This window comes from Mesorhizobium sp. M0058 (genome assembly GCF_040323095.1).
Lineage (GTDB): Bacteria > Pseudomonadota > Alphaproteobacteria > Rhizobiales > Rhizobiaceae > Mesorhizobium.
This window is the reverse complement of the sequence record NZ_JAMYUQ010000011.1, coordinates 1-114,452: the sequence shown is the minus strand read 5'-3', so window position 1 is coordinate 114,452 and position 114,452 is coordinate 1. Positions and strand designations below refer to the sequence as shown.

99 protein-coding genes, 1 tRNA gene and 2 pseudogenes (1 of these 102 running past the window's edge) are annotated in these 114,452 nt (G+C 64.0%); 57 read left to right on the top strand and 45 right to left on the bottom strand.

Annotated features, from left to right (window positions below):
* The 4 genes from NKJ75_RS20110 to speB form a co-directional block, all read right to left on the bottom strand.
* On the bottom strand, window positions 1–533 hold the 5' portion of the coding sequence (locus tag NKJ75_RS20110; protein WP_023671276.1) for an amino acid ABC transporter permease. The gene continues 115 nt to the left of window position 1, outside the view; the window shows 533 of its 648 coding nt (coding positions 1–533); its start codon is at window positions 531–533; its stop codon lies beyond the left edge, outside the window.
* The gene (locus NKJ75_RS20105; RefSeq protein WP_023671277.1) at window positions 530–1,186 is read right to left on the bottom strand and encodes an amino acid ABC transporter permease; all 657 of its coding nucleotides are present in this window, start codon (window positions 1,184–1,186) and stop codon (window positions 530–532) included. The genes NKJ75_RS20110 and NKJ75_RS20105 overlap by 4 nt, the downstream gene beginning before the upstream one ends.
* 6 nt (window positions 1,187–1,192) lie before the next feature.
* Window positions 1,193–1,987, bottom strand: coding sequence for a transporter substrate-binding domain-containing protein (locus NKJ75_RS20100; protein ID WP_352500086.1), 795 nt, complete (start codon window positions 1,985–1,987; stop codon window positions 1,193–1,195).
* Window positions 1,988–2,070: 83 nt separating this feature from the next.
* Window positions 2,071–3,132 carry an agmatinase gene (gene speB / locus NKJ75_RS20095; RefSeq protein ID WP_023671279.1) on the bottom strand — a complete coding sequence of 354 codons (1,062 nt, stop codon included), beginning with the start codon at window positions 3,130–3,132 and terminating at the stop codon, window positions 2,071–2,073.
* Window positions 3,133–3,344: 212 nt separating this feature from the next.
* Here speB and gcvA point away from each other — a divergent pair, with 212 nt between their 5' ends.
* From gcvA to NKJ75_RS20055, 8 genes are all read left to right on the top strand, one after another.
* Complete coding sequence (gene gcvA / locus NKJ75_RS20090; protein ID WP_023671280.1) at window positions 3,345–4,313, top strand: transcriptional regulator GcvA; 969 nt, start codon at window positions 3,345–3,347, stop codon at window positions 4,311–4,313.
* 169 nt (window positions 4,314–4,482) lie between these two features.
* Entirely contained in the window at window positions 4,483–5,787 is a 1,305-nt protein-coding gene (gene pncB, locus NKJ75_RS20085) for a nicotinate phosphoribosyltransferase (protein ID WP_023671281.1), read from the top strand.
* A gap of 191 nt (window positions 5,788–5,978) precedes the next feature.
* Complete coding sequence (locus NKJ75_RS20080) at window positions 5,979–7,421, top strand: hypothetical protein (RefSeq protein WP_352500085.1); 1,443 nt, start codon at window positions 5,979–5,981, stop codon at window positions 7,419–7,421.
* 152 nt (window positions 7,422–7,573) lie between these two features.
* Window positions 7,574–8,878, top strand: coding sequence for an ABC transporter substrate-binding protein (locus NKJ75_RS20075; RefSeq protein ID WP_352500084.1), 1,305 nt, complete (start codon window positions 7,574–7,576; stop codon window positions 8,876–8,878).
* Window positions 8,879–9,037: 159 nt separating this feature from the next.
* Window positions 9,038–9,919 carry a branched-chain amino acid ABC transporter permease gene (locus NKJ75_RS20070; protein WP_023671284.1) on the top strand — a complete coding sequence of 294 codons (882 nt, stop codon included), beginning with the start codon at window positions 9,038–9,040 and terminating at the stop codon, window positions 9,917–9,919.
* Entirely contained in the window at window positions 9,916–10,878 is a 963-nt protein-coding gene (locus NKJ75_RS20065; protein ID WP_023689192.1) for a branched-chain amino acid ABC transporter permease, read from the top strand. Before NKJ75_RS20070 ends, NKJ75_RS20065 begins: the two co-directional genes overlap by 4 nt.
* A complete protein-coding gene (locus tag NKJ75_RS20060) occupies window positions 10,875–11,600 on the top strand; it encodes an ABC transporter ATP-binding protein (protein ID WP_023693111.1) in 726 nt (241 codons plus the stop codon). The genes NKJ75_RS20065 and NKJ75_RS20060 overlap by 4 nt, the downstream gene beginning before the upstream one ends.
* Window positions 11,597–12,349 (top strand): ABC transporter ATP-binding protein, encoded by a 753-nt coding sequence (locus NKJ75_RS20055; protein WP_023729757.1) that lies wholly within the window; start codon window positions 11,597–11,599, stop codon window positions 12,347–12,349. Before NKJ75_RS20060 ends, NKJ75_RS20055 begins: the two co-directional genes overlap by 4 nt.
* Here NKJ75_RS20055 and NKJ75_RS20050 read toward each other — a convergent pair whose 3' ends face one another.
* Both NKJ75_RS20050 and pncA read right to left on the bottom strand, forming a co-directional pair.
* Entirely contained in the window at window positions 12,350–13,717 is a 1,368-nt protein-coding gene (locus NKJ75_RS20050; RefSeq protein ID WP_352500083.1) for a sodium:proton antiporter, read from the bottom strand.
* 85 nt (window positions 13,718–13,802) lie between these two features.
* Window positions 13,803–14,417, bottom strand: coding sequence for a bifunctional nicotinamidase/pyrazinamidase (gene pncA / locus NKJ75_RS20045; protein ID WP_023714546.1), 615 nt, complete (start codon window positions 14,415–14,417; stop codon window positions 13,803–13,805).
* Between the two features lie 385 nt (window positions 14,418–14,802).
* On the opposite strand from pncA, the gene NKJ75_RS20040 reads away from it, so the two are divergent.
* From NKJ75_RS20040 to NKJ75_RS20015, 6 genes are read left to right on the top strand one after another with little or no spacing between them, the layout of a single operon-like run.
* Complete coding sequence (locus NKJ75_RS20040) at window positions 14,803–15,666, top strand: FAD binding domain-containing protein (protein ID WP_352500082.1); 864 nt, start codon at window positions 14,803–14,805, stop codon at window positions 15,664–15,666.
* An 11-nt stretch (window positions 15,667–15,677) separates the two neighbouring features.
* Entirely contained in the window at window positions 15,678–18,641 is a 2,964-nt protein-coding gene (locus NKJ75_RS20035) for a molybdopterin-dependent oxidoreductase (RefSeq protein ID WP_502903903.1), read from the top strand.
* Window positions 18,638–20,179 carry a hypothetical protein gene (locus NKJ75_RS20030; RefSeq protein ID WP_023739686.1) on the top strand — a complete coding sequence of 514 codons (1,542 nt, stop codon included), beginning with the start codon at window positions 18,638–18,640 and terminating at the stop codon, window positions 20,177–20,179. The genes NKJ75_RS20035 and NKJ75_RS20030 overlap by 4 nt, the downstream gene beginning before the upstream one ends.
* Window positions 20,179–21,063, top strand: coding sequence for a UPF0280 family protein (locus NKJ75_RS20025; protein WP_023683556.1), 885 nt, complete (start codon window positions 20,179–20,181; stop codon window positions 21,061–21,063). Before NKJ75_RS20030 ends, NKJ75_RS20025 begins: the two co-directional genes overlap by 1 nt.
* Window positions 21,056–21,640: an amino acid synthesis family protein gene (locus NKJ75_RS20020; protein WP_023683555.1), complete on the top strand. Its 585-nt coding sequence runs from the start codon at window positions 21,056–21,058 to the stop codon at window positions 21,638–21,640. Before NKJ75_RS20025 ends, NKJ75_RS20020 begins: the two co-directional genes overlap by 8 nt.
* Window positions 21,637–22,098 carry a MarR family winged helix-turn-helix transcriptional regulator gene (locus tag NKJ75_RS20015; protein WP_023671294.1) on the top strand — a complete coding sequence of 154 codons (462 nt, stop codon included), beginning with the start codon at window positions 21,637–21,639 and terminating at the stop codon, window positions 22,096–22,098. Before NKJ75_RS20020 ends, NKJ75_RS20015 begins: the two co-directional genes overlap by 4 nt.
* Here the strand turns inward: NKJ75_RS20015 and NKJ75_RS20010 are convergent.
* Together NKJ75_RS20010 and NKJ75_RS20005 are read right to left on the bottom strand one after the other, a co-directional pair.
* Complete coding sequence (locus tag NKJ75_RS20010; protein ID WP_023834784.1) at window positions 22,095–23,210, bottom strand: aminomethyl transferase family protein; 1,116 nt, start codon at window positions 23,208–23,210, stop codon at window positions 22,095–22,097. The two genes, NKJ75_RS20015 and NKJ75_RS20010, sit on opposite strands and share 4 nt — an antisense overlap.
* A gap of 70 nt (window positions 23,211–23,280) precedes the next feature.
* Window positions 23,281–24,051, bottom strand: coding sequence for an ABC transporter substrate-binding protein (locus NKJ75_RS20005; protein ID WP_023683553.1), 771 nt, complete (start codon window positions 24,049–24,051; stop codon window positions 23,281–23,283).
* A gap of 254 nt (window positions 24,052–24,305) precedes the next feature.
* Here NKJ75_RS20005 and NKJ75_RS20000 point away from each other — a divergent pair, with 254 nt between their 5' ends.
* On the top strand, window positions 24,306–25,196 hold the full coding sequence (locus tag NKJ75_RS20000) for an SGNH/GDSL hydrolase family protein (RefSeq protein ID WP_023671297.1): 891 nt from the start codon (window positions 24,306–24,308) through the stop codon (window positions 25,194–25,196).
* Window positions 25,197–25,218: 22 nt separating this feature from the next.
* Here NKJ75_RS20000 and NKJ75_RS19995 read toward each other — a convergent pair whose 3' ends face one another.
* Entirely contained in the window at window positions 25,219–26,901 is a 1,683-nt protein-coding gene (locus NKJ75_RS19995) for a hydantoinase B/oxoprolinase family protein (RefSeq protein ID WP_023834785.1), read from the bottom strand.
* A 1-nt stretch (window position 26,902) separates the two neighbouring features.
* Window positions 26,903–28,987, bottom strand: a complete 2,085-nt coding sequence (locus tag NKJ75_RS19990; protein ID WP_352500080.1) for a hydantoinase/oxoprolinase family protein — start codon at window positions 28,985–28,987, stop codon at window positions 26,903–26,905.
* Between the two features lie 220 nt (window positions 28,988–29,207).
* Between NKJ75_RS19990 and NKJ75_RS19985 the strand changes: the two genes are divergently transcribed.
* From NKJ75_RS19985 to NKJ75_RS19965, 5 genes are all read left to right on the top strand, one after another.
* Complete coding sequence (locus NKJ75_RS19985) at window positions 29,208–30,035, top strand: ferredoxin--NADP reductase (protein ID WP_023683551.1); 828 nt, start codon at window positions 29,208–29,210, stop codon at window positions 30,033–30,035.
* A gap of 219 nt (window positions 30,036–30,254) precedes the next feature.
* Window positions 30,255–31,304, top strand: coding sequence for a deoxyribose-phosphate aldolase (deoC, locus tag NKJ75_RS19980; protein WP_023703681.1), 1,050 nt, complete (start codon window positions 30,255–30,257; stop codon window positions 31,302–31,304).
* A gap of 142 nt (window positions 31,305–31,446) precedes the next feature.
* On the top strand, window positions 31,447–33,819 hold the full coding sequence (locus NKJ75_RS19975) for an aldehyde dehydrogenase family protein (protein ID WP_352500079.1): 2,373 nt from the start codon (window positions 31,447–31,449) through the stop codon (window positions 33,817–33,819).
* A 293-nt stretch (window positions 33,820–34,112) separates the two neighbouring features.
* A complete protein-coding gene (locus tag NKJ75_RS19970; protein WP_023693125.1) occupies window positions 34,113–34,844 on the top strand; it encodes an SDR family oxidoreductase in 732 nt (243 codons plus the stop codon).
* A 146-nt stretch (window positions 34,845–34,990) separates the two neighbouring features.
* Complete coding sequence (locus tag NKJ75_RS19965; protein ID WP_023729743.1) at window positions 34,991–35,836, top strand: fumarylacetoacetate hydrolase family protein; 846 nt, start codon at window positions 34,991–34,993, stop codon at window positions 35,834–35,836.
* 81 nt (window positions 35,837–35,917) lie between these two features.
* On the opposite strand, the gene NKJ75_RS19960 is transcribed toward NKJ75_RS19965, so the two are convergent.
* A complete protein-coding gene (locus NKJ75_RS19960) occupies window positions 35,918–36,937 on the bottom strand; it encodes an LLM class flavin-dependent oxidoreductase (protein WP_352500078.1) in 1,020 nt (339 codons plus the stop codon).
* 82 nt (window positions 36,938–37,019) lie between these two features.
* Entirely contained in the window at window positions 37,020–37,217 is a 198-nt protein-coding gene (locus tag NKJ75_RS19955) for a hypothetical protein (RefSeq protein WP_155923605.1), read from the bottom strand.
* A 56-nt stretch (window positions 37,218–37,273) separates the two neighbouring features.
* Between NKJ75_RS19955 and msuE the strand changes: the two genes are divergently transcribed.
* From msuE to NKJ75_RS19930, 5 genes are read left to right on the top strand one after another with little or no spacing between them, the layout of a single operon-like run.
* Window positions 37,274–37,831, top strand: coding sequence for an FMN reductase (gene msuE, locus NKJ75_RS19950; RefSeq protein WP_023683545.1), 558 nt, complete (start codon window positions 37,274–37,276; stop codon window positions 37,829–37,831).
* 55 nt (window positions 37,832–37,886) lie between these two features.
* Complete coding sequence (locus NKJ75_RS19945) at window positions 37,887–39,263, top strand: LLM class flavin-dependent oxidoreductase (protein ID WP_023834787.1); 1,377 nt, start codon at window positions 37,887–37,889, stop codon at window positions 39,261–39,263.
* A 24-nt stretch (window positions 39,264–39,287) separates the two neighbouring features.
* Window positions 39,288–40,136 (top strand): ABC transporter permease, encoded by an 849-nt coding sequence (locus NKJ75_RS19940; protein WP_023711343.1) that lies wholly within the window; start codon window positions 39,288–39,290, stop codon window positions 40,134–40,136.
* Between the two features lie 42 nt (window positions 40,137–40,178).
* Entirely contained in the window at window positions 40,179–41,177 is a 999-nt protein-coding gene (locus NKJ75_RS19935; RefSeq protein WP_023732650.1) for an ABC transporter substrate-binding protein, read from the top strand.
* 24 nt (window positions 41,178–41,201) lie between these two features.
* Entirely contained in the window at window positions 41,202–41,966 is a 765-nt protein-coding gene (locus NKJ75_RS19930; protein WP_023683542.1) for an ABC transporter ATP-binding protein, read from the top strand.
* A gap of 48 nt (window positions 41,967–42,014) precedes the next feature.
* Here NKJ75_RS19930 and NKJ75_RS19925 read toward each other — a convergent pair whose 3' ends face one another.
* The 3 genes from NKJ75_RS19925 to NKJ75_RS19915 form a co-directional block, all read right to left on the bottom strand.
* On the bottom strand, window positions 42,015–42,404 hold the full coding sequence (locus NKJ75_RS19925) for a hypothetical protein (RefSeq protein WP_023683541.1): 390 nt from the start codon (window positions 42,402–42,404) through the stop codon (window positions 42,015–42,017).
* A gap of 102 nt (window positions 42,405–42,506) precedes the next feature.
* Window positions 42,507–42,582: transfer RNA gene (locus NKJ75_RS19920), tRNA-Ala, on the bottom strand.
* A 173-nt stretch (window positions 42,583–42,755) separates the two neighbouring features.
* Window positions 42,756–43,148, bottom strand: a complete 393-nt coding sequence (locus NKJ75_RS19915; RefSeq protein ID WP_023683538.1) for a TIGR02300 family protein — start codon at window positions 43,146–43,148, stop codon at window positions 42,756–42,758.
* Between the two features lie 206 nt (window positions 43,149–43,354).
* Between NKJ75_RS19915 and aroA the strand changes: the two genes are divergently transcribed.
* The 4 genes from aroA (at window position 43,355) to NKJ75_RS19895 (ending at window position 48,568) form a co-directional block, all read left to right on the top strand.
* Window positions 43,355–44,713, top strand: a complete 1,359-nt coding sequence (gene aroA / locus NKJ75_RS19910; RefSeq protein WP_023671314.1) for a 3-phosphoshikimate 1-carboxyvinyltransferase — start codon at window positions 43,355–43,357, stop codon at window positions 44,711–44,713.
* A gap of 240 nt (window positions 44,714–44,953) precedes the next feature.
* Window positions 44,954–45,598, top strand: a complete 645-nt coding sequence (gene cmk, locus NKJ75_RS19905) for a (d)CMP kinase (protein ID WP_023671315.1) — start codon at window positions 44,954–44,956, stop codon at window positions 45,596–45,598.
* A gap of 204 nt (window positions 45,599–45,802) precedes the next feature.
* On the top strand, window positions 45,803–47,500 hold the full coding sequence (gene rpsA / locus NKJ75_RS19900; protein ID WP_023671316.1) for a 30S ribosomal protein S1: 1,698 nt from the start codon (window positions 45,803–45,805) through the stop codon (window positions 47,498–47,500).
* Window positions 47,501–47,746: 246 nt separating this feature from the next.
* Window positions 47,747–48,568 carry an MOSC domain-containing protein gene (locus tag NKJ75_RS19895; protein WP_023742298.1) on the top strand — a complete coding sequence of 274 codons (822 nt, stop codon included), beginning with the start codon at window positions 47,747–47,749 and terminating at the stop codon, window positions 48,566–48,568.
* 136 nt (window positions 48,569–48,704) lie between these two features.
* Here NKJ75_RS19895 and NKJ75_RS19890 read toward each other — a convergent pair whose 3' ends face one another.
* The 4 genes from NKJ75_RS19890 to NKJ75_RS19875 all read right to left on the bottom strand — a co-directional run bounded on the left by NKJ75_RS19890 (window position 48,705) and on the right by NKJ75_RS19875 (window position 52,688).
* On the bottom strand, window positions 48,705–49,412 hold the full coding sequence (locus NKJ75_RS19890) for an SDR family NAD(P)-dependent oxidoreductase (protein WP_023742299.1): 708 nt from the start codon (window positions 49,410–49,412) through the stop codon (window positions 48,705–48,707).
* Window positions 49,413–49,600: 188 nt separating this feature from the next.
* Window positions 49,601–51,181 (bottom strand): 5-guanidino-2-oxopentanoate decarboxylase, encoded by a 1,581-nt coding sequence (locus tag NKJ75_RS19885; RefSeq protein ID WP_352500077.1) that lies wholly within the window; start codon window positions 51,179–51,181, stop codon window positions 49,601–49,603.
* Complete coding sequence (locus tag NKJ75_RS19880) at window positions 51,178–51,846, bottom strand: TetR family transcriptional regulator C-terminal domain-containing protein (protein WP_023834789.1); 669 nt, start codon at window positions 51,844–51,846, stop codon at window positions 51,178–51,180. Before NKJ75_RS19880 ends, NKJ75_RS19885 begins: the two co-directional genes overlap by 4 nt.
* Complete coding sequence (locus tag NKJ75_RS19875) at window positions 51,816–52,688, bottom strand: dimethylarginine dimethylaminohydrolase family protein (RefSeq protein WP_023725952.1); 873 nt, start codon at window positions 52,686–52,688, stop codon at window positions 51,816–51,818. The genes NKJ75_RS19880 and NKJ75_RS19875 overlap by 31 nt, the downstream gene beginning before the upstream one ends.
* On the opposite strand from NKJ75_RS19875, the gene NKJ75_RS19870 reads away from it, so the two are divergent.
* From NKJ75_RS19870 to NKJ75_RS19835, 8 genes and pseudogenes are all read left to right on the top strand, one after another.
* Window positions 52,615–52,770: a hypothetical protein gene (locus NKJ75_RS19870; protein ID WP_196815015.1), complete on the top strand. Its 156-nt coding sequence runs from the start codon at window positions 52,615–52,617 to the stop codon at window positions 52,768–52,770. The two genes, NKJ75_RS19875 and NKJ75_RS19870, sit on opposite strands and share 74 nt — an antisense overlap.
* Before the next feature lie 144 nt (window positions 52,771–52,914).
* Window positions 52,915–53,730 (top strand): ABC transporter ATP-binding protein, encoded by an 816-nt coding sequence (locus NKJ75_RS19865; protein WP_023671322.1) that lies wholly within the window; start codon window positions 52,915–52,917, stop codon window positions 53,728–53,730.
* A 54-nt stretch (window positions 53,731–53,784) separates the two neighbouring features.
* Window positions 53,785–54,585 (top strand): transporter substrate-binding domain-containing protein, encoded by an 801-nt coding sequence (locus NKJ75_RS19860; RefSeq protein WP_023671323.1) that lies wholly within the window; start codon window positions 53,785–53,787, stop codon window positions 54,583–54,585.
* A gap of 208 nt (window positions 54,586–54,793) precedes the next feature.
* Window positions 54,794–55,459, top strand: coding sequence for an ABC transporter permease (locus NKJ75_RS19855; protein ID WP_032893169.1), 666 nt, complete (start codon window positions 54,794–54,796; stop codon window positions 55,457–55,459).
* A complete protein-coding gene (locus NKJ75_RS19850) occupies window positions 55,459–56,268 on the top strand; it encodes an ABC transporter permease (RefSeq protein ID WP_023745830.1) in 810 nt (269 codons plus the stop codon). The genes NKJ75_RS19855 and NKJ75_RS19850 overlap by 1 nt, the downstream gene beginning before the upstream one ends.
* Before the next feature lie 112 nt (window positions 56,269–56,380).
* Window positions 56,381–57,382 carry an Ldh family oxidoreductase gene (locus tag NKJ75_RS19845; RefSeq protein WP_023745829.1) on the top strand — a complete coding sequence of 334 codons (1,002 nt, stop codon included), beginning with the start codon at window positions 56,381–56,383 and terminating at the stop codon, window positions 57,380–57,382.
* A gap of 288 nt (window positions 57,383–57,670) precedes the next feature.
* A pseudogene (locus NKJ75_RS19840) lies at window positions 57,671–58,120 on the top strand (DoxX family protein).
* A gap of 104 nt (window positions 58,121–58,224) precedes the next feature.
* A complete protein-coding gene (locus NKJ75_RS19835; RefSeq protein WP_023729735.1) occupies window positions 58,225–59,205 on the top strand; it encodes a complex I NDUFA9 subunit family protein in 981 nt (326 codons plus the stop codon).
* 15 nt (window positions 59,206–59,220) lie between these two features.
* On the opposite strand, the gene NKJ75_RS19830 is transcribed toward NKJ75_RS19835, so the two are convergent.
* Window positions 59,221–60,591: a cytochrome P450 gene (locus tag NKJ75_RS19830; RefSeq protein WP_023729734.1), complete on the bottom strand. Its 1,371-nt coding sequence runs from the start codon at window positions 60,589–60,591 to the stop codon at window positions 59,221–59,223.
* A 217-nt stretch (window positions 60,592–60,808) separates the two neighbouring features.
* Between NKJ75_RS19830 and NKJ75_RS19825 the strand changes: the two genes are divergently transcribed.
* From NKJ75_RS19825 to gyrB, 3 genes are all read left to right on the top strand, one after another.
* Window positions 60,809–61,378: an NADPH-dependent FMN reductase gene (locus NKJ75_RS19825; RefSeq protein ID WP_023745825.1), complete on the top strand. Its 570-nt coding sequence runs from the start codon at window positions 60,809–60,811 to the stop codon at window positions 61,376–61,378.
* Window positions 61,379–61,454: 76 nt separating this feature from the next.
* Window positions 61,455–64,085, top strand: a complete 2,631-nt coding sequence (locus NKJ75_RS19820) for a caspase family protein (RefSeq protein ID WP_352500076.1) — start codon at window positions 61,455–61,457, stop codon at window positions 64,083–64,085.
* 145 nt (window positions 64,086–64,230) lie between these two features.
* On the top strand, window positions 64,231–66,702 hold the full coding sequence (gyrB, locus tag NKJ75_RS19815; protein ID WP_352500075.1) for a DNA topoisomerase (ATP-hydrolyzing) subunit B: 2,472 nt from the start codon (window positions 64,231–64,233) through the stop codon (window positions 66,700–66,702).
* 231 nt (window positions 66,703–66,933) lie between these two features.
* Here the strand turns inward: gyrB and NKJ75_RS19810 are convergent, their stop codons facing one another.
* On the bottom strand, window positions 66,934–68,379 hold the full coding sequence (locus tag NKJ75_RS19810; RefSeq protein WP_352500074.1) for a hypothetical protein: 1,446 nt from the start codon (window positions 68,377–68,379) through the stop codon (window positions 66,934–66,936).
* Between the two features lie 331 nt (window positions 68,380–68,710).
* Here NKJ75_RS19810 and NKJ75_RS19805 point away from each other — a divergent pair, with 331 nt between their 5' ends.
* Window positions 68,711–69,628 carry a hypothetical protein gene (locus NKJ75_RS19805; protein ID WP_352500073.1) on the top strand — a complete coding sequence of 306 codons (918 nt, stop codon included), beginning with the start codon at window positions 68,711–68,713 and terminating at the stop codon, window positions 69,626–69,628.
* Between the two features lie 92 nt (window positions 69,629–69,720).
* Here NKJ75_RS19805 and NKJ75_RS19800 read toward each other — a convergent pair whose 3' ends face one another.
* From NKJ75_RS19800 to NKJ75_RS19755, 10 genes are all read right to left on the bottom strand, one after another.
* Window positions 69,721–71,118 carry an NAD(P)(+) transhydrogenase (Re/Si-specific) subunit beta gene (locus NKJ75_RS19800; RefSeq protein ID WP_023671337.1) on the bottom strand — a complete coding sequence of 466 codons (1,398 nt, stop codon included), beginning with the start codon at window positions 71,116–71,118 and terminating at the stop codon, window positions 69,721–69,723.
* A 6-nt stretch (window positions 71,119–71,124) separates the two neighbouring features.
* Window positions 71,125–71,550: a proton-translocating transhydrogenase family protein gene (locus tag NKJ75_RS19795; protein ID WP_032885960.1), complete on the bottom strand. Its 426-nt coding sequence runs from the start codon at window positions 71,548–71,550 to the stop codon at window positions 71,125–71,127.
* Window positions 71,550–72,827, bottom strand: a complete 1,278-nt coding sequence (locus NKJ75_RS19790) for a Re/Si-specific NAD(P)(+) transhydrogenase subunit alpha (protein WP_352500072.1) — start codon at window positions 72,825–72,827, stop codon at window positions 71,550–71,552. Before NKJ75_RS19790 ends, NKJ75_RS19795 begins: the two co-directional genes overlap by 1 nt.
* Window positions 72,828–72,929: 102 nt before the next feature.
* Entirely contained in the window at window positions 72,930–73,154 is a 225-nt protein-coding gene (locus tag NKJ75_RS19785) for an aa3-type cytochrome c oxidase subunit IV (protein WP_023671340.1), read from the bottom strand.
* 164 nt (window positions 73,155–73,318) lie between these two features.
* A complete protein-coding gene (locus NKJ75_RS19780) occupies window positions 73,319–73,468 on the bottom strand; it encodes a DUF3096 domain-containing protein (protein ID WP_023671341.1) in 150 nt (49 codons plus the stop codon).
* A 104-nt stretch (window positions 73,469–73,572) separates the two neighbouring features.
* A complete protein-coding gene (locus NKJ75_RS19775; protein ID WP_023671342.1) occupies window positions 73,573–74,340 on the bottom strand; it encodes an N-acyl amino acid synthase FeeM domain-containing protein in 768 nt (255 codons plus the stop codon).
* A gap of 167 nt (window positions 74,341–74,507) precedes the next feature.
* The gene (locus NKJ75_RS19770) at window positions 74,508–76,850 is read right to left on the bottom strand and encodes a putative bifunctional diguanylate cyclase/phosphodiesterase (RefSeq protein ID WP_502900280.1); all 2,343 of its coding nucleotides are present in this window, start codon (window positions 76,848–76,850) and stop codon (window positions 74,508–74,510) included.
* Between the two features lie 112 nt (window positions 76,851–76,962).
* A complete protein-coding gene (locus NKJ75_RS19765) occupies window positions 76,963–80,433 on the bottom strand; it encodes an indolepyruvate ferredoxin oxidoreductase family protein (protein WP_352500071.1) in 3,471 nt (1,156 codons plus the stop codon).
* Window positions 80,434–80,655: 222 nt separating this feature from the next.
* Window positions 80,656–81,186 (bottom strand): hypothetical protein, encoded by a 531-nt coding sequence (locus NKJ75_RS19760; protein ID WP_023694704.1) that lies wholly within the window; start codon window positions 81,184–81,186, stop codon window positions 80,656–80,658.
* Window positions 81,179–81,787 (bottom strand): CGNR zinc finger domain-containing protein, encoded by a 609-nt coding sequence (locus NKJ75_RS19755; RefSeq protein ID WP_023694705.1) that lies wholly within the window; start codon window positions 81,785–81,787, stop codon window positions 81,179–81,181. Before NKJ75_RS19755 ends, NKJ75_RS19760 begins: the two co-directional genes overlap by 8 nt.
* A 147-nt stretch (window positions 81,788–81,934) precedes the next feature.
* On the opposite strand from NKJ75_RS19755, the gene NKJ75_RS19750 reads away from it, so the two are divergent.
* The 4 genes from NKJ75_RS19750 to NKJ75_RS19735 all read left to right on the top strand — a co-directional run bounded on the left by NKJ75_RS19750 (window position 81,935) and on the right by NKJ75_RS19735 (window position 86,480).
* Window positions 81,935–82,840 (top strand): branched-chain amino acid ABC transporter permease, encoded by a 906-nt coding sequence (locus NKJ75_RS19750; RefSeq protein WP_023695936.1) that lies wholly within the window; start codon window positions 81,935–81,937, stop codon window positions 82,838–82,840.
* A gap of 197 nt (window positions 82,841–83,037) precedes the next feature.
* Complete coding sequence (locus tag NKJ75_RS19745; RefSeq protein WP_023671348.1) at window positions 83,038–83,643, top strand: TRAP transporter small permease subunit; 606 nt, start codon at window positions 83,038–83,040, stop codon at window positions 83,641–83,643.
* Window positions 83,640–85,418: a TRAP transporter large permease gene (locus tag NKJ75_RS19740; RefSeq protein WP_023815966.1), complete on the top strand. Its 1,779-nt coding sequence runs from the start codon at window positions 83,640–83,642 to the stop codon at window positions 85,416–85,418. The genes NKJ75_RS19745 and NKJ75_RS19740 overlap by 4 nt, the downstream gene beginning before the upstream one ends.
* A 33-nt stretch (window positions 85,419–85,451) precedes the next feature.
* Window positions 85,452–86,480: a zinc-dependent alcohol dehydrogenase family protein gene (locus NKJ75_RS19735; RefSeq protein ID WP_023834801.1), complete on the top strand. Its 1,029-nt coding sequence runs from the start codon at window positions 85,452–85,454 to the stop codon at window positions 86,478–86,480.
* Between the two features lie 251 nt (window positions 86,481–86,731).
* On the opposite strand, the gene NKJ75_RS19730 is transcribed toward NKJ75_RS19735, so the two are convergent.
* The gene (locus NKJ75_RS19730; RefSeq protein ID WP_023725935.1) at window positions 86,732–87,841 is read right to left on the bottom strand and encodes a TRAP transporter substrate-binding protein; all 1,110 of its coding nucleotides are present in this window, start codon (window positions 87,839–87,841) and stop codon (window positions 86,732–86,734) included.
* Window positions 87,842–88,136: 295 nt separating this feature from the next.
* Between NKJ75_RS19730 and NKJ75_RS19725 the strand changes: the two genes are divergently transcribed.
* Window positions 88,137–88,910, top strand: a complete 774-nt coding sequence (locus NKJ75_RS19725; protein ID WP_023834802.1) for a gamma-glutamyl-gamma-aminobutyrate hydrolase family protein — start codon at window positions 88,137–88,139, stop codon at window positions 88,908–88,910.
* 10 nt (window positions 88,911–88,920) lie between these two features.
* On the opposite strand, the gene NKJ75_RS19720 is transcribed toward NKJ75_RS19725, so the two are convergent.
* The 5 genes from NKJ75_RS19720 to NKJ75_RS19700 form a co-directional block, all read right to left on the bottom strand.
* Entirely contained in the window at window positions 88,921–89,331 is a 411-nt protein-coding gene (locus tag NKJ75_RS19720; protein ID WP_023671353.1) for a hypothetical protein, read from the bottom strand.
* An 82-nt stretch (window positions 89,332–89,413) separates the two neighbouring features.
* The gene (locus NKJ75_RS19715; RefSeq protein WP_352500070.1) at window positions 89,414–90,397 is read right to left on the bottom strand and encodes a 2-hydroxyacid dehydrogenase; all 984 of its coding nucleotides are present in this window, start codon (window positions 90,395–90,397) and stop codon (window positions 89,414–89,416) included.
* On the bottom strand, window positions 90,394–91,416 hold the full coding sequence (locus tag NKJ75_RS19710) for a LacI family DNA-binding transcriptional regulator (RefSeq protein WP_023671355.1): 1,023 nt from the start codon (window positions 91,414–91,416) through the stop codon (window positions 90,394–90,396). Before NKJ75_RS19710 ends, NKJ75_RS19715 begins: the two co-directional genes overlap by 4 nt.
* A gap of 65 nt (window positions 91,417–91,481) precedes the next feature.
* Window positions 91,482–92,366 (bottom strand): DMT family transporter, encoded by an 885-nt coding sequence (locus NKJ75_RS19705; protein WP_032889662.1) that lies wholly within the window; start codon window positions 92,364–92,366, stop codon window positions 91,482–91,484.
* A 182-nt stretch (window positions 92,367–92,548) separates the two neighbouring features.
* Window positions 92,549–93,490, bottom strand: a complete 942-nt coding sequence (locus tag NKJ75_RS19700; protein ID WP_023755786.1) for a LysR family transcriptional regulator — start codon at window positions 93,488–93,490, stop codon at window positions 92,549–92,551.
* A gap of 128 nt (window positions 93,491–93,618) precedes the next feature.
* Between NKJ75_RS19700 and NKJ75_RS19695 the strand changes: the two genes are divergently transcribed.
* Window positions 93,619–94,407 carry an alpha/beta fold hydrolase gene (locus NKJ75_RS19695; protein WP_023683512.1) on the top strand — a complete coding sequence of 263 codons (789 nt, stop codon included), beginning with the start codon at window positions 93,619–93,621 and terminating at the stop codon, window positions 94,405–94,407.
* Here NKJ75_RS19695 and NKJ75_RS19690 read toward each other — a convergent pair.
* Complete coding sequence (locus NKJ75_RS19690) at window positions 94,404–94,811, bottom strand: DUF2000 family protein (RefSeq protein WP_023683511.1); 408 nt, start codon at window positions 94,809–94,811, stop codon at window positions 94,404–94,406. The two genes, NKJ75_RS19695 and NKJ75_RS19690, sit on opposite strands and share 4 nt — an antisense overlap.
* Before the next feature lie 46 nt (window positions 94,812–94,857).
* On the opposite strand from NKJ75_RS19690, the pseudogene NKJ75_RS19685 reads away from it, so the two are divergent.
* Window positions 94,858–95,720: pseudogene (locus NKJ75_RS19685) on the top strand (AraC family transcriptional regulator).
* A 10-nt stretch (window positions 95,721–95,730) separates the two neighbouring features.
* Here NKJ75_RS19685 and NKJ75_RS19680 read toward each other — a convergent pair.
* A complete protein-coding gene (locus NKJ75_RS19680; RefSeq protein WP_023671361.1) occupies window positions 95,731–96,201 on the bottom strand; it encodes a MarR family winged helix-turn-helix transcriptional regulator in 471 nt (156 codons plus the stop codon).
* Window positions 96,202–96,622: 421 nt separating this feature from the next.
* Between NKJ75_RS19680 and NKJ75_RS19675 the strand changes: the two genes are divergently transcribed.
* Complete coding sequence (locus tag NKJ75_RS19675) at window positions 96,623–97,675, top strand: CobW family GTP-binding protein (RefSeq protein WP_023689243.1); 1,053 nt, start codon at window positions 96,623–96,625, stop codon at window positions 97,673–97,675.
* Window positions 97,676–97,923: 248 nt separating this feature from the next.
* Window positions 97,924–98,898 (top strand): WD40 repeat domain-containing protein, encoded by a 975-nt coding sequence (locus tag NKJ75_RS19670; protein WP_023683508.1) that lies wholly within the window; start codon window positions 97,924–97,926, stop codon window positions 98,896–98,898.
* A 1-nt stretch (window position 98,899) separates the two neighbouring features.
* Here the strand turns inward: NKJ75_RS19670 and NKJ75_RS19665 are convergent, their stop codons facing one another.
* Window positions 98,900–99,352, bottom strand: coding sequence for a hypothetical protein (locus NKJ75_RS19665; RefSeq protein ID WP_023683507.1), 453 nt, complete (start codon window positions 99,350–99,352; stop codon window positions 98,900–98,902).
* Window positions 99,353–99,507: 155 nt separating this feature from the next.
* Here NKJ75_RS19665 and NKJ75_RS19660 point away from each other — a divergent pair, with 155 nt between their 5' ends.
* From NKJ75_RS19660 to NKJ75_RS19645, 4 genes are all read left to right on the top strand, one after another.
* Window positions 99,508–100,890 (top strand): aspartate aminotransferase family protein, encoded by a 1,383-nt coding sequence (locus NKJ75_RS19660; RefSeq protein ID WP_023683506.1) that lies wholly within the window; start codon window positions 99,508–99,510, stop codon window positions 100,888–100,890.
* A gap of 35 nt (window positions 100,891–100,925) precedes the next feature.
* Entirely contained in the window at window positions 100,926–102,311 is a 1,386-nt protein-coding gene (locus NKJ75_RS19655) for a glutamine synthetase family protein (protein WP_023683505.1), read from the top strand.
* Window positions 102,312–102,542: 231 nt separating this feature from the next.
* A complete protein-coding gene (locus tag NKJ75_RS19650) occupies window positions 102,543–103,778 on the top strand; it encodes a putative DNA modification/repair radical SAM protein (RefSeq protein WP_023745811.1) in 1,236 nt (411 codons plus the stop codon).
* Between the two features lie 2 nt (window positions 103,779–103,780).
* On the top strand, window positions 103,781–105,250 hold the full coding sequence (locus NKJ75_RS19645) for a UdgX family uracil-DNA binding protein (RefSeq protein ID WP_352500069.1): 1,470 nt from the start codon (window positions 103,781–103,783) through the stop codon (window positions 105,248–105,250).
* A gap of 95 nt (window positions 105,251–105,345) precedes the next feature.
* Here NKJ75_RS19645 and NKJ75_RS19640 read toward each other — a convergent pair whose 3' ends face one another.
* The 4 genes from NKJ75_RS19640 to NKJ75_RS19625 form a co-directional block, all read right to left on the bottom strand.
* Window positions 105,346–106,626 carry a glycerate kinase type-2 family protein gene (locus tag NKJ75_RS19640; protein WP_023689251.1) on the bottom strand — a complete coding sequence of 427 codons (1,281 nt, stop codon included), beginning with the start codon at window positions 106,624–106,626 and terminating at the stop codon, window positions 105,346–105,348.
* Window positions 106,627–106,793: 167 nt separating this feature from the next.
* Window positions 106,794–107,300: a heme-degrading domain-containing protein gene (locus NKJ75_RS19635; protein WP_023689252.1), complete on the bottom strand. Its 507-nt coding sequence runs from the start codon at window positions 107,298–107,300 to the stop codon at window positions 106,794–106,796.
* A 310-nt stretch (window positions 107,301–107,610) separates the two neighbouring features.
* Window positions 107,611–108,927 carry a guanine deaminase gene (gene guaD, locus NKJ75_RS19630; RefSeq protein ID WP_023834807.1) on the bottom strand — a complete coding sequence of 439 codons (1,317 nt, stop codon included), beginning with the start codon at window positions 108,925–108,927 and terminating at the stop codon, window positions 107,611–107,613.
* Window positions 108,928–108,929: 2 nt separating this feature from the next.
* Window positions 108,930–110,147 (bottom strand): urate hydroxylase PuuD, encoded by a 1,218-nt coding sequence (locus tag NKJ75_RS19625; RefSeq protein ID WP_023819674.1) that lies wholly within the window; start codon window positions 110,145–110,147, stop codon window positions 108,930–108,932.
* A 135-nt stretch (window positions 110,148–110,282) separates the two neighbouring features.
* Here NKJ75_RS19625 and NKJ75_RS19620 point away from each other — a divergent pair, with 135 nt between their 5' ends.
* From NKJ75_RS19620 to NKJ75_RS19610, 3 genes are all read left to right on the top strand, one after another.
* Window positions 110,283–111,203 carry a LysR family transcriptional regulator gene (locus tag NKJ75_RS19620; RefSeq protein WP_023671373.1) on the top strand — a complete coding sequence of 307 codons (921 nt, stop codon included), beginning with the start codon at window positions 110,283–110,285 and terminating at the stop codon, window positions 111,201–111,203.
* A gap of 107 nt (window positions 111,204–111,310) precedes the next feature.
* Complete coding sequence (locus tag NKJ75_RS19615) at window positions 111,311–112,252, top strand: LLM class flavin-dependent oxidoreductase (RefSeq protein WP_023834808.1); 942 nt, start codon at window positions 111,311–111,313, stop codon at window positions 112,250–112,252.
* The gene (locus NKJ75_RS19610; protein WP_352500068.1) at window positions 112,249–113,499 is read left to right on the top strand and encodes an LLM class flavin-dependent oxidoreductase; all 1,251 of its coding nucleotides are present in this window, start codon (window positions 112,249–112,251) and stop codon (window positions 113,497–113,499) included. The genes NKJ75_RS19615 and NKJ75_RS19610 overlap by 4 nt, the downstream gene beginning before the upstream one ends.
* A 12-nt stretch (window positions 113,500–113,511) precedes the next feature.
* On the opposite strand, the gene xdhC is transcribed toward NKJ75_RS19610, so the two are convergent.
* Window positions 113,512–114,144 carry a xanthine dehydrogenase accessory protein XdhC gene (gene xdhC / locus NKJ75_RS19605; protein ID WP_502903896.1) on the bottom strand — a complete coding sequence of 211 codons (633 nt, stop codon included), beginning with the start codon at window positions 114,142–114,144 and terminating at the stop codon, window positions 113,512–113,514.
* Window positions 114,145–114,452 lie beyond the last annotated feature (308 nt).

The following is a 114,452-nucleotide window of genomic DNA, read 5'->3' as shown; positions in this document are numbered from 1 at the left end:
TTGTTGATGGCGTTGGAGGTTCTGACCAGCTCCTCGAAGCCGATGATCGAGGTCAGCGCCGTCGATTTGATCAACTGCACCAGGAAGCCGACGATCGGCGCCCTTGTGATCGAGAACGCCTGCGGCAGGATGATCAGCCTGAGCTCCTGCAGACGGTGCAGCCCAAGGCTGGCGCCAGCGTCCCACTGCCCGCGCGGCAGCGCATCGACGCCGCTGCGCCAGATCTCGGCCAGATAGGCGCTGGCGAAGAAGGTCAGGCCGAGCACCGCTGCCGTCCATGGCTCGATGCGCAGGCCGAGCATCGGCAGGCCGAAGAACATCAGGAACAGCTGCATCAACAGCGGCGTTCCCTGGAACAGGGCGATGTAGCCGGAAGCGATGCGCCGGCTCCATTTATTTTCGGCGATGCGGAAGAACAGCACGATCAGCCCTACCACCGCCCCGCCGACAAAGGCCGCCAGCGACAACAGCACCGTCCAGCGGGCGGCGAGCAGCAGATTGCGAACGATGTCCCAGAAGGTGAATTCGATCATGTGACACCTGCCCCCAATACGCGGCGCCCGCCTGTGACCAGCAGCCGGCGCAAGGCCATGGACAGGACGAGGTAGACCAGGGTCACGACGAAATAGGTTTCGAAGGAGCGGAAGGTGCGGGCTTGCAGCATGTCGGCCTCATAGGTCAGCTCACGCACGGCGATCTGCGACACCACGGCCGATTCCAGCATCATGATGACGATCTGGCTGGTCAGCGCCGGGTAGATCACCTTGAGCGCCTGCGGCAGCACGATCTTGATGAACACCTGGCGCGGTCTCAAGCCCAGTGCAAGCGCTGCTTCCGTTTGTCCGCCGGGCACGGCATCGAGACCGGCGCCGACGATTTCAATGGTGTAGGCTGCCATGTTGAGCGTCATTGCCAGCATGGCGGCCAGGATCGGATCGAGCCTTATGCCGAGGCTGGGCAGGCCGAAGAAGATGAAGAACAGCTGCACCAGGAACGGCGTGTTGCGCATCACCTCGACATAGACCGCGATGGCGCGCTTCACGAATACCGGGCCGTTGCGCCGGCCGGCAGCGCCCAGGATGCTGAGCAGCGTGCCCACGAGCGTGGTCACGACGATCAACAGGATCGTCGTGGCCGCGCCGCGCGCGATGTCGCCCACAGCGCCTGGGAGCCAGGCAAAGGCCACGAGAACTCAATCCTTGAGGTTGTCGGGATTGAGCGGCGTCTTCAGCCAGGCCTTCGAGCTCTCATCGAGCTTGCCGTCGGCCAGCATCTTGGCAACCGCATCATTGACCGCCGTCTTCAGCCGGTCCTCTTTCTTGTTGAGGCCGATATGCGAAGGCGAGGTCAGAAGCTGGAACTTCTGCTCCGGCTTCAGCGCGTCCTGCTTGGCCAGCACCTGGGCGCCGACATCATTGCCGACCACCATCAGCTGGGTCTGGCCCGAGATGAAGGCCTGGATGACGGAATTGTAGTTGTCGAAGCGCTTGATGTCGGCCGATGCCGGCGCCGCTTCGGTCAACGACGTATCCTCGAGCGTGCCGCGATTGACGGCGATCGACTTGTCGGCGAGATCTTCCTTGCCTTTGATCGAAAGCGCTGCCGGACCGATGACGGCGATGTAGTAGGGCGCATAGGCGGCGGCGAAATCGATCACCTCCTCGCGCTCCTTGGAATAGCCGACGCTCATCAGGATATCGACGCGCTTGTCGGTGAGATACGGGATGCGGTTCTGGCCGGTGACGCTGACCAGATTGAGCTTCACCTTGAGTGAATCGGCGATCGCCTGCGCGACGTCGACGTCGTAACCCTTGATGCTCATATCGGCGCTGGCCGAGGAGAAGGGCGGAAAGTCGGAGAAGATGCCGACATTGATGGCGCCGGCCTTGGTGATGTCGTCGACGGCGTCGGCATTGGCCTGGGAGGCGAAGCCGAGGCCGGCGAGCATCAGCGCGGCGGCGATGGTTGATTTCATTTGGATTGTCATTGGTATTCCCCTTCTGGAAGCTTGTTTGTTTTGGAAACGGCCGCCGGCTCCAGCGCGGCGGCCGCCTTTGCATGTGAAATCCGTCAGGCCCCCTTGCCGGTGATCGCCGGGCTGAACACCATCAGGCTCAGGATCTCGAACAGGACCTGGGCGCCGACATGGGCGGTGTTGGTGGTCGCGTCATATTGCGGCGCCACCTCGACGACGTCGCCGCCGATGATGTTGAGGCCTTTCAAGCCGCGCAGCAGTTCGAGCACCTCGCGCGTCGTCAGGCCGCCTATTTCCGGCGTGCCGGTACCCGGCGCGAAGGCCGGATCGACACTGTCGACGTCGAAGGAAATGTAGGTCGGGCCGTCGCCGACGATTCTGCGCGCCTTCTCGATGATGGCCGGGATGCCGAGACCCGTCACCTCTTCGGCATGCACGACCGTCATGCCGGATTCATAGGTGAACTCCCACAGATACTCCGCCGAGCCGCGGATGCCGATCTGGATAGTGCGGGTCGGGTCGAGCACGCCGTCCAGCACCGCGTTGCGGAACGGTCCGCCATGATGGAACTTGGTCATGTCGAACAGCCCGCTTGTGTCGCAATGGGCGTCGATATGGATCATGCCGACCGGCGCCTTTTTGCCGACCGCCTTCAGGATCGGATGGCTGATCGAGTGGTCGCCGCCGACCGAAAGCGGCAGCACGCCGGCATCGACGATCTGGTTGGTGCGGCGCTCGATGTCTTCGTGGCTGACCTCCAGCCGGTAGCGGCTGCGGAACGGCGTATCGCCGATGTCGGCGACGCGCAGCTCATGCGTCGGCGCGCATTCCAGCACATGATTGTAAGGGCCGATGCGCTCGATGGCGCGCAGCGCCCTTGGCCCGAAGCGCGAGCCGGGCCGGTTGGTGACGCCGAGATCCATCGGCACGCCGATGATCGCCACCTGCAAATCGCCGAAATCCGGATTGTCGGCAGCGATTTCACGGTAGGGCGCGGCGAGGAAGGTGGGGATGCCGGCATAGGGCGCCAGCCTTGTGCCGCTCTTGGAGAAGATCTTGTCCGCGACCTTGCGGAACTTCGGGTCGAACATCTCGCCGCCATGGCTCTCGCCATACTTGCGGCGCAAGGCTTCCAGCTTGCCTCTGTCATAACCCATGTCGGTCTCCTCCTGCGGGCTGATGCATGCGGCCGTGGCGACATCTGCGAACTGACCATCATCCGGCCGGGTCGCTGTCCCGCTGGCTGCCTGTAGATTTCACGTCATTGATGCTGTTGACCTGCCAAAGTGTCCGGCAGCCGCATTGAAAAATCAATTGATATTGTTACGGTGCTGATTGTGAGAAAATCTCACAGAGTATCCGGTTGCTCATGGCCAAGCGTCTGCCCCCCTTGAATCCCTTGCGCGCCTTCGAGGCGACGGCGCGGCATGCCTCGCTGACCAAGGCGGCGAGTGAGCTCAACGTCACCCACGGCGCAATCAGCCACCAGATCAAGGCGCTCGAGCAATCACTCGGCGTAAAACTGTTCGAACGCACCGGACAGCGGGTAAAGCTCACCCCGCACGGCGCCGAATTGCTGCCGGCGGTCTCGACCGCCTTCGACGGCATCGCCGCCGCCACCCAGCGCATGACCAGGCCAGCGAGCGCCGGTACGCTGTCGGTCTCCTGCGTGCCGGCGCTGCTGCTTCTGTGGATGACGCCGCGGCTCGGCAGCTTCATGGCGCAATATCCTGATATCAGGTTGACGCTGATCCCGTCCAACGACCCCAAGGACATCCGCGCCCCACAGGTCGATGTCTGCGTGCTCTATGGCGACGGCAGCTGGACCGATTGCTGGATGCGCAAATGGTCGGGCCTCGAACTGTTCCCGGTGGTCAGCCCGACGCTGATCAACAACCGGCCGCTCCGCATCTGCCGGGATCTTGCTGGCCATGTCATCCTGCATGGCGATGATGGCCGCGAATGGCACACCTGGCTGGCCGCCGCCGATGGGCTCGACCTCGAACGTGGCCGCCGCCACCATCTCGGCGACGCCCGTACGGCGATCGAAGCCGCGGTGCACGGACATGGCGTGGCGCTCGGCGATTCCGTCACCGCCAGCATGCTGCTCGCCAGGGGCCTGCTGGTGGCGCCGTTCAGCCTGTCGGTGCCGGCGGTCGACGATTTCTACGTCGTTTGCCGCAACGAGATGCGTTCGGCGCCGATCGTGCAATTGTTCGTCGACTGGCTGTTTGCCGAAAAGGAACAAGCCGACAGCCGCGCCGACGCGCCGGTGGCCGGCCGCATCGGCAGCCGCCGGAAGCGTCCGGCGCTGCGGGTGGTGGGCGCCAAGAGTTGAGGCTGGACCGGAGCGACTGCTTTTTGTCGGGCCAGCCCGGAAAGCGGGAAGCGCTTTCAAAAATTCAATGCTACTAAGCTCTTGCCAGGCAATTTCAGGAAACGAGTGCGGCGGTTTTCCGTCCGGAATTGCGTAAGACAGACGTGAGCAGCGAAGGCGACGGCAGGACATGGCAAGAACCGATATAGCGCGGCGCGTTTACAACCACACCTGGAAGCTGGACCCGATCGTCCGCAGCCTGCTCGACACCGATTTCTACAAGCTTCTGATGCTGCAGATGATCTGGGGCATGTACCCCAAGGTCGACGCCACCTTTTCGCTGATCAACCGCACTACCTCGGTGCGGCTTGCCGACGACATCGACGAAGGCGAATTGCGCGACCAGCTCGACCATGCTCGCACGCTGCGCTTCTCCAAAAAGGAGATGATCTGGCTTGGCGGTAACAATTTCTATGGCCGCAAGCAGATCTTCGAGCCGGAATTCCTCGGCTGGCTGGAAGGTTTTCGGCTGCCCGACTACGAGCTGTCCAAGCGCGACGGTCAGTACGAGCTCTCCTTCAGCGGTCCCTGGATGTACACCACCCTGTGGGAAATCCCGGCGCTGGCGATCATCAATGAGCTTCGTTCCCGCGCCGCCATGCGCGCCTTCGGTCCCTTCGCGCTTGACGTGCTCTATGCACGCGCCAAGGGGAAGATGTGGGCCAAGACCGAACGCTTGAAGGCGCTGCCCGGCATCCGCATCTCCGATTTCGGCACCCGCCGCCGCCATTCCTTCCTGTGGCAGCGCTGGTGCGTCGAGGCGCTCAAGGAAGGCATCGGCGAAGCCTTCACCGGCACCTCGAACGTGCTGCTGGCGATGGACAACGACCTCGAAGCGCTCGGCACCAACGCGCATGAATTGCCGATGGTTTTTGCCGCCCTTGCCAAGTCGGAAAAGGAATTGAAGGAATCGCCCTACAAGGTGCTGCAGGACTGGCAGCGCTATTACGGCGGCAACCTGCTGATCGTGCTGCCCGACGCTTTCGGCACCGCATCCTTCCTGCGCGACGCCCCGGACTGGGTCGCCGACTGGACCGGCTTCCGCCCCGACAGCGCGCCGCCGATCGAAGGCGGCGAAAAAATCATCGACTGGTGGCGCGAGAAGGGCAAGGACCCCAGGCAGAAGCTGCTGATCTTCTCCGACGGTCTCGAGGTCGAAACCATCGAGGAGACCTACAGGCACTTCAAGGGCAAGGTGCGCATGTCCTTCGGCTGGGGCACCAACCTCACCAACGATTTCGAAGGCTGCGCGCCGACCGAAACCAACAGCCTGGATGCGATATCGCTGGTCTGCAAGGTAACGGAGGCCAATGGCCGGCCGGCGGTGAAGCTGTCGGACAATCCGGCGAAAGCGACGGGCGACAAGAAGGAGATCGAGCGCTATCTCCGGATTTTTGGGGCGAAGGACCGCGTGGAGCAGCTGGTCAAGGTTTGAGGGTCGGCGGGTGCCTTGCTGGACGAAATGGAAATCGCGATAGCGTGAGTTCCCGCCCACCCCCCTCTGTCCTGCCGGACATCTCCCCCGCAAGGGGGGAGATTACCCCGTCATCTCCGCCTTCGCTAATCTCCGACGTTGCAAAGGAAGCGCCGGCAGGGCAACTGCCAATCTCCCCCCTTGAGGGGGAGATGTCCGGCAGGACAGAGGGGGGCGTCGTAGAGCGCGGCTGTCACCGGCCAACCCTTATCACCACCACCCTCACACTCCTCCCCACCCCTGCCTTCGCCCACGCCTCCGACCGCGGCCACGTCCTCCTGCTTCCCACCGGCTACTACATCGCCGGCGGCGCGCTTGCCGTCGCGGTCAGCTTCCTCGTCCTCGCCCTGCTGCCACCCGCAACCCTCGACCGCTTCTGGCGCCGCCGCTTACAACTTTTCACCTTCAGCGACACCGCCCGCACAATCATCAGCCTCATCTCCTTTGCCGGCTTCGCAACCCTCGTCGCCGCCGGCCTGTTCGGCAGCCGCGACCCGCTCTCCAATCCGCTGTCGCTAACCATCTGGACGCTGCTCTGGGTCGGCCTTGCCATCGCGCAAGGCCTGTTCGGCGATCTCTGGTCGTGGCTGAATCCATGGTATGGCCCGCGGCGGATCGAAAGCCGCCTGTTCAAGCTTCGTGGCGGTGAGGGACAGAAATCGCGTTTGCCTTCATGGCTCGGCCGCTGGCCGGCCGTTATCCTGTTCTTCGCCTTCGCCTGGTTCGAACTGATCTATCCGGCGCCCGACGACCCGGCGCGGCTGGCCTATGCCGCCGGCCTCTACTGGTTGCTTACCTTCATCGCCATGCTCGCCTTTGGCTACCGCGATTGGAGCCGGCGCGGCGAATTCCTGACGATCTTTTTCGCCATGGTGGCTCGTTTCGCCATCGTCGAGCGCGATGAACACGGTCGCCTCGCTCTCTGCTGGCCGGGCTCAAAACTGCTCGGCGCAGCGCCCCTGCCGGCAAGCGGTATCGCTTTCCTGCTGCTCAGCCTGTCATCGGTGTCCTTCGACGGCCTGTCGAAAACCTTCTTCTGGCTCGGCCTGTTCGGCATCAACCCGCTGGAATATCCCGGCCGCACCGCGCTCATCGGCATAAGCAGCTTTGGCCTCGTGCTGACCTTCGTCCTGCTCGCGGCGGCATTCCTGCTGGCCGTCATACTCGGCCAGCGCCTTGCCGGCAGCCGACATTCCCACGGCGAGGCCGCCGGGCTGCTGGTCTGGTCGATCGTACCGATCGCGCTCGCCTATCATGTCGCGCACTATCTGACGGCGCTGCTGGTCGACGGCCAGTATGCGATTGCCGCTTTGTCCGACCCGTTCGCGCTGGGATGGAACCTGTTCGGCGCCGCCGACATGCAGATCGAGGCCGGCCTCGTCGCCGGGGCCCACTCCGCCTGGTGGCTGTGGAACCTGCAGGCCGGCATCATCATCGCCGGGCACATGCTGGCGGTGCTCGTTGCCCATGGACTGGCCTGGCGACTGCACCAGGCGCCATCGCGCGCCGCCCTCAGCCAGTTGCCGCTCACCATGCTGATGATTGCCTACACGATCTTCGGCCTGTGGTTGCTTGCCACGCCGACGGCCGGATGAGACAAGCTGATCCACATGCCTTTGCGGAAAGCCCGCTTGCAAGCTCTGTGCTTTGGTGATTTAGTTTGTACACATGCAATTTCTGCCCCTCCTGCAAGGGAGTGGCCTTGCCTCGTTACAGACAGTCAAAACTCAAAAACAGGGGAACTGCCGTGACTGACAAGAATGGGTTTTTCGATCTCTCCAAATCCACCCTTAGCCGCCGCACCGCGCTGAAAGGTCTCGCCGCCGGCGCCGGGCTGACGCTCGCGCCCGGCTTCGTCCGCTACAGCCAGGCGCAGAGTTCGGCGCCAATCAAGATCGGCTTCCAGTCGCACCGCACCGGCATCGGCGCCGCCTATGGCCGCTGGTATGAAAAGACCAGTGCCGCCGCGGTCAAGGCGATCAACGACGCCGGCGGCATCAATGGCCGACCTGTCGAACTGGTGATCGAGGATGACGGCACCGATCCCGGCCGTGGCGCCGAGGTGGTCGGCAAGTTCGCCACCCAGCACAAGACCGACATCGTCTTCGGCACGCTGTTCTCGCATGTGGTGATCGGCTCGGCGCCGGCCGCCGGCGAAAACAAGATCCCGTATTTCGTCGTCAGCGAAGGCCACCACGTCGCTTCGACCAAGCTCAACCGCTATGTCTTCCAGCCTGGCATCACCGATGCGAAGAGCCAGATCCAGTCGATGGCGCCATGGATCGCGGCCAATGCCGGCAAGAAGGTGACGCAGATCTTCCCCGATTTCGCCTTCGGCTACGACCATCGCGACTACCTGCCGCCGGCGCTGAAGGCGCAAGGCGCCGAGGTCATCGCCCAGATCGCCATCCCGCCGACAGAGTCATCTTTCACGAAATACTTCCCGCAGATCCCGGCCGAGACCGAAGTCATCTACCACGTGATGGTCGGCCCGGCCGTGCTCACCTTCGTCAAGGAACTCGGCGAGTTCTACGGCTCCAACCGGCCGCAACTGTTCGGCTTCATCGATTCGCTCGAAGCCACCGACATCAACAGCCCCGGCCTCGAATTTTTGGACGGCAGCCATTTCTGGGAAGGTTCGCCGCGCTATGCGCAGGCCAATGACTCGGCCACCCAGAAAGCCTACCGCGCCGCTGTCGGCATCGACGACAATGGGGCTGCCGTCGGCGACCCCAAGGACGTCTCCACCGCCGCCCACATGTTCGGCTGCTGGGAGACGCTCTATGTCGTTAAGAAGGCGATGGAAGATGCCGGCTACAAGGGCCCGGAAGACCGCGCCAAGCTGGTCGAGGCGACCGAGGCGCTGACCGAATTCGCCGAAGGCCCGGAGCATCCGCAAGGCCCCAAGACCTTCAACGGCAAGATCCACCAGTGTTTTGGCATCCAGAACATCTCCAAGGTCGAAGGCGGCAAGATGAAGGTCGTCCACAAGACCAAGATCGAGGACGGGCTTTACGAGGCCGAAGGGGATTATACGACGCAGGCGCTGTGAGGCGCCTTACCCTCCCCCTTGTGGGGAGGGTCGGCACGCAAGCTTCGCACTTTTGCGAAGCTTGCGAGACGGGGTGGGGGTCGCGACGGCCCGTGCCCAACCCCCACCCGACCGCTGCGCGGTCACCCTCCCCACAAGGGGAGGGTAAGGGCGCCCTGAATGCATTTCGGACCCCACCTCCTCCTCGCCGCCCTCGAAGGCCTTGTCACCTCCGCCGTGTTGGCGCTGACGGCGCTTGGGCTGTCGCTGGTGTTCGGCGTCATGCGCGTCGTCAACGTCGCCCATGGCGAGTTCTTCATGCTGGGCGCGGTGCTGGCCTGGGCGATCTCGACGGCGATACCCGGCCATCCCACGCTCGGCTTCCTGGCGGCGCTGGTGATTGCGCCGCTGATTGTCGGCGCCATTGCGCTGGTCGCCGAGCGGCTTGTGCTGCGCCGGCTCAATTACAATCCGGAAGCCACCATCGTCGCCACGATCGGCATGCTCTACATCATCCAGCAGCTGGCGTTGAGCTTCTATGGCCCGGAAGCCCGCCCGGTGGAGCCGCCCTTCAGCTACCGCATCCTTTTGCCCTGGTTCGGCTATTCCGGCTACAAGCTGTCGATCATTGCCGCTTCGGCCCTTCTGCTCATCGCCACCTGGCTGGTGCTGACGCGCACCAAGATCGGCCTCATCATGCGCGCCACCCAATATGACAGCGAGACGGCGCAGGCCTTCGGCATTCCGGTCGACCGCGTCTATGCCGGCGTCTTCGGGCTCGGCGCCATGCTGGCGGCCATCGCCGCCGTGCTGATCGTGCCGATCAGTCAGGCGCATTATCTGATGGGACAGGACCCGCTGCTGTTGTCCTTCATCGTCGTCATCATCGGCGGCCTCGGCTCGCTGCGCGGCACCGTCGTCGCCGCCGTGCTGATCGGCCTGTCCGACGGCATCATCTCGGTGTTCTTTTCGCCGACTTTGGCCAAGATCATCGCCACGCTGCTGGTGGCCATGGTGCTGGTATTCCGGCCGCAGGGCCTGTTCGGGCAGGCGTCGCGATGAGCGAAGCTTCGCCGGCAAAAGCCTATGCATTGCATCTCGGCGTCATCGCGCTACTGTTTGCGCTGAGCTTCGTCCTGCCCGACTACCATCATGGCCTGCTGGCCCGCATCATGGTGCTGGCGGTGTTCGCCATGGGCTACAACATGCTGTTCGGCTATGTCGGCCTGCTCAGCCTCGGCCACGCCATGTTCTTCGCCGCCGGGCTCTATGGCGCTGGTCTCGCGGTCATCCATCTCGGCTGGAGCGTGCCTTTGGCTTTCCTCGCCGGCATCGCCTGCGGCGCGCTGCTGGCACTGGTGATCGGCCTGCTGGCGCTGCGCACCACCGGCGTCGCCTTCATGATCGTCACCATGATGTTCGCGCAGGTGTTTTACCTCGTCATCCTCTATTTCGCCGCCTGGACCGGCGGCGACCAGGGTCTGGTCGTGCCGCAGCCGGCGCGGGTTCTGGCCTTCGGCGCGACATCGCTCGACCTAACCAACCCGACCGTGCGCTACATGAGCGCGCTGGCGCTGTTCTCGGTCGTGCTGCTGATCACCCTCGCCATCGTCCGCTCCCGCTATGGCCGCGTGCTGGTCGCGGTGCGCGAGAACGAGGAGCGCACGAAAATGCTGGGCTACGACACCTTCTCCAACAAGCTGATCGCCGTCGTCGTCTCCGGCACCATCTGCGCCGCCTCGGGTGCGGCCTATGCGCTGCTGTTCGGCTATGTCGGCTCGAGCTTTGCCTCGGTGCAGTATTCCATCCTGCCGCTGCTCTGGGTGCTGCTCGGCGGCGCCGCCACGACGCTGGGCGCGCTGCTCGGCACGGTGTTCATGTACTATGTCATCGACACCGCCAGCGGCTACACCTCCGCCTATCTCCTGATCGTCGGTATTGCGCTCATCCTGCTGGTGCTGTTTTTCCCCAAAGGCATTCTGGGCACCATCCGCCAGCGCTGGCTCGGGTGGCTCCCATGATGCCGTTGCTGACCACCAAAGGCCTGGCGCGCAGTTTCGGCGGCCTGCGCGCCGTCGACGGTGTCGATTTTCAGCTGATGCCGGGCGAGATCCGCGCCGTCATCGGCCCCAATGGCGCCGGCAAAACCACCTTCGTCAGCCTGGTCAGCGGCCGCATTCAGCCATCGTCCGGCATGATCGTCTTCGACGGCGCCGACATCACCAGCCAGCCGGCCTATCTCAGGGTGCGCCGGGGCATCGCCTACACCTTCCAGATCACCAGCGTCTTCGCCAACCTCTCTGCCTACGATAATGTCGCGTTGCCGGTGCAGCGCACGCTGACCGATGGCCGCTCGAAAGGTGCGGTGCGCACCGGCGTCATGGCCGCGCTGGAACGCACCGGACTTGCCGGCCGCGCCCATATGCCGGCCGGCCAGCTTTCCTACGGCCACCAGCGCCTGCTGGAAGTCGCGATGGGCCTGGCGCTTAAGCCGCGGCTTTTGATCCTCGACGAGCCGACGCAGGGGCTGGCCGACAGCGAGATCGACAATTTCATCGGACTGGTGCGCGAGATTGCCAAGAGCGCCACCGTGCTCCTGATCGAGCACAACATGCCGGTCGTCATGCAGCTGGCCGACCGCATCACGGTCTTCAACGCCGGCAGGATCCTGGCCGAAGGCACGCCCGAACAGGTTCGCGCCAACACACAGGTGCAGGAAGCCTATCTGGGGACGGCGCCATGAGCGAAGCCCCCAAGACTGAGGCCCCCAAGACTGAAGCCCACAAGACTGAAGCGCTGACCATCTCCAGGCTCGATTGCTTCTATGGCGAGGTTCAGGTGCTCTACGAGCTTGATCTCGTGCTCAACAAGGGCGAGGTGCTGTGCCTGTTCGGTCGCAACGGCGCCGGCAAGACGACGGCGCTGAAAGCAATCATGGGGCTGGTTCCGTCGAGCGCCGGCTCGATCCGGCTCGCCGGCAAGGAATTGACCGGCCTGCCGGCGCATGAGGTGCCCAAGGCCGGCGTCGCCTATGTACCGCAAGGCAGGCGGCTGTTCGCCGAGATGACGGTGGCGGAAAACATCGAGATCGGTCTGATGGCGCGCGGCAAGGGCAGAGCGACGCGCGAGAGCGTGCTCGATCTCTTCCCGCTGCTGCGCCAGCGGCTGCGCCAGCGCTCCGGCACTTTGTCCGGCGGCGAGCAGCAGATGCTGGCCATGGCCCGTGCGCTTTGCCTTGAGCCGCAGGTGCTGTTGCTAGACGAGCCGACGGAGGGGCTGATGCCGTCGATGATCGCCAAAATCCGCGAGACGGTGGTGAAGCTGCGTGAGCTAGGTGTCTCCACCATTCTGGTCGAACAGCGCGTCGACGCCGTGCTGTCCGTCGCCGACCGCGTCTGCTTCATCGAGAACGGCCGCAACCGCGAGACCGTCGATGTCGAGCAATTGCGCGCCGACCCATCGGCAGTCAGGCGCTATGTCGGCGTCGGCTGATCAGCCGAAAAACAGGAACCCGGCGATCAAAAAGATCGGGATCAGCACCAGCCCTGACCATGCCATGTAGCCGAAGAAGCCCGGCATCTTCACACCGCGGTGTCGGGCGATGGCGTAGACCATGAAGTTGGGTGCATTGCCGATATAGGTGTTGGCGCCCATGAACACCGCGCCGGCCGAGATCGCGGCCAGCGTCGAGGCCGCCTCCGTCATCAGGTGCCGCGCGTCGCCGCCTGCGAGTTCGAAAAACACCAGATAGGTCGGCGCATTGTCGAGGAAGGACGACAGCCCGCCGGTCAGCCAGAAATAGGCGAGATCATTGGGCTGGCCGGTGGGTGACGTCACCAGCGCCACCAGCGGCGCCAGCGCGCCGTCATGGCCGGCGCGAAGGATGGCAATGACCGGCACGATGCAGATGAAGATGCCGGCAAACAGTTTTGCCACCTCCGCGATCGGGCCCCAGGTGAAGCCGTTGGCCTCGCGATGGCTCTTGAGGGAAACGACAAGCGACAGCCCGGCGAGCGCCAGGATGATGGCATCGCGCACCAGGTTCTGCAGTTCGAGGCCGACGCCGAGGATGGAGAAAGTCACGCCCGGCTTCCAGGCAGCTGAAAGCAGGATCGCGGCAATGACGCCGGCCAGCAACGGCAGATTGGCCAGGCCGCGAAGGCGCACCTTCGTATCCGGCGTCGGATCCTTGATCTTCGGCGCGCCGCCTTCACGGCGATGCAGCATGATGTCGATGGCCAGGAAGACAAGCAGCACCAGGCCGCCGGTAAACAGCGTCTCGCGCCAGAGGTTCGCCGACGTCCAGAAGAAGTCGACGCCGCGCAGGAAGCCGACGAACAATGGCGGGTCGCCCAAGGGCGTCAACGAGCCGCCGATGTTGGACACCAGGAAGATGAAGAAGATGACGACATGGGCGTTGAACTGCCGGTTGTCGTTGGCGCGCAGCATCGGCCGGATCAGGATCATCGAGGCGCCGGTGGTGCCGATCACCGAGGCCAGCATCGCCCCGACGAGCAGCAGCCCGGCATTGACCAGCGGCGTGCCATGGATGTTGCCGGCGACAAGGATGCCGCCCGAAATGGTGTAGAGCGCGAACAGCAGGATAATGAACGACATGTATTCGGTGAGCAGCGTGTGCAGCACGGCTTCGCCGGCTACCGGAACGCCGAATGCAACCATCAGGGGGATGATCCCCAGCGCTGCCCAGCCGGCGGCGATCTTGCCGTAATGATGCTCCCAGACATGGTGGAACAGCAGCGGTCCGGTGGCGATCGACAGCAGCAGGCCGGCGAAAGGCAGCGCCCACGACAGCGACATGGCAGCATCGGGCAGGCCGCGGGCCTCGGCCGCGAAGGCCATTTGCGGAGACGCAGCGGAAGCGAGTACACCTGCCGCGAAAGCCTTCCCCAACCGTGTGCAGCCCCCTCGATGCCTCACGATCCAGTCACTCTGAGATCGGGTCTTCGAGCCTCACCCCGGCATCGCGCATCCGCTTCAGCATCGCCTCGACCGAACCGTTTAGATCGATGCCGCGGCAGGCGTCGAGCCGCACCGTCGTCTTGAAGCCTTGCTTGACCGCGTCGAGGGCCGAGAAGGCGACGCAGAAGTCGGTCGCCAGGCCAACCAGGGTCACGGTGCCGATGCCGCGCTCCTTGAGGTAGCCGGCGAGCCCGGTCGGCGTCTTGTGGTCGTTCTCGAAGAAGGCGGAGTAGCTGTCGATATCGGGGCGAAATCCCTTGCGGATCACCAGCTCGGCCTTGGTCCAGGCGAGCCCCGAGTGAAAATCCGAGCCGAGGCTGCCCTGGATGCAATGGTCGGGCCACAGAGTCTGCGGCCCATAGGGCATCTCGATTGCGCTGAAGGGCTGCGCCCCCGGATGACTGGAGGCAAAGCTCGAATGTCCGGCCGGGTGCCAGTCCTGTGTCAGCACGACATGCTCGGCATGCCGGATCAGATCGTTGACCAGCGGCACGATCTCGTCGCCGCCGGCAACCGCCAGCGCGCCGCCGGGGCAGAAGTCGTTTTGCAGGTCGATGACAACAAGCGCTTCGTCGGCCATGGCGCCTCTCCTCTTCTACGTCTCGAACGGGGGATCGAGTGAAATACGCCGCTGATGCGACCGGATGCAGAAACTTGACCGGATGGCCGCCTGCGTCAACCTCCTACAGCGCCGCGCGTCCCCTTCGGACGCGCAAAGGACGCTGTTGCACTTTACATTGCGCAGGATCCTTTCCGAAAATCGATTCCGATTTTTGGGGATCGTGCGCGGACGTAACAAATGCGTGGCGGCCGGGTTCCCTTAAACTCCGGCTTTGACAATTTCCGCCAGCTTGATATCATTTGCATACGAATGAATTTGGCCTGATCAGACACTGGCGGGGTTCGGGAAGACCCCACCTTCTGAAGGCCCCAATGGGAAGGCCGATTTTTTTGGAAGGCAAAGCGTGATCCGTTACGCGAAACCCACCACGCTCGACGAGGCGCTCGCTCTGCTGGGCGAGGGCGCCTGGCGCGTGCTTGCCGGCGGCACCGATTTCTATCCGGCGCAGGGCGCCAAACCGTTCCGCGACAATGTTCTCGATATTAACGGCCTGGCCTCGCTGCGCGGCATTGCCGAGACCGAAACCCATTGGGTTTTGGGCGCCCGCACCACCTGGACCGACCTTGTCCGCCATCCATTGCCGGCGGCTTTCGATGCGCTGAAGCAGGCCGCGCGCGAAGTGGGCTCCCTGCAGATCCAGAATGTCGCCTCGATCGCCGGCAATCTCTGCAATGCTTCGCCTGCCGCCGATGGCGTTCCGGGACTGCTGGTGCTGGACGCCGAGGTCGAACTGCGCTCTGCAGCCGGGACGCGTCATCTGCCGCTGCAGGAGTTCATTCTCGGCAACCGCCGCACCGCGCTGCTACCGGGCGAGCTGGTCACCGCCATCCGGGTGCCGAAGCCCAGGGCCGCCGGCACGTCGGCCTTCGTCAAGCTCGGTGCGCGGCGCTACCTCGTCATCTCCATCGCCATGGTGGCGGCGCGCCTCGTTGCCGAGGCTGGCATCGTCATGGAAGCCGCTGTCGCGGTCGGGTCCTGCTCGGCCGTGGCCAGGCGGCTCGCCGCTGTCGAAGCCGTGCTGGTGGGCAAGCCTGTCGGCCCGGCACTCGCCGATGCGCTCCTGTCCGCGCCGATGGCCGAGCTCTCGCCGATTGCCGACGTGCGCGGCAGCGCCGAATACCGGCTCGACGCAGCGCGCGAGCTTGTCGCCCGCGCCGTGCTGGGGGCTTGCGGGCTGACGAACGACAACAGCATGGTGGCGGCATGAGCCACTCCGAGATGATTGAAGCCCTGCCTGATCTCATGCCGGGTTTCGGCCCCGAGCGCGTAGACATCGTCTTCGCGGTCAATGGCGGCGCCGTCTCGGTCAATGTGCCGCCGCTGCGCCGTCTGTCGCAGGTTTTGCGCGACGAATTGCAGCTGACGGGCACCAAGGTTGGCTGCGATGCCGGCGATTGCGGCGCCTGCACGGTGCTGGTCGACGGCGACGCCGTCTGCGCCTGCCTGATGCCGGCGGCCTCCGCAGCCGGGACGTCCGTAACGACCGTCGAAGGCCTCGCCAATGGCCGGCTCTCGGCTCTGCAGGCGTCCTTCCTGGCACATGGCGCCGCGCAATGCGGCATCTGCACGCCGGCGCTGCTGGTCGCGGCAACGGCGCTGGTGGATGGCACGCCGAATCCGACCGAGACCGAGGTGCAGGATGCGCTGGGTGGCATCCTGTGCCGTTGCACCGGGTACAGAAAGATCATTGCGGCAGTGATGGATGCGGGACGGTTCGAGACGTCGACCGACGGCGCTGCCCCTCATCCGCCTGCCGGCACCTTCACCCCGTATAGTGACGGGGAGAAGGGAAGTGCTCCAGCGCCGACGCTCCCCTCGCCCCGTTCTTCACGGGGAGAGGGTAAGGGTGAGGGGCAGCGCCAACGTCATTCGTTGGAATTCAACTTTGAACGTAGAATGCCAACCACAGGGAATGCTGTAGGCGCCTCCCCGGTCCGGCTCGACGGCGTGCCAAAAGTCACCGGCGCTGAAAAATTCGGCGCCGATGCCTTTCCCGCCGATGCGCTGGCCGTGCTGGTGGTCCGCTCGCCGCATTATCATGCCGGCTTCGCCTTCGGCGACCTGGAGGGCTGGGTGAAGTCGCATCCCGGCATCGTCGGCGTCTTCACCGCCGCCGACATTCCGGGAAAAAACTGTTTCGGCGTCATCGGTCCGTTTGCCGACCAGCCGGCGCTGGCCGAAGGCTTTGCGCGGCTGCGAGGCGAGGCAGTGGCGCTGGTCGCCGGCGAGCGCGAGGCCATGCTCGATCTCGACCTCCAGGATTTCCCGGTCCGCTGGACCGAGCTGCCGCATTTTCTGCAGCCCGGCGACGCGCAGGCAGAAGGGGCGGCGCTCATCCACGCGAACCGCCCGGCCAATTTGTTGACCAAGGGCTTTGTAGAGCGCGGCGACCCCGAGGCGGCGCTTGGCGAGGCTGCCTTCACAGTGTCCGGTGCCATCGACACCTCCTATGTCGAGCACGCCTACATCGAGCCGGAAGCCGGCCATGCCTACATGGACGGCGACACGCTGGTCGTCGTCGCCTGCACCCAGGCCCCCTACATGGACCGCGACGAAACGGCGAAGGTGCTCGGTCTTGCCGTCGACAAGGTGCGCATCGTGCCGACCGCGACCGGCGGCGGCTTCGGCTCGAAACTGGACGTTTCACTGCAGCCGCTCATCGGCCTTGTGGCGCTAAAGACCGGCCGGCCGGCAGCACTGGCCTACACCCGCAACGAATCCATGATGTCGACCACCAAGCGACATCCGTCGGAGATGAAGGCGACCATCGGCGTAGATGCCGAGGGCCATGTCACCGGCATGGTCTTCACAGGCGATTTCAACACCGGCGCCTATGCCAGCTGGGGCCCGACCGTCGCCAACCGCGTGCCGGTGCATGCCTCCGGTCCCTATGCGACGCCGAACTACCGCGCCGAAGGCCGCGCCATCCACACCCACGGGCCGATCTCCGGCGCCTTCCGTGGCTTCGGTGTGCCGCAGGCGACGATCATGCAGGAGACGCTTTACGATGAGCTTGCGGGCAAGCTTGGCATGGACCAGCTCGATTTTCGGCTGAAGAACTGCCTTCGGAACGGATCCGAAACGGTTACCGGACAGCGACTGGAGTCGGGCGTCGGCATTTTCGAGTGCCTCGACTCCTTGCGACCGCATTGGGCTCGCGCGAAGGCCGACGCAGATACATTCAACAATGCCAATACGAGCAAAAAGCGCGGCGTCGGCATCGCGTCCTGCTGGTATGGCTGCGGCAACACCTCGCTGCCCAATCCGTCGACCATAAGGGTCGGTATCTCGCCGGAGGGCGAGGTCATCCTGCACCAGGGCGCCGTCGATATCGGCCAGGGCTCCAACACCGTCATCGCCCAGATCTGCGCCGACGCACTCGGCCTGCCGCTGGAAAAATTCAAGCTGAGAAGCGCCGACACCGCGATCAGCCCGGACGCCGGCAAAACATCGGCCTCGCGCCAGACTTTTGTCACCGGCAAGGCGGCCGAAAAAGCCGGCCGCGCCTTGCGCGAAAAGATCCTGCGTTTTGCCAATGTCTCGGAGAAAGCTGCCCTGCAATTGGACGGTCCGGTGATCGTCATTCGCGAGGGCGAAGCCACTCGGCGCATCGATCTCCCCGCCCTCGATGTCGATGCGGGCGGTTTCGTCTTCCGCGCCGAGGAGACCTACGATCCGCCGACGCTGCCGCTCGATGCCAAGGGCCAGGGCAAGCCTTACGCCGTCTATGGCTATGGCGCGCAGATCGCCGAACTCGAAGTCGATCTCAAGCTCGGCACGGTGAAGCTCTTGAAAATCACCGCCGCGCACGATGTCGGCAAGGCTATCAACCCGCTGCTGGTCGAAGGCCAGATCGAAGGTGGCATCGCGCAAGGCATCGGCATGGCGCTGATGGAGGAATACATCCCCGGTCGCACCGAGAATTTGCACGACTATCTCATCCCGACCATCGGCGATGTGCCTGAGATCGAGCACATATTGATCGAGGTTCCCGATCCGGAGGGACCGTTCGGCGCCAAGGGCCTGGGCGAGCATGTGCTGATCCCGACCGCACCCGCCATCCTCAACGCCATACGCCACGCCACCGGCGTTCTCATCACCAAGGTTCCGGCGACGCCGGCGCGCATCCGCGCCGCCATCCGCGAAAAAGATGGCATCCGCGACAAGGAGGCACGCCGATGAGCGAGCTTGCCGAACGCTTCGAAACCCACGATCCGGGCGAAAAGCTGGTGGCGGAAAAGATCCGCTGCGATGCCTGTCCGGTGATGTGCTACATCGCCGATGGCCGCACCGGCGCCTGCGACCGCTACGGCAATGTCGGTGGCCGCATCGTGCGTATGGACCCGCTGACCATCCTCGACCATGCGGCAGAGAGCGGCGCCGCGGTCGTGCCTTTCACTGCCGAGGGCGAGCAATGGGACGGCGAACTGGTCAACACCGGCCGCCGCTTCGTCACTGCAATCGGCGCCGGCACCACCTATCCCGACTACAAGCCGGCTCCCTTCATCGTCAGCCAGGAGGTCGAGGGGGTCGATCTGGTGACCGTGGTCACCGAAGGCATTTTTTCGTACTGCGGCGTCAAGGTGAAGATCGACACCGACCGCCATCTCGGTCCCGAAACGGCAATCGTGCGCGCGCAAGGCGAGCCGATCGGCCACGTCACGACAGGCGAATACGGCTCGCAGATGCTGTCGCTCGGCGGAGTGCATCATTTGACCGGTGGCTCTAAGGCCGAAGGCCGGGCAACCTGCGACGCGATGCTCAGTCTGTGCAATCGCAAGCCGGTCGAACTGACCATCGATGGCGGCGCCACCATCATCGTCGAAGCCGGCAAACCACCTGTCATCGACGGCAAGCAGGAACACCGTATGCGGGTCGGCTGCGGGTCGGCCACCATCGGCATGTTCGCCACGCAATGGCGCGGCCTTGTCGACGAGGTGGTGGTGGTCGACGACCATATCACCGGCGTCGTCTCCGAGCATCAGGCCGGCAAGGTGCTGGGCTGGCAGGATACCGGCATCAAGATCATCGGCCGCCGTTCGACGCCGGGCCGCTATTTCAAGGTTTCCGAGCCCGGCCTCGGCTGGGGCGGCACCTCGATTTCCGACCCGCTGTCGATCCTCGGCGAATGGAACGCCAAGAAGGGCGCCCGCCCCGGCCTGTCGCTGCTGATGGTGTCGACCACCGGCGAGCAGTTCGCCTATTACGAGCTCGACGACGAGTTGAAGCCGGTGGAAAAACCGTTCCCCGAGCGGCTGCAGAAATCGGTCGGCCTGATCGAGGACAATTGCGAGCCGGCGCTCTGCACCGTGCTGTTCATCGGCGGCGCCGGCGGTTCGCTGCGCGCCGGCGTCACCGAAAACCCGGTCAATCTCACCCGCTCGGTGCAGGGCTTGAATACCTATGTTACCGTTGGCGGCGCGCCGGTCTATGTCTGGCCGGGCGGCGGCATCACGCTGATGGTCGACGTCATGCGCGTGCCGGAAGGCGCCTTCGGCTATGTGCCGACGCCGGCGCTGGTGGCGCCGATCGAATTCACGCTACGCCGCGACGACTATGTCCGGCTGGGCGGCTACGAGGCCGAGATACGCAGCGTCGAGGATATCGTTGCCAAAGGCGGCGAATATCTCAACCCGCGCCGCGGCTCAGGCGCCGAGGCCCACAATCCATGGCCGCCGCTGGCGCAGTTGCGCCGCGTCGGCTCGAACGGGGCCTCTTGATGCAAGGCCCGCAAGTCCACTGGCTGCAGGACGGCAAGCGGCTGCACCTCAACCACGGGCCGATCGACCTGATCGTCGAGGCCTTTGGTGAGGCGGCTGAGTGTCGTGCCGCCTACGATCAGGCGATCGAGCGCTTCCAGACGATCCTGATCGAGTTGGTCGAGGAGCTTCCCGAATTGCGGCTGCCGGCATTTTTCCTGGCGCCGCGCACCTTCGCCGGCCCGACTGCGCGGCGCATGGAAGCAGCCGTCATGCCCTTGGCGGAATGCTTCATCACGCCGATGGCCGCCGTCGCCGGATCAGTAGCCGACGAAGTGCTCGCCGCGCTGCTTGCCGGTCGCAAGCTCGACCGGGCCTATGTCAACAATGGCGGCGACAGCGCCCTCCATATCGGCAAGGGCCAGTCGATGAACCTGGCGATCGCCGGCACCGGCAACGGCATGGCCGACCGCCTCACCATTCGCTCGGCGGACGGCGTGCGCGGCGTCGCCACCAGCGGCTGGCGCGGCCGTTCGTTCTCGCTTGGCATTGCCGACGCCGTCACCGTGCTGGCGCACACCGGCGCCGAGGCCGATGCGGCCGCGACACTCATTGCCAACGCCGTCGACCTGCCCGGCAATCCCGCCATCAAGCGCATTCCCGCGCAGGACTTGGCGCCCGACAGCGATCTCGGCGCGCGGCTGGTGACACAAGCCGTCGGCATGCTCGCGCGTGGCGATGTGGAGCGGGCGCTGGACAATGGCCTTGCCGTCGCCGAAGATTTTCGCCGGCGCGGCCTGATTGCCGCATCGGCGCTGTTTCTAGGTGGGGAAGCCCGCATCAGTGGTTCCATGGCGCTTGCCGCGCCCAACAAAAATCCAGGGAAGGAAGTTGCCCATGCCTGAGTTTCCGATCCGCAAGATCGCGGTTCTGACCGAAGAGATCTTTCACGATGGCGGGCCGGTCGCTGCTCTGCCGCGCCGCCGCGCTGCAGCCGTGGCCCTGGTGAAGAACCCGTTCGCCGGCCGCTACGTCGAAGAACTGCAGAGCGCCATGGACGATCTGAAGCCGCTCGGCCTGCTGCTCACCGACAAGCTCATTGCCGCATTGGGCGGCGACATCAAGCAGATCGACGCCTACGGCAAGGGCACCATCGTCGGTTCGTCAGGGGAGCTGGAACACGGCGCGCTGTGGCATGTGCCGGGCGGTTACGCCATGCGCGAGCGGCTGGGCGACGCCAAGGCGATCGTGCCGTCGGCAACCAAGGTCGGCGCCTTCGGCTCGCGGCTCGACGTGCCGCTCGGCCACACCAACGCCGCCTATGTGCGTAGCCATTTCGACGCCATGGAGGTCGGTCTCAGCGACGGGCCGCGCGCCGACGAAATCCTGTTCTGCCTCGCCATGAGCTGCGGCCCCCGCGTGCACGACCGCATGGGCGGCCTGGCGGTCGGCGACATCAAGGCCTGGGACGGCTTGCGATGAGCGGCGGGGACAATCTTCTCAAGCTCGTCGAGGCCGAAGAGCCCGACGAACATGACTACCGCCTGCAGGAGCAGGTCGGCTTCATCCTGCGCAAGGCGCATCAGCGCCATGTCTCGATCTTTGCCGCCCAGATCAGCGACCTGACGCCGCCGCAATTCGCTGCACTTGCCAAGCTGCACGACGTCGGCGAGACCTCGCAGAACCAGTTGGGCACGCTGATCGCCATGGATGCGGCGACGGTCAAGGGCGTCATCGACCGGCTGAAGGCGCGTGGCCTGGTCGATCTGACCAAACACGAGGTCGACAAGAGGCGGCTGCTGGTCAACCTCACGCCAGAGGGACGCGAGGCGATCGAGCGGCTGATCCCGCTGGCCCGCGCCATCACCCAGGAAACGCTGGCGCCGCTGACCGCCAAGGAGGCCGCTACGTTTATGCGGCTGCTGGCGAAACTCGCCTAGGCGCGCAGTCTCGTGCCTTCTGGATCGAAGAACGGCATCGGCGCCACCACCGCGCGTGTCCGCTTGCCGTCAATGTCGGTGCTGAGTTCGGTGCCGATGGCGGTGAACGGCAGCCGCAGATGCGCGGTCGCCAGCACCTTGCCCAGCGAATAGCCGTGATCGCTATAGGTGACGACACCGGCATCCTCGCCGTCGGCGAAAACCCTGGCATCCGTCGCGGCCGGCTTGTCACCGTCGAGAATCAGCCCGGTCCAGCGTTCGTCGAGCCCCTTGCCGCGAATTGTGAGCAATGCCTCGCGGCCGATGAACTCGCCCTTGTCGAACTTGATCCAGCGATCGAGCCCGACATGGAAGGGCGTACGGCTCTCGTCCATGTCGATGCCATGCGCCGGATAGGCCTTTTCCAGCCCGAGCGTGAACATGGCCAGCACGCCGTATGGCTTCAGGCCGAAATCGCTACCGGTCCGCATCAGCGCGTCCCAGACGGAAGTGGCCTCGTCCGCCGGCACGAACAGTTCGAAGCCGAGCTCGCCGGTCACCCCGGTGCGTGAGATCAGGACTTTGGTCTCGCCGACGCGCCCTGAAGTGAACGCCCAGCGTTTCAACTCTTCGAGATCGGCATCCGACACTATAGCTTTCAGCAGCTCGCGTGAGCGCGGCCCCTGTATGGTCGGGAAGGCGACGGCCGCGGTGATGTCGGTGACATAGGCCTTTCGCGCTTCAGCATGATGCTGCAGCCAGGGCAGCATCTTCAGCCGGTTGACCGAGCCGGTCACCAGCATGAAATGCTCAGGCGCCAGCCGGAACACGGTGAGGTCGTCCATGATGCCGCCATCGTCGCGGCAGACGGTGGAATAGCGCACCTGGCCGGGCTTCATCGCGGCGGCATCGTTGACGATGATGTGGTTGACCAGCGCCTCGGCTTCCGGCCCCTTGATGTCCATCTTGCCCATGGTGCTGAGATCCTGCACGCCGACATTCTTGCGCGTGTTCAGATGCTCGTCGGCGATGCCGGAATAAGTTTTGGCCGAGACGAAGTCGCCGCCGACCCGGCCCATCGTGGCGCCGAGGCCAACGATGCTGGTGTAGAAAGGGGAGCGCCGCTCAACCAAGAAACTTCTCCGTCATCTCATGAAAACGGCAGCGCCGGGTGGCGCTGCCGAGGTCGGGTTGGCTGAGGGATTAACCCCCGTAGACGTCGAAGGCGAAGTACTTGTCGTTGATTTCCTTGTACTTGCCGTTGGCACGCAGGGCGTCGATGGCGGCATTGAACTTGTCGGCCAGTTCCTTGTTGCCCTTTTGCAGGGCGATGCCGACGCCGGGTCCATGAATGGCCGGATCAGCGGTGAGCGTGCCGAGCAATTTGCAGCAGGCGCCATCGGGCTTCTTCAGCCATTCGGTCAGGATGATCGAGCCGTCCATCATCGCGTCGAGCCGGCCATTGGCCATGTCGGTGCGGGCGTCGTCGCCGGTCGGATACGCTTTCACGGTCGAGCCGGAGTATTTCTGCTCGGCGAAATTCTGGTGGATGGTTGCGCTCTGCACGCCCAGCACCTTGCCCTTCAGATCGTCCGGCGATGTGCCGGCGATGGTCGAATCCTTCGGCACGGCGATGGCCGGCGGCGTCTGGTAATATTTGTGGGTGAACTCGACCTTCTCGGCCCGTTCCGGCGTGATGGTGATGTTGATGATGGCGTCGAACTTGCCGGCCTGCAGCGCCGGAATGGAACCATCGAAATCCTGTACGGAGAATTCGCACTCGGCCTTCATCTCGGCACACAGCGCCTTGCCGAGGTCGATGTCGAAGCCGCCCAGCGTGCCGTCCGAATTGGCATAGTTGAAAGGCGGATAGGCGCCCTCGGTCCCGATCCTGAGTTTCTCGGCGGAGGCAGCACCGGTCCCAAGCAGCAGGGCGGCGGAAGCGGCAAGCACGAAACGACCGAAAAGACGCATGTTCCTGATCTCCGTTGACTAAGCAATTCCAGGGAAGGTGTTGGCGGTTTCCCGTCCGGAATTGCGCGAAAACAAGGATAGAAGTCTATGGTCTTTTGCAGGCCCCACGGAGACGGAAACGACATGCTCTGCGGCGATCACGGCGCGGCAAGCCGTCCTTCCCCAGGAATCTTACTGTGATCTAAATTACAGACCGATCATGGACATGGGCGCATGCTCAGCTGGAAGTAGACGGTCGTGGGAGGGACCTGGGGATGGACCAGCAGGAATTCGTGCAGGAAGCCGCGCAGCGGCGCATAGACGACGACATCGCCAAGCGCATCAAGGTTCACCAGGCCAACATCGAGCGGCTCGAAACCGCAAGGGAAAGCGCCGGCAATCTCGAGGCGGCCGTCGCCAACCGGCCGCTGGTGATGCTGGCGCAGGGCGATTCCTGGTTCGACTATCCGCTCACCGGCAACGGCTTTCCGTTCGTCGACACCGACGTGATCGCGCAGCTGCGCCGCATCGGCTCGATGCCGCCGACCATCCTCAACCTTGCCCATCATGGCGATGCGGCGACCGACGAGATGTCGCTGCCCAAGCAGCAGCGCATGATCGCCGCCCTGCGCAACAAGGCCAACTGGCTGGACGGCAAGCCCGATGCCATCCTGTTCTCTGCCGGTGGCAACGACATTGCCGGCGACCAGTTCTGCATCTTCCTCGACTTCAATGACGGCCACGCCCCCGGGCTGAACAAGAACCGCTTCACCAAGGCGCTCGGCATGGTCGAGGCCTGCTATCTCGATTTGTTCGCGCTGCGCGACCGCGTCGCGCCAGGCGTGCCGATCTTTGGCCATTGCTATGATTTTCCGATCCCGAACGGAGCGCATCCGTCCTGTGTCGGCCCGTGGCTGAAACCGTCGCTCGATTTCTGCAACTGGACGGTCGCCAAGGGCACGGTCATCGTTCACGACGCGCTGGCGGCGTTCCGCGATGTGGTGAAGCGCCTGGCCGACGATCCCAACAACAATTTCCATCTGGTCGACACGCAGGGAACGTTGAAGGTGGCCGACTGGGCCAACGAACTGCATCCCGATCCCGCCGGCTTCAAGAAGATCGCGCAAAAATTCGCCGATGCGCTGAAGGCCAAGCTGCAGACCTGACGCGGCTCGGGCCTGTCGGCTGTCAGGTTCCGAACAGCTCTTTGGCTTGTTCAACGGTGTAGTAACCAAGCCTGATGTCTTCGGCGACCAGTTTCGGGTCGCGCTCACGCGGATCGCCATAGCCGCCGCCGCCCGGCGTGCCGACGCGCACGCGGTCGCCGGCCTTGAGCGCGATGTCCTGTTCCTTGGACAGATGCGGCGGCACATGTGCCTCGCCGGCGCGGAACACGGTCACCGTGTTGACCGCGCCGTCCCTGCCGCCGAGCGCGCCTTGCGGGCCGAAACGGCCATGGTCCATGACGAAGGACGCGCGCGCTTCGCCTCGCAAGATCTCGACCTCATAGGCGAGGCCGAAGCCGCCGCGCTGCTTGCCGGCGCCGCCCGAGCCTTCGCGCAAGGCATAGTGGCGGTAGAGCACAGGAAACGCCTGCTCCATGATCTCGACCGGCGGCGATTTGGAAATGCCGATGGTAGAGCAGCCATTGGTCAGCCCGTCATGGCCTGAATTGCCGCCATAGCCGCCGCCGGAGATCTGATACATCACATAGTCGCGGCCGCGCGCCGGATCGTTGCCGCCCAGCGCGAAATTGCCGCTGGAGCCGGCGGGTGCAGCCGTCACCTTTTCCGGCAGCGCCTGCACCATCGCCGCGAACACCGCCTCGGCGATGCGCTGCGAGACTTCAGCCGCGCAGCCCGAGACCGGCCGTGGGTATTTGGCGTCGAGGAACGTGCCTTCCGGCCGCTTGACGATCAGGGGCTCGAAGGCGCCGGCGCTGATCGGTACATCCGGGAAAATATGGCGCATGGCGAGATAGACCGACGACAAAGTCGTCGCCAGCACGCTGTTCATCGGCCCGGCACAGGGTTTTGACGAACCGGTGAAATCGAAGGTCAGCGTGTCGCCCTTCTTCTCCACCGCGAGCGCGATGGTCAGCGGCTCGTTGACCACGCCGTCCGAGTCGACAAAGGCCTTCGAGCTGTAGGTGCCGTCGGGAATGGCGGAGATGTTGGCGCGCATCTGCTCGGCGGCGCGGCGACGCAGTTCGGCGATCGCCCCGACGACGGTTTCGTCCCCGTAACGATCGAGGATTCCATTGAGCCGGTCCTGACCGATCAACAGTGCCGCGGCTTGCGCCCTTATATCGCCGATGCGCTGGTCGGCGACGCGGATGTTGGAGCAGATGATGGCGTAGATTTCGGAGTCGAGCACGCCCTTCTTGAACAGCTTGACCGGCGGCAGCCGCAGGCCTTCCTGCTCGACGGCTGTGGCGGAGGCGGAGAAGCCGCCCGGCACCGAGCCACCGATATCGGGCCAGTGGCCGGTATTCGATAGCCAGCAAAATATCTTGCCGCCGCGGTAGACCGGCATGGCGAAGCGCACGTCCATCAGATGCGTGCCGCCGAGATAGGGATCGTTGACGATGTAGATGTCGCCGGGTTCCGGCGGCAGGCAGCGGCCGTCGGCGATCATCTCGATCACCGTTTTGGTCGAATACTGCATGACGCCGACGAACACCGGCAGGCCCTGGCTGCCTTGTGCGATCAACGAACCATCGACGGCCGAGTAGATGCCGTCGGAGCGGTCATTGGCCTCGGCGATGACAGGCGAGAAGGCAGCGCGGGAGAAAGTGAGATCCATCTCGTCGCAGACCTGCTGCAAGGCTGCCTGCAGGACCGAAAGCGTGATGGCGTCGAGCTTTTGCATCTCAGGCCTCGCCGATATCGATGATGATGTTGCCGTCGGCGTCAGAACGTGCACGGTCGCCGGGTTCGAGCACGGTGGTGGCGTCCATCTGTTCGAGCATCGCCGGCCCTTGGATAACGGCATCGAGCGGCAATTTTTCGCGTGCGTATATCGGCGTATCGTGCCAGCGTCCGGCATACCAGACCGGCCTTGTCTCGCGCAGCGCCTCGTCTAGCGTCTTTGTACGTCCGGCCGGGTCGATCAGCCGTGACAGGTCGATCGCCGGCCGCACGCCCGTCACCGACGTGTTGAGGTTGACCAGATTGGCGCGGATCTCCGGCAGTTCGACCTTGAAGCGGGCGAAATAGGCTTTTTCGAACAGCGCCTGCAACTCCTGCCTTGTCACCGACGACGACGGCAGCGCCACGTTGATGATGTGGGTCTGGCCGACGAACTGCATGTCGGCGGAATGGGTGACGCGGATCGTTTCCGGCTTCACCGCTTCCTTGCCGATCAGTTCCTCGCCTTCCCCGCGGTGACGTTCCAGCACCTCGCGAAGCCTGGCTTCATCGAGCACGGCGACCGGCTGGTTGATCGTGTTGACGAAGTCGTGACGCAGATCGGCCACGACGCAGCCGAGCGCATTGGTGATGCCCGGACGCGCCGGCACCAGCACGCGGGGCAGGCCGAGTTCGCGCGCCAGGGCGGAGGCATGCAGCGGCCCGGCGCCACCGAAGGCGAACAGCGCGAAATCGCGCGGATCATGGCCGCGCGACACCGAGACCATGCGGATGGCGCCGGCCATCTTCATGTTGCCGAGGCGCAGCACCGCGCCCGCCGCTTCGACGCCGGAGAGGCCGGCGGCCTTGCCTATTCTGTCTTCGAAGATACCGGTGACCCGCTCGACGGTGACCGGATTTTCGACCGCCAGCAGCTTCTTCGGCGCCAGCCGCCCGAGCACCAGATTGGCGTCGGTGATGGTCGGCTCCAGGCCGCCGCGGCCGTAGCAGATCGGGCCGGGATTGGCGCCAGCACTTTCCGGGCCGATCTGGATCAGGCCGGCGGCATCGACCCGGGCGATGGAGCCGCCGCCGGCACCGACCGTATGCACCGCCACCATCGGCACATGGATCGGCATCGCATATTCGATCTCGATCTCGTTCGAGACGGCGGGCTCCGCATTCCGGATCAGCGCCACGTCGGTCGAGGTGCCGCCCATGTCGTAGGTGACGAGGTTTTCAAAGCCGGCGCGCTTGCCCGTATAGGCGGCCGCGATGACACCCGAAGCCGGGCCTGACATCACGGTCTTGGCCGACTCGCGCGTGACGAAGCGGGCCGAGATCATGCCGCCATTGCCGTTCATGATCAGGAAGTCGCGGGCATAGCCTTTGGCGGCCAACTCCCTGCGCAGCCGCTCGACATAGCGCTCGAGGATCGGCTGCACCGAGGCGTTCACCGCGGCGGTCACGCCGCGCTCGAATTCGCGGGCTTCCGACAGCAGCGCATGGCCAGTCGTGATGTAGCCGTTCGGCCAAAGCTCGGCGGCGATTTCGGCGGCGCGCCGCTCATGCCCAGGGTTGGCGTAGGAATGCAGGAAATGGATGACGAGGGACTCGCAGCCGGCGACGATCAGCGTCTTCACGGCGTCGCGCATCTCGGCCTCGTCGAGCGGCGTGCGCACCGCGCCCGACGCCTCGACGCGCTCCGAAACTTCCAGCCTGAGATCACGCGGGATGATCGGAACGAAGCTTCCGGTCATGCCATAGGGCTGCGGCCGTGTGCGGCGGCCAAGCTCAATCACGTCGCGAAAACCGCGCGTGGTGATCATGCCGGTTTTCGCCAGCCTGCGTTCCAGAACCGCGTTGGTCGTGGTGGTCGTGCCATGCACGATGAGGTCGATGCCGTCTATGGCAAAGCCTGTGGCGCCCAGCGCTGAAACCACGCCGAACGCCTGGTTGTCGACCGTCGTCGGCGTCTTGGCGATATGCACCTTTCCGCCGTCATTTCCGTCGATCAAAATGAGGTCGGTGAAGGTTCCGCCAACATCGATGCCGGCAACGACGTGACCCAGGGAATCCGGTTGTTGCACCGAAAAATTCTCTTTCATTGTCGAAATCCGAAATGGCGGAACTACGAATATGCCGCAGTTTGGAAAGCTGTTTTAGCGTGGTATCTTGACACAAATATCGTTTGTATACTAATAAATCTGAGACACAAGAGCTCACTGCTTTGGAGTGTGTGAACGGCACGCCGGGACCTGAAGGGTCTGGGCGCGCAGGAAACGGTTTGGCGCCCGCACAGGCGTGGGCAAGACAGAGTTGGATTTGATGAACACCACATCCGCACTCAACACAGCCGGCGCCCGTCCGCTGCAGTTTCCGATTCCGGCCAATGTCTATGCCGAAACCGTCGTCTCGGTGAAGCATTACACCGACCGCCTGTTCTCGTTCCGCATCACCCGTCCGCAGTCGCTGCGCTTCCGCTCCGGCGAGTTCGTCATGATCGGGCTGCCCAATGCCGAAAAGCCGGTGTACCGCGCCTATTCGGTGGCAAGCCCGGCCTGGGACGAAGAGCTGGAATTCTTCTCCATCAAGGTGCCGGACGGTCCGCTGACCTCCGAACTGCAGAAGATCCAGGTCGGCGACACCGTCATCATGCGCCAGAAGTCGACCGGCACGCTGGTCGTCGACGCGCTGACCCCGGCAAAGCGCCTGTTCATGATCTCGACCGGCACCGGCATTGCGCCCTTCGCCAGCCTTCTGCGCGACCCCGATACCTACGAAAAATTCGATCAGGTCATCCTGACCCACACCTGCCGCGACAATGCCGAACTGACCTATGGCCAGGAGCTGGTGGCGGCGCTCGAGAACGATCCGCTGATCGGCGAACTTACCGGCGGCCGGGTCACGCTCTACAACTCAACGACCCGCGAAGAATCGGCGCGCATGGGCCGCATCACGGCGCTGATCGGCTCCGGCAAATTCTACGCCGACCTCGGCATCGAGAAGCTCAATCCGGAGACGGACCGCATCATGATCTGCGGCTCGATGCATATGCTGAAGGACGTCAAGGAAATGGCCGAAAGCCTCGGCTTCCATGAGGGCTCGCTCAGCCATCCCTCGACCTTCGTCGTCGAGCGCGCTTTCGTCGGCTGACATCAGCCGGCGCTTCGGCGCCTGCTTCTCGATTGGAATTTTGACCATGCGGTCAAAATTCAGCTGCTTTCGCCGCCTTTTTCCGCTATGACCGCTTGAAGGACTCGTGAAGCGATGCTTCACGGGCTATCTTCGGTGTGCGTCGCCTAAAAACCGTGATGCGGTCCGGGAGCAACGACACGCACCACGACGTAAAATCGTCGAGCGAAAGGGCAGGAGATGAGCAGCACAATCCGCGAAGCCGATCTCGGCGCGTCCAAGGTCACGCCGCTGCCGGCACGTGCGGCCGCCAACACGCCCGTGCCGCAATCGCATGGCATCGCCCGCAACACCGGCATGCGGCTCGATCTCGGCTTCATGGAATCGGTGCGCTCGGTCAACCGCTCGGCGCTGGAACGCAGGGTCGCCAGCCTCACAAAGCGGCGCTCGATCAAGGCTGACAACCAGGCGGCATGGCTGCTGCGCGCGGTCTCCTGCATGGATTTGACGACTCTGAATTCCAACGACACCGAAGAGCGGGTGCGCCGCCTATGCGCCAAGGCGATCAACCCGTTCCGTCGCGACATCGTCGAGGGGCTTGGCATCGAGGGCGAAAAAATCCGCCCGGCGGCGGTCTGCGTCTATCATCCATTCGTCGCGACGGCTGTTGATGCCGTGCGCGGCACCGGCATCCATGTCGCCGCCGTCTCCACCGCTTTCCCGCACGGCCTTGCGCCGCTGTCGACCCGCCTGCAGGAGATCGAGGCATCGGTGCGCGACGGCGCCGACGAGATCGACGTCGTCATCCCGCGCGGCCTGGTCTTCGGCGCCAAGTGGCAGGAGCTCTACAACGAGATCGTCTCGATGCGCGAAGCCTGCGGCGATGCGCATCTCAAGGTCATTCTCGGCACCGGCGACCTCGCCACGCTGCGCAATGTCATGCTGGCCTCGATGGTGGCGATGATGGCCGGCGCCGATTTCATCAAGACCTCGACCGGCAAGGAAAGCGTCAACGCCACGCTGCCCGTCGGCCTTGCCATGGTGCGCGCCATCCGAGCCTATTTCGAGGAGACCGGCTTTCTCATCGGCTTCAAGCCGGCCGGCGGCATCTCTACAGCCAAGGCTTCGCTCGACTGGCTGGTGCTGATGAAGGAGGAGCTCGGCCGGCCATGGCTGGAGCCAGACCTGTTCCGCTTCGGCGCCTCGAGCCTCCTCACCGACATCGAGCGCCAGCTCGAGCACCATCTGACCGGGCATTATTCGGCCAATCACCGCCACGCAATGGCGTGAGGCGGATGAAGGCCTTGAACGTCGTGTTCCTTCGCCCCTCCCTCTGTCCTGCCGGACATCTCCCCCCAAGTGAGGGAGATGTCCGGCAGGACAGAGGGGGGCGCCACAGAGCGCCTGCCAAGACGATTATCTGGAGCGCGTCATGAACATTCTCGAACGCTATCACGCCATGGAATACGGCCCGGCGCCGGAAGCCCGCACCGAGGCCGATGCCTGGCTTGCCGGACGCGATTTCGGCAAGGCGCTGTTCATCGACGGCGGCTGGAAGGCAGCAGGCGGCGGCAAGACCTTCGAGACCAGCGAACCCTCATCCGGCAAGCTGCTGGCCAAGATCTCCGATGCCGGCGCCGCCGATATCGACGCAGCCGTTGCCGCAGCCACCAAGGCGTTGCCGAAATGGTCGGCGTCCTCCGGCTACCAGCGCGCCAAGGTGCTTTACGCCATCGGCCGCGCGATGCAGCGTCATCAGCGCCTGTTCGCAGTGCTTGAGTCAATCGACAACGGCAAGCCGATCCGCGAAAGCCGCGACATCGACGTGCCGCTGGCCATCCGCCATTTCATCCATCATGCCGGATGGGCGCAGGCGCTCGACATGGATTTCTCCGGCCACAAGGGCGTCGGTGTCGTCGGCCAGATCATCCCGTGGAATTTCCCGCTGCTGATGCTGGCCTGGAAGATTGCGCCGGCCCTCGCCGCCGGCTGCACAGTGGTGCTGAAGCCGGCCGAATTCACCCCGCTCACGGCCATCCTGTTCGCCGAGATCTGCGAGCGCGCCGGCGTGCCGAAGGGCGTCGTCAACATCGTCCAGGGCGGGCCGGAAGCGGGCGTCGCCATCGTCAACCATCCCGGCATCCAGAAGATCGCCTTCACCGGCTCTTCGGAGGTCGGCAAGATCATCAGGAAAGCCACGGCCGGATCGGGCAAGAAACTGTCTCTGGAGCTCGGCGGCAAGTCGGCCTTCATCGTCTTCGAGGACGCCGATCTCGACAGCGCCGTCGAAGGACTGGTCGACGGCATCTGGTTCAACCAGGGCCAGGTCTGCTGCGCCGGGTCACGGCTTCTGGTGCAGGAAGGCATTGCCGATGCCTTGATCGCCAAGGTCAAGGTCAGGATGAGCCGGCTTCGCGTCGGCAGCCCGCTCGACAAGAACACCGATATCGGACCGCTGGTCGACGCCACACAGCTCGACCGCGTCAAGGGTCTGGTCGCCGAAGGCGCCAGACAGGGCGCCGTCTGCTGGCAGCCCGACGCGGTGCTGCCGCCTTCCGGCTACTACCACCTGCCGACGCTCGCCACCGGTGTTTCGCCGGCAAATATATTGGCGCAGGAAGAGGTGTTCGGTCCGGTTCTGGCCACCATGACCTTCCGCAACACCGAGGAAGCGATCGAGCTTGCCAACAACACGCGCTATGGGCTGGCCGCCTCGGTGTGGAGCGAAAACATCAACCTCGCGCTGCATGTCGCGCCGCAATTGAAGGCCGGCGTCGTTTGGGTGAACGGCACCAACATGTTCGACGCCGCCTGCGGCTTCGGCGGCTATCGCGAAAGCGGCTTTGGCCGCGAGGGCGGGCGCGAGGGCATGTTCGAGTATCTCTCGGCAAAGCTGCCGCTTGGTCCCGTGATCAAGCCGACGGCGTCTTCGGCGCAGCCGGTCGAGCAATCGGATGGCGGCGCTATCGATCGTACGGCAAAGCTGTTCATCGGCGGCAAGCAGGTGCGGCCCGACGGCAATTATTCGCTGGCGATAGCCACTGCCAAGGGCAAGCTCGCCGGCGAAGTCGCTCTCGGCAGCCGCAAGGACATCCGCGACGCCGTTGCCGCCGCCCGCGCCTGCAAGGCGTGGCCGGAGGCGACCGCCTACAATCGTTCCCAGGTGCTCTATTATCTCGCCGAAAACCTGTCCGGCCGCACCGGCGAATTTACCGCACGCTTGACCGAACTGACCGGCGCCAACGCCAAGGCCGCGCGGGAGGAAGTGGAACAATCGATCGAGCGCCTGTTCCTCTATGCCGGCCTTGCCGACAAGTATGAGGGCAGGGTGCATCAGCCACCGGCCCGCGCCGTCACGCTCGCTTTGCACGAGCCGGTCGGCGTCCTCGGCATCGTCGCCCCGGACAGCGCGCCGCTGCTTGGCTTCATCTCCCTGACCGCACCTGCGCTTGCCATGGGCAATACCGTGGTGGCCGTGCCGTCGGAAAAATACCCGCTGCTCGCCACCGATCTCTACCAGGTGATCGAATATTCCGACGTTCCGGCCGGCGCCATCAACATCGTCACCGGGCGCACGGCGGAGCTTGCCGGCGTGCTGGCCAAGCATGACGATGTCGACGGGCTCTGGCTGTTCGCCGACGCCGACACTTGCGCGAGGGCGGAGGCCGATTCCGTCGGCAATCTCAAGCGCGTCTGGACCGGCAACGGCCGCAGCCTCGACTGGGCCTCCGACGAGGCCGCCGGCGATGCCCTGCTGCGCCGCGCCGTCGAAGTGAAGAACGTCTGGGTGCCATACGGCGACTAATGCCGCCTGAAACGTGCTGTGCTTGAGTGAACCATGGTAGCGTGACTCGTTGTCCGGTTGTCATACATGTTGTTGCATCAGAGCAAGCGATGTGTATTACATCGGCCGTCGCGAAGGTGATCGCGTTCGGGCTTGACGCTTGGACATGTGTTCTTTAACCAGAAAAAACATTTGTTATTTAAGGACTGATGGATTGTGCAGGCCGCATAGTCGCGCCTGTCTGGCACGGGACGCCCCAGTCAGCCGGCAGTAAATCGGGCCGAGCAGTGGCCAAAGAGGGCGAGGAGAAACGCATGGCGGATCTAGCAGGCAAGGTCGTTGTCGTCACGGCGGCGGCGCAAGGCATCGGCAGGGCGAGCGCATTGGCCTTCGCCAAGGCCGGCGCCGTCGTGCACGCCACCGACATCAACGAGGCGCTGCTGGCCGAACTCGCCAAGACCTCCGGCATCAAGACCCGCAAGCTCGACGTCCTCAACGATGATGCCGTCACGTCGGGCTTCGCCGAAATCGGCCGCGTCGACGTGCTGTTCAACTGCGCTGGCTTCGTTCATTCCGGCTCGATCCTCGAGATGAAGGATGCCGATCTCGACTTCGCCTTCAACCTCAATGTCCGCGCCATGATCCGCACCATTCGGGCGGTACTGCCCGGCATGCTGGAGCGCGGCGATGGCTCGATCATCAACATGTCGTCCGTCGCCGGCGCCGGCAAGGGCGTGCCCAACCGCTTCGCCTATGGCGTCTCCAAGGCGGCCGTGATCGGTCTCACCAAGGCGGTTGCCGCGGACTATGTCGCCAAGGGCATTCGCTGCAACGCCATCTGCCCCGGCACCGTCGAGAGCCCGTCGCTGCAGGACCGCATGCATGCGCAGGGCGATTACGAGGCGGCCCGCGCAGCCTTCATTGCCCGCCAGCCGATGGGCCGTCTCGGCACGCCCGAGGAAATCGCCGACCTTGCCGTCTACCTCGCCGGCGCCACTTACACCTCGGGGCAGGCCTATAATATCGACGGCGGCTGGTCGATCTGAGCATAGTCTCGATACGCAGGTTCCGGGTCGACCAGTCCTAAAGTCCGGCTTGCCCCAGGTCGGATCCGTTAGCCAGAGTCGGCCAGTCCTCGTCGCTTTGGCAGAGTGAGTTGAAAACGGCCTTGGGCCGCAATTTGGAGAGCAAGATGAAACTGCTGCGCTATGGCGAGATAGGGAGCGAACGCCCCGGCCTGCTCGATGCGGATGGAACGATCCGCGATCTTTCGGGTCATGTCACCGACATTGCCGGCAAGGCGCTCGATCCGGCGTCGCTCGAGACATTGTCGAAGCTCGATCCGAACTCGCTGCCGGCGGTTTCCGGCAAGCCGCGCCTCGGCGCCTGCGTCGCAGGCACGGGCAAGTTCATCTGCATCGGCCTGAATTATTCCGACCATGCCGCCGAAACCGGCGCCACCGTGCCGCCGGAGCCGATCATCTTCATGAAGGCGAGCTCGGCCATTGTCGGCCCCGACGATGATGTGCTGATCCCGCGCGGTTCGGAAAAGACCGACTGGGAGGTTGAACTCGCCGTGGTCATCGGCAGAAAAGCCAAATATGTCAGCGAGGCCGATGCGCTGGATTATGTCGCCGGCTATGCCGTTGCCCATGACGTGTCCGAGCGAGCCTTCCAGGCCGAGCGCCAGGGCCAGTGGACCAAGGGCAAGAGCTGCGACACGTTCGGTCCGACCGGGCCGTGGCTTGTCACCAAGGACGAGGTTGCCGATCCGCAGAACCTCAAAATGTGGCTGACGGTCAACGGCAAGACGATGCAGAACGGCTCGACCAGGACCATGGTCTACGGCGTCGCCTATCTCGTTTCCTATCTCAGCCAGTTCATGTCGCTGCATCCTGGCGACATCATCTCCACCGGCACCCCGCCCGGCGTCGGTCTCGGCATGAAGCCGCCGGTGTTCCTGAAGCCCGGCGATGTGGTGGAACTGGGCATCGAGGGGCTCGGCCAGCAGAAGCAGACCTTCAAGGCGGATGCCTAGCCGCCTCGTCCCTTAGAGCGTTTCACCGTTTGCCGGCGAAACGGTCTATCTCTTTGTTTGCCGGGCGGCTGGCGCCTCTTGTCAGCGCCAGCCCAGAGCCGGCGCGACGTGCTTCAGGATCGCCTCGATCACGTGGGCGTTGTACTCGACGCCGAGCTGGTTGGGGACGGTCAGAAGCAGCGTGTCGGCCTCGGCGATCGCTTCATCCTCTTTCAGCTGCTTGACCAGCACATCGGGCTCGGCGGCATAGGAGCGGCCGAAGACGGCAAGCTTCTCAGGCTCGATATAGCCGAAATGATCTTCGCTGCTGCCGCCGCCGAAATAAGCGCGGTCGCGGTCGTTCACCAGCGCAAAGATGCTGCGGCTGACCGACACGCGCGGCTCGCGTGTGTGGTCGGCCGCCTTCCACGCCGCGCGATAGGCGCGGATCTGTTCGGCCTGCTGGATGTGGAGCGGCTGGCCGCCCTCATCGAACTTCAGCGTCGAACTTTGCAGGTTCATGCCGAGCTTGCCCGCCCATTCGGCGGTGGCGTTGGTAGCGGCGCCCCACCAGATCCGGTCGCGCAGGCCGGCCGAGAACGGCTCGAGCCGCAGCATTCCCGGAGGATTGGGGAACATCGGCCGCGGATTGGGTTGCGCGAAACCTTCGCCGCGCAGCACGTCCAGGAACACCTCGGCATGGTTGCGCGCCATGTCGGCATCGCTTTTGCCGTCCTGCGGCACGTAGCCGAAGTAGCGCCAGCCGTCGATCACCTGCTCCGGCGAACCGCGGCTGATGCCAAGCTGCAGCCGGCCACCGGCGATCAGGTCGGCAGCACCCGCATCCTCGGCCATATACAGCGGATTCTCATAGCGCATGTCGATGACGGCGGTGCCGATCTCGATGCGGCTGGTGCGGGCGCCGACCGCGGCCAGAAGCGGAAATGGCGAAGCGAGCTGGCGGGCAAAATGATGGACGCGGAAATAGGCGCCGTCCGCGCCCAGCTCCTCGGCGGCGACGGCCAGGTCGATCGACTGCAGCAGCGCGTCGGAAGCCGAGCGCGTCTGCGATTGCGACGAGGGCGACCAATGGCCGAAAGAAAGAAAGCCGATCTTCTTCATGCGCGCATCCTGTTCTTTGATTCCAGTTGCCTACTTCGTCGCCCACGCGATCGGGTTCAATCGACACTCACACAACGCAGTGTCAATGCCGCCGGCCCTTGACGGTTTCGCGACGATACCCATCGGTGCGCAAAGGACCAAGGCCATGGTCCCCGGCGATGCCTTGCGCGACCGCGTCAGCATCTGCCGCGGCGCTTTTGGGGCCAAATGAACCAACCAAAGGCGATGTACCGCAAACTCCATTCGCTTCAGAGCCCGGTTTTGAAATCTTCTCGCTCATTTAATTCTACAAAATCGGTAGGCTTAATGCGGACAGTTTGCGAGAAGGAGCCTCGGATGTCAAAAAAGCTGGTGGTGGGGTTGTCCGGCAACCTGACCCGTCCGTCCAAGACGAAGGCATTCGTCAGCCACATCGCCGGTGAGGTGGCGAGCCGGGCCGGCTCGGCTTTGAGCGTTTTCGACATCGAGGATCTCGGCCCGTCCTTTGCGCCTGCAAGACAGCTTGGCGATCTCGATCCGGCGGCGCGCGGTATTATCGAGCAGCTGCTCGGCGCCGACGTGCTGGTGGTCGGCTCCCCGACCTTCAAGGGCAGCTACACCGGGCTGTTCAAGCACTTCTTCGACCTGCTCGACCCGTCGTCGCTGCGCGGCAAGCCGATCATCCTGGCGGCAACAGGCGGCGGCGAGCGTCATTCGCTAGTCGTCGAACACCAGTTGCGGCCGTTGTTCGGCTTCTTCGAGGCGCAGACCCTGCCGACCGCGATCTACGCCTCGGACAAGGACTTTGCAGATGGCGTGCTGGTGTCAGAGGCAGTCAAGGCGCGAGCCCGGCAGGCGGTCGCCGAAGCATGCCGGGTGGCCGGCGTGCCCTACAGCGTCGTCCTTGCCGCCTGAAACCACGATCCGCGACGCAATATTCCATCCCGCATAGACCAGAAGGACGCCTGCAATGACTCGAGCCAGCAAGTCCGATAGCAGGCCGCGGCAGATCAAGCTCGGCGCTTTCCTGCCCGGCGGCGGGCAGCATATCGCCGCCTGGCGTCATCCCGATGCGCCGGCCGACGGCGCCACCAATTTCGAGTTCCACAAGCAACTGGCGCTGACCGCCGAGCGCGGCCTGTTCGACGCCTATTTCCTGGCCGACAACCTGACCGTCGGCCTCGGCGCCCGCGAGGGCGGCAACGCCAAGATCGCCGGCTTCGAGCCGGTGACGCTGTTTGCGGCGCTGGCGCCGCTGACGACGCATCTCGGCTTCATCGCAACGGCGTCCACCACTTATGAGGAGCCTTACACGCTGGCGCGCAAATTCGCTTCGCTCGACCTGTTGTCGAACGGCCGCGCCGGCTGGAACGTGGTGACCTCGGCCGGCGACGAAACGGCACGCAATTTCAACCGCGACGTCCAGCCCAGCCATGCCGAGCGCTATGCCAGGGCGCATGAGCATGTCGAGACGGTCAAGGCGCTGTGGGACAGCTGGGAGGATGACGCCTTCATCCGCGACAAGCAGTCGGGCCGTTTCTACGACAAGGACAGATTGCACGACATCGACCACAAGGGCGAGCATTTCAACGTCAAGGGTCCGCTCAACGTGCCGCGCCCGGTGCAAGGACATCCGGTTGTCGTACAAGCGGGGCAGTCGGAAGACGGCCGTGGGCTTGCCGCGCACTCGGCCGAGGTCATCTTCACCGCCCATCAGAAGCTCGAGACGGCGCAGGAATTCTACCGCGACATCAAGGCGCGCGTGGCTGAAGTCGGCCGCGATCCCGACCAGGTGCTGATCATGCCGGGCGTCGCGCCCTTCGTCGGCCGCACCGAGGACGAGGCCCGTGCCAAATACCAACAGCTTAACGACCTTATCCTGCCCGAGGACGGTGTCGCCCTGCTCAACGGGCTGGCCGGCCAGACGCTCGACATCAGGGGCTATCCGCTCGACGGCCCGTTGCCGCCGAGCAAGGAAACCGAAGGCATGAAAAGCCGCCAGGCGCTGATCCGGCAGATTGCCGACGAGCACAATTTCAGCATCCGCCAGCTTTACCAATGGGTAGCGACGGCGCGCGGCCACTACACCATCGTCGGCAGCGTCACGCAGGTCGCCGATCAGCTGGAGGAATGGTTCACCAGCGAGGCGGCCGACGGCTTCAACATCCTGCCGCCCTGGCTGCCCGGCGCGCTCGACGATTTCGTCGACCTGGTCATTCCCGAGCTGCAGCGGCGCGGCCTGTTCCGCACGGCTTACGAAGGCCGCACGCTGCGCGAGAATCTCGGCCTCAGGCGCCCGGAAAATCCATGGACCGTCGCCCGCTCGACCGTCCTTGCCGCCGAATGACCTTGGCATCGAAGGGGTGAAGCAATGACGCTGCAGCACATCGATCGGCAGATCACGGTTCGCCGCAGTGGTGGCGAAACTGGGCTCGGCACCGACTTCCTGAACCTCGGCAGCAAGGCGGCTGTTCGCTTCCTGAAGCGCTACGGCGTGCTTGCCGGCTTCCTGGCGCTCTGGCAGGTGGCGAGCAGCGTCGGCTGGGTCAACGCGGCGGTGCTGCCGCCGATCGACATGATCGTCGTCGCACTCTGGAAGGGGCTTGCCGGCGGCAGCCTGCTCGGCGACATCGCCATCAGCCTGCAACGCGCCGGCATCGCCTTTGCGGCGGCTGTAGCCGTTGCCATTCCGCTCGGCCTGTTCATGGGCCAGGTGCGCCCGGTCGAAACCGCGCTCGATCCGATCCTGCAGGTGTTCCGGCAGACCTCTGCACTGGCGCTCTACCCGGTGTTCATCCTGCTCTTGGGACTTGGCGAGACCTCGAAGATCTTCGTCATCTTCTGGGCGACGCTGTTTCCGCTGCTGCTCAATACCACCAGCGGCGTCAAGGAAGTCGATCCCAAGCTGCTTGAAATGGCGCGCGTCTATGGTGCGAGCCGGCTCACCGTGTTTCGCCGCGTCGTACTGCCGGGCGCCGTGCCGTCGATCTTCGTCGGCTTGCGGCTGAGCGCCACCACCGCGCTGCTGCTGCTGATCGCGTCCGAGATGATCGGTGCCAACAAGGGCATCGGCTTCCAGGTGATGAACGCGCAGTACAATTTCCAGATCCCGCTGATGTTTGCGGCAATCGTCATCCTCGCCGGGCTTGGCCTGATCGCCAACCAGGCATTGGTCACCCTGCAGCGGCGGCTCTGTCGCTGGAGCAATCCTGTCAACTGAGCAGTCCGCCCCTCACCGTTTACCTCCAGGAAGGACCCGATCATGAAAATCACCCGCCGTTCGCTGCTTGCCGGCGCGCCGCTTGCCGCCGGCCTCATCGCCGCCGGCCTGCCGCGCATGGCCTTTGCGCAAGCCGCAGCCGTCAAGTTCCGCTACCTCGCCAGCCGTGGCAGCATCTCCCCGCACGAGCTGGCCGACGAGCTTGGCTACTTCAAAGGGCTCGGCGTCGAGCTGGAGAATGTCGGCTATTCCTCGGGTGGACCGGAATCGCTGTTTGCGCTGTCTTCCGGCAGCGTCGACATCGGCTCGGCCGCCACCGCGGCGGTGATCAACTCAATCTCGGGCGGCAACGACTTCGTCGCGGCGTATCCGAGCAACGGCATCAACAAGGATGTGAAGAGCGTCTTCTACGTGCTGGAAGACAGCCCGATCAAATCGATCGCCGACATTGCCGGCAAGACCATCTCGGTCAACACGCTCGGCGCTCATCTCGACTATACGGTGCGTGAGGCCCTGCACAGCGTCGGCCTGCCGCCGACCGCCGCCAACCTCATTGTCGTGCCCGGCCCGCAGCTTGAGCAGACGCTGCGCTCGCGCCAGGTCGACATTGCCGGCCTCGGCTACTGGCAGGCGACCTTTGCCGGCGCGCTGGTCGCCAATGGCGGCGTGCGCGGCGTGTTCGACGACACGCAGGTGCTCGGCGAGCTCGCCGGCGGCTTCGTCGTACTCAGGCGCGACTTCATTGCCGCCAACCCGGATGCGGCGCGCAACTTCGTCGAACAGTCGGCGCGCGCCTCGGACTGGTCGCGCCAGAACCCGGACGAAGCCCGCAAGGTGCTGGCCACTATCCTCGACAAGCGCGGTGAAAACGGCGATCTCGCCCGCTACTGGACCGGCTTTGGTCTGCGCGAAGGTGCGCAGGCGACCGACCGCGACATCGACTTCTGGGTCGCCGTGCTGGAGCGCGACGGCCGTCTGGCCAAGGGCAAGCTGAAAGCCGCCGACATTCTGTACCGGCCCGGCGAAACCAAGATCAACTGAGCTCTGAAATAGCTGAGAGATGAGATGACCGGTTCCAACCGCGGCGGGGAGGTCTCGATCCGCGACCTGTCCAAATCCTTCAGCCTCGGCGGGCGCCAGCTTGCCGTGCTGCGGACGCTCAACCTCGACATTCGTTCGGGGGAATGCCTGGTCATTGTCGGCGCCAGCGGCTCCGGCAAGACCACGCTGCTGCGTATTCTGGCCGGGCTGGAGGCGGCCGACAGCGGCGGTGTCGCGATCGACGGCCAGCCGGTGCATGGCGTCGGCGCCGAGCGTGCCGTGATCTTCCAGGAGCCGCGGCTGCTGCCGTGGCTGAGCGTGCTCGGCAATGTCGCGTTCGGCCTCGAAGTGCGCGGTGTTCCCAAGAGGCAGGCCGAGGAACGCGCCCGCTTCTACGTCGCCCTGGTCGGCCTTGCCGAATTCGCCGATGCTTTTCCGAGCCAGCTTTCCGGCGGCATGGCGCAGCGCGTCGGCATCGCCCGGGCGCTCACCGTGCAGCCCGAGATCCTTCTGCTCGACGAGCCGCTGGGGGCGCTGGACGCCATGACCAAGATCGGCATGCAGGAGGAACTGGCGCGCATCTGGAGCGAGGAGAACGTCACCATGGTGATGGTCACCCACGATCTGGAGGAGGCGATCTATCTTGCCGACCGGGTGCTGATCCTGCCCAAGGAGAAAGGCGGCGCGGCGCGGTTGATCGACATCGACCTGCCACGCCCGCGCGAGCGCAGCGAGAGCCGCTTCGTGCGCTATCGCGAAGAACTGCTGCGCGAATTCGGCCTGCACTGATCGGGGAAGGGGCCAGCCGTGGCTCCCCCGGAAGATTAGCTCTCGCAATTATTGCTTGGTGAACGTGCCCGTATAGGTTCGGTCGGCAAGCCCATAGGTGACGGCCAGCGTTCCGTCCGCCTGAATGACCGCGCTGACGTCCGCGCCATTGGGAAGGCGCCGCAGTTTCAACGTGTTGCCGAAAATCTTGCCTTCGCCGTCGGCCACGCCCGGTTTGTTGTCGGCGACATCGCCCCAGGCATAGGTGGCGGTGACATTGCCGCCGCGCGTAATCGTCAGCACGGCGAGCTTGCCGTCATACATCCCGTCCAGCTGTCCGCCCCATATGCCGGAAAACGCGACATACTTGGCCGGGACGCCTTCGCCGGGCGGCATAACCCGCACGGATGGATCGAGGACCGCCGCACCATCAGGAGCAGAGATCGCGGCAGGCGCCATGGGCTGAGGTGCGGGCGTTGGCGGCGGCGATGATGGTTCAGGCGCCGACTGGCAGGCGACAAGCACGAATGCCGCGAAACCGAGCGTCGGAAAAAGACTGTTTGGTGGAGCCAATCGGGATCGAACCGACGACCTCTTGAATGCCATTCAAGCGCTCTCCCAACTGAGCTATGGCCCCACTCCGGCAGTCAGCCGTCGCCGTTGCCGGCGAGAGGTCCGGCGCGGGTTTCAGGACCGCGCCGTTTAGTGCAGGCGGCTTCTAACCCCGCCTTCCCTGAAGATCAAGCCTTCGAGGGCCGCTTTTTCGTCATAGCCCGTCAACGCCGCTAAATGCATGCGTTCGAAGCGTTCCTAGACTTCGTCGTCGTCGTCGCCGACGCCGATCATGTCGGCGACGTCGTCGTCTTCTTCCTCTTCGTCGGCAAGGAAAGTATCGTCCTCATCGTCGCCTAGATCGACATCGTCCTCGTCGTCGCCCAGGTCGGGAAGCTCGTCGCCGGCCTTGACGTCTTCGTCGGCCTCTTCAAGCGAGACGACTTCAACGCCTTCTTCTTCCTCGGCGTCCACTTCCTTCTCGGCCACTTCCTCTTCCTCTTCGAGGGCGGCGATCTTGCCGTCCTCGAAATAGGAACGCGGATACGTCTTGCCCGTATAGGGCGAGACGATAGGGTCCTTGTTCAGGTCGTAGAATTTTCGGCCCGTTTCAGGGTCGACACGCTTTGTGCCAAGTTCGTTTTTTGCCACGTCAAGCCTCGTCAGTAAAAGAGTGGTCCCCTTAACCACAGTTTACCGCGCTGTCAAAGCGAAAAGCCGGCGTCACAAAACCAAGCACTGAAAGGCCTCGCGCCAAGCGACGACCATGGGGATGACCATTCGTGCCCGCCGTGATACGAGACCGCCGCAACAAATGAAAAGCGCCGGCGCGCCGGCATTCCGTCCAGGGAAATTCCATGTCTCACGCCGCCGCTGCCAAGCCGGCCACCGCCCGCAAATCATCCGCCCTTTCCGGCACCGCTCGCGTGCCGGGCGACAAGTCGATTTCGCACCGTTCCATGATGTTCGGCGGCCTTGCCTCCGGCGAAACCCGCGTCACCGGCCTGCTCGAAGGCGAGGATGTGATGCGCACGGCGGCCGCCATGAAGGCGATGGGCGCGCATATCGAGAAGCGCGGCGCCGAGTGGGTGATCCGCGGCACCGGCAATGGCGCGCTGCTGCAGCCGGAAGGCCCGCTCGATTTCGGCAATGCCGGTACCGGCTCCCGCCTCACAATGGGCCTCGTCGGCACTTACGACATGGAAACGACCTTCATCGGCGACGCATCGCTGTCGGGACGGCCGATGGGCCGCGTGCTCGAACCCTTGCGCCAGATGGGCGTGCAGGTGCTGAAGGCGACGCCGGGCGACCGCATGCCGATCACGCTGCATGGGCCGAAACACGCCGCACCCATTACCTACCGCGTGCCGATGGCCTCGGCGCAGGTGAAGTCGGCCGTGCTGCTGGCAGGCCTCAACACGCCCGGCATCACCACCGTGATCGAACCGGTGATGACGCGCGATCATACCGAAAAGATGCTTAGGGGATTTGGCGCCAATCTCTCGGTCGAGACCGACGAGCGCGGCGTGCGCCACATCTTCATCGAGGGCCAGGGCAAATTGACGGGGCAGACCATCGCCGTGCCCGGCGACCCCTCCTCGGCCGGCTTCCCGCTGGTCGCGGCACTGATCGTGCCGGGTTCGGACATCGTCATCGAGAACGTGCTGATGAACCCCACCCGCACCGGCCTGCTTCTAACGTTGCAGGAAATGGGCGGCCAGATCGACATCTTGAACCCGCGCAATGCCGGCGGCGAGGATGTTGCCGATCTGCGCGTGCGCTACTCCGAGCTCAAGGGCGTCACCGTGCCGCCCGAGCGGGCCCCGTCGATGATCGACGAATATCCGGTGCTGGCGGTTGCCGCAAGCTTCGCCGAGGGCGAGACGTTGATGCAGGGGCTGGAAGAGCTGCGGGTGAAGGAATCCGACCGACTGGCAGCGGTTGCCAATGGGCTGAAGCTCAACGGCGTCGACTGCGCCGAAGGCGAAGCTTCGCTCGCGGTGCGCGGAAAGCCCGGCGGCAAGGGGCTGGGCGGCCATCCCAATGGCCAGGACACGACGGTGCAGACGCATCTCGACCATCGTATCGCCATGAGCTTCCTGGTAATGGGGCTGGCAACGGAAAAGCCGGTGACCATCGACGACGCCGCCATGATCGCGACGAGTTTCCCGGAGTTCATGGGTCTGATGACGGGGCTCGGTGCGGAGATCGGGTAGGTTGATGCCAAGCGCAAAGCAAGCAGAGATGTCGGCGGGACAGCGCCCCCCTCTGTCCTGCCGGACATCTCCCCCTCAAGGGGGGAGATCGGCCGTCACAGCGGCTTTCGCCAGTTTTCGAAATTGCAGGAAAGAGTGGGGCGCAGAAGCTTCTGATCTCCCCTCTGGAGGGGGAGATGTCCGGCAGGACAGAGGGGGGCGCGAAGGATCGCGGCGTCTGTCTTTCGTGTTGGCCCGCCAATGACCTTCACCATCGCCATCGACGGTCCCGCCGGCGCCGGCAAAGGCACGCTGGCCCGACGGCTGGCCGACCACTACCGCCTCAACCTGCTCGACACCGGCCTCACCTACCGCGCCGTCGCCTATGCGTTGATCCGGCACGCGCTGCCACTCGACAATGTCTCAGCAGCCGAAACCGCCGCACGCCAGGTCGATCTGGCAAAGCTCGACCGTGCGGTGCTGTCGGCGCATGCGGTTGGCGAGGCGGCCTCGAAGGTCGCGATTTACCCTACCGTCCGGCGCATCCTGGTCGAAAAGCAGCGCGATTTCGCCAGGACACCGCCAGGCGCGGTGCTCGACGGGCGCGACATCGGCACGGTTGTGTGCCCTGACGCCGACATAAAGCTCTATGTGACGGCGAGCGCCGAAGTGCGGGCGCAGCGCCGGCTGGCCGAGATCGAAAGCATCGGCGGCACCGCCGATTTCGCCGAAATTCTTGCCGATATTGTGCGCCGCGACGAGCGCGACATGGGCCGCGCCGACTCGCCGCTGAAGCCGGCGGCGGACGCGCACTTGCTTGATACCTCCGAAATGGCTATAGAGGCCGCGTTTCTGGCGGCCAAAGCGATCATCGACGACGCCCTGGCCAAGAGAGACAAAGCCTGATCCAGGGTTTTCCCGCTCCACCGATTGCCGGAAGCGAAGAAAATACCCATATCGGGCACGAACCAGCCTGCCAGCATTCTTCATGCGCCGGAATTGCCGCTTAGGCGGCCCAGGGCTTTTGTAGCCCGGAACGCCGGCAGGCCAACGCAACGCTAACCCACGGCGCCCGTCCCGCTTCAGATGCGGGGCACTCCAGGAGAAAATATGTCAGCTGCAAATCCCACTCGCGACGATTTCGCGAGCCTGCTCGAAGAATCATTTACCACCGGTCACTCCGGCGAAGGTCAGGTCGTCAAGGGCACGATCCTGGCGATCGAAAAAGACATGGCCATCATCGATGTCGGCCTCAAGGTCGAAGGCCGCGTGCCGCTGAAGGAATTCGGCGTCAAGGGCAAGGACTCGACGCTCAAGGTCGGCGACACGGTCGAGGTCATGGTCGAGCGCATCGAAAACGCGCTGGGCGAAGCCGTCCTGTCGCGCGACAAGGCCCGCCGCGAAGAGAGCTGGGTCAAGCTCGAAGAGAAGTTCACCAAGGGTGAGCGCGTCGAAGGCGTCATCTTCAACCAGGTCAAGGGCGGCTTCACCGTCGACCTCGACGGCGCCGTGGCCTTCCTGCCGCGCAGCCAGGTCGATATCCGCCCGATCCGCGATGTCTCTCCGCTGATGCACAACCCGCAGCCCTTCGAGATCCTCAAGATGGATCGCCGCCGCGGCAACATCGTGGTGTCGCGCCGCACCGTGCTCGAGGAAAGCCGCGCCGAACAGCGTTCGGAAATCGTGCAGAACCTCGAAGAAGGCCAGGTTGTCGAAGGCGTCGTCAAGAACATCACCGATTACGGTGCGTTCGTCGACCTCGGCGGCATCGATGGCCTGCTGCATGTCACCGACATGGCATGGCGCCGCGTCAACCACCCGACCGAGATCCTCAACATCGGTCAGACGGTCAAGGTGCAGATCATCCGCATCAACCAGGAAACCCACCGCATCTCGCTCGGCATGAAGCAGCTCGAGAGCGATCCGTGGTCCGAGATCGGCACCAAGTTCCCGATCGGCAAGAAGATCAAGGGTACCGTCACCAACATCACCGACTACGGCGCGTTCGTCGAGCTGGAGCCGGGCATCGAAGGCCTCATCCACGTTTCGGAAATGTCGTGGACCAAGAAGAACGTGCACCCCGGCAAGATCCTGTCGACGACGCAGGAAGTCGACGTGGTCGTGCTCGAGGTCGATCCGGCCAAGCGCCGCATCTCGCTCGGCCTCAAGCAGACGCTCGAGAATCCGTGGCAGGCTTTTGCCGCGAGCCATCCGGTCGGCAGCCAGGTCGAGGGCGAGGTCAAGAACAAGACCGAGTTCGGCCTGTTCATCGGCCTTGAAGGCGACGTGGACGGCATGGTGCACCTCTCGGACCTCGACTGGACCCGTCCGGGCGAGCAGGTCATCGAAGAGTACAATCGCGGCGACATGGTCAAGGCGCAGGTGCTCGACGTCGACATCGACAAGGAGCGCATCTCGCTCGGCATCAAGCAGCTGGCCAAGGATACGGTCGGCGAAGCGGCGACTTCAGGCGAACTGCGCAAGAACGCGGTCGTCACCTGCGAAGTCACCGGCATCAAGGATGGCGGCCTGGAAGTGCGGCTGGTCGACAGCGGCATAGAGACCTTCATCAAGCGCAACGACCTCAGCCGTGACCGTGACGAGCAGCGCCCCGAGCGCTTCTCGGTCGGCCAGAAGCTGGACGCCCGCGTCATCGCCTTCGACAAGAAGACCCGCAAGCTGCAGGTCTCGATCAAGGCGCTGGAAATCGCCGAAGAGAAGGAAGCCGTCGCACAGTACGGCTCTACCGACTCCGGCGCTTCGCTGGGCGACATCCTTGGCGCCGCGCTGAAGAAGCAGGGCAGCTAAGCCGCTTTGCGCGCAGCGCGTAAGCCGCTTCGCGCAAGCGTAAGCCTCGGCTGCGCCTCGCGCGCAGCCTGAACAAGAAAACCCGCGGGCCGCAAGGCTCGCGGGTTTTCATGCTCGGCTGCGCGATTGGCACTAGACTAAGACTGTGCAACCCCTTCAATTCCACACGCGCGGTTGTAGGCTCGGCCGTCGTTGCAGACGTAAACACGGAAGTCCGGCCCTTCGGGCAACGGAGAAGCATGCGCGATGAAGGTCGTCGAACTCTATCGCTATCCGGTCAAGAGCCTGCGCGGCCATGCCGTGCCGAGCGCCGACATCGAGACAATGGGCATGGAAGGCGACCGCCGCTGGATGGTCGTCGACAAGGATGGGCAGTTCCTCACCATTCGCCAGATACCTGATATGACGACGATCGACGTCGAGCATCGCGGAACGGGCATCCTGTTGAAACATGACAGGCATGGCTCGCACTTCGTCGAGGCTCCGGCTCCCGGCACCGCGCTCCGGCAAGTCAAGATCTGGAAGGATATGGCTGCCGCGCGGCCGGGCGATCCGGCCGCCGGCGCCTATCTCTCGGCTATTCTTGGCCGGCCTGTCGATCTCGTCTATTTCGACGATCCGCAAAACCGGCCGGTCGATGCGGAATTCGGCCAGCCCGGCGATTTCGTCGGCTTTGCCGACGGTTTTCCGCTGCTGATCGCCACGACAGGCTCGCTGAACCATCTGAACAGCCATCTTGCCAGGCCCATCGAGATGGCGCGGTTCCGGCCAAACATCGTCGTCGACGCAGAAGGCGCATGGCCTGAAGACAGCTGGAAGACGATCCGCATCGGCACGGTGGAGTTGCGGATCGCAAAGCCCTGCTCGCGCTGCGTCATCACCACCCGAGATCCGTTGAGCGGCGAGCAGCCGGACCCGCGCGAGCCGTTGCAGACGCTTGGCAAACTCCACTGCTCCGCCAAGGGCGGCATCATCTTCGGCCAGAATGCGATTCCCAACAACGCCGGCGCGATCGCCATCGGCGACGCAGTCGAGGTCGTGGAAGCGGGCGTCTCGAACCTGACGTAGTCGCAGGCCTTCTAATGCCGTGGAGGCGTCGGCGGACGCCATGATTGAATGGCCAACCTCCGCTGTAGACTCAGGCGAGGTCGGCAAAGGCCGCCATCGGAAGCCAAACCAAATGAGTCGCCTGCGCGGCGGAACTTCAGGCGCGGCCGTAAAGTGGCGCCAGCGTTCCGCTCATTGCCAGATTGGCCGGTGATGCCAGATAGGCGATTGCCTCGGCGGCGGCTTCGAGGCTGACCCATTTGCCGAAATCGGCATCCGGCATGTCGGCGCGGTTGGCCGGCGTATCGAGCGTCGAGGGCGCCACCGCGTTGACCAGTATGCCTTTGTGCTTCAGCTCTTCCGCCATCGCCACGGTCATCGCCGCCACTGCCGCTTTGCTCGCGGTATAGGCGACCATGCCGGCGCCTCGGCGCGGGTCGAGCCCGGCGCGTGCCGTGACATTGACGATGCGGCCCGCTGTGTTCGAGCCCAACATGGAGCGCACTGCCGCGCGGCAGCACAGAAAGGCGGTGCGGGCGTTGGTGTCCATCATTTCGGCAAAGGATGCGGATTCGATTTTCTCGACGGGGGCCATGGCAAAGCCGCCGGCCAGATGGATGGAGGCCCACAATTCGGGAACGCTGTCATAGAAGGCATCGACCTTGGCAGGATCGGCGAGATCGACATTGTGCGCCAGCCGGACGCGATCATGGGCCGCGAAGGGGAAATGCGTGGGGGCCGACGCGTGGGCATTGGGCACATGGCAGATCGCGCCGTCCGCCAGCAATTTGCCGACGACCGCGGCACCCAGCGCCCCGGTGCCACCGGTCACCACGATATGCTTGCCCTGAACTGTTTCCGTCATCCTGGACGCTCCTGTCGTTTCTTATGATTATGTCGCTTGTCGTGCCGACCCGACGCAGAGCGTCGCGCCTTTTGCACGATCACTCAACCGACATCTCGACATGGCAGTTGTTGCGTCTTTGCATCGCTCGAAGCCGCCGACCGCCCCTTCCGACCCCCGCGCATGGACGTACGGCGCGCGGCCAGGCGTCAGTCGATGGTGATTTCGATGACGTGAGGCATGCCCGTTGCGCGTGCGCGTTTGAGCGCATCGGCGAGACCGGCAGTACCGGCAAGCCGTTCGGCTGATATGCCGTAGGCATCGGCCAGCTTGCAGAAATCCGGCGGCGCCGGGGACACGCCGACCGGCTCGACGCCGACATCGAGCATCGACGTTTCGATCTCGCGATAGCCTCTGTTGTTCCAGACGACGAAGATGACCGGTGCGGGTGCATCGAGCGCCGCGCCCAGCTCCGGCAAGGTGAACTGAAAGCCGCCGTCGCCGGTGAGGCAAACCACCGGCACGCCGGGCGTGGCGAGCGCTGCGCCGATCGCCGCCGGCGGCCCGTAGCCGAGCGCGCCGAAACCGGTGGCGGCGTTGAACCAGCCGCCTGGCCGGTCATGGTCGTAATAGAGATTGGCGGCGTAGATCGGCTGCGTGGAATCGCCGACGATGATGGCGCCCGGCAGTGCGTCGCGGATGGTTTCCACCGCACGCACCTGCGCGGCATAGGCCGGGCTGAGCTCGGCAAAGGCCGCCTTCCTCGACGCGGCTGCGCGGCTCTCGCCGTCCTTCGCTGCGGCATGATCAGGGTGGAGCGCGCCTAGCAGTGCACCAAGCGCCTCCGCGCAATCGGCCTGGATGCCGACGCTCACCGGGCGGCGGGCGAGCTGGTCGGCGCCGATATCGATGCGGATCAGATTGGCGGGCAGCACGAAGCCGCCGTCGCTGTAACCGTCATAGTCGGTCGGGCCGAATTCGGTGCCGGCGGCGATGACCAGATCGGCGTCTGCCATCAGCGCACGCACCGCCTTCAGGCTGGGGCTGGCCGGCACGCAAAGCGGATGCGCGTGCAGCAGACCGCGCGCATTGGCGGTCTGGACGACAGGTGCGCCGAGCCGCTCGGCCAGGCGCTGCAGTGGCTGTTCGGCGCGCTTGGCGCCGCCACCGGCAAGGATCAGCGGCCGGCGCGCGGCTGCGATCAGTTTGGCTGCCTCGGCAATGGCTGCGCCATCCGGCGCCGGCGGCGCTGCATTGGTGAGCGAAGCAGCGATGCCGTTGGCCGGTTTGACCATGACGTCGGTCGGGATCTCGATATGGACGGGGCCCGGCCGCGACGACGAAAACAGCGCGAAGGCCCGCGCCAAAGCGCCAGGCAATTCGCTGGCCTCGGTGACACGCTGCGAAAACAGCGCCACCTTCTCCATCATGCCGCGCTGGTCCGGCAGTTCGTGCAGGAAGCCCAGCCCCTTTCCCAGCGTCGGCATCGCGTTGACGCCCGAAATCACCAGCATCGGCACCGAATCGGCGCGCGCCTGGCCCATTGCGGTGATGGTGTTGGTCAGCCCCGGTCCGGTGATGACAAAGGCAACGCCCGGCCGGCCGCTGGCACGGGCATAGCCGTCGGCCATGAAGCCGGCGCCCTGTTCGTGACGCGGCGTGACATGGCGTATCTTTGAACGCGCCAGCCCGCGGTAAAGCTCGACAGTGTGGACGCCAGGAATGCCGAAAACGGTGTCGACGCCATGCGCTTCGAGCAGCGTGATCAGCGCTTCGCCGATGGTGGTCATGGCTTCTCTCCCTTTTGCGGTGCGAGGCCGAGCTCGGCCTCTATGGCTTTGACGCCGATCGCCGCCAATTCGCCAGGCGAGAACATCTCTGCGGCCATACAGCCTTCGATCCAGAGCCCGTCGATGATCGCGTTGATGGCAATGGCATGGCGGCGCAGTTCATTTGCGTTTGGCCTGCGCTGCTCGGCGCCGAGCACTTCAGCAACGACTGCTTCCACCTCGTTGCGAAAGCCAAGATAGCCTTCGCGGTGGGCGCGAGCCAGGCTCGGATCCGCGCCGGCGCGGCCGATGAAGGTTGCCCAGAGCGAAAACACGCGTGCATCGATGATCGGGGCGTTGAGGTTGGCGGTAACGAAGGCCGCAAGGCGCTGGCGCGGCGCGGCGTCTTCCATGAGCAATGCTGCCTTCGCCTGCTCGGTCATACGGCCCATCACCGCCGCGTACGCTTCCTGCAGCAAGTCTTCCTTGCCGGGGAAATAGTGCCGGATCAGCCCCGCGGTGACGCCGGCGCGCAGTGCGATGGTGCGCAGGCTGGCGCCCTCCAGCCCATGTTCGGCCACGCTGTCCAGGGTCGCGTCGATCAAATCCTGCCGCCGCCGCTCCTCGCCCTCGCGGCGGAACTTGCGGCGCTCATTCATTGCCGCAGGATGGGCCGCGTCAGGCATGTCGGCCCACCTTCGCAGGCGATGCAGAGGGCATCCGCCTCGAAGATTTGAACCGTGCAGCCGGCGGCTTCCATCGCGGCCTTGGTCTTGGGAAAGCCGGCGACGGCAATGACCTTGTGCGGGCTGGTCGGCAGCACGTTCAGGCTGAGGCCGTTGGACGCGGCAAACTCTTCGGCGTCGCCTTCCACCAGCCGGATGCCGCGCGCCTTCAGCAACTGATAGAACGGCGCCGGCAAAAGCGGTGAATAGACCAGGGCCAGGTCGTCGGCCAGCGGGCTGATCACCGACATCAGATGCAGGCACGCCTCCTCGCCCTGCCACAGCGGCAGATCGAAGCCGTAGACGGAAATGCCGAGCGGCGTCAGCAGGTTGGAAACCTGCTGTATGCCTTCCTGGTTGGAGCGCACCCCGCGCCCGATCACCAGCGTGCTGGCATCCAGCCATACGCAATCGCCGCCTTCGACCTGGCCGGGAGCCTGGACGCGGCCGAGGATGGGAATACCCAGGCGTGTGTAGGTTTCCTCATGCAGCGATGGCTCCCGGGCGCGCAATGGCTTGCCCATGGACAGGATCAGCGCGCCGCGGTCGGTCATCAGCGACGGGTCGTGGGTGAATACGGAATCCGACAGCCCGTCGGCCTTGTCATCGATCCATTCGATTTCGGCGCCGGACGCCGTCACCAGCTCAGCGAGAGCCGCGTGCTGCGCCGCCGCTTTCGCCGGGTCGAAACCCGGGCCATAGTGCCAGGTAGCCCGGTCGGCACCGCGCATGGCATTGGCCGCCGACCGCATCAGCACGCGCCGCAACGGCGCCGCCATGGATTGTGATCCGAAAGCGCTCATCAGTGCCCTTTTCAATGCCGTGTTCAAGGTGAAAAAAATGGAAAAATTTTCATCGGAGGCTATTTATACACTTGCACAATAAGGCCGCAAGTGCCGTAATGAGCGGGATTGACGGGCTCGCGCTGTTGGGTCCATGCTGAAGTCTGGAGTGGGCATTACAGCGTATGTTGATTAGCCGGATAGACGTTCGACGATCTGCCGTGGACCCTGTGGCAGAGGTTCCCCGGTGAGCGCGGCGGGAACCGCCGCAGTCCAATCCGGCAAGGCGCAGGACGGCGCCGCCGAAGCCATCCATGTCGAGAACCTGCACAAGAAATTCGGCCATCTGCATGTGCTGAAAGGCGTTTCGCTGTCGGCGCGCGACGGCGAGGTGATCGCCATTATCGGCGGCTCGGGTTCCGGCAAGTCGACGCTGCTGCGCTGCATCAACTGCCTGGAAAACCCGACCAGCGGCATCATCCGCGTCAATGGCGAGGAGATCAAACTCAAGGCCGACAGCCACGGCCACACCGTGCCCGCCGACCGCCGGCAGATCGAACGCATCCGCGCCAAGCTCGGCATGGTGTTCCAGAACTTCAACCTGTGGAGCCACATGACGCTGATCGAGAACGTCATCGAGGTTCCGGTGCATGTGCTGGGCGTCAGGCGCGACGTGGCGATCAGGGAAGCCGAAAAGCTTTTGGCGCGCGTCGGCCTGGCCGAAAAGCGCGACGTCTATCCGGCCTATCTCTCGGGCGGCCAGCAGCAGCGCGCGGCGATCGCCCGCGCCCTGGCCATCAACCCGCGCGTCATGCTGTTCGACGAGCCGACCTCGGCGCTCGACCCGGAGCTGGTCGGCGAGGTGCTGAAGGTGATCGGCGACCTGGCGCGCGAGGGCCGCACCATGGTGCTGGTCACGCATGAAATGAAATTCGCCCGCGAGGTCGCGACCCATGTCGTCTACCTCTGCAACGGGCTGGTCGAGGAAGAGGGGCCGCCGGAGCAGATATTCGGCGCACCGAAATCCGAAAGGCTGAAGCAGTTCATCCGCAACATCGGCTAGGACAAGCCGGGACGGAAGAAAACCGGGAACCAACAACAAACTGGGAGTCGTGACATGAAGACTGTTCTGAAAACATTCGCCGCAGCGCTGCTGCTCGGCGTTGCCGCCATGGGCGTGGCCAAGGCCGATCCGGTCAAGATCGGTGTCGCCGCCGAGCCCTATCCGCCCTTCACCTCGCCGGACGCTTCCGGCAAATGGGTTGGCTGGGAAATCGAGTTCATCGACGCCGTCTGCGCCGAGGAGAAGCTCGACTGCGTCATCACGCCTGTCGCCTGGGACGGCATCATCCCGGCGCTGACGACCAAGAAGATCGACGTCATCGCCAGTTCGATGTCGATCACCGCCGAACGCGAGAAGACCATCGACTTCTCGGATAAGTACTACAACACGCCGACCGCCATCATCGGCCCGAAGGACCAGAAATTCGGCGCCACGCCGGACGATCTCAAGGGCAAAGTGCTCGGCGTGCAGGTGTCGACCACCCATTCGGCCTATGCCAAGAAGCATTTCGGCCCCACGGCCGCCGAGATCAAGGAATACCAGACCCAGGACGAAGCCAACAACGATCTGGCCGCAGGCCGCCTCGACGCCGTCCAGGCGGATTCGATCGCGCTCGACGCATTCCTGAAGTCGGACCAGGGCAAGGCCTGCTGCGATCTGAAGGGCATGGTGGCTCCGGACGATGAAGTGCTCGGACCGGGCGTGGGCGCCGGCGTGCGCAAGGAAGACACCGACCTTAAGGCCAAGATCAACGCCGGCATCAAGGCGATCCGCTCGAACGGCAAATATGACGAGATATCGAAGAAATACTTCGATTTCGACATTTACGGTGGTGGCGGCGCGCAGTCGAACTGACGATCCTCGCATGAGCTGAGGGGCACGGCGCCAACGCCATGCCCCTCCTGCCCGACCTTTCCCAGACATGCTGCCACCGACGCTGCCGTCGGCGGTGGTTGAAGCCAGCAATCCGGGGGCGACGCTGATCGACGCACTTCTTTCGGCCTCGGCGGCCGGCATCATAGAACTTCTCTCGCCCAATCCGCCGGGCTGGGGCGGCACGCTGTTGCTTGGGCTGCTCCATTCGATCGAGATCGCGCTCGGCGCCACGGTCCTTGGTCTCCTGATCGGCACCGGTGGCGCCTTTGGCAAACTTTACGGCGGGCCGGTCGTACGCGACTTGCTGGCGGTTTACACCACCATCGTGCGCGCCGTGCCCGAACTGGTGCTGATCCTGCTGCTCTATTATGCCGGAACAGACCTGATTAACCAGGCGCTGACGGCAATGGGCTACCAGCGCGTCGACGTCAGCGGCCTTGCGGCAGGCATCGCCGTGCTCGGCTTTGTCCAGGGCGCCTATTCGACCGAAGTGATCCGTGGCGCCATCCTGGCCATACCGCAGGGCCAGATCGAAGCCGCTCGCGCCTATGGCATGTCACCCGGGCTCATGCTGCGGCGCATCACCTTGCCGGCGATGCTGCCCTTCGCCATACCCGGGCTCGCCAATCTGTGGCTGATCGCCACCAAGGATACGGCCCTTCTGGCAGTCGTCGGCTTTTACGAACTGGCGCTGGCGACGCGGCAGGCGGCGGGCGTCACCAAAGCCTATTTCACCTTCTTTTTCGCCGCGGGCGTGCTCTATCTCATCTTGTCGCTGGTCTCCAACCTGCTCATCGGCCGCCTCGAGGCCTGGTCGCGGCGCGGTATGCCGTCGCTCAAGGATGCGCGCTGATGGCCGGAGAAGCGATCATCATCAATGTTGCCGCGCGGACGTCGCTGTGGCTGCAGCCGCATCGCATCGTGCTGATCCTGATCGCGATCGGGCTGGTGCTGAGCGCCGCCTTCTTCATGCGCTGGGACTGGCTGCCGCAATATTATGAAATGGGGCTTCTCGGCATCTGGCGGTCGCTGTGGATCCTGGCCGTCACCTGCTTTCTCGGCTTCCTGCTCGCCGTGCCGCTCGGGCTCGCGCAGGCCGCCGGCTTTTTCTGGTTTTCCGCGCCCGCCAGGACATTCTGCACCGTCATCAGGGGCACGCCGCTGCTGATCCAGCTATGGCTGCTCTATTACGGGCTGGGCTCGCTGTTTCCGCAATTTCCCTGGATCCGCGAATCCTGGATGTGGCCGTATCTGAGGCAAGCCTGGCCTTATGGAGTGCTGGCGCTGACCTTGTCCTTCGCCGGCTATGAGGGCGAAGTGATGCGCGGCGCCTTTGCCGGCGTGCCGAAGGGGCAGTTAGAGGCGGCCCGCGCTTTCGGCATGAGCCGCTGGAAGATTTTCCGCCGCATCTGGCTGCCGCAGGCCATCTACCGGGCGCTGCCGACGCTGACCGGCGAAACCGTGCTGCAGCTGAAGTCGACGCCGCTGGTGGCGACGATCAGCGTCATCGACATCTTCGCAGTCTCGTCCAAGGTCCGGCAGGACACCTACCTCACCTACGAACCCTTGCTGCTTTTGGCGCTGATCTACATGATCATCACCGGCATACTGGTGTTTGCATTCAGCAAGATCGAGGCGCGCATACCGAACAAGGTGGGCTAGGGAATAGTGAGTAGGCAGTAGTGAGTAGTCAGCATATGACCGGGAAACCGCTTGCTTTCGCTACTCCCTACTGACTACTCCCTAATCACTCACCACCAATCGGGTCCGCACCATGCAACTCTCTCTCGACCAGGCAACAGGGCTGTGCCGGATGGCGGCGCTCGGCGCCGGCGCCAATGAGGAGGCGGCGAAGTCGCTCACCGCCTCGATCATTGCCGCCGAGGCGGAAGGGCTTTCGACCGTCGGGCTGACCCATTTCATCGATTACCTCGAAGCGCTGGAAGCCGGCCGCATCGACGGCAATGCCGATCCCGTGATCACCAGGCCGGCGCTCGCCGTCTATCAATCCGATGCGCGTGGCGGCCTCGCCCATACCGGCTTCGACCGCACCATCGACGACCTCGCCAAGGCGGCAAAGCTGTTCGGCGTCGCCATCTTCTCGCAGAAGAACGCTTATACCTGCGGCGCACTAGGCTATTTCACTGGGCGTCTGGCGCAGCTGGGATTGGTCTCCTTCGCCGCCACCAACGGGCCGGCGGTGCTGGCAGGCTCGGGCTCGGTCAAGCCGGTCTATTGCACCAACCCGATGTCGTTTGCGGCACCCGCCGCCGATGGCGCGCCGCTGGTCATCGACCAGTCGTCGAGCGCCACCGCCTTCGTCAACATCCGCAAGGCGGCCGAGGACGGCAAGAAGATCCCCGAAGGCTGGGCGCTGGACGCCAGCGGCAATCCGACCACCGATCCGGCCGCGGCCATGAAGGGCGCCATGCTGGCCTTCGGCGGCCAGCGTGGCGCCAACATCGCGCTGATGGTCGAAGTCCTGGCTGCCGGCCTGTCGGGCGCCAACTGGTCGCTCGACGCGCCGTGGTTCTCCGGCGGACCGGACAGCCCCGGAACCGGCCTGTTCGTGCTCGCTGTCGAGCCCAAGCTGCTCGACCCGGATTTCGAGCAGCGCATGAAGGACCAGCTCGACCGGCTGCGCCGGCGCTTTGGCGTGCACGTGCCGGGCCGGGCGCGGGCCGAAGCGGCCGAGAAGGCGCAGGCGCGCGGCATCAATGCCTCCAAAGCCGTAGTGCAGCGCATTTCCGAATTCGCCGAGCGCTATTCGGGCTGAAGCAGTCCTGCGACAACGAATTTTTACGCGACCTGGCTGAACCTTTCTACCGATCGCAACGACCAATAGCTGCCGGGTCGGGTTTGCCCGGTCGGTGTCTTCTGTCGGATGCGTTTAGGGCCCGGGCGGGCGTATGCCGTCTCAGGTTATCCGCCGCGTTGCGCTCTGTCCCGACAGTTGCGTCACCCGGAAAACCCCGCTTCGGCGGGGTTTTCTGCGTTCGTGTTAACTTGACTTGCCGGAACCATCGGGCGTTTGCGAGAGGTCATCACAACAACAGGAGCTACGATGTCCGCAACCACCGACGCTCCCGCGGCAGACTGATCATTCCGGTGTTTGGCCGCCTGTATTCGTCGCTGCATGATGGCGCCGAAACCCTTCTGCGCGTCGTCGCCGGCGGGTTTCTCACCATTCACGGCTCGCAGAAGATCACCAACCCTTTCGGCGCCGAGATGGTCGAAGGGCCTCGGCTTCTATCCCGGCGCGTTCTGGTCGTTGCTTTTGTCCTGCACCGAATTCTTCGGCGGCATTCTGATCGCCATCGGCCTGTTGACTCGGCCCGCCGCCTTTGCCGGCATGATCGTGCTGCTGGTCACCGTCTGGTTCCACTGGATCACTGTCGGCCAGGGCTTTTCCGGCGCTGAAAAGTCGCTGCTGTGGGCGGCGATCCTGCTGTTCTTCGTCATCCGCGGCGGCAACCGCCAGTCGTTCGACGCGCGCATCGGCGAGGCGTTCTGAAGGGTCTATAAGAGGGTGGCAGCGACGACGCGTCACCCTTTGCCTTTGGCCCAAAACGGACTATGAAACGGCTTCAGCCAAGCTTTCGAGCGCCGGAGCCAGCCATGACCGAAATCCTGCAGATCCCCAAGCTCGTGGTCGTCTTCGGCGGCTCCGGCTTCGTCGGCCGCCACATCGTGCGGGCGCTGGCCAAGCGCGGCTACCGCATCAGGGTGGCGGTGCGCCGGCCCGATCTCGCGGGACATCTGCAGCCGCTCGGCAATGTCGGCCAGATCCAGCCGGTGCAGGCCAATGTGCGCGTGCGCTGGTCCGTCGACCGCGCCGTGCAGGGCGCCGACCATGTCATCAATCTGGTCGCCATCCCGCATGAAAGCGGCCGGCAGAAATTCAACACCGTGCACGAATTCGGCGCCCGCGCCGTCGCCGAAGCCGCGCGCTCGGTCGGCGCAGGACTGACCCATATTTCGGCGCTGGGCGCCGACCTCAACGCCGAGTCCGATTATGCGCGCACCAAGGCGCTCGGCGAAAAGGCTGTCCTGGAGACGATCGCCGACGCCGTCATCTTCCGTCCGTCGATCAATTTCGGACCCGAGGACAGTTTCTTCAACCGCTTCGCCGACATGGCGCGCTATTCGCCGGTGCTGCCGCTGATCGGCGGCGGCCAGACCAAGTTCCAGCCGGTCTATGTCGGCGATGTCGCCGAAGCGGTGGCGCGTTCGGTCGAGGGCAAGATCAAGGGCGGCCAGATCTATGAACTCGGCGGGCCGCAAGTGCTCACCTTCAAGCAGTGCATAGAAGAGCTGCTCACCGTCATCGAGCGCAAGCGGCTCCTGGTGCCGGTGCCGTGGTGGATGGCCAATCTGCAGGCCTCGATCCTCGGCCTGCTGCCCAACCCGTTGCTGACCAAAGACCAGGTGCTGCTGCTGCGCCAGCCCAACATTGTGTCGGAGGAGGCCAACAAGGCCAACCGGAACCTTGCCGGCCTCGATATCCAGCCGCAGTCTATCGGCACAATCCTGCCCAGCTATCTCTGGCGCTTCCGCGCCGCAGGCCAGTTCCAGCGCAAGCCCGCCGGCATCGCGTAACAAGGCGTTGCGCCGTTAAACGCGCCGCGTCACCTGCATCGGCAGGCCGCCTTGCGGCTGTGTCGTCAGTTTCTGCACCGGCCACGGCTTGGTCTCGGCGGTCACATCGAAGCGGAAGCGCGACAGCATGATGGCCAGCGCAATGATCGCCTCTTGCATGGCAAAGCTGGCGCCGATGCAGATGCGCGGACCGGCGCCGAACGGCAGATACTGGAAGCGGTCGATCTTCTCGCGGTTTCCCGGATGGAAGCGTTCGGGCATGAAGGCGTCGGGCATGTCCCACAGTTTTCTGTGGCGGTGGACGACCCAAGGCATCACCAGTACGGCCGCGCGCTTGGGGAGCACCAGATCGTTCCAGGTCTCCGTCTCGATCGGCTCGCGGTTGATCGACGGCGCCGGCGGATAAAGCCGCAGCGCCTCCTCGAAGGCGGCGCGGGTGAACGGCATTGCGTCGAGCCATTTCGTCGGGTCGGGTTCGCGCGCCAGCACGGCATCGATCTCGCGCTCGACCTTTTCGCGCTCCCACGGCGCTTCGGCGAGGCAGTAGATCGTCCAGCCCAGCGCCCGCGCGGTGGTCTCGTGGCCGGCGCCGATGAAGGTGATGATGTTGTCCTCGACTTCCGCCCGCGTCAGCCCGTCGGGGCCTTCGGCGCGCAGCAGAAGCGTCAGGAAATCCTGCGGCGCGGTGTCGGGGTCGCGCTTCAGCCGCTCCTCGCGCATCTTGACTGTATCGGTGACGATCTTGCGGAAATACGCCATGGTCTTGCGGCCGCGGATGCGGGTCAGCCGCGGCAGCCATTCGGGCGCGCGCAACAGGTCGAGCGGATCGACACGGCCCATGGTTTCGAACAGGCGGTCGATTTCCTGCGCGAAACTGCCGGGCTCGCCCGCAATCTCGCCCGAAAACAGCGTTTCGGCCAGGATATCGTAGGTGAGCAGCGTCATGTCATGGGCGACATCGGTCATCCCGCCCTCCTCGTAGCGGGCGACGAACTGCATCGTGCGGCGCAGCATCGGCTCGGCGAAGCCGAAGATATGCCGCGGCGTGAACACCGGCGCCATCGCCTTGCGCGACCGCTTCCACACCTCGCCTTCGGCGGTCAGCAGCCCGTCGCGCAGGATCGGCCGCAGGATCATCTGGCGCACCGTCGCCATCTTGTAGTTCTTGGCGTTGTCGATCAGCACGTGGCGGATGAGGCCGGGATCGTTGGCGACGATCAGATGCCCGCCGACGCCATTCGCCGAAATCCAGGGTTCGTTGTAGGTGTGCTCGCCCCAGAGTTCGAGGGGATTGCGGTAGACGATCCGCATCATCTCCAGCGTCGAAGGCGGCGTCGTGCGCGGCCTGGGCGCCGGCGGCACGAAGGGGACGGGCTGCGTGTCCATGAGGTGCTCCGCTGATAGCTCAGATGTAGTGGCTGGCAATCCGGGCGTCCATGTGACCGAACGGCAAACTGAAACGCTGCAGCGCCCGGTGTGCCCGACAGACGGTGTGTTCATCGGATCGTGACCGCCGGTGAAACCGTTGCGGCTTGTCCGGTTGGACACTCTGCCATAGGTGACAGTTACCAACAGCTACTGCCAATCGCCCAGGAGAGTCCGCTTGAAGCACAAGCTGAACATCATAATCGGCAGCACGCGGCCGGGCCGCGCCGGGCCGGTCTTCGCCCACTGGCTGGAGGATTTTGCCCGCGAGCACGGCAAATTCGAACCGGTGCTGACCGACATTGCCACGTTCCATCTGCCGGTTCTGGACGAGCCGCATCACCCCAGGCTCGGCAATTACCAGAACGACCACACCAAAGCCTGGTCGAAGGTCATTGATGCCGCCGACGCTTTCGTGTTCGTGGCGCCGGAGTACAATTATTTCGTGGCGCCTGCGATCGTCAACGCCATCGACTACCTTGCGCGCGAATGGAAATACAAGCCAGCCGCCATCTTCAGCTATGGCGGCGTTTCCGGAGGCCTGCGCGCCGCGCAGGCGCTGAAGCCGCTGCTGACCGCGGTGGGCGTCATGCCCATCTCGGAAGGCGTCGCGCTGCCGATGTATCAGAAACTGCTGGAGAGCGACGGCTCCTTCCAGGCTAGTGAGCAGGTAGAGGGTGGGACCAAGACCATGCTGGACGAGCTCTCGCGCTGGAGCGGGGCGCTGAAGCCGATGCGGGCTACGTAACGCAGCCGGCCCCGGCTTGCTCATGCCATAAAGAGGTGGAATGGTCGGCAGGTGACTGAGCCGGGGGCGGTTCGATTTGCGCCTGTTGTTTGCCTTGCTGTTGATGCTTGCGACCACCGCCACAGCGGTGGCGGAGCGGCGCGTGGCGTTGGTCATTGCCGAGGACGACTACCGGCTGGTGCGGCCGCTGGCCAATCCTGTCAATGACGGCGAGGTGATGGAAGTGGCGCTGAAGACGCTCGGCTTCGAGGTCGTGGTCGAGACCAATCGTGATCTCAGGCGCATGCGCCGGGCTCTCGACGATTTTCGCGAGGACGCCATGGGCGCCGACGTGGCGCTGGTGTATTTCTCCGGCCATGGCGTCGAAATCTCCGGCGACAACCGTCTTCTGCCGGTCGATGCCGATGCCTCCTCGCTCGACCAGCTGGAGAAGACCAGCCTGCCGTTGGAGGAAGTGCGCGATGCGGTTGCCGCCACGGCGAAGGTCGGGCTGATCGTGCTCGACGCCTGCCGCAGCGATCCGTTCACAGGCGGCAACGGCGACGGGCGTGGCGCCACATCGCTGATCAAGGACCTGGTGGACAAGATCAAGCCGGGCCTCGGACGCGTCGGCAAGGCGGAAAACATCCTGTTCGCCTTTTCGGCGGCGCCCGGCGAGACGGCTGCCGACGGTACCGGTGCGAATTCGCCCTTTACAGCGGCGCTGATCAAATACCTCGGCACCGACGGGCTCGAAATCCGCTCGGTGCTGACGCTGGTGCAGCAGGAGGTCTACGACCTTTCGCGCGGAAAACAGCTGCCCTACGTCGAGAGCGGGCTGCCGAAGCTGTTCTTCGCCTCGGCGGCCAAGGAACAACTGCCGGAGCGCGAGCGGCTGTTGCTTGCCATGGCCGGTGTGACGCCGGAAATGCGCGGCGCGGTCGAACGGGTCGCCAGCGATGCCGACATGCCGCTGGCGCCGCTCTATGGCGCGCTGATCAGTTCCGACACCAGCCATCTCTCCGGCGAAAGCCTGGACGCCAAGCTGCGCGAGGCGGCCGACGCCTTCGTCAAGGTGCGCGGCGAGATGAAGACGCTGGCCGCCGACGACCCGCAGGTGACCGAACTGCGCCGCCAGGCCGAGGAACAGTTGGCGCTCGGCGCTTTCGATGGTGCACGCGTGATCCTCGCCAAGGCCGCCGACGTCGACAATGTCTCGCGCCAGGCGTTGAAGGCCAATTTCGTCAGCCGCACCCTGTCCGAAGCCGCGACGCGATTTCTCTCGGGCGGCGCGGCGCGTGCCACCCTGGACTATGCAACCGCCATCAAGGACTATGAAACGGTGCTGGCGCTCTATGGCGAAGCCGGGCAGACCTCGCTCAGCCTGGAACAGGCCGACCGCCAAAGCCGCACGCTGGAAGAGCTCGGCATCCTCTACACAACGGTCGGCAACACCGACGCCGCCGGCCGCGCCTTTGCGGCGCTGGTCGCCAATCTTGAGCAGCGAGCGCGCCAGGAAACCGATCCGAGCGTCAAGCGCGACCTCGCCATCGGCCATATCAAGTTCGCCAACATCAAGATGGCGCAAGGCGATCTGCCGGCCTCCCTGCAAAACTATGAGGCGGCCAGGGACATGTTGCAGGGCCTGACCACAGACGTGCCGGACAAGAAGGACTGGCTCGGCGATCTCGCCATGGCCAATGACAAGATCGGCAATGTGCTGGCCACGCAAGGCGACCTGGGTGCGGCAGCCCAGGCCTACCAGCAAAGCCTGTCCATCAAGCAGCAATTGGCCGATGCCGAGCCGAACAGCGTCTATCTGCTGCGCGACCTGACCATTACCTACGACGAAATCGGCGGTCTTGCCCGTACCGCCGGCCAGCTGGATGGCGCCCAGACTGCATTCGAAGAGAGCCTGAGAATTCGGCTGGCGCTGGCGCAGAACAACCCCGACGACCCCAGGCATCAGCGCGCCGTCTCCGTCAGCTACACAAGGATCGGCGACGTCCTGCGCGAGCGTGGCGACGCTGCGGGCGCGCTCGACGCCTACAACAAGAGCCAAATAATCGCCGAAGCGCTGGTGCGCCGCGACTCAAACGACACCGATTTGAAGCGCGACCTGTCGGTCGGTTACGCCAAGATCGGCAATGCTTACGGCGACCAGAAGGACTGGCCATTCGCGTTGGAGGCCTACCAGCAGGCGCTGGCCACGGCGCGAGACCTTGCCGCCAGCGACCCAGGCAACACCGATTGGCAGCGCGACCTGTCGGTCTGTCTGGAAAAAATTGCCGGCGTGTTTGATGCCCAGGGCGATATCGCCGGTGCTTTGCAGAACTACCAGGACAGTCTCGTCATTGCCGACCGGTTGGCAAATCTCGACCCGGGCAATTCCGACTGGCAGCGCGACCTGTCGATCACGTTCGAGGAAATAGGCCTGCTGGAGACCAAGCAGCGCCACTATGAGGGCTCGAAGAAGGCCTTCGAAGCCAGCCTGGCCATCCGCCAGCGGTTGGCCCTGTCCGATCCGGACAATGCGATCTGGCAATTCGATCTGGTACAGGCCTATATCAACTATGCCTATGTGGCGAAGAATCCGAAGGCTGTGTTGTCGCAGGCGCTAGACCTGACGCTGGAGCTTGACCGCACAGGCAAACTGGCGCCGAGGGACAAACCCACGATCAAATATCTGCGCCGTCTTCTGGCCAAATTGAAAGCCGCGAAAAAATAGCCGGCTGCCAGCTCGGGATTCAGCCCTGAAATGCCCGCAAACCTTGGAAAAACCGCCTTTTGCGCCTATATCTAGGACATCAAAGCGGCGTGATTCGAAGCCATTTTTTCGCGCTGAGCATGCGGCATCAATCAGACAGGTTTTCATGAGCGATCAAAGCGACAACGCCAACGGCGCTGAGGCCGAATACGGCGCCGATTCCATCAAGGTTTTGAAGGGGTTGGACGCTGTCCGCAAGCGGCCGGGCATGTATATCGGCGACACCGACGACGGCTCGGGCCTGCATCACATGGTCTATGAGGTGGTCGACAACGCCATCGACGAGGCGCTGGCCGGCCATGCCGATCTGGTCACGGTGACGCTCAATCCCGACGGTTCGGTCACCGTTATCGACAATGGCCGCGGGATTCCGACCGATATTCACACTGGCGAAGGCATTTCGGCGGCCGAAGTGATCATGACGCAGCTGCATGCCGGCGGCAAATTCGACCAGAATTCCTACAAGGTGTCTGGCGGCCTGCACGGCGTCGGCGTCTCGGTGGTCAACGCGTTGTCGGCCTGGCTGAAGCTGAAAATCCGCCGCAACGGCCAGATTTTCGAGATGAGCTTCACGCATGGCAATGCCGATGCGCCGCTCAAGGCGACCGGCAGCTATGAGCAGAACAAGCAGCCCGGCACCTATGAGGGCCGCAGCGGTTCCGAGATCACCTTCTTTCCGTCGTCCGAAACCTTCACCATGGTCGAGTTCGACTTCGGCACGCTGGAGCACCGGCTGCGCGAGCTCGCCTTCCTGAATTCCGGCGTGCGCATCATTTTGACCGATGCCCGCCATGCCGATCTCGTGCGCCACGAGTTGCACTATGATGGCGGCCTGGAAGAGTTCGTCAAATATCTCGACCGGGTCAAGAAACCGCTGATCGACAAGCCGATCGCCATCAAGGCCGAGCGCGACGGCATCACCGTCGAAGTGGCGATGTGGTGGAACGACAGCTACCACGAGAACGTGCTGGCCTTCACCAACAACATCCCGCAGCGCGATGGCGGCACCCATCTGGCCGGCTTCCGTGGCGCGCTGACGCGCCAGATCACCGGCTATGGCGAATCGTCGGGCCTGACCAAGAAGGAAAAGGTGGCGCTGATCGGCGACGACTGCCGCGAAGGCCTGACGGCGGTGCTGTCGGTCAAGGTTCCCGATCCGAAATTCTCCTCGCAGACCAAGGACAAGCTGGTCTCGTCAGAGGTGCGGCCCGTGGTCGAAGGCCTGGTCAACGAGGCGCTTGGCACCTGGCTGGAAGAACACCCGACCGAGGGCAAGGTGGTCATCGACAAGGTGATCCAGGCGGCTGCGGCGCGCGAAGCCGCGCGCAAGGCCCGCGACATCACCCGCAAAAGCTCGCTCGGCGTCACCTCGCTGCCTGGCAAGCTCGCCGACTGCCAGGAGCGCGACCCGGCGAAATCCGAAATCTTCATCGTTGAGGGTGAGTCCGCCGGCGGCTCGGCCAAGGGCGGCCGTTCGCGCCAGAACCAGGCGATCCTGCCGTTGCGCGGCAAGATCCTCAATGTCGAGCGCGCCCGCTTCGACCGCATGCTCGGCTCCGAGATGATCGGCACGCTGATCACCGCGCTCGGCACCTCGATCGGCAAGGACGAGTTCAACGCCGACAAGCTGCGCTACCACAAGATCATCCTGATGACCGACGCCGACGTCGACGGCGCCCATATCAGGACCTTGCTGCTCACCTTCTTCTTCCGCCAGATGCCGGAGCTGATCGAGCGTGGCCATCTCTACATCGCCCAGCCGCCGCTCTACAAAGTGACGCGCGGAAAAAGCTCGCAATACATCAAGGACGAGAGCGCCTTCGAGGAATTCCTGATCGGCTCCGGGCTGGAAGAGGCGTCGCTGACGCTTGCCTCCGGCGAGGCGCGGGCCGGACAGGATCTGCGCGGCTCGATCGACGATGCACTGGCAGTACGCCAGCTCATCAACGGGCTGCATACGCGCTACAACAGGGGCGTGGTCGAACAGGCGGCGATCGCCGGCGCGCTCAATGCCGACGTGTTGAACGATCTCGGCCGCGCCAACGCCATGGCCGAGCGCGTCGCCCAGCGCCTCGACATCATTGCCGAAGACACCGAGCGCGGCTGGACCGGCCGGCTGTCGACTTCCAATGAGGGCGTCGGCGGCTACGTGTTCGAGCGCACGGTGCGCAGCGTCAAGGAATTCGCGCAGCTCGATGCCGGGCTGATAAATTCAGCCGACGCACGCCAGCTCGACCGCTATGCCCCGCGCCTCATGGAGGTCTATGGCGAGCCGCCGGTGCTGCGCCGCAAGGATGTCTCCGAAACCATTTCGGGGCCGCTGGCGCTGCTCAACGCGGTGTTTGCGACCGGCCGCAAGGGCCTGACCATGCAGCGCTACAAGGGCCTCGGCGAGATGAATGCCGAGCAGCTGTGGGAAACCACGCTCGACCCGAATGTGCGCTCGCTGCTGCAGGTCAAGGTCAATGACGCCACCGATGCTGACAGCTTGTTCTCGCGGCTGATGGGCGACGAGGTCGAGCCGCGGCGCGAATTCATCCAGGACAACGCGCTGTCAGTTGCCAATCTGGACATTTGATGGCTGGGCGCCCATCGCTTCGTCATCCCAGGGGCGGAGCAAGGAGCGCAGCGACGCAGCGCAGACCCTAGGATCCATGCCGTGAGGTTAAGTCCTTGAAACGGTGCAGAATTCTACGCCGCTGCATCATTCGACCGAGGCCACGGAATGGATCCCAGGGTCTTCGCGACGGAGCTTCGCTCCTGCTTCGCCCTAGGATGACGAAGTTGAGGGGCTTCAGTCAATCTCCACTCAACTCGGTTCCAGCTTTCGCCCGAGGTCCACCGCGTCGCGCAGCACTTGCAGATGCGAGCGCGGCGCGGTGCCCGCCGGCGGGGCGATTTCGACGCCGTTTGCCGTCGATGACCAATAAAGCGTGTGGGTGAAGATACGGCCAAGTGAGCTGCGAAGCTCGACCTGGATGTTCTCCACACCGGGGCCGAAATTTTCCGTCATCGGACCGGAAATCGGATCGCCTGTCGCCCAGCCATTGCCGCGGTCGTAGACGTTCGTCCAGCGCGTTGCCGCAAACACCGCGCCATGATGCACCGCGCGCTGCGCCTTGCCTGCTTGGCTGTGTCCTTCCTGGTAAAGCACGGTGCCGCCGGCGCGCCCGTCATCGGCAATCGGCGGGCAGGCCGAGAACAGGCGCTCGGCAAGGCCACGCCTGAATTCCGCGAGATTGTAGGTCACCAGGAATTCGCTGTGGGAGAGCGGACTGCCAAGCGTGACGAAATCGCTGATCTTCCAGGGCAGCGGGTGGTCGGCGTCCTTGGTCCGAAGCTGCTGGTAGAGCGCCCATTGGCCGCGCCGGAACCCGGCGAGGTCTTCAAGATTCTTTGGCCACGCTGACCCATCAGAGCCGAGCGTTGCCTTGTCGATGGCCTCGACCGCCGCCAGTTTGGCCTTGTCGCGGACCGCTTCCAGCCTTCGCGGCCGGAACTCGGCCCACAGGATCTGCAGCAAATCATAGGCGATGATCGACCCAAGGCTGTGCGAGACCAGCACGATGCGGTCGTAAGCATCGTCCTTCATCAGCGTCTTGAGCAACGTCAGGCCTCTGTCGCGGATCAGCGCACGCTTCTCGATCGTCGCCGCCTCGGCGCGCACATAAGCGGCGACGTCGCCGAAATAGGGCAGGGCGAACTGATCCACCGCCCAGATGACAAAAGAAGCGAGGGTGGTGATCATCAGGCCGATCGTCAAGGTAACGGCCTGTTGCCAGACCGATGTTGCCAGCACGAGTGCTGCGCCCAGAATGACGATAACGATCAGAAGTGTGGCGACGTAAAGCTTGCGGGCGTCGAGCGGAATGTCGGCGGGCTTGCGCCACAACAGGTTCGTCACCCAGGCGGCCAGCCGGCCGCGCGTCGTGCCTTGCGTGATGTCGGCCCAATAAAGCTCGTAAAAATCGGTACGGCGGCCATCGACGTCGTAGGGCGTGGTGATGCGGCGCAGCTCGTGTGACTTGGTCCGGCTGTCGGGCGTGATCCAGCTCTGGTTGATCGTGGCGCCGGAAACGGCCGGATCGGGAATCTGGGCGTAGGGTGGAGCACGGGTGGGATCGCTGCTCCAGACCGCCTTGACGAATCCCCTCAGCGTACCCATCGGCCGCTGCTCGCCCATGCCGTGCACGATCACCACCGCCTGGCCGGGCTGCGCCTTTTTGTAAGCCAGCGATCCGACAGTCTTGGGCATCAGCGTCTCCGTTGACGACATCCGACGGCGGGATCGCTCATGCTACCCCCGGCTCACCGAGCCAACAATACACGGCAGCCCATGTGGAACTCCGTGAACCGATCCACAGTTTCGCAGTCGTGCCTCGGGCCGCGCGGAAAATAGTTCCGTTCCCGGCAAGCAAATCATTTCATTGCCCTTCGGAACGGAAATCGCTCAGGAACATTGTGACGACATCGATCAATTTCTCGCAGGGAGGCTCTTTATGGGACGCGGTATTTTGCTCTGGTTGCTCGGTATTCCGATCCCGATCATCATTCTCATCATGCTGTTCGTACGGTAGGAGGCGTCGATGCAGTCCACCGTATCGGCTGTCGACGTATCTGCTTCAACAGAATCCTCCGCCACGGCCGTGAGCTGGGGTCCGATCGTCGCCGGCGCCTTCGCGGCCTCGACGCTGACCTTCATCCTCATGCTGCTCGGTTCGGGGCTGGGGCTGACCATGGTCTCGCCGTGGTCCGGCGCCAGTGCCTCGCTGACCACCTTCGCGGTGTCCGGCGCGATCTGGCTCATTATCGTGCAATGGCTGTCCTCCGGGGTCGGTGGCTATCTTGCCGGACGCCTGCGCACCAAATGGGTCGGCATCCACACCGACGAGGTCTATTTCCGTGACACCGCGCACGGCCTCCTCGCCTGGGCGCTGGCGACATTGCTGGTCGTCGGCATTCTCGGGTCGGCGCTGTCGGCAGTGCTTGGTTCAGGCGTGCAGGCGGCTTCTACTGTTGCCTCAGGCGCCGCCATGGGTGCTTCGGCCGGCGCGTCCGCCAATGCCGGCAGCGCACCGGCCGACAATGCAACGTCCTATCTTGTGGATACGCTGTTCCGTCCGGCTGATGCCGCCAGGCTCGCGGCGGCCAATCCGGACAGCGATGCGGCTGCGGCCGGGCAGGCTTCGCGCATCCTCATCGCCAGTGCGGCGGCAGGCGAAATTTCGGCTGACGACAAGACCTATCTGTCGCAGCTGGTCGCCGCCCGCACCGGGCTTTCCGAGGCTGACGCCAAGGCGCGTGTCGACGCCCTGGTGGCCAGGGTCGAGGACGCCAAGGTCAAGGCCAAGCAGGCCGCCGACGCCGCACGGAAAGGCAGCGCCACCTTCGCACTGCTTGGCGCCCTGTCGCTGGTTATCGGCGCCTTCATCGCCAGCGCTGCGGCAGCACTGGGCGGCAGGCAGCGCGACGACGAGGAAGCGGTTTTCCTGACCAGCCGCTGAACCGGTCTTCAACATCAAAAAGCCCGGTCGAACCGGGCTTTTTTGTTTCCGATGATGGACCGACAACCTTCCAGTGGAAGGTTGCGGCGGGGTCAGTGATCCATGGCCTTGACGATTTCCTCGGTCATCTTCTTGGCGTCGCCGAGCAGCATCATGGTGCCGTCCTTGTAGAACAGCGTGTTGTCGATGCCGGCGTAGCCCGAGCCGAGCGAGCGCTTGACGAACAGGCAGGTGCGGGCCTTGTCGACGTCGAGGATCGGCATACCGTAGATCGGCGACGACTTGTCGTCGCGGGCGGACGGATTGGTGACGTCATTGGCGCCGATGACATAGGCGACATCGGCCTGCGCGAACTCGGAGTTGATGTCTTCCAGTTCGAACACTTCGTCATAGGGAACATTGGCTTCGGCGAGCAGCACGTTCATATGGCCGGGCATGCGGCCGGCCACGGGGTGGATGGCGTATTTGACATCCACGCCATTGGCCTTGAGCTTGTCGGCCATTTCGCGCAGCGCGTGCTGGGCCTGGGCGACCGCCATGCCGTAGCCCGGCACGATGATGACCTTCTGTGCGTTCATCATCAGATAGGCAGCGTCGTCGGCCGAGCCCTGCTTGACCGTGCGTTCGATGCCGTCGTCGGCAACCGCCGCGGTCTCGCCGCCGAAGCCGCCGAGGATGACCGAGATGAACGATCGGTTCATGCCCTTGCACATGATGTAGGACAGGATGGCGCCGGACGAGCCGACCAGCGCGCCGGTGATGATCAACGCCAGATTGCCAAGCGTGAAGCCGAGTGCCGCGGCGGCCCAGCCGGAATAGGAATTCAGCATCGAGACGACGACCGGCATGTCGGCGCCGCCGATCGGGATGATCAAGAGGACGCCGAGCGCCAGCGACGCCGCGACGATCAGCCAGAACACCAGCTTGGCCTCGGTGGTGACCAGAAGCACGATCAGCACGATCAGCGCGATGCCGAGGACCGCGTTGATGATGTGACGGCCGCCGATCATGATCGGCTTGCCCGACATGCGGCCATCGAGCTTGAGGAAGGCGATGACGGAGCCGGTGAAGGTGATGGCGCCGATGGCAACGCCAAGGCTCATCTCGATCAACGCCTGGGCGTGGATGTCGCCATTCGTGCCGATGCCGAAACTTTCCGGCGCGTAGATGGCGGCTGCCGCTACCATGACGGCGGCAAGGCCGACCAGCGAGTGGAAGGCGGCAACCAGCTGCGGCATCGAAGTCATGGCGATGCGGCGCGCTGTAACGGCGCCGACGCCGCCGCCGATGGCCAGACCAAGCACGATCAGGCCGAAGCGCCCGGCGGACGGAGTCGCCAGCGCCAGCGTGGTGGCAATGGCAATGCCCATGCCGATCATGCCGTAGAGATTGCCTTGGCGGCTGGTGGTCGGATGCGACAGGCCGCGCAGCGCCATGATGAACAGGACGCCGGAGACCAGGTAGAGGAAGGACGCGAAGTTGGCGTTCATGGCTCTCTACCGGTCCTTCTTCTTGTACATGGCCAGCATGCGCTGGGTGACCAGGAAGCCGCCAAAGATGTTGACCGAGACCAGCATCAGCGCGACGAAGCCGAAGCCGGTGGCAATGCCGGAGGCCGAGATGCCGACGGCCAGCAGCGCGCCGACGACGATGACCGAGGAGATGGCGTTGGTGACCGCCATCAGCGGCGTGTGCAGCGCCGGCGTCACCGACCAGACGACGTAGTATCCGACGAATATCGCAAGTACGAAGATGGCGAAGCGGAAGACGAAGGGATCGATGGCGCCGCCGGACAGTGCGTGCGCGGCATCGCCCGCCGCATCGGCGCCACCGGGCGCGTTGGCCAGGTTCTGCACAGCCAGCCGGACGGCGGCACTTGCCTGGTCGAGCTGATCGAGGGCTTTCTGCAAGGTCTGATCCATCACGCGATCCCCTTCGGCTTGGCGGCGGACTTGCCGGCAGTGGCTTTGTCGGACGCCTTTTTCGGTGCAGCCTTCTTCGGCGTGGCATCAGCCACCATGGTCTCCGCCGGAATGGCCGCCGGTTCGACATGGGGCTGTTCCGCCGCCTTGGCGAAGGCCGGATGCACCACGCGGCCAGCGTCGGTCAGCATCGTCGCCTTGACCAGATCGTCTTCGCGGTTGATGGCGAGCGTCTTGCTGGTCTTGTCGACCAGCGTCTCGAGGAAGGCGAACAGGTTCCTGGCGTAGAGCAGCGAGGCCGATGCGGCGACGCGGCCGGGCACGTTGAGGTGGCCGACGATTTTCACGCCATTGGCCGTGGTCACCACCTGGCCTGCAACTGCGCCTTCGACATTGCCGCCGCGCTCGACGGCGAGGTCGACGATCACCGAGCCCGGCTTCATCGAGGCGACCATCGCCGCCGACACCAGCTTCGGCGCCGGACGGCCGGGGATCAGCGCCGTGGTGATGACGATGTCCTGCTTGGCGATGTGCTCAGCGGTGAGCGCTGCCTGCTTGGCCTGGTACTCCTTCGACATTTCCTTGGCGTAGCCGCCGGCGGTCTCGGCCGCCTTGAACTCCTCGTCCTCGACGGCGAGGAACTTTGCGCCGAGCGACGCCACCTGTTCCTTGGCGGCGGGACGAACGTCGGTGGCGGTGACGACGGCGCCGAGACGGCGCGCCGTGGCGATCGCCTGCAGGCCGGCAACGCCGACGCCCATGATGAAGATCTTCGCCGCCGGCACGGTGCCGGCCGCCGTCATCATCATCGGCAGCGCGCGGTCATACTCCGATGCGCCGTCGATCACGGCCTGGTAGCCGGCGAGATTGGCCTGCGACGACAGCACGTCCATCGACTGGGCGCGGGTGATGCGCGGCATGAATTCCATCGAGAAGGCGGTGACCCCAGCCTCGGCAAGCGCCGCGACCGCGGCGTCATTGCCGTAGGGATCCATGATGGCGATGACCGCCGCACCCGATTTGTAGCCCTTCAGCTCGGCGTCGATCGGCCGGCGCACCTTCAGCACCACATCCGCCCGGCTCGCATCCGAAGCCTTGCCGATCGCGGCGCCCGCCTTGGCGAACTCCTCATCTGGAATGCGCGACCTGGTGCCGGCGCCTGTCTCGACGGTGACGTCGAAGCCCAGCGCCGCCAGCCGCTTCACGGTATCGGGCGAGGCCGCCACACGAGGCTCGCTGGCATCGAGCTCGCGAGGGATGAAAACCGTCTGTCCCACCGCATGATCCTTTCGGCTGGAACCTGTTTGCGCAAGAGTGCGGCTTTGCGAAAGAGTGCGGCCGGATGTCCGGCTACACCCCCTGGCAAGGGTCTGAAGAGACTATCGGAGAATGAAGGCGCCGAGGGCGAGGATCAGCACGAACAGGATGGTCGCGGAGAAGAAGCCGCCTGCGAAGAAGCCGAAAGCCATGGCCAGGAGCAGGGCGCCGCAGAACAGCGAGCCGTATTTGGCCAGCGCCAGAAAGCCATGATAGGTGCGGTCATGTTCGGCATAGTCCATCTTCGCGCCCAGTTCGACAGGACCGGTCGGCGTGTGATCAGCCATAGGAATACCCCTTCGAAGACATCTTTGAGGCACATAGCGAAAAGCCGGGCCAAGAGCAATGGCGCTATTGCCGCACGACCAGTGACAACAGCCTCAAAGGAATGTTGAAAGCCGGCAGTAGGGCTTGTCGCCGGCCTAACGTCGAACGTTGAGGGTTTTGCGTTTCAACCGGCTAAATGCGGAAACAGCCCGAGCAGCCCAATGACGATCAGATAGAGCGCGACGATGTAGTTGAGCAGCCGCGGCATCACCAGGATCAGCACGCCGGCAATCAGCGAGATCAGCGGGGTCAGTGCTAGCTCGGGAATATGCATGTCGGTTCCTTTCTATGGCCGCATCGGGGTCGTGACGTCCAGAACGCCGAAGCGGCCGGAAAGCTCCTCGCACCGGGCGCTAAAGTGCGCCGGCTTTGCCGACATTACGCTGCTTCGCGAAAATATTTGGCGGTGGGCAGGATGGTCAGCGGCGCGAGCTCGCCGGCCGGCGCCTTGGCAAACAGCATACGCCGCTCCAGCGCCGTCGACTGGAAGAAGGGAAAGCGCTCCAGCGTCGGGGCCATGTTCTGCTCGCAGATCGATTCATAGAAGAAGATCGGCATGGTGAAGGGCGGGTAGAGGCGCGGCTCGCCGACCTGCACCGATCCGAAGATGCGATGGTAGAAGGCCGTGTGCTCCTCGCGGATCATCGAAATGCAGCTGGTGGCGTTGAAGAAGGTGTTGGCGATAACCGCGAGCCGCAGCGTGACATAGGGCAGGGCGCGGTTGGCCGACGACATTTGCGGATCGATCGCCAACCGGCTCGGGTCGATGAAGGTTTCACCGCGCGCCAGCCGCAGCAGCAGCCGGTCGCCGAAAACGGTCATGATCGGCGCTTCGGGGGTCTCACGGGTCAAATGGTGGAGCCTGACGGTGCTGACCAGCTCGCCATCCATGAAGACGCCGAAACAGTAGCAATTGCGCACTTCGTCAAGGTGATCGACGAGCTTCTGTTCGGTAATGGTGTCAAGCAGGCCGTGTGTATGAAAGGCCTTGTAGCGCAGCCGGTAGACCGCTTCGAGATCCTCGCCGCTTTCGCAGCGCCGGTATTCGACACGCTCGAGGACGTCGAGGACGTTGCGGGCGAACAGGGAAGGCGGGCCAGATTTGACTGCCGCACCCGAAAGCACACCTGACTGATGCGTGTCCATTACTTCCCCTCGTACCGCCGCAGGAGAACAATACCGGACGACCGAAGGAACAAGAAGATGAAACTCTAATCGTCTGTGTTTACCGATCATTAACCTTAACAATCAGTTAACGTCTAGACAATACAACGCTTTTTAGACGGGCTTTTCAAGCGCAATTTAATGACGGGTCAGGGCGTGGCGAGTTTTGCCGCCGGCCGCAGCTCGGCGGCGAAAGGCCAGGTCACGTTGGACATGGTCTCAATGCCCGAGGCACTGAGTGCTGCGCCAAACAGGAAGCCCTGGACGAGGTCCGGCTTGACCGAATGCACCAGGATCTTCAGCTGTTCGAAGGTTTCCACACCTTCGATGGTGACGGTCAGCCCGAGCACGCGAGTCAGGTCGACGATGCCCTTCAACAAGTCGAGCGAACGCTTGTTCTGGGTCACGTCCATCAGGAACGAACGGTCGATCTTGATCTTGTCGAGCGGCAGCTTGTGGAGGTAGCTCAGGCTTGAATAGCCGGTGCCGAAATCGTCGAGCGCAATGCGCACGCCAAGCTGCTTCAGTTCCTCGATATACTGGCGCGTCAGCGATTTGTCGTCGAGCAGCGCGGTTTCGGTGACTTCGATCTCGAGGCGGCCAGCGGCGAGCCCCGATGTGGCAAGCGCGTCGCGAACCTTCTGGACGACGTCGCGGTTGCGGAAATCCTTGGCCGAAAGGTTGACCGAGACGCTGGTCTGGCCCGGCCATTTGGCGCATTCGGCGCAGGCAGCCGCGAGCACGAAGGTGCTGATCTCGGAGATGATGCCCATTTCTTCGGCCAGCGGAATGAAGATGCTGGGCGAAACCGGCCCGAGATCGGGATGATCCCAGCGGCACAGGGCCTCGCAGCTGGCGATGCGCATGGTGTTCATCGCCACGATCGGCTGATAGACCACCCGCAGCGCCTTGCCTTCGACCGCCGTGCGCAGGTCGGCCTTCATCAGCTGGCGGTTGCGGAACGCCGCATCCATCGCCGCCTCGAACAGCCGCCAGTTGTTCTTGCCGAGTTCCTTGGCCTTGTAGAGCGCCAGATCGGCCTTGACGATCATGGCGTCGACATCGGTGTCGTCGACCCTGGACAGCACGGCGCCCGCGCTTGCCTGGATGCGCAGACCGTGGCCTGCGACGTCGACCTCGCCCTGCAGATCGGCAAAGATCTGGTCGAGCAGGCCCGTCAGATGGCTTTCATCCTCGACGCGGTCGAAGAAGATCATGAACTCGTCGCCGCCGAAACGGCTGACATTGACGCCTTGCCCGGCGACGGCCGCCAGCCGCTCGGCAACGGCATAGATAAGTCCGTCGCCGACCGGATGGCCGAGGGTGTCGTTGACGCTCTTGAAATCGTCGAGATCGAGCACCGCCAGGGCGCACAGGCGGTCGCGGCTGCCCGACGCCATGGCTTCACCGACCAGCTCATGGAAATACGCGCGGTTCGGCAGGCCGGTAAGGCTGTCATAGCGCGCCATGAAGCGGATTTTTTCCTCAGCCTCGACGCGGGCGGTGACGTCCTCGAAGGTGATGACACCGAGATCCTGATTGCCTTCGCGGGCCGAGAACTCATAGTGCTGGCCATTGGAGAAGGAGACCAGCACCTTGCGGTCGCGGCCCTCGCGCAAGGCGCGCGTCAGCTGCGCTTCGACATAACGACAGTCTTTCGGCGCCAGCATGCCTCCGGCGACGCCGCGCAGGAGCAGCGAATGGATCGACCGCCCGAGCAGTTGGTCAGGCGAGCGCAGCGACATCAGATGCGCGGCTTCGGCATTGCCGACCACGACCTTGCCGTCGGGGCCGAGCATGACCAGGCCATGCGACATGGTGTTGAGCGCGCGGTTGAAGCGCTCGGCGAGCCTGGCGGCCGTCTTGCGCTCCGAAATGGCGTTGAACAGCACGGTGCGGACGTGGCTGGCCATCCGGGTGATGATGAAGATGAACGGCACGATGTAGAGGCCGAGGATGAAATCGCCGAGATGTCCCTTGAGCATCAGCCCGACCGCGATCGGCAGCACGACCGTGAAGGCCTGCACCGCAACCATGGTCTTGGAGCCGTAATTGCGGCCGACAATGGTCACCGTCGAGCCCATTATGACGGCGATGGCGGCGCTTTCCCCGAAGACATCGGGAATGAGATAGATTGAGGTGAAGCAGAAAAGCCCCATGAAGAAAGCCTGGATGGTGCCGCCAACCAGGTAGTAGCGTTCCCACTTCTTGGCTTGTTCATAAGTTTCGAAACTGCCTATGCGCAGGCCTTTGCGGATGCCGTAGTAACGGTAAAGCCCCGCCCCAAGCATAAGCCCGGCCAATGCAAGATAGGCCGGATGCCCCGAGGTAAAATAAACCAGAATGCCGATGAGGCCATGGCAAAATGCGCCAATCAGCAGGATCCCGGGATCGTTGAACAACGATCGCACGAACCCAGCATAGACGTCCTCACCTATCTCTGCGGCTTTGTTTTCTTGCATGGCCTGCGGTGTCGCACGAACCGCAGTCATGTCACATTCGCCTTAAGAAAGGTTTAGAGATGCCGTTTCGACGCTTGGCGTCAAGTCGGCTCCACCGGCGTAAACCGCGAAAATTCGTGTTCAGGTAAACAAGGCGTATCGATCACTCGGCGGCCTGAAGTTCAGGCCGCGCCGGCGTGTTGGCCAGCCGCTCGACAAGCCTTGTGCGCTCGCCCTCGGCCTTTTCGGCGCTGCCCTGCCTCACATGGCCGTAGCCGCGAATGAGCGCCGGCACCGAGGCAAGGGCGATGGCGGCCTCGATCCTGCCTGGCGCAAGTGCTTTGGCGACAAGCTCCAGATCGGCCTCATAGCCGGCCAGAAGCTGCCGCTCCATGCGCCGCTCAGTGCTGTAGCCGAACACGTCGAAGGCCGTGCCGCGCAGGCCTTTCAGCGCCGCCAGCAGGCGAAATCCCTTCATCATCCACGGGCCGAAGCTCGATTTCCTCGGCTTGCCGTCATTGCCGCGCCTGCCCATGATCGGCGGCGCCAGATGAAATTCGAGCTTTTCGTAGCTCTGGAACTGTTTTGAGAGCTCCATAGCGAAGGAGCCGTCGGTGTAGAGCCGCGCCACCTCATATTCGTCCTTGATCGCCATCAGCTTGAACAGATTTTTGGCGGCTGCCTCGGTCACCGCGGTCGAGCCGGGCACGGCCTTTGCCTCGGCGGCACGCAGGACCGCCAGCCGCTCGACATAGCGCCTGCCATAGGCGGCATTCTGATAGGCAGAGAGGAAAGCGACGCGGCGGGCGATGATATCGTCCAGCGTCTCGGCGATCTCAGTGGCCTTGCTCGGTTGCGCGATGAGGCCGCGCACAAACTCCGGCTGATGCGCGGCGCGCCGGCCCCAGCGGAAGGCGGCGATGTTCATCGCCACCGCCTCGCCATTCAATTCAATCGCTCTTTCAACGGCTTGCGCGGACAGCGGCAGCCCGCCATGCTGGAAAGCGAAGCCGAGCATGAACATGTTGGCGCCGAGCGAATTGCCGAACAATTGGGTGGCGGTGCGCGTGGCGTCGAAGAAATGGGTCTTGTCTTCGCCGGCGGCAGCACGGATCGCCTTCTTCAGGCGCTCGATGGGCAGCGAGAAATCGGCCGAACGGGCGAACTCGCCAGGCATGATCTCGGCGGTGTTGGCGAGGAAGATGGTATGGCCTTCGCGTACCGCGCCAAGCACCTTCTTGGCGCCCGAGACGACGAGGTCGCAGCCGAGCACCAGGTCCGCCTTGCCGGCCGAAACGCGGATCGCGTGGATGTCGTCCGGGGTGCGGGCGATGCGGACATGGGTGAACACCGAGCCGCCCTTCTGGGCGAGGCCGGCCATGTCGATCATGCCGCAGCCCTTGTCCTCGAGATGGGCGGCCATGCCGAGCACAGCACCTATGGTGACGACGCCGGTGCCGCCGACGCCGTCGATGATCGCCGCCCAACCCTCGCTACCGAGCGGGAATTCGGCCGGCACCGGCACGCCGTCAAGCGGGTCGGAGCGGCCGGCAATGCCTTCGGCCTTCCTGATCTTGGCGCCGTGCACGGTGACGAAGGACGGGCAGAAGCCGTTGACGCAGGAGAAATCCTTGTTGCAGCTCGACTGGTCTATTCTGCGCTTGCGGCCGAACTCGGTCTCGACCGGCTGGATCGAGACGCAGTTCGATTGCAGGCCGCAATCGCCGCAGCCCTCGCAGACCAGTTCGTTGATGAAGACCCGCTTGTCGGGATCCGGGAAGGTGCCGCGCTTGCGGCGGCGGCGCTTTTCGGCGGCGCAGGTCTGGTCGTAGAGCAGCACCGAGACGCCCTTGACGTCGCGCAGCTCGCGCTGGACGAGGTCGAGGTCGTCGCGGTGGTGGATGGTGGCGCCGGAGGGGAATTCGGCCTTCCCCGCATATTTCTCCGGCTCGTCGGTGACGATGGCGATGCGCTCGACGCCTTCGGCGCGCACCTGCCTGGCGATCATGTCGACAGTCAGGCCGCCCTCATGCGGCTGGCCGCCGGTCATGGCGACGGCGTCGTTGTAGAGGATCTTGTAGGTGATGTTGGCATCGGTCGACAGCGCGAAGCGGATCGCCAGCGTGCCGGAGTGATTGTAGGTCCCGTCGCCGAGATTCTGGAAAATGTGGCCGCGCTTGGAGAATGGCGCCTGGCCGACCCATTGTGCGCCCTCGCCGCCCATGGCGGTGAAGCCGACCGTGTTGCGGTCCATCCACAGCGCCATGAAATGGCAGCCGATACCGGCGGCGGCGATCGAGCCGACCGGCACCTTGGTCGAGGAATTGTGCGGGCAGCCGGAGCAGAAGAACGGCGTGCGCGAACCGATATCGCTGGTGTCGGCAAGCATCGCCTGGAACTGGCGCAGCTTTGCCACCTTGGCAGTGATCTCTTCCGAAGGGCCGATTGTGCGCAGGATGCGCTCGCCCAGCGCAATGGAGATCTCGTTGGGGTCGAGCGCGCCCTTGGCCGGGAACAGCCAGTCGCCGCGCTCGTCCTTCTTGCCGACGATCATCGGCTGGGTGGCGGTGCCGTAGAGGTTTTCGCGCAGTTGCACCTCGATCAGCGAGCGCTTCTCCTCGACGACGACGATGGTGTCGAGGCCGCGGGCGAATTCGGCGATATGCTGCAGGTCGAGCGGCCATGGGCAACCGACCTTGAACAGGCGGATGCCGATGCGGCCGGCGGCGGCCTCGTCGATGCCGATGTCTTCCAGCGCCTGGCGGACATCGAGATAGCTCTTGCCGAGCGTGATGATACCGAGCTTCGGCGCGCGGCCGCCCGAATAGACGATGCGGTTCAGGCCGTTGGCATGGATGAAGGCGGATGCAGCGGCGCGCTTGTATTCATGCAGCCGCTCCTCCTGGCCGAGCATGTCGATCTCATCGCGGATGTTGAGGCCGCCGGGCGGCATATCGAACTCCGGCACGACGATGTTCAGGCGCTCGAGCGCGGCATCGACGGAGGCCGTGGATTCGATGTTGTCCTTGACGCATTTGATAGCCGCCCAGGTGCCGGCGAAGCGCGACATGGCAAAGCCGTAGAGGCCGTAGTCGATGATCTCCTGAACGCCGGCCGGGTTGAGGATCGGCACCATGGTGTCGACGAACAGGAATTCGGTGGCGTGCGCATTGGTCGATGATTCGGCCATATGGTCGTCGCCCATCAGCGCAAGCACGCCGCCATACTTCGACGATCCCGCGAGGTTGGCGTGGCGGAAAACGTCGCCGGAGCGGTCGACGCCCGGACCCTTGCCGTACCAGACCGAAAATACCCCGTCATGCTTGCCTTCGCCCAGCAATTCCGTCTGCTGAGAGCCCCAGCAGGCGGTGGCGGCAAGCTCCTCGTTGAGGCCGGGCTGGAAAACGATGTCGGCCTGCGCCAGCTGCTTTTTCGCCCGCCACAGCTGCATATCGAGGCCGCCGAGCGGCGAGCCGCGATAACCGGACACGAAGCCGGCCGTGTTGAGGCCGGCCCGGCGGTCGCGCTCGCGCTGCATCAAAAGCATGCGGATGACCGCCTGTGCGCCGGACAGGAAGATGCGCTCCTTACCGAGATCGAACTTGTCGTCGAGCGCGACGTCGTGCAGCGTCATCAGGCATTTCCTCGGCGGAGGCAGCACCGGGGGGCGCGCAGCCAACGTAGGAGTGAGATGGCGCAGTCTTTCTCCGCTTGCAAGGCAGGTCAAACGAAATCGAAAGTGCCAGGCAAAGCGCAACGAACGATCCGCTGCCGTCGCGTATCCGGCACGAAATCGGTCCGCGGCGGTTGTCCGGCGACCGAAAATTTCCACGCAGTCGCGCCCGGCAAAGACGCGTCAGCCTTTCGAGCAATCCGGCTTCGGCTCACCCGGCAGCTTGCCGTCGGGATGGCCGGCAAGATCGGGATTGGCCGTATAGAGCTGGTCGACCACCAGCGGCCGGTCGGGAAGGATCGACTGGTCCTCGCTCGACATCAGCGTCGTGTCGATCTTCTGCAGGAACGTGCCGTCAGGACCCCTGATGCTGATGGAGATCGCATAGGGTTTGTCCTTGACGATGCAGGTGAGCGCCGGGCTCTCCAGGCTGACCTTGTCGAGCTTCGGCCAGACCTTCTGCTCGACTACCAGGGGAGGGCCGCCGGCCGGATTCTGGAAACTGGCGACCGCCACCTGGCCTTCGCCCATCGGCTGCAGGGGTCGCAGCGTCACGACATAGGTCGCCCGGGCGAGACGGTAGTTGAAGACGACGACCTTGCCGGAAACCTCGAACAGCTTGCCGTCGCCGCCGGTGTCGCGGCAGGCGCCAAGCGCAACGGCTGCAATGAGCGCAGCACCGACAAGGATTGAACGAAAAACAACCCTAAGCATTGTTGACCTCATGTGCCGCCGTGCGGCGGCGATAGTGACGGCTTGCTTTCTGGCGGTTGCCGCACACAGCCATATCGCACCAAAGGCGGCTGGAATTGCGGCTCCTGTCGAGAAACAGCCAGCTGCAATTGGGACAGATCCTGAGCCTGGCGACCGTGTCGTCGCGCAGCAGCGACAAGGCCGAAACCGCCAGCGCCGCCTCGAACGCGATCGGCGTCGATGGATCGCCGAACGGTCTACCCGGTGCGCCGATTTCGGCAGGGCTCCGATCGAGGCCGTTGGCGCAGGCCTTGAGAAAAGCGGCGAGGTCGCCGGCGGCAAGCGCACCTTTCGACACCGCGCCGCGAAACAGGCGGTCGGTCGTCTCGCGGATCGCCAGCACCACCGGCGCGATGCTGTCCGGCGAGGTCGCCTCTAGCGGTCTGCCGCCAAGCTCGGCACCGCGAAAGCCGGTTGCGGCGTTGGCGAAGCGCGCGATCTCGGCCGGATCGGCAAAACGGTCGAAAGTCTTTTCCGGATCGTTGCGCAACACCACGGTGTTGGCCGTATCGAGCGCAAGAATGCCGCCGGTGAAGCGATGTGGGCTCCAAGATACTGTCATATCAGAAATCTAACCGATAAATCGCGTTTGACAAGTTAGATTTACGATGCAAACCTTGGCGCGGGCTCCGGCGCAGGATTTTGTTGAGGCAAGTCGTTGCCCCAAAACCGCTTTGCACTTTTGGGCGACATGCCCTGAAAGCTGTCCATGCTCTATTTCTTCCAGCAGGTGCTGAACGGGCTGCATTCCGGCGCGCTCTATGCGCTGCTTGCCTTCGGCTACGTGCTGACCAATGGCATCCTGCACCGGACCAATCTCGCCTATGGCGCGCTGTTCGCCTTTTGCGGCCAGACGATGATCCTGACCGTGGCCTTCGGCTATCAGGTATTGTGGCTGACCTTGCTGGCGGCAGTGGTGCTCGGCGTCGTCACGGCTTTCCTTTATGCCGCGCTGATCGGCCACGTGCTGTCGCGCAGCGTCTTCGAACCGCTGGCCGACCGCACGCCCAATGCCATTGTGGTGACGACGCTCGGCATCCTGCTGGTGCTGTCGGAAGCAAGCCGTATCGCCGCCGACACGCATGATTGGTGGCTGCCGCCGATGCTGGCGCAGCCCATCGTTTTTGCTCAGGATGCCGGCTTCCAGGCGACGCTGACGCTGATCCAGCTCATCGATTGCGCGGTGGTTCTGGCGGCAATCATGCTCGCTGCATGGGCGTTTGCCCGCTCGGGCTTCGGCCGCCGCTGGCGCGCCGTCTCCGACGATCCCAAAGCGGCTGCCATGTGCGGCGTGGACGTGCGCGCAGTGTTCCGGCATGCGGTGCTGTTCGGCGGTTTCTGCGCCGCGCTGGCCGGAATCATGGCCGCCCTTTACTACGGCAATGTCAGCTTCGGCTCCGGCCTCGTCTACGGGCTGAAAATCCTGTTCGTGACGGCGGTGGGCGGCTATCTCTCTCCGCCTCGGGCCGCGCTCGGTGCGGCCGCCTTCGGCATGGCGGAGTCGCTATGGGCCGGCTATTTCCCGATCGAATGGCGCGATGGCTGGATGTATCTGTTCCTGGTCGCGGCACTTGTGCTGATCGGTCCCGGCCGCGACCAGCAGAAGATCGCCTGATCGCCGCATCCGCTGTCAGACTTTGGTTGCATGACGCAGCAGCCGGTCGGCACTTATCCCCTGCCTCCCGTCACGACGGCGTTGATCGCGCCCATGCCATGTTGACCCGCCGAACCACGCACGGCATACCGTTGGGCCACAGCGGCGCGACGGAAAATAGGGGAGCCGGCGCGCCTTCGACCTCAGGGAGGAAATGCATGGCAGGGCTGCTCGCTCTATCCAGAACGATCGACCGTATGAACGAGTTCATCGGCCGGTGGATATCGTGGCTGATCCTGCTGGCAATCCTGGTCAGCGCCGCCAATGCCATCATCCGCAAGGTCTTCGACGTCTCGTCGAATGCCTGGCTGGAACTGCAGTGGTACCTGTTCGGCGCCGCCTTCATGCTGGCCGCCGCCTACACGCTGAAACAGAACGACCATATCCGCATCGACATCGTCTACGGCATGTGGTCGCGCCGCGTGCAGCACTGGATCGACCTGCTCGGCCATGTCTTCTTCCTGATGCCGTTCGTGACGCTGATGGTGATCTATTTTATACCCTACGTGTCGCTGTCGTTCCGCAGCGGCGAAATGTCGAACAATTCCGGCGGCCTGATCATCTGGCCGGCCAAGGCGATCCTGCTCGTCGGCTTCTTTCTGCTGGCGCTGCAGGGCATCTCCGAGATCATCAAGAAGATCGCCATCATGCGCGGCGACATGGACGATCCCAATCCGTTCATCTCGGTGCACGAACAGGCCGAGCTCGAGGCGAAAGCCCTTGCCGAAGAAGCCAAGGCGCTCGCCCAGGAGGCGCGCCCATGATCGAGTTCATCGCCCAGAACATGGCGCCGATCATGTTCGCTTCGCTGATCATCTTCCTGCTGATCGGCTACCCCGTCGCTTTCTCGCTCGCCGCCAACGGCCTGATGTTCTTCTTCATCGGTGTCGTGCTGTCGCCCTATTCGGGCGGCTCGATCAACCTGGCGTGGCCGCTGCTGCATGCGCTGCCCGACAATTTCTACGGCAGCCGGGTGATGTCGAACGACACGCTCTTGGCAATCCCGTTCTTCACCTTCATGGGCATCGTGCTGGAACGATCGGGCATGGCCGAGGACCTGCTCGACACGATCGGCCAGCTGTTCGGCCCGGTTCGCGGCGGCCTTGCCTATGCGGTGATTTTCGTCGGCGCGCTGCTTGCCGCGACCACGGGCGTGGTCGCGGCTTCGGTCATCGCCATGGGCCTGATCTCGCTGCCGATCATGCTGCGCTACGGCTATGACCGACGACTGGCGTCGGGCGTCATCGCGGCATCCGGCACACTCGCCCAGATCATCCCGCCGTCGCTGGTGCTGATCGTTCTGGCCGACCAGCTCGGCCGTTCGGTCGGCGACATGTATGCCGGCGCGCTGATCCCCGGCCTGGTGCTGACCGGCCTTTACACGCTCTACATCCTGATCATGTCGGTCGTCCGGCCGAACTCGATGCCGGCGTTGCCGCTGGCGGCCCGCACGCTTGGCCACGGCGTGCTGTCGCTGCTCGCGGCACTGCTGGTGGCAGTCGCGGCTTCCTATGCGGCCTATCGCTACCTTGCGCCGGCGCATGGCGACAATGCCGATATCCTTGGCGCCAGCATCGGCGTGATCCTGATCTATATCGTGGCGATCGCCGACAAGGGCCTGAACATCAACATGATGTCCAGGCTGGCGCAGCAGGTGATCATCGTTTTGATCCCGCCTCTGGCACTGATCTTCCTGGTGCTGGGCACCATCTTCCTCGGCATCGCAACCCCGACGGAGGGCGGCGCCATGGGCGCGGTTGGCGCCCTGGCGATGGCGGCAATGAAGGGGCGGTTGTCGCTGGAGGTCATCAAGCAGGCGCTGGCTTCGACGACCAGGCTTTCCTCCTTCGTGCTGTTCATCCTGATCGGCGCGCGGGTGTTCTCGCTGACCTTCTACGGCGTCAACGGCCACGTCTGGGTCGAGCATTTGTTGACGTCGCTGCCGGGCGGCGAAGTCGGCTTCCTGATCGGCGTCAACATCCTGGTCTTCGTGCTCGCCTTCTTCCTCGATTTCTTCGAGCTCGCCTTCATCATCGTGCCGCTTTTGGCGCCGGCAGCCGATAAGCTCGGCATCGACCTGATCTGGTTCGGCGTGCTGCTCGGCGTCAACATGCAGACCTCCTTCATGCACCCGCCTTTCGGCTTTGCGCTGTTCTACCTGCGCTCGGTCGCCGCGCGCGTGCCCTATCTCGATCGCCTCACCGGCAAGCAGATCGCGCCGGTGACCACCGGCCAGATCTATTGGGGCGCCGTGCCCTTCGTCTGCATCCAGGTGATCATGATCGGGCTGACCATCGCCTTCCCGCAAATGGTCATGCGCTACAAGGGTGCGGCCGTCGATCCGGGAACGATCGAGATCAACTTGCCTGATATGCCAGGCCTTGCGCCTCTCGGCACACCACCACCAGCCAACGGTGGCCCATCACCCGCGGCGCCACCGTCGAACGATCTCTCGCAGCCGCCGAATTTCGGCGAGACGCCGCCCGCCAAGCCGGCGGCGCCGGCGACCGACCTGTCGCAGCCGCCGAACTTCAACTGATGTGTGAACACTGAGAACCTGAGTGAGGATGTCATGAGAGCCGTGCGCCTGGAAGCCGTGGGCAGCATTGCGCTACGGGAGGTCGACAAGCCTGTTGCGGGACCGCAGGACGTTCTGGTGCGCGTCGAAGCCTGCGGCGTTTGCGGCACCGACCGTCACCTCCTCCACGGCGAATTCCCTTCGAGCCCGCCGGTGACGCTTGGTCACGAATTCTGCGGCATCGTGGAGGCTGTCGGTGATGCGGTTTCCGGCATCGCCATCGGTGACCGTGTTACCGGCGATCCCAACATCTTCTGCGGACGCTGCAGTCATTGTCGGGCTGGCCGGGTCAATTTGTGCAGCAATCTCAGGGCCATCGGCATCCATCGCGACGGCGGCTTCGCCGACTACGTCGTGATGCCGCAGAGCCAGGCCTTTCTTCTGCCTGCGAACCTCAAGCCAACGCATGGCGCCTTCTGCGAGCCGCTGGCCTGCTGCCTGCACGCTGTCGACCTCGCCGGAATCAGACCCGGCGCTGCCGTGGTGGTGCTTGGTGGCGGCGTCATCGGCCTGCTTACCGTGCAATTGGCGAGGCTCGCAGGAGCGGCGACCATCATCCTGTCGACGCGGCAGGCCTCCCGCCGTGCGCTCGCCGAAGAGCTCGGTGCAACGACGACGGTCGACCCAAACGCGGTCGACCCGATCGAGGCGATCGCCGGCCCAGCCGGCCTTGTGCCCGGCGGGGCCGACGTGGTGCTCGAATGCGCCGGTGTCCCCGATACCGTCGAACAATCGATGCGGCTGGCGAAGTCCGGCGGCTCGGTGGTGATCGTCGGCGTGATGCCGCAAGGCGTGAAAGTGCCCTTCGAACCGTTCGACATCCTGTTTCGCGAGCTGAAGGTTCTCGGCTCGTTCATCAATCCCTTCACCCACAGGCGGGCGGCGGACCTTGTCGCGTCCGGCGCAATCGAGATCGACAAGCTCATCTCAAGGCAGGTCGGCCTGGAGGAAGCCGCCTCGGTGATCGCCAATCCGGCAGCGCCGGGCGAGGTCAAGGTGTTGGTGGTGCCGGGCAGGGAATGAAGGGCAGCCTCAATCCTGCGGTGTTGGCGATTGGCGAAACGGCGATGACCGCGCCCCTCTCCCCGTCACTATACGGGGAGAGGATGCCGGCAGGCAGGTGAGGTGCAGCGTCAACGCTTGGAAAGATAAGCTATAATTTCGGGGCGGCTACCAAGCCCAAGGCGATCAATCGCCGAAGTTTGCACCGCCCCTCATCCACCTGCCGGGACCTTCTCCCCGTATAGTGACGGGGAGAAGGGACAGATCCCAGCCTACAGTTTGCCGTTGCGCTGCTGGACCATCATGAAGGTGTCGTAATTGTACTCGGCCACCTGCGCCCACAGATAGTGCTCCTTGCGGAAGCCCTTGATCGAGTCCCAGATCTTCTTGAACGGTGCGTTGGTGGCTTCCATTTCGGTGTAGACCTCATTGGCCTTCTCGAAACAGGCGGCCATGATGTCCTGGCTGAACGGGCGCAATTTCGCGCCGCCGGCCACCAGCCGCTTGACTGCTGCAGGATTGAGGTAGTCGTATTTCTGCAGCATGTTGGCGTCCGCCGCGTGCGCGGCCGTGTGCACCAGCGACTTGTAGGCCGGCGAAAGCTCTTCGTACTTCGCCTTGTTGAACAGGAGATGGACGGTCGGGCCGCCTTCCCACCAGCCGGGATAGTAGTAATAGGGCGCGACCTTGTAGAAGCCGAGCTTCTCGTCATCATAGGGGCCGACCCATTCGGCGGCGTCGATCGTGCCTTTTTCCAGCGCCGGATAGATGTCGCCACCGGCGATCTGCTGCGGTACGACGCCGAGCTTCGAGACCACTTTGCCGGCAAAGCCGCCGATGCGCATCTTGAGGCCGGAGAGATCGGCGACGGTGTTGATCTCCTTGCGGAACCAGCCGCCCATCTGCACGCCGGTGTTGCCGCCGGGCAGGCCGAACAGGCCTTGCGTGGCGAGAAACTCGTTGAACAGGTCGATGCCGCCGCCATGATAGTGCCAGGCATTCATGCCGCGCGCGTTGAGCGAGAACGGCACCGCCGCACCGAGCGCCCATGTCGGGTCCTTGCCCCAATAATAGTATGACACCGTGTGGCAGGCCTCGACGGTGCCGGCCGTGGTGGCGTCGGCGGCCTGCAGGCCGGGTACGAGTTCGCCGGAGGCGAAGACCTGGACCTGGAAATTGCCGTCCGTCGCCTCAGACAGCATCTTGGAGAAGACTTCCGCGCCGCCATAGATCGTATCGAGTGACTTGGGGAAGGACGACGCCAACCGCCACGTCACTTTCGGATTGGACTGGGCGATTGCCGGTGCGGCTAGCGTCGCGGCAGCCGCCGCAGCGCCCACGCCGGTGACCCCGGCCTTGCGGATGAATGAACGACGATCCATGCAGAACCTCCCTTTTGGACCAACAAACCGACATCAGGGACATCTCCTCGCGCCCGGTATCGATTTGCCGAAACAATACACGGGCAAGGGGTCGAGTCCAGCATGGCAGCGGGATTTGACGGCGGCGCTGGCGACAAATCCGCCGGCCGGCCAGCCAGCCTGCAACTATAGTCTAACGGTCGCGCGTGGCCCATGCGAGATGGCGAAACTTGCCATGGAAAAGCGCCTTCGGATCGCCTATTTTGCAGGCACAATAGATTATTCGCTTCGCTCCAAATGGAATCCGGACCCAAAAATGCACCAGCCGCTCGTCGCCATATCGACCGACGTCCGTCAGTTCGACAACTACACCTGGCATGCCGTCCCGCAGCAATATATCGAGGCAGCACTTTCCGGCGCCGGCGTGTTCCCGCTTTTGGTGCCGTCCTTCGGCGACCGGCTCGATTTCGACGAGCTGTTGTCCTCGGTCGACGGTGTCATGGTCACCGGCTCGAAGTCCAACGTGCATCCATCGCTCTATGGCGGCGACGCCAGCGAAGCCAACGGCCCCTACGACCCGGCGCGCGATTCCACCACGCTGCCGCTGATCCGCAAGGCGATCGAGCGCGGCGTGCCGCTGCTTGCCATCTGCCGCGGCATCCAGGAGTTGAACGTTGCGCTGGGCGGCACGCTTGGCACCGAGATCCAGGAGCGCGAAGGCTCGCTCGACCATCGCGCGCCGGTGAGCGACAACCAGGACGAACGCTTCGCCATTCACCAGACCATTTCGATCAAGCCGGGCAGCTGCCTGGCCGGCGTGTTTGGCGCCGGCGACATCAAGGTCAACTCGCTGCACCGCCAAGGCATCGACCGGCTCGGCTCGAAGCTGCAGGTCGAGGCGGTTGCCGGCGACGGCACGGTGGAGGCAGTTTCGGTGAAGGACGCCCGCGCCTTCGCCGTCGGCGTGCAATGGCACCCCGAATACTGGGTCAAGTCGGACAACAACTCGGCCAAGATCTTCCGCGCCTTCGGCGATGCGGTGCGGCTGCATGCGACGGCGAAGGCCGGTGCACGGGCGGCGGCGGAATAAATCCCGGCGATCAATTGCCGGCGGATTGATCCCGTTCGCCGGTTGTCGCCAGCGACAGCAGTGGCGTGGCCGGAGCGTAGGATTCGTAGCCGTCGCCATCCGCAACCGAGAAGGTGACGATCGGGTCGGTGCCGTCGGCGCTGAACGCGATCGTGCCGTCCTCGCCCTCTCGCCAGAATTTTGCCCGCTCGATGCCGGGCAGCAGCCCGCGGCAATTCGGCGCCACGGTCAACAGCGACAGGCCATCGTCAATCGCGGCGCCGCGGCTAACCGCGCAGTCGCCTTCGTCGCCATTGGCGACCAGCCTGAAGGTGGTTGCCGGCCTTGCTTCATTGGCCGAACTTTCACTGCTGCCGCCGTGAAACAGCTGAAAGCCGGCGAAAAGTGCCGCTGCCGCAATCGATGCCGGAAGTTTCGTCATCTTGCACTCCGCGCCCCCCGGCGCAGATGCAGAATGATTTCAAAGCGTTAAGCCGACGTTAACGAGTGTGGCAGAGAGCCGCTCAGCTTCGTGGCTTGACTTGCGCCGTCTCCGGCACCGGGGTCAGTGGCCGGCGCTCGCTGAACCAGGATACCAGATTGTCGACGCACAGATCCGCCATGGCGCGGCGCGTGTGGTGCGAGGCCGAGCCGACATGGGGCAAAAACGAGGTGTTGGGCGCCTCCAGCAAAGCCTTGGGCACATTCGGTTCATCGGCGAAAACATCGAGCCCGGTGGCGGCAATGGTGCCGTTGGCAAGCGCTACGGCGAGGTCTGCCTCGTCAACCGTGCTGCCACGGCCGATGTTGACGAAAACGCCGTTGGCGCCAAGCGCCGCCAGGATTTCGGCATTGACCGCCTTCTCCGTGGAAGCGCCGCCCGGCACTACGGAAATCAGCGTATCGACCGCTTCGGCAAGGCCCTTCAGCGTCGGGTGGTATTCATAAGCCAGACCTTCGACCCTGCGCCTGTTGTGGTAGGCCACCGGCAGCCCGAACGCTTCCAGCCGGCGCGCAATGGCAAGGCCGATGCGGCCCATGCCGAAAATGCCGACATGCCGACCGCGCAAGGTCAGCCGGCTCAGGGGATAGTTGCCCTTCTTCACCCAACTGCCGTCGCGCAGCCATTTCTCGGCCTTGTAAAGTTCACGCACGGTGTTGAGCAAAAGGCCGATCGTGGTGTCGGCGACCTCCTCGGTCAAAACATCGGGGGTGTTGGTGACCATGATGTTTTTCTTGGCCGCATGGCCGGCATCGACCGAATCATAGCCGACGCCGAAGGAGGCGATGAGTTCGAGGTTGGGCAATGCATCCATCAATGCCGCATTGACGCCGGCGAAGGACGCAATGGCGCGCACGTCATGGCGCATCTCGTCGGTGACCAGGGCGGGATCGGCGCGCTCTATCTTGACCCGCTTGAAGGTGCGGTCGATGCGCTCGACCGCATGGTCGTTGAAATGTCCTGGCACCAGAACGGCGACGGTCTGCAACGCATCAGTCTTGGTCATGCACGCTCCACCGGCTTGCCGGTCGACTGGCGCACATGCAGTTCCGGCTTGATCAGTTCCTGTGACGGCCGTACCGCCTGTCCGTTCAGCTTGTCGAGCAGCGCGCTGGCGGCACGGCGGCCGACCTCTCGCTGGCCATTCCAGACTGTGGTGAGCGCCGGTGTCGCGATTGCCGCCTCCTCGAGATCGTCATAGCCGGTCACCGAGATGTCGGCGCCCGGCACCAGGCCGGCGCGGGCAATGCCGTTCATCAGGCCGATGGCGACCAGATCATTCCAGCAGCAAGCGGCGGTTGGCTTGTCTTTAAGCGCCAAAAACTGTCCAGCCGCCTCGAATCCGCCCTGCTTGGTGCGCGGCCCGGCGATGCGCCAGGACGGCCTGACCTCAAGCCCGGCGGCCTCCATGGCGTTGAGATAGCCCTGGTAGCGGTCGCGCCCTGTCGAGGTCTGGTCGGTGCCGCCGATCATGGCGATGCGCTTGTGCCCGAGCGAGATCAGATGATTGGTGGCAAGTGCCGTGCCATAGGCATCGTCACCACGAAACACCGGCACGTCGGCGCCTTCCACGCTGCGTGCGATCAGCACCGCAGGCAGGCCGTTTTCCTCGGCCATGACGATGTCGGAGGCCGGCGTGCCGATGGCCGGGGACATGATGACGCCGTCGGCGCCGAGCTGCAGCAGCGTATCGATGAAGGTGCGTTGCTTTTCCAGCTGGTCGTAGTGATTGGACAGGATGAAGGTCTGCCGGCTGCGATCGAGTTCGCTTTCGATGGAGCGCAGGATCTCGGCGAAGAACGGGTTCATGATGTCGTGCACGACGACGCCGACAATCCCCGAGCGCGAGGTGCGCAGTGAGGCGGCGCGGCGGTTGTAGATATAACCGATGGCCCGCGCATGCTCCTTGATGCGGTCACGCGTGGCGCCTGCGACCAGTGGACTGTCGCGCAAGGCGAGGGAGACCGTGGCCGTGGAGACGCCAAGCGCATCCGCGATCGTCGAAAGCTTGATCTTTTGTGCCAGCCCTTCGCTCCCCGAGTTTTTTAAATTTTTTAAATGCGGCGTTATGTCATCGGATTCGGAGCAAATCAAAGTTTTTTCGCCAGAGCCTCCGCCTCGACATCGACGGTCGTGCGATTGCGCAGCCGCAAACGGTGCTCGCGATGGATGATGTAGAGGCCGCTGGCGACGATGATGGCAGCACCCACCAGCGTCCAGCGGTCGGGGAACTGATGGAAGATGATCCAGCCGGACAGGATCATCCAGACCATCTGCGAATACGGGTAAGGCGCCAGCGCCGTGGTGGTCGCCAGTCGGTAGGCCTGAACCAGCAGCCAGTGGCCGCCGGCGCCGAACACACCCAGCATCACAAGGATAAACCAGTGCCAGCCATCCTGCGGCAGCCCATGCGAGAACGGCAGCATCGGCAGAAGCAGCACGGCCGGCGCCAGCGCTGAAAACAGGATCAGGCTCTCCGAGCTTTCGCTGGCCGACATGCGCCGCGTCATGATGACGTAAAAACTGTTCGACAGCATCGAGCCGAGCGCAAAGAGGTGGCCGACGCCGAACACGCCGACGCCAGGCCTTGTGATCACCAGCACGCCGACAAAGCCCGACAGGATCGCCAGCCAGCGCCGCCAGCCGGCCCATTCACCAAGCAGCGGTCCGGCAAGGGCGGTGATCACCATCGGGCCGAAGAAGTAGATCGAGGTGGTCTCGGCCAATTGCAGTGTCTTGAGCGCCATGACGTTGCACATGGTCGAGCCGAACAGCAGTCCGCCGCGCAGGATGTGGGCCGACAGATTGTTGGCGCGGAAGCGCGACGGCTCGCGCCAGCCGCGCAGAAAAACGCCGACAAGCAGGACATGGACGGTGAAGCGGGCCCAGGCGACGATCAGCGCCGAGACGCCGGCCAGCACCAGATATTTGCTCGATGTGTCGAGAAAGGTGAAAAAGACATAGGTGGAAAGCATGAACAGCATCGCCGCGGGCGGCGTTGCGCTTTCGTCTGATCTTGCGGGAACGTTCAAATGTCAGGCCGGGCAGGGAGGATCAACGCTTAACCTTTGCGGCAATCTCCAGCGCTCGGCAAGCCAAAAGCGACTGGCACAACAGGCGTCTGAGACAGGTTCAGCGCAGGCCGATCCGATGCCAGCTAAGGCGCTTTGCGTTCCGCTGCGACGTTCTGACATCCCGGTGCTTTGCCGTCGGATGCCACTTGCGCCTGGAGATGAAGCCACAACGCCTCGGCGACGGGTCCATGCGGTCGGTCGCGCCGGCGCACCGCCGCCAAGATCTCCGTCCGGCCGGGCAGATGTGCACCAGCGATCGAGATCAGCCTCCTATCCCGCAGTTCGTCCTCGATCAGCCATGCCGGCAGATGGCCCCAGGCCAGTCCGTGAAGGATCAGTTCCTTCTTCATCAGATGATCCGGCGCCGAGCACTGATGCGCACCGTCGATGAGGAAATAGCTCTCCGGCGATGGCCGCCGCGCCGTGTCGCGGATCACGCACTGGGTGAAGGGCCGCATCTGCTCCGGCGCAATCTCGCGGCCAGGCGCGAACGGAAGGAACCCAGGCGCCACCACCGGCACGAGGGGCACCGCGCAGAGATCGATCCGCTCGAGATGCGGATCGGAAGGATCCGCGCGATGGAAGATGAGGTCAGCCGAGCCTTCCATCAACCGTTCGAGCGGACCGCCGACCGCCTCGTACTCCAGGTGCAGGCGTGTCCCGGTGCGTTCGGCAAAGAAGCCGCTGAGCATACGCAGGATTTGCGGTCGCGGGCAGAGATCACCCATGACGACACGCAGGACCGTCTCCTCGCCGCTCGCCAACTGGCCCGCATAGGTTCGCAGATGGTCGAGCTCGCGCAATGTCAGCTGCGCTCGCGCGTGAAACTCGCGGCCCGCCTCCGTCAGCCCCACCCGATATCCGCTGCGGTCGAGAAGTGTGAGCCCGAGCAACTGCTCGAGGCGTGCGACAGCGGCGAAGACGGATGGATGCGATCGATTCAAGGCGAGGGCGGCCGCCTGGAAGCTGCCCTCGCTTGCCACGGCGTCAAAGCACCGTAAGTCGTGGAGTTTCAGACCATTCATTATCGTAAAAACCTACTGAGATCGTCCAATCATAGTAATTTTCCTGGATAATTACGAGGCCTAGGGTGGCTCATTCAAAGGGCGGCGGGAGCATGGAACTCCTTTCGCCAGGGTGAGATGAGGACCAGATGACTGACACGCTTTATTTTACGACGGGCGACGGCTGCCGGATCGCCTATCAGCTGGCGGGGGCCGGCCCTGTGCTTGTGCTCTCGAATTCCATTGCGACGAACCTGCATATGTGGGACCGGCAGCTAGCGGAACTTGCCGGATCTTTCCGGGTGCTGCGCTATGATCTGCGCGGCCACGGCAGTTCCGATGCTCCGGCCGGAGCCTATTCGCTTGATCGGCTGGGCCGCGACGTCCTTGAGCTGCTGGATGCGCTTCAAATCGCCCGCGTGCATTTCTGCGGGCTGTCGCTGGGCGGCTTCGTAGGGCAGTGGCTGGGTATCCATGCCTCGGAGCGCATCGAGCGTCTCATCCTTTCCAACACCTCGCCGCATCTCGGGCCGGCTTCTTACTTTGATGAGCAGATCAGGACTGTCCTTGCAGCGAGCAACATGTCGGCCACCGCGGACATGTTCATGCACAACTGGTTTCCCGCCTCGATGCTTGCCGGCCCAAACGAAACCGTCGACGCGTTCCGCGCGATGGTCCTGGCGACGCCGCCCCAAGGTCTCGCGGGATGCTTCGCCGCCGTACGCGATTGCGATCTGCGCCGGACTGTCTCCCTCATTACCGCGCCCACCCTGGTGATCGGTGGAGAAGACGACAAGGTAACGCTGGCAAGCCACAGCGAGGCGATCGCAGCCAGCATCCCCGGCGCCACGCTTACACTGCTTCCGGGCGTCCATATGCTGAACGTCGAGCGGCCGACTGAATTCATGAGCGCCGTTACACGCTTCCTGCTGAATTAGGCGTGCATGCGGGCGCCCTTGGTGATCTTGTCGACGAGTTTCTTGTCGGCACGCAGCGCGATGCCGACGATCTTGGCGTCCTCAGGCCCGAACTCGGCGAAGACCGCGCGGTTGGCCGCATCGAAGCCGGTGGCAAACATCTCCTCGACATAGGCTGACCCCGTCACGCCCCGCTCCAGCGCCTTCCGGTGGATGGAGTTGAGCGTCGGCCCATCGGCCGAAAGCACGATGACCGGCTGGATCGACAGAGGATTATAAAGGTTGCCGGCGCGGTCGCGGTAGGGTTCGCCGATAATGGCGGGGAATTGCGCGACGATGCCGCTGGTCAGGAAGGCGGCGACGTTGAGCTTTTGCCAGACGGCGAGATCGTCCCGCAGCACGATTGCAAATTTCGTATCGAACACCAAAATGAGGACTCCGGAGCACGCCCATGAAGGGCAGGGATAGGTGATGACGCACGATCTAGACGGTGAGGCGACACAGGGTCTTGGACGTTCGTGCGCGGATGAAGACCGGATCGTCTCGGCGCCAGGCAGCACCGGCATCGAGCGCATCGAGGCGCATTTCCATGGCAACGCCTTCGACCTGCACCGTCATGATACACTTGCCGTCGGCGTGACGCTTTCCGGTGTGCAGCGCTTCCACTACAGGGGCACTGTCAACCACAGCCTGCCCGGCCAGGTTATCGTGCTGCATCCCGACGAAGTGCACGATGGCGGCGCCGGGACCGAGGATGGTCTGCGCTACCGGATCCTCTATCTGGAACCCTCACTGCTGCTCGACTGCCTCGACGGCGCGCCGCTGCCTTTCGTCAGGGATGCTGTGGTCAGCGATCCTGCCTTGCGTGGCACGCTGCTTTCGGCCCTGTCGCCGCTCGATGAGGAACTGGACGAGCTGTTCGTCGCCGATTTCGTTGCGGAGCTGGCGCAGCATCTGGGGCGTCATGCGGGACAGAAAGCAAAGCCGATGGGGAAGTCGGCCTCGCGTGCGGCAGCGCTGGCGCGCGGCTATCTCGAGGAGAATGCCGAGCGGTCCGTTCGTTCCGATGAGCTGGAAGCCGTCACCGGGCTCGACCGCTATGCGCTGTCACGCCATTTTCGCGCGACCTATTCCACCAGCCCGCATCGGTTCCTGCTGATGCGCCGGCTGCAAAAGGCAGACGGATGATCGAGGTGGGCGAGCCGCTGGCCGAGATTGCCGTTGGCGCCGGCTTCAGCGACCAGAGCCATTTCAACAGGCATTTCAAGAAAGCATTCGGCCTGACGCCCGGCCGCTGGTCGACCCTGGTGCGCGGGCCTTCGGTAGCCGCCTAGGTGAGGAAGATCAATCGTCGATGTCGCCATCGTCGTCGACAAGCACCAGCTCCTCGTTCGACAAATTGGCCTCGATGCGGGCGAGCAGCTTGAACAGCGTCTTCTGTTCTTTCTTGTCGAGGCCCTTCAACGCCTGCTTCTCGGTCTTCTTCACCGACTTCTCGATGGCGTGGATGATCTCGCGGCCGGTGTCGGTGAGAAAGATATGCGCCTGGCGTGCATCCGCGGAAGAAGCGCGCTTTTCCAAAAAGCCCTGGGCCTGCAGCCGGTTGATGGTCTTGGTGATGGTCGGCGGGCGCACGCCGAGGCGGCCGGCGAGATTGCCGGGCGTCTGGCCGTCCTCGCGGTCGAGCGTCAGCATGATCTGGTCCTGGCCGGCATAGAAGCCGTGCGCCAGAAGCCGCGCCGCCAGCGCGGTCCTTGCCAGCCTTGCCGCCGAATGCAGCCGGCTCATCGTTGCAGTCTTGTCCGCCTTGGCCATGGTGATCCCTCTTCGGCCGTACCGGTGCGTGCAGCATAGACGCAGCCGGCCGGTTGGCAATCGACGATCAAAAAGATTCCGGCTTTCGAAACAGCTTTGCCGGCAAGCATTTGTGGTGCTCGAAATGGTGATGCCAGATGTTTATTTCAGTTAGATGACAAACGAGTTTCCGCCAAGGCGATTGCAACGGTTTGACGCGGCGCGGCTCAGCACAGGTCAACGAAGAGGCGTTTCCAGCGACACGTTGATGGTCGGCATCCCTCGCACTCGGCCTCTCGGGTCTACCCATCCGCTTCGTCAATCCTGGGTCAAACACCCAGGCGGTTTGCCTCGTGCAAAAGGCCGGCACACATCCTATATCAGGCCAACAATCCCTTCTTGCGGCCCGCAATTCCGTGGCCCAGCCATTTCGAGGCAAGATATGAGCGAAGCACAGACGCAAATCCCCGTGACCGTTCTCACCGGCTATCTCGGCGCCGGCAAGACGACGCTGCTCAACCGCATCCTGTCGGAAAACCATGGCAAGCGTTATGCCGTCATCGTCAATGAATTCGGCGAGATCGGCATCGACAATGATTTGATCGTGGAATCCGACGAGGAAATCTACGAAATGAACAATGGCTGCGTCTGCTGCACGGTGCGCGGCGACCTGATCCGCGTCGTCGAAGGCCTGATGCGCCGTCCCGGCCGCTTCGACGCCATCGTCGTCGAGACCACCGGCCTCGCCGATCCGGTGCCGGTGGCGCAGACCTTCTTCATGGACGACGACGTGCGCTCCAAGACCAAACTCGACGCTGTCGTGGCCCTGGTCGACGCCAAGCACCTGCCGCTCAGGTTGAAGGATTCCAAGGAAGCCGAGGACCAGATCGCGTTTGCCGATGTTGTCGTGCTGAACAAGACCGACCTGGTGACGCCCGAAGAGCTGGCCAAGGTCGAAGCGACCATCCGCGCCATCAACCCGGCGGCCAGGATTCACCGCACCACGCGCGCCGGCGTGGCGCTGTCCGAAGTGCTCGACCGCGGCGCCTTCGACCTGTCGCGCGCATTGGAAAACGATCCGCATTTTCTCGAGGCGCACGATCATGATCACGACCACCATGATCACGACCACGATCACCACGACCATGATCACGACCATCATCATCACGATCACGCGCATCCCTCCGACATCCATGACGTGACCGTGCAGTCGGTGTCGCTGCGCGGCGGCGAGATGGACCCGAAGAAATTCTTCCCGTGGATCGAGAAGATCACTCAGATGGAAGGTCCCAACATCCTGCGGCTGAAAGGCATCATCGCGCTCAAGGGCGACGACGAGCGCTATGTCATCCAAGGCGTGCACATGATCATCGAAGGCGACCACCAGCGCGCCTGGAAAGACGGCGAAAAGCATGAGAGCCGGCTGGTGTTCATCGGCCGCGAGCTTGACGCCGAACGGCTGAAGAAGAGCTTTGACGCCTGCCAGGCGGCTTGATTTCCGGACTCTATGGCGCTAGCGCTGCCCGCTCTTCCTTCTCCCCTTGTGGGAGTAGGTGGCCTCGCGAAGCGAGGTCGGATGAGGGGTGCTCCAGCTCGGCACCGACGGCGATCCGTCCAACACCCCTCATCCGTCTCGGCGCTGCGCGCCGATCCACCTTCTCCCACAAAGGGGAAGGTTGACGCCAGGCCTGGCCGCCTCAATGGCTTCCCGGGAGTGGTGACAGCTTCATTGGAATGGTCCTGATGCCCACAGTTGCTCCCCTCGACCTGGAAGGTCACTGCCTTGCCGCCGTCTTCCTCGACAACGTGCCGCATTATGCGCTGGCCGATGGGACAGTTCATAGGCTCGACAACGGCCACAAGACAATTCAGGCCAATGACGGCCTGCTCTCCACGTTCCATGACGCCGCCAACGACCGCCTGATCACCGGCGGCGAGGACGGCAAGATTTTTGCTGTCACCGCAGGTGGCACCGTCGGCGAATTGGCGAGCGCCGGCAAGAAGTGGATCACCAGCGTCGCCGCCGGGCCGCAAGGCGCTATCGCCTATGCCACAGGCAAGACTGCGTTCGTGCGCTTTGCCGACGGCAAGACCAAAGAGTTTGCCCATCCGCGTTCGGTCGAGGGGCTGGCCTTCTCCCCCAAGGGCATACGCTTCGGCGTCGCCCGCTACAATGGCGCGACGCTGCATTTCCCGGCCGCCGACGGCAAGCCGGTGGAGCTGGAATGGGCCGGTGCCCATACCGGCGTCACCTTCTCGCCGGATGGCGCCTTCCTCGTCACCACCATGCAGGAAAACGCGCTGCATGGCTGGAAGCTCGCCGACGGCAAGCACATGCGCATGACCGGCTATCCCGGCAAGGTCAAAAGCCTGTCGTGGAGCGTGAAGGGCAAATGGCTGGCGAGTTCCGGCGCGCCGGCGGCGATCGTCTGGCCGTTTTCGGGCAAGGACGGCCCGATGGGCAAGGCGCCGCTGGAGCTCGGCACGCGCGGCAACGCCATGGTGACATCGGTTGCCTGCCATCCGAGCCAGGATGTCGTCGCCGTCGGCTATGATGACGGCATGGTCATGGCGGTGCGCTTTACCGATGCCAAAGAGGTGCTGTTGCGCCGCCCGGGCAAGGGCGCCATCACCGCGATGATGTGGGATAAGGAAGAGCGCCGGGTCGCCTTCGGCAGTGCCGCCGGCGACTGCGGCGTCATCGATATCTCGGCGTGACCTATTCGGCTCCGCACGACACCTTGCCGGTCAATTCTTTCGGCTTGCCGTCCTGTTCCGTGTCGGCGGCGTTGTCGTAGACGGCAAGCGTGTACCGGCCGTCATAGACGCCCTCGTCACTGGTCTTGGTCAGGATCGTCAGTTCGACAGAGTTGAATTTATCTCCGAGCTGATGCTCGTGGTAGACGTTCAGCCGCAACTCCTTGTCGTCCAGCCAGTACTGGGTGAGGTCGGAATCCTCGAAGACGGTCTTGCGCAGACTGTCGCCTTCCGGCCGGCCAAGTATCTCGAGATCGCCGCGAAAATTGAAGGTCGGGCCGCCCATACCTCTGGTGACCCCGGCGCCGACCTCGAATTGCACCGCTTTGTCATCGACGGAACACCAGACGCCGCCCGATGCGGAAGCCGCAGCGGCCGACAAGAGTAGCGCAATAGCGCAGATGATCGTCCGCATTTTTCTCCCCAAACCACAGACCCGATCGCATTGGCGCCCGACTGCGCCGGAAGGTCAAGTCTGCCGAACTTGCTGCTGACCCAATGCAGCGCACCAACACGGCCAATTGCGGTTGCCGTCGCCAATTGGGTAGTGTGCCGGCCGAGAGGGATTTCATGCACAGCACGAACAGTTCAAAGGCGTCCATTGGCGGTATCAGCCGTGACCGCATCGCTGCATTGCGGACAAGCGAGGCGAACACCTTCCGCAAGGCGCGGCCGAAATCGCAGGCCAAGGTCGGTAACGGCCTGCCAGGCTTCTTCGGCGGTGTGCCGATGCACTGGATGAACGACTGGCCGACGCCATTCCCGATCCTGGTCGAAAGCGCCAAGGGCGCCGCCATCACGGATATCGACGGCAACAGGCTGGACGATTTCTGCCTCGGTGACACCGGCTCGATGTTCGGCCATTCGCCGCCGCCGGTGGCGCGCGCCATCCGCCGCCAGGCCGGGCGCGGCCTGACCTATATGCTGCCTTCGGAAGATGCGCTGGCCATCGGGCCGCTGCTCACTCAGCGTTTCGGTCTGCCGTTCTGGCAGATCGCCACCACCGCCACCGACGCCAACCGCTTCGCGCTGCGCGTCGCCCGCGCCGTCACCGGCCGCGAAAAGATACTGGTCTTCAACGGCTGCTATCACGGCTCGGTCGACGAGACGATGGTCCGGATGGTCGACGGCAAGCCCGTGAATCGGCCGGGGCTGGCGGGTGAGTTTCGCGACCTGACCAAGACGGCGAAGGTCATTGAATTCAACGATGTCGCCGCGCTGCAAGCAGCGCTCAAGGACAAGGATGTCGCCTGCGTCATTGCTGAGCCGGTGCTGACCAATTCCTGCATGGTGCTGCCCGATCCGGGTTTTCACGACGCCTTGCGCAAACTGACGCGCGCGGCCGGAACGCTGCTTCTGATAGACGAGACGCACACGATTTCGACTGGACCCGGCGGCTACACCAGGAAATTCGGGCTGCAGCCCGACCTGTTCGTGCTGGGCAAGCCGATCGCCGGCGGAGTGCCGGCAAGCGTGTGGGGCATGAGCGACGAGGTCGCCTCGCGCTATGCCGACTACAATCGAACCAAGGAGCCGGGCTATTCCGGCATGGGCACGACGCTGTCGGCGAACCCGCTGCAGTTCGCAGCCATGCGCGCAACGCTCGAAGAGGTGATGACGCAGGAGAATTATGCCCGGATGGATCGCCTCGCCCTGCGGCTCGATGCCGGGCTGACCGGCGTCATCGATCGCTACAATCTGCCCTGGCATGTCGCCCGCGTCGGCGCCCGCGTCGAGTTCATCTGCGCCCCTGGCCCGCTCAGGAACGGCGCCGAAGCCGAGACTGCCCATGCGCCGGAGCTTGAGGCGGCTATCCATGTCGCGCTGGTCAACCAGGGCGTGCTGATCGCGCCCTTTCACAACATGATGCTGATCTCACCGGCCACCACCGGCGCCCAGGTCAACCGGCTGATCACCGCCTTCGCCACGGTTGCGGCAAGGCTGACGGCATGAGACAAGCTGCCAAGCCAAACTCGAGTACACTAATCATGACTTCACCTTCGGGCTCGACGCCCGCCGAGGCGCAAGCCTTTCTCGACGCCCATCCCGAAATCGAAGCCTTCGATATCGTCTTGACCGACGCCAACGGGGTCGGCCGCGGCAAGATCGTGCGCCGGCATGAGCTGAAAAGCATCTTCGAGGGCGGCCGCCACATGCCGATCTCGATCCTCGGCCTCGACATCACCGGCGAGGATGTGCACGAAACCGGGCTGATCTGGACGACTGGAGACGGCGATCTCAGGGCATGGCCGATCCCCGGCACGCTGGTGCCGCTTTACGGCACGAACCCGCCGCGCGGCCAGTTGCTGATGGCGATGTACCATCTCGAGGGACAGCCTATGTCGTCGGACCCACGGCTGGCGCTGGCCAGGCAGGTCGACATCTTGGCGGCCAAGGGCCTCTATCCCGCCGGCGCCTTCGAACTCGAATTTTTCCTGCTTGCCAATGAGCGTGACGCCGACGGCAAGGTAAAACCGGCGGACGCCGTGCTCGACGGCCGCCGCTCGGCCAAGACGGAAGTCTATTCCGTCGACCATCTGCACGGCATGGAGCCGTTGTTTTCCGACATCTATGCCGCGGCTAAGGCGCAAGGCATTCCGGCCGAAACGGTGATTTCGGAATACGCGCCCGGCCAGTACGAGCTGACGCTGAATTACCGCAAGGATGTCATGCGGGCGGCCGACGACCTCGTCATGTTGAAGCGGCTGGTGCGGGCGCAGGCGCGCCGCCATGGTGTTACCGCCTGCTTCATGGCCAAGCCGATCGAAAAATATGCCGGCTCCGGCATGCATTTCCATGTTTCGCTGCAGGACAAGAACGGCCGCAACGTTTTTGCCGAAGCCGGCGGCGAAAGCTGGTCGCTGCCGCTGCTGCAGGGGCTCGGCGGGCTGATCCAGACCATGGCCGAATCGATGCTGGTGTTTGCGCCGCACGCCAATTCCTGGCGGCGCTTCGTCTCGCAGTCCTATGCGCCGGTGGCGCCGACCTGGGGCGTCAACAACCGTTCGGTGGCGCTGCGCGTGCCGGCCGGCGACGCCAAGAACCGGCGCATCGAGCACCGGCCGTCGGGCGTCGACGCCAATCCCTACCTGATCGCGGCAACGGTGCTGGCCGGCATCATCAAGGGTCTGGACGAAGGCCTCGACCCCGGCCCTGAAACCACTGGGAATGGCTATGAAGCCGCTGTCACGCGCACGACCATGCCGGTCGACTGGCGCGCCGCGATCGAGGCGGCGCGGGCCTCGAGCTTCCTGAAAGAGGCGCTTGGCGAGGATCTGCATCGCACCTTCGTGGCGATCAAGCAGTCGGAGTATCTGCGCGTCGCGCGTACGGTGAGCGAGCTGGACTACCACCTCTACCTGCACGAGGTCTGAGAGACCGTTTCGAAATTCTACTCCGGCGGCCATCGATGGTGGTTTCTGCGCTTCCGATGCTCACGGACCAAATGTCCGCTGCGCTTCGGTTCTCGAAACCACCACCATATGACTCGCCAGAGCGAATTTCGAAACGGTCTCTGATTGCCCTGACGGCGGGCGGCGATCACTTTTTCGCCGCCTGCATCAAATGAGGTGGCGCTGCAGCCTTCAAGAACATATCATGAACAGATGAGCGCGCCCACCGTCCGTGAAAAGCTGGCAATCCTGTCTGACGCCGCCAAATACGACGCCTCCTGTGCTTCGTCCGGCTCGGCGAAGAAGGATTCGCTCCAATCCGGCGGTATCGGCTCCACAGAAGGCATGGGCATCTGCCATTCCTACGCGCCGGATGGCCGCTGCATTTCGCTCCTGAAAATCCTGCTCACCAATTTCTGCATTTACGATTGCAGCTACTGCATCAACCGCTCGTCATCGAATGTGCGCCGCGCCCGCTTTAGCATCGACGAGGTGGTGCAGCTGACCATGGACTTTTATCGGCGCAACTACATCGAAGGCCTGTTCCTGTCCTCCGGCGTCATCCGTTCGCCCGACGAGACCATGGCCGAAATGGTGGAAGTGGCGCGGCGGCTGCGGCTGGACGAAAAATTCTCCGGCTATATTCATCTGAAGACCATTCCGGAAAGCTCGGCCGAACTGGTCGAGCAGGCCGGGCTCTACGCCGATCGGCTGTCTATCAACGTCGAACTGCCGACCGATGAGGGCGTCAAGAAACTGGCGCCGGAGAAGAAGCCGGAAACGATCCGGCTTTCCATGGCGAACCTGCGCCGGAAGATGGAGGAAAAAGCCGAGCCGACGCTGAGGACCAAGAAGCGCGAACGCTTTGCGCCCGGAGGTCAGTCGACGCAGATGATTGTCGGCGCCGACAAAACATCCGACGACGGCATTTTGCACACCAGCGCGCGGCTCTATGGCAGCTATCACCTGCGGCGCGTCTATTATTCCGCCTTCAGCCCGATCCCGGATTCGTCATCGTCGCTGCCGCTGCAAAAACCGCCGCTGATGCGCGAGCACCGGCTCTATCAGGCCGACTGGCTGATGCGTTTCTACGGCTTTTCGCAGCCGGAAATCCTCGCCGGCAGCAGCGACGGCATGCTCGATCTCGCCATTGACCCCAAGCTCGCCTGGGCTTTGCGCAATCGGGCGAGGTTTCCCGTCGACATCAACCGCGCCGACCGCGAAGCGCTGCTGCGGGTTCCGGGTCTGGGCACCAAGGTGGTGGCGAAGATCCTTGAAACCCGCCGCCACCGACGCATGCGGCTGGAAGATGTCGGACGGATCTGCCATTCGATCGCCAAGCTGAGGCCCTTCATCATCGCCGAAGGCTGGTCGCCGGGCGGACTCACCGACAAGACAGGCCTGCGCGACACGATCGTAAAGTCCTGCGAACAACTGTCGCTGTTTTGACCATGCAGCCGGCTCAGCTCGACCTTGCCCGATACACTGTCCGGCTAGCGAGCCAGACCGATTTCGCCGGTTGGCGCGATGCGGCACGGCGTCTGGCGCTGAATGAGGTCCGGCCTGAGGATATTAGTTGGGGTGTCGGGTCCGACGCCAATGATCCTCAAGATGCCTTGCCGGCGGTGCCAGAGGACGCGCAGCTTACCGTCCCGCGCGAGTTCATCGCCCATGCCGAAACCGCCTTCTGCCACTCCGACCCCGGCCGGTTTGCCTTTCTCTACTGGATGCTTTGGCGCCTGCGCACCGAGCCGAAACTGCTGGCGATCGCATCCGATCCCGACACCAGGCGGCTCGAAGCCATGGAAAAGGCGGTGCGGCGCGACAGCCATAAGATGCATGCCTTCGTACGCTTCCGGAAGATCGGCGACGGCGAGAACGAGCGCTACGTCGCCTGGTTCGAGCCGGAGCATTTCATTGTCGAGCGCAACGCGGATTTCTTCGTCCGGCGGTTCACCGGCATGCGCTGGACCATTCTGACGCCCTATGCCTCCGCCGACTGGAACGGCGAAAGGCTGGCGATCGGGCCGGGTGCGGCCAAGGGCGATGCACCCGATCAGGACGACACCGAGGCGTTGTGGCGGACCTATTTCGAAAACATCTTCAACCCGGCGCGGCTCAAGGTGAAGGCGATGCAGAAGGAGATGCCGAAGAAATATTGGCGGAACCTTCCCGAGGCCTCGCTCATTCCAGATCTGATCGCAGGAGCGGACGAGGCCGCCAGGGATATGATTGCCAGACTGCCGACAACGCCGGCGCCGCACCACGCCAAGCTGCAGGCAAGACATTGGCCGAAGCCCGAGCCGGCCGAGGCGCCGGATGAAGACGATGCCAAGACGATTTCCGATTTGCGCGAGGCTGCAAAGGGTTGTCGTCGCTGCCCGCTCTGGCGCGACGCGACACAGACCGTGTTCGGCGAGGGGCCGGATGACGCCAAAGTGGTCTTCGTCGGCGAACAACCTGGCGATCAGGAAGATCTCGCCGGCAAACCTTTTGTCGGGCCAGCGGGCAAAGTGTTCGATGCGATTCTCGATGACGCAGGCGTCGACCGGCAAAAAGTCTACGTCACCAACGCCGTCAAGCACTTCAAGTTTGAGCCGCGCGGCAAGCGCCGCATCCACTCGAAGCCAAATACCGGCGAAGTCCAGGCCTGCCGCTGGTGGATCGGCCGGGAGCTTGAGCTGATCAAGCCGGACCTCGCCGTGGCGCTTGGGGCAACGGCGGCGTTGTCGCTGCTGGGCAAGGCCATTGCCGTGACGAAAATGCGCGGCCAGTTGATCGAACGCGAGGATGGCTTGCGCGTGTTCATCACCATCCACCCCTCCTTTATCCTGCGCATTCACGAGCCGACGGACAAGGAGGCTGAGCGCGAGCGGTTCCTAAAGGATATGAAAGAGGTGAAGCGGCTGATGGGGTCGTGAGATGAGCGAAAGCCTCAGCGACGAAGCTGAGTTGCTTCAGCCAATCACCTACGGTCGTGAATCCAACGTTGGAAACTTCGGCCGCCACGGCCGAATTAACTGATCAGGATTGCCCTCAGATCATTCACATTCGTACCCGTCGGCCCCGGCACGAACAGATCGCCGATCGCGTTGAACGCCGTCCAGGCATTGTTGCCGGCCAGCATCGCCTTGGCGTCGACGCCGGCGGCACGCATGCGCGAGACGGTCGAGCCATCGGCAAAGGCGCCGGCATTGTCTTCCGAGCCATCGATGCCGTCGGTATCGGCGGCCAGTGCATGAATACCTTCCGCGCCGCTGATGCCGATGGCAAAGGCGAGCAGGAATTCGGAGTTGCGGCCGCCCTTGCCCCTTTTTCCGTCAACAGGGGCCCGCAAGGTCACGGTCGTCTCGCCGCCGGACAGGATCAGCACCGGCTTTTTGAACGGCCGGTTGCGCGTCGCCACTTCGCGCGCAATGGCTGCATGCACGCCACCGACCTCGCGCGCCTCGCCCTCGATGGAATCGGAGAGGATGACGGCTTCGATGCCCTGCCGTTTTGCCTCAGCGGCTGCCGCTTCCAGCGACACGCCAGCCGAGGCGATCAGGTGCACTTCATTGCGTGAAAAGCGCTGGTCATCCAGATCTGGCGCATCGGCCTCTGGCGAGTTGATGTGCGCCATGACGGCGTCGGGCAGTTTCATGCCGTAGGCCGCTATCGAGGCCAGCGCATCGGCGCGGTTGCCGGAGTCGGGCACGGTCGGGCCGGAGGCCACCAGCGCCGGGTTGTCGCCGGGAATGTCAGAGACAACCAGTGATACCAGTTTGGCCGGCCAGGCGGCAGCTGCCAGCCGGCCGCCCTTGATGGTCGAGAGATGCTTGCGGATTGTGTTCATCGCCGCGATCGGCGCGCCGGAGGCAAGCAGCGCCTCGTTGACGGCGATTTCGTCGGCGAGCGTCAGGCCGGCGGCAGGCGACGGCAGCAGCGCCGATCCTCCGCCCGATATCAGCGCCACTACCAGGTCGTCCGCAGTCAGCCCTTGCACCTTTTCGAGCAGGCGCCGCGACGCCTCAAGACCGGCAGCGTCCGGTACCGGATGTGCCGCCTCGATGATTTCGATGCGCTCGCATCTGGCGCCATAGCCGTAGCGGGTGACGACCAGCCCTTCGATTGGGCCATCCCACACCTTCTCGAACGCGGCCGCCATCTGCGCCGAGCCCTTGCCGGCGCCAATGACAATGGTACGGCCCTTGGGCCTGGCCGGCAGATGATCCCTGATGGTCCGTTCAGGATCGGCAGCGGCAACAGCGGCATTGAAGATCGAGATGAGAAAGGATTTGGGATCGAGCACGGTTATCCTTGGCCGTAACTGGCGGTTTTCAAAATGAGCAAACGTTGGCGCTGCCCCTCACCCTCACCCCGTGAAAGACGGGGAGAGGGGATCGCCAGCGCTCGAGCTTGTCCTTTCTCCCGTCACTATACGGGGAGAAGGTGCCGGCAGGCGGATGAGGGGCAGCGCCAACGTCACGATTTACCTTCCGGCGGCAGCGCCAATTGTGTCCGATCGAGGCCGAGATGATCGCACAGTGCATCGACGACGACGCCATGATCCTGGCGTTCCGGCAGGCCGGAGACGGCGATGACGCCAATGACGCCGGCACCCTTTACAGTCACCGGAAACCCGCCGCCGGCCAGTACGTAATCAGCAATATCCAGCCCCTCGCCGACCTTGAAGGTGCGGTCCGGTCGCTGCTGTTCCAGCACCAGACGATAGGTGCTCCTGAGGTAGCGCTTGACCACATTGATCTTGCGTCGTGCCCAGTCGGGGTTGGAGGCGTTTGAACCGGGCATCGCGGCATAAAACAGCGGCCGATCCCACAGCCTGATATCGACAATGATGGGCAGCTTTTCGGCCAGCGCCCGCTCGCGGATCGCCGCGCCGACCTTGAAGGCGACGGCCTCGTCGAAGGCCGGGAAGACCAGCGTCTCTTCCTGTTTCTGGATCAGAGCGATGTCGTCCGCGGCGGCCATTTTTGTTCTCCGAAATCGTCACAAATCGTGTGTACGACAAGCTCCGCCCGGTCAAGGTCTCGTCGCGGTGGTGGTCTTGCCCCGCCAGGGTCGCCCCCCACTCCTTCGAGCTTCTCTCGACACCTCTCCCCCGATCGACGGGGTAGAGGAAGGGCGCCAAGCTGTCCGAACCGGCGCCCGTCCTCCGAAGCAAAGGCTCCCTTCCTCACCCTCGGAGGGGGATAGGTGGCGCCGCGAAGCGGCGACGGAGTGGGGGAACCACTTGGCAACCAGGCGCAATCATCATCTTGTCCCGCGCGGATGATGGGTCCTAACCGGCGATTATATCACTCTTGGCAGGCCGCCCCGCGACATAGACCTCGCGCACCGCGCGGTCGTCGCCCAGCGTCTGCAGCAGGAACAGCTCCTCCGCCAGCGTCTCCACAGTCTCCATCCTCAGCCGCATCGCCGGTGTGGCGCGGGCGTCGAGCACGGTGATATCCGCGTCGGTGCCTTCATCCAGCGTGCCGACCTTCTCCGCCATAGACAGCGCCTCGGCATTGCCACGCGTTAATTGCCAGAAGGACTGGAACGGGTTCAGCTTTTCGCCAGTCAGCGCGATCACCTTGTAGCCCTCGTCCATGGTGCGCAGCATCGAATAGTTGGTGCCGCCGCCGACATCGCTGGCCGCGGCGATGCGCAGCGGCTTGTCGCGGCGCCGAAAGCGCTGGTAATCGAACAGGCCGGAGCCGAGGAACAGGTTCGAGGTCGGGCAGAACACCGCCACCGAGCCTGAGTCCGACAGCGCATCGGCCTCGCGTTCCGAGAGATGGATGCAGTGGCCGAACAGGCTCTTTGGCCCCAGCAGGCCATACTGCTCGTAGACATCGGTGTAGTCGCGCGCCTGCGGATAGAGTTTTTGCGTGAAGGCGATTTCGGCGTGGTTTTCCGACAGATGCGTCTGCATATGCAGATCGGGATGCTCGCGGCAGAGCGCGCCCGACATCTCCAACTGTTCGGGCGAAGAGGTGATGGCGAAGCGCGGCGTGATCGCATAAAGCTGGCGGCCCTTGCCGTGCCATTCCGCAATCAGCGCCTTGGTGTCGTCATAGCCCGATTGCGGTGTGTCGAGCACGCCTGCCGGCGCGTTGCGGTCCATCATCACCTTGCCGGCAATGTTGAGCATGCCGCGCGCGTGCGATTCGGCAAAGAACGCCTCGGCCGAGGCCTTGTGCACCGAGCAATACGCGGCGACCGTCGTCGTGCCGTGGCGCACCATTTCATCCAAAAACAGCCGCGCGATGCGGCGGCCGTGCTGGGCATTTGCGAATTTGGTCTCTTCGGGAAAGGTGTAGGTGTTCAGCCAGTCGAGCAGTTCGGCGCCATAGGAGGCGATGACCTGCATCTGGGGAAAATGCGCGTGCGCGTCGATGAAGCCTGGCAGCAACAGATGCGGCCGATGATCGATCTTTTTCGCACCGTCGCCAGCCTGCCTTTCCACATCAGCGTAGGCGCCGGCGGCAACGATTCGGCCATCGCGGATCAGCAGGCCGCCATCCTCCTCATAGCGCCAGGCGGCATGGTCGGTGATGGCTTCGGGCAAGCGCAAAAAGCTCAGCGTGCGGCCGCGCAGAAGTGTCGAAGTCATGCTTATTTCCCTGCGCCTTCGAACCAGGCGACCAGCAGCGCCCGTTCCTTGTCGCTGATCTGGGTGACGTTGGCGGGCGGCATGGCGTGGCTGCGCCCGGCCTGCAAATAGATTTCACGCGCATGCTCGGCAATGCCGGCGTCGGTGTCGAGCATCACGCCCTTCGGCGCATGGTAGATGCCTTCATAGACCGGCTCGGCCGTATGGCACATCGAGCAGCGGCCAAGCACGGTGTCGCGCACCGCCGGGAAATGCGACGAGGCGATATAGACTTCGGCCGCGGCGGATGCCTTGGGCTCGCCGGTCAGTATTTTCGGCGCTGTCGACAGCCACATGATGATGACGAATAGCACCGCAGCCGCCATCCAGGTCCAGTGGGGGTTGCCGGCACGCTTATGCACGGTGTTGAAATAGTGCCGGATCAAGACGCCGATGATGAACACCAGCGAGGCGATGACCCAGTTGAACTCCGTCGCAAACGCCAGCGGATAGTGGTTCGACAGCATCAGGAACAGCACGGGCAGCGTCAGGTAATTGTTGTGCAGCGAGCGCTGCTTGGCGATCTTGCCGTATTTCGGGTCGGGCTTGCGGCCGGCAATCAGGTCGGCGACGACGATCTTCTGGTTTGGAATGATCACCATGAAGACATTGGCCGACATGATCGTGGCGGTGATGGCGCCGAGATGCAGGAAAGCGGCGCGGCCGGTGAACAGATGCGTCAGCCCCCAGGCGATGAACACCAGCACGCCATAGAGCACCAGCATCAGTCCGGTGTCACTTTTGCCGAGCGGCGACCGGCAGAGCAGATCGTAGACAACCCAGCCGACGCCGATCGTCGCCATCGACAGCAGGATGCCCACGGGAACCGACATGGACAGAACATTGGGGTCGATCAGGAACAAATCGGCGCCGGCATAGTAGACCACGCACAGCATGGCGAAGCCGGACAACCATGTGGCGTAGGATTCCCACTTGAACCAGGTCAGGTGTTCCGGCATTTCGGCCGGCGCCACCAGATATTTCTGGACGTGGTAGAAGCCGCCGCCATGCACCTGCCATTCCTCGCCGAATGCGCCGGCCGGCATGCCGGGGCGCTGGCGCAGCCCAAGGTCGAGCGCGACGAAATAGAAGGACGAGCCGATCCAGGCGATGCCGGTGACGACGTGCAGCCAGCGCACGGCGAAACTCAGCCAGTCCCAGAAAATCGCGAAATCCATCATTTGAAATCGTCCCTGCCGATCGGCTGACTTTACGGTGTCGGGCGCAAACGAAAAGAGGCGAGGTGTACGATGACTTTCAAAAAAAAATGGAAAATACTAGGCTGACCACGTACGCCGCCACATAAAGAGCCACGAATGGCCTATCTCGACAACATCGCCGTCTTCGTCCGCGTCGTCGAGCTTGGCAATCTCTCGGCGGCAGGCCGCGACATGCGCATTTCGCCGGCGGTCGCCTCCAACCGCATCAAGGAGCTGGAAAAACACCTCGGCGTGCGGCTGTTCAACCGCACCACACGGCAATTGATGCCGACGGAGCATGGCACGGTGTTCTACTCCGGCGCCAAGCAGGTGCTGGAGGCGATCACCGAGGCGGAAGCCGCGGTCTCGGCTCTTTCCGGCCAACCGCGCGGCACCATCAAGGTGACCGCACCGCTCGGCCTCGGACGGCGGCTGGTGGCGTCGGGCATTCCGGATTTCCACGACAAATACCCCGATATCGAGGTGCGGCTGAGGCTCTCCGACCACAATATCGACATCATGAAGGAAGGCATCGACGTCGCCTTCAAGCTCGGCATCATCGAGGATTCCAGCCTGCGGATGCGCGGCATCATGGAATGTGAACGCGTGCTGGTGGCGGCACCGAAATATCTCGAAGCGCGCGGCGAGCCGGTGGAGCCACAGGAGCTGATCGGCAAGAAGCACGACTGCCTGATGCTGCGCTATTCCGGGGCGCGCGAATATGTCTGGACGCTGCAGACGCCGTCCGGCCCGCAGAAATTCGAGGTGCACGGCCCCTACGACACCGACGATGGCGATGTGCTGACCGGCTGGGCGCTGTCGGGCCGCGGCATCATCAACAAGCCGCGGTTCGAAGTGGAACCTTTCATCCGCGACCGGCGGCTGCAGGTCATCCTGGCCAGCACACCGCCAACGCCGGTGCAGTTCGCCGCCGTCTATCCACACAAGAAGCTCCAGGATCCAAAGGTGCGGCTGCTGCTCGACTTCATGGCCGAGCGTTGCCAGCGGCTGATCAAGGATTTGCTGGCCGGCAAGTGAGGGGCTGTTGGCCCAGTCGCCAGGATTGTCTTACAAGCAGGTGACCTTAGGTTCGCATACGCCGCCCTATGATCGATGGTCCCATGCCGACTGACCAGCAAGCCACAATGCATCTTGCCGTTTCGCCCAACATTGCTTGCGGGCAGCCGCTCGGGTTTAGCGATCTGGCCGGCTTTGCCAAGCAAGCGGAAGCGGCGGGGCTGGACATGATTGTCCTCGATGATTCCGCGCCGAACAGCGCCGGGTCGAGTTCTTTCGAAGCGACGACCTTGCTGGCGGCGCTGGCGACGATGACAAGTCGGATCGGCCTTGTCGCTGCAGCCTCGACGGTCGCTCACCAGCCGTACAATCTGGCGCGCCGTTTTGCTTCGCTCGACATCATCAGCCATGGCCGCGCCGGCTGGCACGCGACCATGGCGCAGGCGCCAGGGGAAGCCGCCAATTTCAGCCGGCCGGATGGATTTTCCGACGATGTGTTCCGCCGCCGCACGCAGGAATACATCGGCATCGTTCAGCGCCTGTGGCAGGGCTGGGATGCCGACGCGCTGCTGTTCGACAAGATCGGCGGCCGCTTCCACGATCCCGAAAAAATGCACCTGCTCGACCACAAGGGCGAATTTTTCTCCGTGCGCGGGCCGCTGAACGTCGCGCGCTCGCCGCAGGATACGCCGGTGCTGGTGCTGTCCGGCCTGTCCGAGGCCGACCTGGATATGGCCGCCCGCACCGCCGATGTCGTCCTGCTGGACAGACCCACAAAGGACCCCAAGGCGCGCCATGACGATCTCAAGCGCCGCGTTGTGGCCTGCGGACGCGATCCGGGTGCGGTCAAGCTGCTGCTGAACGTTGGCGCAGATGTCGCTGCCAACGCGCTCGAAACATGGTTCAGCTCGCAAAGCTGCGACGGGTTCAACATCGCAATACCGCCTGCGGCGATTGACGGTTTCATCGGCCGCGTGCTGCCGGAATTGCAGCGCCGCGGCCTCATCCGCCCGGATTATCCCGGCACCACCTTGCGCTCTCATCTCAGACTTGCCGGAGGAGCGCAATGACCCGCCAGATGAAGCTTGGCGCCTTCCTGTGGGCGACGGGCCACCACATCGCCGCCTGGCGTCACCCCAAGGCGCATGTTACTGCAGGCATCGACATCGATCATTACATCCGGCTGGCGCGCACGGCGGAAGCGGCGAAGTTCGACATGGTGTTCTGCGAGGACGCCGCCGGTCTGCGCGAAGCCAATATCGGCATCGCCAGCCAGACCTCACGCTCGATCGGCTTCGAGCCGATCAGCCTGCTGTCCGCGCTCGCCGTGCAGACCAGCGGCATCGGCCTCGTTTCGACGGCGTCGACCAGCTACAACGAGCCCTACGGTCTGGCGCGCACCTTTCTGTCGCTCGATCATCTGAGTGGTGGCCGGGCTGGCTGGAACCTGGTGACGTCGGCCAGCCCCATCGAAGCCGCCAATTTCGGCGCGATGGGCCTGAAACCCCATGCCGACCGCTACGAGCGGGCGCGCGAATTCGCCGAGGTGGTATCAGGACTTTGGCAAGGCAGTGGCTTTCACGGTCACAACGGCCAGAGCTTTTCGGTGCGCGACCCGCTCGACCTGCCGCGCTCGCCGCAGGGCGCGCCGGTGATGGTGCAGGCCGGCGCCTCGGATGTCGGCCGCGACCTTGCCGCCCGCACCGCCGACGTGGTGTTCACGGCGGCGCAGACCCTCGAGGAAGCCAAGGCCTTTTACGACGACCTCAAGGGCCGTATGGCGGCCTATGGGCGGGAACCCGACGACATCAAGATCATGCCCGGCGTCTCCCCGGTGGTGGCAGACACCGAGGCCGAAGCGCGGGAGAAACAGGAGGAATTGCAGGCGCTGATCCCCGACGATGTCGGCGTGGCGCTGCTGTCCAGCTATCTCAGCATCTCCGATCTCGGGACCTATCCGATCGACGGACCGATGCCCGAACTGCCGGAGACCGAGGGCATGAAAAGCCGCCAGGCGCTGGTCATCCAACAATCGCGCCGCGACGGCCTGTCGATCCGCCAGCTTGCGCGCCATTTCGCCGGCGCACGTGGCCATTGGCGTATCGTCGGCACGCCGGCGCAGATCGCTGACGAATTGCAGGCGCGGTTCGAGGGCGGCGGCGCGGACGGCTTCAACGTCATGCCGTCATACTTCTCCGGCGAGCTCGATGCCTTTGCCACGCTGGTGGTGCCGGAACTGCAGCGGCGCGGACTGTTCCGTCGGGAATACGAAGGCAGCACCTTGCGAGATCATCTCGGCCTGAAGCGGCCTGCTTAGCCGCGCCGAAGCTTAGCCGGCCATCATCTTGTGCTGGACTTCATGGTCGGCATTCGGCGCGGTGTTGTGAACGACCAGTGCCGTCATGATCTCGGCTGCCGCGAGCGCCGCGATCACCGGCGGGCGCTTGTCCCTGACGGCGTCGCCGCCGATCGGGGAGACGAGGCGGGCCAACTCAGCCTCCGTGCCATCCGTCGATTTCAGGAACCAGTTCCTGAACGTCGCTCTCTTGGTTTTCGAGCCGATCATGCCGACATAGGCCGCGTCGTCGCGCTTCAGCGCCTCGGCGACGATGAGGAAATCCAGCGCATGGTCGTGGGTTAGGATGGCGAAGGCGGTGCCGGCGGGAGCGTTTCGCACCTCGGCCTCGGGCATCGGCGTCAGCCGCCTCTCGACCGTCTCCGGCATGTCTTCCAGCGCTTCGGCCCGCGTCTCAATGACGACGCCATGCACGGGAAGAAGTGCTACCGTCGCGGCCAGCGCCTGGCCGACATGGCCGCCGCCGAACATATAGACATGCGGCAGGTGGGCTTCCTCGGCTTCTGCGGCCGCGATCAGCTCGGCAGTAAGCGCGGCATCGACGATACGGATCAAGACTTCGACGCGCCCGCCGCAGCACTGGCCGATCTCGGGGCCCAGCGGCACGTCAAGCGTGGCGCAGACTTCGTCGAAGCTGATGCGGGCTTCTTTACCCTCCCCCTTGTGGGGAGGGTCGGTGAGCGGACGCCGTGTGGCGGCGTCAGCGAAACGGGGTGGGGGTGGCTTGGCACGATCGTCCGCGGGGGCCCCCCCCCGGGGGGGGGGGGGGGGGGGCGGGGGGGCGCGGGGGGGGGGCGGGGGGTCTGCTGGCGGGGGGGGGGGGGGGCGCCCGCCCCCCCCCCCCCCCCCCCCCCCCGCGCCGCGCCCCCCCCCCCCTACCCCCCCCAAACGGGGGAGGGTGAAGACCCCACCAT

Excerpts from the sequence above, each read along its gene's own strand:
- msuE (WP_023683545.1), top strand. The coding sequence starts at position 37,274 with ATGTCAAAAAAGCTGGTGGTGGGGTTGTCCGGCAACCTGACCCGTCCG.
- guaD (WP_023834807.1), bottom strand. The coding sequence starts at position 108,927 with ATGACTTCGACACTTCTGCGCGGCCGCACGCTGAGCTTTTTGCGCTTG.
- NKJ75_RS19735 (WP_023834801.1), top strand. The coding sequence starts at position 85,452 with ATGAGAGCCGTGCGCCTGGAAGCCGTGGGCAGCATTGCGCTACGGGAG.
- aroA (WP_023671314.1), top strand. The coding sequence starts at position 43,355 with ATGTCTCACGCCGCCGCTGCCAAGCCGGCCACCGCCCGCAAATCATCC.
- gcvA (WP_023671280.1), top strand. The coding sequence starts at position 3,345 with ATGGCCAAGCGTCTGCCCCCCTTGAATCCCTTGCGCGCCTTCGAGGCG.
- NKJ75_RS19965 (WP_023729743.1), top strand. The coding sequence starts at position 34,991 with ATGAAACTGCTGCGCTATGGCGAGATAGGGAGCGAACGCCCCGGCCTG.
- NKJ75_RS19880 (WP_023834789.1), bottom strand. The coding sequence starts at position 51,846 with ATGCCTGACGCGGCCCATCCTGCGGCAATGAATGAGCGCCGCAAGTTC.
- NKJ75_RS19635 (WP_023689252.1), bottom strand. The coding sequence starts at position 107,300 with ATGGCCGCCGCGGACGACATCGCTCTGATCCAGAAACAGGAAGAGACG.
- NKJ75_RS19830 (WP_023729734.1), bottom strand. The coding sequence starts at position 60,591 with ATGGACACGCAGCCCGTCCCCTTCGTGCCGCCGGCGCCCAGGCCGCGC.
- NKJ75_RS19930 (WP_023683542.1), top strand. The coding sequence starts at position 41,202 with ATGACCGGTTCCAACCGCGGCGGGGAGGTCTCGATCCGCGACCTGTCC.
- gyrB (WP_352500075.1), top strand. The coding sequence starts at position 64,231 with ATGAGCGATCAAAGCGACAACGCCAACGGCGCTGAGGCCGAATACGGC.
- NKJ75_RS20100 (WP_352500086.1), bottom strand. The coding sequence starts at position 1,987 with ATGACAATCCAAATGAAATCAACCATCGCCGCCGCGCTGATGCTCGCC.
- speB (WP_023671279.1), bottom strand. The coding sequence starts at position 3,132 with ATGGGTTATGACAGAGGCAAGCTGGAAGCCTTGCGCCGCAAGTATGGC.
- NKJ75_RS20055 (WP_023729757.1), top strand. The coding sequence starts at position 11,597 with ATGAGCGAAGCCCCCAAGACTGAGGCCCCCAAGACTGAAGCCCACAAG.
- NKJ75_RS19785 (WP_023671340.1), bottom strand. The coding sequence starts at position 73,154 with ATGGCTGATCACACGCCGACCGGTCCTGTCGAACTGGGCGCGAAGATG.
- NKJ75_RS19670 (WP_023683508.1), top strand. The coding sequence starts at position 97,924 with ATGCCCACAGTTGCTCCCCTCGACCTGGAAGGTCACTGCCTTGCCGCC.
- NKJ75_RS19990 (WP_352500080.1), bottom strand. The coding sequence starts at position 28,987 with ATGAAAGAGAATTTTTCGGTGCAACAACCGGATTCCCTGGGTCACGTC.
- NKJ75_RS19775 (WP_023671342.1), bottom strand. The coding sequence starts at position 74,340 with ATGGACACGCATCAGTCAGGTGTGCTTTCGGGTGCGGCAGTCAAATCT.
- NKJ75_RS19695 (WP_023683512.1), top strand. The coding sequence starts at position 93,619 with ATGACTGACACGCTTTATTTTACGACGGGCGACGGCTGCCGGATCGCC.
- NKJ75_RS19645 (WP_352500069.1), top strand. The coding sequence starts at position 103,781 with ATGCAGCCGGCTCAGCTCGACCTTGCCCGATACACTGTCCGGCTAGCG.
- NKJ75_RS20060 (WP_023693111.1), top strand. The coding sequence starts at position 10,875 with ATGATGCCGTTGCTGACCACCAAAGGCCTGGCGCGCAGTTTCGGCGGC.
- NKJ75_RS19725 (WP_023834802.1), top strand. The coding sequence starts at position 88,137 with ATGCACCAGCCGCTCGTCGCCATATCGACCGACGTCCGTCAGTTCGAC.
- NKJ75_RS19745 (WP_023671348.1), top strand. The coding sequence starts at position 83,038 with ATGGCAGGGCTGCTCGCTCTATCCAGAACGATCGACCGTATGAACGAG.
- NKJ75_RS19860 (WP_023671323.1), top strand. The coding sequence starts at position 53,785 with ATGAAGACTGTTCTGAAAACATTCGCCGCAGCGCTGCTGCTCGGCGTT.
- NKJ75_RS19845 (WP_023745829.1), top strand. The coding sequence starts at position 56,381 with ATGCAACTCTCTCTCGACCAGGCAACAGGGCTGTGCCGGATGGCGGCG.
- NKJ75_RS19960 (WP_352500078.1), bottom strand. The coding sequence starts at position 36,937 with ATGAAGAAGATCGGCTTTCTTTCTTTCGGCCATTGGTCGCCCTCGTCG.
- NKJ75_RS19620 (WP_023671373.1), top strand. The coding sequence starts at position 110,283 with ATGGCCTATCTCGACAACATCGCCGTCTTCGTCCGCGTCGTCGAGCTT.
- NKJ75_RS20000 (WP_023671297.1), top strand. The coding sequence starts at position 24,306 with ATGGACCAGCAGGAATTCGTGCAGGAAGCCGCGCAGCGGCGCATAGAC.
- NKJ75_RS19870 (WP_196815015.1), top strand. The coding sequence starts at position 52,615 with ATGGCATTGGCCGCCGACCGCATCAGCACGCGCCGCAACGGCGCCGCC.
- NKJ75_RS19715 (WP_352500070.1), bottom strand. The coding sequence starts at position 90,397 with ATGACCAAGACTGATGCGTTGCAGACCGTCGCCGTTCTGGTGCCAGGA.
- NKJ75_RS20035 (WP_502903903.1), top strand. The coding sequence starts at position 15,678 with ATGATTGAAGCCCTGCCTGATCTCATGCCGGGTTTCGGCCCCGAGCGC.
- NKJ75_RS19755 (WP_023694705.1), bottom strand. The coding sequence starts at position 81,787 with ATGACAGTATCTTGGAGCCCACATCGCTTCACCGGCGGCATTCTTGCG.
- NKJ75_RS19985 (WP_023683551.1), top strand. The coding sequence starts at position 29,208 with ATGAACACCACATCCGCACTCAACACAGCCGGCGCCCGTCCGCTGCAG.
- NKJ75_RS19925 (WP_023683541.1), bottom strand. The coding sequence starts at position 42,404 with ATGGCGCCTGCCGCGATCTCTGCTCCTGATGGTGCGGCGGTCCTCGAT.
- NKJ75_RS19730 (WP_023725935.1), bottom strand. The coding sequence starts at position 87,841 with ATGGATCGTCGTTCATTCATCCGCAAGGCCGGGGTCACCGGCGTGGGC.
- pncB (WP_023671281.1), top strand. The coding sequence starts at position 4,483 with ATGGCAAGAACCGATATAGCGCGGCGCGTTTACAACCACACCTGGAAG.
- NKJ75_RS19955 (WP_155923605.1), bottom strand. The coding sequence starts at position 37,217 with ATGAGCGAGAAGATTTCAAAACCGGGCTCTGAAGCGAATGGAGTTTGC.
- NKJ75_RS19945 (WP_023834787.1), top strand. The coding sequence starts at position 37,887 with ATGACTCGAGCCAGCAAGTCCGATAGCAGGCCGCGGCAGATCAAGCTC.
- NKJ75_RS19810 (WP_352500074.1), bottom strand. The coding sequence starts at position 68,379 with ATGCCCAAGACTGTCGGATCGCTGGCTTACAAAAAGGCGCAGCCCGGC.
- NKJ75_RS20080 (WP_352500085.1), top strand. The coding sequence starts at position 5,979 with ATGTCCGGCAGGACAGAGGGGGGCGTCGTAGAGCGCGGCTGTCACCGG.
- NKJ75_RS19805 (WP_352500073.1), top strand. The coding sequence starts at position 68,711 with ATGCAGTCCACCGTATCGGCTGTCGACGTATCTGCTTCAACAGAATCC.
- rpsA (WP_023671316.1), top strand. The coding sequence starts at position 45,803 with ATGTCAGCTGCAAATCCCACTCGCGACGATTTCGCGAGCCTGCTCGAA.
- NKJ75_RS19705 (WP_032889662.1), bottom strand. The coding sequence starts at position 92,366 with ATGCTTTCCACCTATGTCTTTTTCACCTTTCTCGACACATCGAGCAAA.
- NKJ75_RS19740 (WP_023815966.1), top strand. The coding sequence starts at position 83,640 with ATGATCGAGTTCATCGCCCAGAACATGGCGCCGATCATGTTCGCTTCG.
- NKJ75_RS20015 (WP_023671294.1), top strand. The coding sequence starts at position 21,637 with ATGAGCGGCGGGGACAATCTTCTCAAGCTCGTCGAGGCCGAAGAGCCC.
- NKJ75_RS19970 (WP_023693125.1), top strand. The coding sequence starts at position 34,113 with ATGGCGGATCTAGCAGGCAAGGTCGTTGTCGTCACGGCGGCGGCGCAA.
- NKJ75_RS19700 (WP_023755786.1), bottom strand. The coding sequence starts at position 93,490 with ATGAATGGTCTGAAACTCCACGACTTACGGTGCTTTGACGCCGTGGCA.
- NKJ75_RS19615 (WP_023834808.1), top strand. The coding sequence starts at position 111,311 with ATGCATCTTGCCGTTTCGCCCAACATTGCTTGCGGGCAGCCGCTCGGG.
- NKJ75_RS19660 (WP_023683506.1), top strand. The coding sequence starts at position 99,508 with ATGCACAGCACGAACAGTTCAAAGGCGTCCATTGGCGGTATCAGCCGT.
- NKJ75_RS19765 (WP_352500071.1), bottom strand. The coding sequence starts at position 80,433 with ATGACGCTGCACGACGTCGCGCTCGACGACAAGTTCGATCTCGGTAAG.
- NKJ75_RS19610 (WP_352500068.1), top strand. The coding sequence starts at position 112,249 with ATGACCCGCCAGATGAAGCTTGGCGCCTTCCTGTGGGCGACGGGCCAC.
- NKJ75_RS19795 (WP_032885960.1), bottom strand. The coding sequence starts at position 71,550 with ATGGATCAGACCTTGCAGAAAGCCCTCGATCAGCTCGACCAGGCAAGT.
- cmk (WP_023671315.1), top strand. The coding sequence starts at position 44,954 with ATGACCTTCACCATCGCCATCGACGGTCCCGCCGGCGCCGGCAAAGGC.
- NKJ75_RS20005 (WP_023683553.1), bottom strand. The coding sequence starts at position 24,051 with ATGCGTCTTTTCGGTCGTTTCGTGCTTGCCGCTTCCGCCGCCCTGCTG.
- NKJ75_RS19655 (WP_023683505.1), top strand. The coding sequence starts at position 100,926 with ATGACTTCACCTTCGGGCTCGACGCCCGCCGAGGCGCAAGCCTTTCTC.
- NKJ75_RS19995 (WP_023834785.1), bottom strand. The coding sequence starts at position 26,901 with ATGCAAAAGCTCGACGCCATCACGCTTTCGGTCCTGCAGGCAGCCTTG.
- NKJ75_RS20030 (WP_023739686.1), top strand. The coding sequence starts at position 18,638 with ATGAGCGAGCTTGCCGAACGCTTCGAAACCCACGATCCGGGCGAAAAG.
- NKJ75_RS19895 (WP_023742298.1), top strand. The coding sequence starts at position 47,747 with ATGAAGGTCGTCGAACTCTATCGCTATCCGGTCAAGAGCCTGCGCGGC.
- pncA (WP_023714546.1), bottom strand. The coding sequence starts at position 14,417 with ATGGCCGACGAAGCGCTTGTTGTCATCGACCTGCAAAACGACTTCTGC.
- NKJ75_RS19650 (WP_023745811.1), top strand. The coding sequence starts at position 102,543 with ATGAGCGCGCCCACCGTCCGTGAAAAGCTGGCAATCCTGTCTGACGCC.
- NKJ75_RS19800 (WP_023671337.1), bottom strand. The coding sequence starts at position 71,118 with ATGAACGCCAACTTCGCGTCCTTCCTCTACCTGGTCTCCGGCGTCCTG.
- NKJ75_RS19675 (WP_023689243.1), top strand. The coding sequence starts at position 96,623 with ATGAGCGAAGCACAGACGCAAATCCCCGTGACCGTTCTCACCGGCTAT.
- NKJ75_RS19680 (WP_023671361.1), bottom strand. The coding sequence starts at position 96,201 with ATGGCCAAGGCGGACAAGACTGCAACGATGAGCCGGCTGCATTCGGCG.
- NKJ75_RS19850 (WP_023745830.1), top strand. The coding sequence starts at position 55,459 with ATGGCCGGAGAAGCGATCATCATCAATGTTGCCGCGCGGACGTCGCTG.
- NKJ75_RS19890 (WP_023742299.1), bottom strand. The coding sequence starts at position 49,412 with ATGACGGAAACAGTTCAGGGCAAGCATATCGTGGTGACCGGTGGCACC.
- NKJ75_RS19780 (WP_023671341.1), bottom strand. The coding sequence starts at position 73,468 with ATGCATATTCCCGAGCTAGCACTGACCCCGCTGATCTCGCTGATTGCC.
- NKJ75_RS20070 (WP_023671284.1), top strand. The coding sequence starts at position 9,038 with ATGCATTTCGGACCCCACCTCCTCCTCGCCGCCCTCGAAGGCCTTGTC.
- NKJ75_RS19770 (WP_502900280.1), bottom strand. The coding sequence starts at position 76,850 with ATGACTGCGGTTCGTGCGACACCGCAGGCCATGCAAGAAAACAAAGCC.
- NKJ75_RS19935 (WP_023732650.1), top strand. The coding sequence starts at position 40,179 with ATGAAAATCACCCGCCGTTCGCTGCTTGCCGGCGCGCCGCTTGCCGCC.
- NKJ75_RS19750 (WP_023695936.1), top strand. The coding sequence starts at position 81,935 with ATGCTCTATTTCTTCCAGCAGGTGCTGAACGGGCTGCATTCCGGCGCG.
- NKJ75_RS20020 (WP_023683555.1), top strand. The coding sequence starts at position 21,056 with ATGCCTGAGTTTCCGATCCGCAAGATCGCGGTTCTGACCGAAGAGATC.
- NKJ75_RS20050 (WP_352500083.1), bottom strand. The coding sequence starts at position 13,717 with ATGGCCTTCGCGGCCGAGGCCCGCGGCCTGCCCGATGCTGCCATGTCG.
- NKJ75_RS19835 (WP_023729735.1), top strand. The coding sequence starts at position 58,225 with ATGACCGAAATCCTGCAGATCCCCAAGCTCGTGGTCGTCTTCGGCGGC.
- NKJ75_RS19875 (WP_023725952.1), bottom strand. The coding sequence starts at position 52,688 with ATGAGCGCTTTCGGATCACAATCCATGGCGGCGCCGTTGCGGCGCGTG.
- NKJ75_RS19885 (WP_352500077.1), bottom strand. The coding sequence starts at position 51,181 with ATGACCACCATCGGCGAAGCGCTGATCACGCTGCTCGAAGCGCATGGC.
- NKJ75_RS19665 (WP_023683507.1), bottom strand. The coding sequence starts at position 99,352 with ATGCGGACGATCATCTGCGCTATTGCGCTACTCTTGTCGGCCGCTGCG.
- NKJ75_RS19760 (WP_023694704.1), bottom strand. The coding sequence starts at position 81,186 with ATGCTTAGGGTTGTTTTTCGTTCAATCCTTGTCGGTGCTGCGCTCATT.
- NKJ75_RS19720 (WP_023671353.1), bottom strand. The coding sequence starts at position 89,331 with ATGACGAAACTTCCGGCATCGATTGCGGCAGCGGCACTTTTCGCCGGC.
- NKJ75_RS19625 (WP_023819674.1), bottom strand. The coding sequence starts at position 110,147 with ATGATGGATTTCGCGATTTTCTGGGACTGGCTGAGTTTCGCCGTGCGC.
- NKJ75_RS19975 (WP_352500079.1), top strand. The coding sequence starts at position 31,447 with ATGAACATTCTCGAACGCTATCACGCCATGGAATACGGCCCGGCGCCG.
- NKJ75_RS20065 (WP_023689192.1), top strand. The coding sequence starts at position 9,916 with ATGAGCGAAGCTTCGCCGGCAAAAGCCTATGCATTGCATCTCGGCGTC.
- NKJ75_RS19940 (WP_023711343.1), top strand. The coding sequence starts at position 39,288 with ATGACGCTGCAGCACATCGATCGGCAGATCACGGTTCGCCGCAGTGGT.
- NKJ75_RS20025 (WP_023683556.1), top strand. The coding sequence starts at position 20,179 with ATGCAAGGCCCGCAAGTCCACTGGCTGCAGGACGGCAAGCGGCTGCAC.
- deoC (WP_023703681.1), top strand. The coding sequence starts at position 30,255 with ATGAGCAGCACAATCCGCGAAGCCGATCTCGGCGCGTCCAAGGTCACG.